Origin of the sequence: Pseudomonas sp. MWU347 (genome assembly GCF_017947305.1) — a bacterium.
In the GTDB taxonomy this organism is placed as follows: Bacteria; Pseudomonadota; Gammaproteobacteria; order Pseudomonadales; family Pseudomonadaceae; genus Aquipseudomonas; species Aquipseudomonas putida_A.
Window position 1 is genome coordinate 1 of the sequence record NZ_JAFGZB010000012.1, and the last position, 112,831, is coordinate 112,831.

At 59.2% G+C, this 112,831-nt stretch carries 105 protein-coding genes and 10 tRNA genes; 84 read left to right on the forward strand and 31 right to left on the reverse strand.

Annotated features, from left to right (window positions below):
• Nucleotides 1–77: 77 nt before the first annotated feature.
• The gene (locus KCG87_RS23395) at nucleotides 78–440 is read right to left on the reverse strand and encodes a hypothetical protein (RefSeq protein WP_246881825.1); all 363 of its coding nucleotides are present in this window, start codon (nucleotides 438–440) and stop codon (nucleotides 78–80) included.
• A gap of 468 nt (nucleotides 441–908) precedes the next feature.
• On the opposite strand from KCG87_RS23395, the gene KCG87_RS23400 reads away from it, so the two are divergent.
• The 3 genes from KCG87_RS23400 to KCG87_RS23410 all read left to right on the forward strand — a co-directional run bounded on the left by KCG87_RS23400 (nucleotide 909) and on the right by KCG87_RS23410 (nucleotide 4,569).
• Nucleotides 909–1,271 (forward strand): DUF6124 family protein, encoded by a 363-nt coding sequence (locus tag KCG87_RS23400; RefSeq protein ID WP_103520375.1) that lies wholly within the window; start codon nucleotides 909–911, stop codon nucleotides 1,269–1,271.
• A gap of 447 nt (nucleotides 1,272–1,718) precedes the next feature.
• Nucleotides 1,719–3,653 (forward strand): methyl-accepting chemotaxis protein, encoded by a 1,935-nt coding sequence (locus KCG87_RS23405; RefSeq protein WP_210559005.1) that lies wholly within the window; start codon nucleotides 1,719–1,721, stop codon nucleotides 3,651–3,653.
• A gap of 208 nt (nucleotides 3,654–3,861) precedes the next feature.
• Entirely contained in the window at nucleotides 3,862–4,569 is a 708-nt protein-coding gene (locus tag KCG87_RS23410; protein WP_245223393.1) for an EAL domain-containing protein, read from the forward strand.
• Nucleotides 4,570–4,628: 59 nt separating this feature from the next.
• On the opposite strand, the gene KCG87_RS23415 is transcribed toward KCG87_RS23410, so the two are convergent.
• From KCG87_RS23415 to KCG87_RS23425, 3 genes are all read right to left on the reverse strand, one after another.
• Nucleotides 4,629–6,044, reverse strand: a complete 1,416-nt coding sequence (locus KCG87_RS23415) for an amino acid permease (RefSeq protein WP_210559004.1) — start codon at nucleotides 6,042–6,044, stop codon at nucleotides 4,629–4,631.
• Nucleotides 6,045–6,189: 145 nt separating this feature from the next.
• The gene (locus KCG87_RS23420; RefSeq protein ID WP_210559003.1) at nucleotides 6,190–7,242 is read right to left on the reverse strand and encodes an ornithine cyclodeaminase; all 1,053 of its coding nucleotides are present in this window, start codon (nucleotides 7,240–7,242) and stop codon (nucleotides 6,190–6,192) included.
• 49 nt (nucleotides 7,243–7,291) lie between these two features.
• Nucleotides 7,292–8,326, reverse strand: a complete 1,035-nt coding sequence (locus tag KCG87_RS23425) for a histone deacetylase family protein (RefSeq protein ID WP_098964679.1) — start codon at nucleotides 8,324–8,326, stop codon at nucleotides 7,292–7,294.
• 119 nt (nucleotides 8,327–8,445) lie between these two features.
• Between KCG87_RS23425 and KCG87_RS23430 the strand changes: the two genes are divergently transcribed.
• Nucleotides 8,446–8,946 carry an Lrp/AsnC family transcriptional regulator gene (locus KCG87_RS23430; RefSeq protein ID WP_027611502.1) on the forward strand — a complete coding sequence of 167 codons (501 nt, stop codon included), beginning with the start codon at nucleotides 8,446–8,448 and terminating at the stop codon, nucleotides 8,944–8,946.
• Nucleotides 8,947–9,126: 180 nt separating this feature from the next.
• Nucleotides 9,127–9,342 (forward strand): hypothetical protein, encoded by a 216-nt coding sequence (locus KCG87_RS23435; protein ID WP_098968434.1) that lies wholly within the window; start codon nucleotides 9,127–9,129, stop codon nucleotides 9,340–9,342.
• Nucleotides 9,343–9,480: 138 nt separating this feature from the next.
• On the opposite strand, the gene KCG87_RS23440 is transcribed toward KCG87_RS23435, so the two are convergent.
• Together KCG87_RS23440 and KCG87_RS23445 are read right to left on the reverse strand one after the other, a co-directional pair.
• Nucleotides 9,481–10,266 carry a transporter substrate-binding domain-containing protein gene (locus KCG87_RS23440; RefSeq protein WP_098964678.1) on the reverse strand — a complete coding sequence of 262 codons (786 nt, stop codon included), beginning with the start codon at nucleotides 10,264–10,266 and terminating at the stop codon, nucleotides 9,481–9,483.
• Nucleotides 10,267–10,342: 76 nt separating this feature from the next.
• Nucleotides 10,343–10,813 (reverse strand): hypothetical protein, encoded by a 471-nt coding sequence (locus KCG87_RS23445; protein ID WP_098964677.1) that lies wholly within the window; start codon nucleotides 10,811–10,813, stop codon nucleotides 10,343–10,345.
• A 165-nt stretch (nucleotides 10,814–10,978) separates the two neighbouring features.
• Between KCG87_RS23445 and KCG87_RS23450 the strand changes: the two genes are divergently transcribed.
• The 5 genes from KCG87_RS23450 to KCG87_RS23470 all read left to right on the forward strand — a co-directional run bounded on the left by KCG87_RS23450 (nucleotide 10,979) and on the right by KCG87_RS23470 (nucleotide 15,335).
• Entirely contained in the window at nucleotides 10,979–11,644 is a 666-nt protein-coding gene (locus KCG87_RS23450) for a ribonuclease T2 (protein ID WP_027611510.1), read from the forward strand.
• A gap of 135 nt (nucleotides 11,645–11,779) precedes the next feature.
• Nucleotides 11,780–12,277 (forward strand): PAAR domain-containing protein, encoded by a 498-nt coding sequence (locus KCG87_RS23455; protein WP_098964676.1) that lies wholly within the window; start codon nucleotides 11,780–11,782, stop codon nucleotides 12,275–12,277.
• A gap of 3 nt (nucleotides 12,278–12,280) precedes the next feature.
• Nucleotides 12,281–13,009, forward strand: coding sequence for an alpha/beta hydrolase (locus KCG87_RS23460; protein WP_098964675.1), 729 nt, complete (start codon nucleotides 12,281–12,283; stop codon nucleotides 13,007–13,009).
• Complete coding sequence (locus tag KCG87_RS23465; RefSeq protein ID WP_097088632.1) at nucleotides 13,006–13,530, forward strand: hypothetical protein; 525 nt, start codon at nucleotides 13,006–13,008, stop codon at nucleotides 13,528–13,530. The genes KCG87_RS23460 and KCG87_RS23465 overlap by 4 nt, the downstream gene beginning before the upstream one ends.
• A 236-nt stretch (nucleotides 13,531–13,766) precedes the next feature.
• Nucleotides 13,767–15,335, forward strand: coding sequence for a sensor domain-containing diguanylate cyclase (locus KCG87_RS23470; protein ID WP_210559002.1), 1,569 nt, complete (start codon nucleotides 13,767–13,769; stop codon nucleotides 15,333–15,335).
• 92 nt (nucleotides 15,336–15,427) lie between these two features.
• On the opposite strand, the gene KCG87_RS23475 is transcribed toward KCG87_RS23470, so the two are convergent.
• A complete protein-coding gene (locus KCG87_RS23475) occupies nucleotides 15,428–15,727 on the reverse strand; it encodes a hypothetical protein (RefSeq protein ID WP_098964672.1) in 300 nt (99 codons plus the stop codon).
• A 90-nt stretch (nucleotides 15,728–15,817) separates the two neighbouring features.
• Entirely contained in the window at nucleotides 15,818–16,402 is a 585-nt protein-coding gene (locus KCG87_RS23480; RefSeq protein ID WP_134786882.1) for a GNAT family protein, read from the reverse strand.
• Between the two features lie 127 nt (nucleotides 16,403–16,529).
• Between KCG87_RS23480 and KCG87_RS23485 the strand changes: the two genes are divergently transcribed.
• Both KCG87_RS23485 and KCG87_RS23490 read left to right on the forward strand, forming a co-directional pair.
• Nucleotides 16,530–17,324, forward strand: a complete 795-nt coding sequence (locus KCG87_RS23485; protein ID WP_134786881.1) for an exodeoxyribonuclease III — start codon at nucleotides 16,530–16,532, stop codon at nucleotides 17,322–17,324.
• A 100-nt stretch (nucleotides 17,325–17,424) separates the two neighbouring features.
• Nucleotides 17,425–18,252, forward strand: coding sequence for an arylamine N-acetyltransferase (locus KCG87_RS23490; protein WP_098964667.1), 828 nt, complete (start codon nucleotides 17,425–17,427; stop codon nucleotides 18,250–18,252).
• Between the two features lie 2 nt (nucleotides 18,253–18,254).
• Here KCG87_RS23490 and KCG87_RS23495 read toward each other — a convergent pair whose 3' ends face one another.
• Nucleotides 18,255–18,587 (reverse strand): BrnA antitoxin family protein, encoded by a 333-nt coding sequence (locus tag KCG87_RS23495; RefSeq protein WP_115989355.1) that lies wholly within the window; start codon nucleotides 18,585–18,587, stop codon nucleotides 18,255–18,257.
• A 3-nt stretch (nucleotides 18,588–18,590) separates the two neighbouring features.
• The gene (locus KCG87_RS23500; RefSeq protein WP_210559001.1) at nucleotides 18,591–18,875 is read right to left on the reverse strand and encodes a BrnT family toxin; all 285 of its coding nucleotides are present in this window, start codon (nucleotides 18,873–18,875) and stop codon (nucleotides 18,591–18,593) included.
• Between the two features lie 253 nt (nucleotides 18,876–19,128).
• On the opposite strand from KCG87_RS23500, the gene KCG87_RS23505 reads away from it, so the two are divergent.
• The 3 genes from KCG87_RS23505 (at nucleotide 19,129) to KCG87_RS23515 (ending at nucleotide 25,769) form a co-directional block, all read left to right on the forward strand.
• Nucleotides 19,129–20,652, forward strand: coding sequence for a nucleobase:cation symporter-2 family protein (locus KCG87_RS23505; RefSeq protein ID WP_134786880.1), 1,524 nt, complete (start codon nucleotides 19,129–19,131; stop codon nucleotides 20,650–20,652).
• Nucleotides 20,653–20,969: 317 nt separating this feature from the next.
• On the forward strand, nucleotides 20,970–21,485 hold the full coding sequence (locus KCG87_RS23510; RefSeq protein WP_098964661.1) for a hypothetical protein: 516 nt from the start codon (nucleotides 20,970–20,972) through the stop codon (nucleotides 21,483–21,485).
• A gap of 354 nt (nucleotides 21,486–21,839) precedes the next feature.
• On the forward strand, nucleotides 21,840–25,769 hold the full coding sequence (locus KCG87_RS23515; RefSeq protein ID WP_210559000.1) for a hypothetical protein: 3,930 nt from the start codon (nucleotides 21,840–21,842) through the stop codon (nucleotides 25,767–25,769).
• 371 nt (nucleotides 25,770–26,140) lie between these two features.
• On the opposite strand, the gene KCG87_RS23520 is transcribed toward KCG87_RS23515, so the two are convergent.
• Nucleotides 26,141–26,216 (reverse strand) — tRNA-Asn (locus KCG87_RS23520).
• A gap of 227 nt (nucleotides 26,217–26,443) precedes the next feature.
• Between KCG87_RS23520 and KCG87_RS23525 the strand changes: the two genes are divergently transcribed.
• Nucleotides 26,444–26,674: a hypothetical protein gene (locus KCG87_RS23525; protein WP_003226459.1), complete on the forward strand. Its 231-nt coding sequence runs from the start codon at nucleotides 26,444–26,446 to the stop codon at nucleotides 26,672–26,674.
• Here the strand turns inward: KCG87_RS23525 and KCG87_RS23530 are convergent.
• A complete protein-coding gene (locus KCG87_RS23530; RefSeq protein ID WP_003226457.1) occupies nucleotides 26,671–26,871 on the reverse strand; it encodes a hypothetical protein in 201 nt (66 codons plus the stop codon). The two genes, KCG87_RS23525 and KCG87_RS23530, sit on opposite strands and share 4 nt — an antisense overlap.
• A gap of 226 nt (nucleotides 26,872–27,097) precedes the next feature.
• Nucleotides 27,098–28,294 carry an amino acid aminotransferase gene (locus KCG87_RS23535; protein WP_027611521.1) on the reverse strand — a complete coding sequence of 399 codons (1,197 nt, stop codon included), beginning with the start codon at nucleotides 28,292–28,294 and terminating at the stop codon, nucleotides 27,098–27,100.
• A gap of 337 nt (nucleotides 28,295–28,631) precedes the next feature.
• Between KCG87_RS23535 and uvrB the strand changes: the two genes are divergently transcribed.
• Complete coding sequence (gene uvrB, locus KCG87_RS23540; RefSeq protein WP_007969222.1) at nucleotides 28,632–30,647, forward strand: excinuclease ABC subunit UvrB; 2,016 nt, start codon at nucleotides 28,632–28,634, stop codon at nucleotides 30,645–30,647.
• Nucleotides 30,648–30,874: 227 nt separating this feature from the next.
• Here uvrB and KCG87_RS23545 read toward each other — a convergent pair whose 3' ends face one another.
• Together KCG87_RS23545 and KCG87_RS23550 are read right to left on the reverse strand one after the other, a co-directional pair.
• Entirely contained in the window at nucleotides 30,875–32,365 is a 1,491-nt protein-coding gene (locus tag KCG87_RS23545) for an MDR family MFS transporter (RefSeq protein ID WP_210559006.1), read from the reverse strand.
• 49 nt (nucleotides 32,366–32,414) lie between these two features.
• The gene (locus KCG87_RS23550; RefSeq protein WP_210558999.1) at nucleotides 32,415–33,464 is read right to left on the reverse strand and encodes an HlyD family secretion protein; all 1,050 of its coding nucleotides are present in this window, start codon (nucleotides 33,462–33,464) and stop codon (nucleotides 32,415–32,417) included.
• Nucleotides 33,465–33,692: 228 nt separating this feature from the next.
• On the opposite strand from KCG87_RS23550, the gene gltX reads away from it, so the two are divergent.
• The 12 genes from gltX (at nucleotide 33,693) to KCG87_RS23610 (ending at nucleotide 43,227) form a co-directional block, all read left to right on the forward strand.
• A complete protein-coding gene (gltX, locus tag KCG87_RS23555; protein WP_003226448.1) occupies nucleotides 33,693–35,174 on the forward strand; it encodes a glutamate--tRNA ligase in 1,482 nt (493 codons plus the stop codon).
• 203 nt (nucleotides 35,175–35,377) lie between these two features.
• Nucleotides 35,378–35,453 (forward strand) — tRNA-Ala (locus KCG87_RS23560).
• A 79-nt stretch (nucleotides 35,454–35,532) separates the two neighbouring features.
• Nucleotides 35,533–35,608, forward strand: a tRNA-Glu gene (locus KCG87_RS23565).
• A gap of 53 nt (nucleotides 35,609–35,661) precedes the next feature.
• Nucleotides 35,662–35,737, forward strand: a tRNA-Ala gene (locus KCG87_RS23570).
• Between the two features lie 80 nt (nucleotides 35,738–35,817).
• Nucleotides 35,818–35,893 (forward strand) — tRNA-Glu (locus KCG87_RS23575).
• Between the two features lie 181 nt (nucleotides 35,894–36,074).
• Complete coding sequence (locus KCG87_RS23580) at nucleotides 36,075–36,614, forward strand: TetR/AcrR family transcriptional regulator (RefSeq protein ID WP_007969225.1); 540 nt, start codon at nucleotides 36,075–36,077, stop codon at nucleotides 36,612–36,614.
• 30 nt (nucleotides 36,615–36,644) lie between these two features.
• A complete protein-coding gene (locus KCG87_RS23585) occupies nucleotides 36,645–37,478 on the forward strand; it encodes an alpha/beta fold hydrolase (RefSeq protein WP_096796149.1) in 834 nt (277 codons plus the stop codon).
• Between the two features lie 46 nt (nucleotides 37,479–37,524).
• The gene (locus tag KCG87_RS23590) at nucleotides 37,525–37,974 is read left to right on the forward strand and encodes a thioesterase family protein (RefSeq protein WP_098964657.1); all 450 of its coding nucleotides are present in this window, start codon (nucleotides 37,525–37,527) and stop codon (nucleotides 37,972–37,974) included.
• 162 nt (nucleotides 37,975–38,136) lie between these two features.
• The gene (locus KCG87_RS23595; RefSeq protein ID WP_096796151.1) at nucleotides 38,137–39,096 is read left to right on the forward strand and encodes a tRNA-dihydrouridine synthase; all 960 of its coding nucleotides are present in this window, start codon (nucleotides 38,137–38,139) and stop codon (nucleotides 39,094–39,096) included.
• Between the two features lie 121 nt (nucleotides 39,097–39,217).
• Nucleotides 39,218–39,664 carry an Hsp20 family protein gene (locus KCG87_RS23600; RefSeq protein ID WP_108183245.1) on the forward strand — a complete coding sequence of 149 codons (447 nt, stop codon included), beginning with the start codon at nucleotides 39,218–39,220 and terminating at the stop codon, nucleotides 39,662–39,664.
• 186 nt (nucleotides 39,665–39,850) lie between these two features.
• Nucleotides 39,851–40,546 carry a DUF1266 domain-containing protein gene (locus KCG87_RS23605; protein ID WP_135296212.1) on the forward strand — a complete coding sequence of 232 codons (696 nt, stop codon included), beginning with the start codon at nucleotides 39,851–39,853 and terminating at the stop codon, nucleotides 40,544–40,546.
• Nucleotides 40,543–43,227, forward strand: coding sequence for a DUF805 domain-containing protein (locus KCG87_RS23610; protein WP_210558998.1), 2,685 nt, complete (start codon nucleotides 40,543–40,545; stop codon nucleotides 43,225–43,227). Before KCG87_RS23605 ends, KCG87_RS23610 begins: the two co-directional genes overlap by 4 nt.
• Here KCG87_RS23610 and KCG87_RS23615 read toward each other — a convergent pair.
• The 3 genes from KCG87_RS23615 to KCG87_RS23625 all read right to left on the reverse strand — a co-directional run bounded on the left by KCG87_RS23615 (nucleotide 43,224) and on the right by KCG87_RS23625 (nucleotide 49,239).
• Nucleotides 43,224–44,915, reverse strand: a complete 1,692-nt coding sequence (locus KCG87_RS23615; protein ID WP_210558997.1) for a molecular chaperone HscC — start codon at nucleotides 44,913–44,915, stop codon at nucleotides 43,224–43,226. The two genes, KCG87_RS23610 and KCG87_RS23615, sit on opposite strands and share 4 nt — an antisense overlap.
• Before the next feature lie 86 nt (nucleotides 44,916–45,001).
• The gene (locus KCG87_RS23620; RefSeq protein ID WP_135296209.1) at nucleotides 45,002–48,280 is read right to left on the reverse strand and encodes a PAS domain S-box protein; all 3,279 of its coding nucleotides are present in this window, start codon (nucleotides 48,278–48,280) and stop codon (nucleotides 45,002–45,004) included.
• 68 nt (nucleotides 48,281–48,348) lie between these two features.
• Complete coding sequence (locus KCG87_RS23625) at nucleotides 48,349–49,239, reverse strand: LysR family transcriptional regulator (protein ID WP_083368466.1); 891 nt, start codon at nucleotides 49,237–49,239, stop codon at nucleotides 48,349–48,351.
• 141 nt (nucleotides 49,240–49,380) lie between these two features.
• On the opposite strand from KCG87_RS23625, the gene leuC reads away from it, so the two are divergent.
• The 23 genes from leuC (at nucleotide 49,381) to KCG87_RS23740 (ending at nucleotide 74,581) form a co-directional block, all read left to right on the forward strand.
• Nucleotides 49,381–50,799, forward strand: a complete 1,419-nt coding sequence (gene leuC / locus KCG87_RS23630) for a 3-isopropylmalate dehydratase large subunit (RefSeq protein WP_096796153.1) — start codon at nucleotides 49,381–49,383, stop codon at nucleotides 50,797–50,799.
• A gap of 13 nt (nucleotides 50,800–50,812) precedes the next feature.
• Nucleotides 50,813–51,457, forward strand: coding sequence for a 3-isopropylmalate dehydratase small subunit (leuD, locus tag KCG87_RS23635; RefSeq protein ID WP_098964653.1), 645 nt, complete (start codon nucleotides 50,813–50,815; stop codon nucleotides 51,455–51,457).
• A gap of 137 nt (nucleotides 51,458–51,594) precedes the next feature.
• Nucleotides 51,595–52,362: a methyltransferase domain-containing protein gene (locus KCG87_RS23640; protein ID WP_210558996.1), complete on the forward strand. Its 768-nt coding sequence runs from the start codon at nucleotides 51,595–51,597 to the stop codon at nucleotides 52,360–52,362.
• 54 nt (nucleotides 52,363–52,416) lie between these two features.
• Nucleotides 52,417–53,499 carry a 3-isopropylmalate dehydrogenase gene (gene leuB, locus KCG87_RS23645; protein ID WP_210558995.1) on the forward strand — a complete coding sequence of 361 codons (1,083 nt, stop codon included), beginning with the start codon at nucleotides 52,417–52,419 and terminating at the stop codon, nucleotides 53,497–53,499.
• Between the two features lie 66 nt (nucleotides 53,500–53,565).
• Complete coding sequence (gene asd, locus KCG87_RS23650; protein ID WP_003226428.1) at nucleotides 53,566–54,678, forward strand: aspartate-semialdehyde dehydrogenase; 1,113 nt, start codon at nucleotides 53,566–53,568, stop codon at nucleotides 54,676–54,678.
• A 247-nt stretch (nucleotides 54,679–54,925) separates the two neighbouring features.
• Entirely contained in the window at nucleotides 54,926–55,936 is a 1,011-nt protein-coding gene (locus tag KCG87_RS23655) for an aspartate-semialdehyde dehydrogenase (protein ID WP_027611531.1), read from the forward strand.
• 209 nt (nucleotides 55,937–56,145) lie between these two features.
• Nucleotides 56,146–58,782 (forward strand): FimV/HubP family polar landmark protein, encoded by a 2,637-nt coding sequence (locus tag KCG87_RS23660; RefSeq protein WP_210558994.1) that lies wholly within the window; start codon nucleotides 56,146–56,148, stop codon nucleotides 58,780–58,782.
• A gap of 267 nt (nucleotides 58,783–59,049) precedes the next feature.
• Nucleotides 59,050–59,874, forward strand: coding sequence for a tRNA pseudouridine(38-40) synthase TruA (gene truA / locus KCG87_RS23665; RefSeq protein ID WP_185022171.1), 825 nt, complete (start codon nucleotides 59,050–59,052; stop codon nucleotides 59,872–59,874).
• 64 nt (nucleotides 59,875–59,938) lie between these two features.
• The gene (locus tag KCG87_RS23670) at nucleotides 59,939–60,583 is read left to right on the forward strand and encodes a phosphoribosylanthranilate isomerase (protein WP_210558993.1); all 645 of its coding nucleotides are present in this window, start codon (nucleotides 59,939–59,941) and stop codon (nucleotides 60,581–60,583) included.
• 200 nt (nucleotides 60,584–60,783) lie between these two features.
• Nucleotides 60,784–61,704 carry an acetyl-CoA carboxylase, carboxyltransferase subunit beta gene (gene accD, locus KCG87_RS23675; RefSeq protein WP_027611535.1) on the forward strand — a complete coding sequence of 307 codons (921 nt, stop codon included), beginning with the start codon at nucleotides 60,784–60,786 and terminating at the stop codon, nucleotides 61,702–61,704.
• On the forward strand, nucleotides 61,701–63,008 hold the full coding sequence (folC, locus tag KCG87_RS23680; protein WP_150369137.1) for a bifunctional tetrahydrofolate synthase/dihydrofolate synthase: 1,308 nt from the start codon (nucleotides 61,701–61,703) through the stop codon (nucleotides 63,006–63,008). The genes accD and folC overlap by 4 nt, the downstream gene beginning before the upstream one ends.
• Nucleotides 62,992–63,645 (forward strand): SPOR domain-containing protein, encoded by a 654-nt coding sequence (locus tag KCG87_RS23685; RefSeq protein WP_096796160.1) that lies wholly within the window; start codon nucleotides 62,992–62,994, stop codon nucleotides 63,643–63,645. The genes folC and KCG87_RS23685 overlap by 17 nt, the downstream gene beginning before the upstream one ends.
• A gap of 98 nt (nucleotides 63,646–63,743) precedes the next feature.
• Nucleotides 63,744–64,304: a CvpA family protein gene (locus tag KCG87_RS23690; protein WP_007961197.1), complete on the forward strand. Its 561-nt coding sequence runs from the start codon at nucleotides 63,744–63,746 to the stop codon at nucleotides 64,302–64,304.
• Between the two features lie 41 nt (nucleotides 64,305–64,345).
• The gene (purF, locus tag KCG87_RS23695) at nucleotides 64,346–65,851 is read left to right on the forward strand and encodes an amidophosphoribosyltransferase (protein WP_003226416.1); all 1,506 of its coding nucleotides are present in this window, start codon (nucleotides 64,346–64,348) and stop codon (nucleotides 65,849–65,851) included.
• A 73-nt stretch (nucleotides 65,852–65,924) separates the two neighbouring features.
• Nucleotides 65,925–67,136, forward strand: a complete 1,212-nt coding sequence (locus tag KCG87_RS23700) for an O-succinylhomoserine sulfhydrylase (RefSeq protein WP_027611539.1) — start codon at nucleotides 65,925–65,927, stop codon at nucleotides 67,134–67,136.
• Nucleotides 67,133–67,909: an SDR family oxidoreductase gene (locus tag KCG87_RS23705; protein ID WP_003226413.1), complete on the forward strand. Its 777-nt coding sequence runs from the start codon at nucleotides 67,133–67,135 to the stop codon at nucleotides 67,907–67,909. Before KCG87_RS23700 ends, KCG87_RS23705 begins: the two co-directional genes overlap by 4 nt.
• A 217-nt stretch (nucleotides 67,910–68,126) precedes the next feature.
• Nucleotides 68,127–68,202 (forward strand) — tRNA-Val (locus KCG87_RS23710).
• A 55-nt stretch (nucleotides 68,203–68,257) separates the two neighbouring features.
• Nucleotides 68,258–68,334: transfer RNA gene (locus KCG87_RS23715), tRNA-Asp, on the forward strand.
• A gap of 94 nt (nucleotides 68,335–68,428) precedes the next feature.
• A tRNA-Asp gene (locus KCG87_RS23720) sits at nucleotides 68,429–68,505 on the forward strand.
• A gap of 501 nt (nucleotides 68,506–69,006) precedes the next feature.
• Nucleotides 69,007–71,838, forward strand: coding sequence for a xanthine dehydrogenase family protein molybdopterin-binding subunit (locus KCG87_RS23725; RefSeq protein ID WP_210558992.1), 2,832 nt, complete (start codon nucleotides 69,007–69,009; stop codon nucleotides 71,836–71,838).
• Entirely contained in the window at nucleotides 71,831–72,370 is a 540-nt protein-coding gene (locus tag KCG87_RS23730; RefSeq protein ID WP_003226408.1) for a (2Fe-2S)-binding protein, read from the forward strand. Before KCG87_RS23725 ends, KCG87_RS23730 begins: the two co-directional genes overlap by 8 nt.
• A gap of 2 nt (nucleotides 72,371–72,372) precedes the next feature.
• Nucleotides 72,373–73,608 carry a cytochrome c gene (locus KCG87_RS23735; RefSeq protein WP_210558991.1) on the forward strand — a complete coding sequence of 412 codons (1,236 nt, stop codon included), beginning with the start codon at nucleotides 72,373–72,375 and terminating at the stop codon, nucleotides 73,606–73,608.
• 1 nt (nucleotide 73,609) lies between these two features.
• Nucleotides 73,610–74,581 carry an XdhC family protein gene (locus tag KCG87_RS23740; protein WP_210558990.1) on the forward strand — a complete coding sequence of 324 codons (972 nt, stop codon included), beginning with the start codon at nucleotides 73,610–73,612 and terminating at the stop codon, nucleotides 74,579–74,581.
• A 145-nt stretch (nucleotides 74,582–74,726) separates the two neighbouring features.
• On the opposite strand, the gene KCG87_RS23745 is transcribed toward KCG87_RS23740, so the two are convergent.
• On the reverse strand, nucleotides 74,727–76,010 hold the full coding sequence (locus tag KCG87_RS23745; RefSeq protein ID WP_098964641.1) for an FAD-binding oxidoreductase: 1,284 nt from the start codon (nucleotides 76,008–76,010) through the stop codon (nucleotides 74,727–74,729).
• A gap of 184 nt (nucleotides 76,011–76,194) precedes the next feature.
• Between KCG87_RS23745 and KCG87_RS23750 the strand changes: the two genes are divergently transcribed.
• The 3 genes from KCG87_RS23750 to KCG87_RS23760 all read left to right on the forward strand — a co-directional run bounded on the left by KCG87_RS23750 (nucleotide 76,195) and on the right by KCG87_RS23760 (nucleotide 77,251).
• A tRNA-Val gene (locus tag KCG87_RS23750) sits at nucleotides 76,195–76,271 on the forward strand.
• A gap of 223 nt (nucleotides 76,272–76,494) precedes the next feature.
• Nucleotides 76,495–76,758 (forward strand): hypothetical protein, encoded by a 264-nt coding sequence (locus KCG87_RS23755; protein ID WP_210558989.1) that lies wholly within the window; start codon nucleotides 76,495–76,497, stop codon nucleotides 76,756–76,758.
• Nucleotides 76,759–76,795: 37 nt separating this feature from the next.
• A complete protein-coding gene (locus KCG87_RS23760) occupies nucleotides 76,796–77,251 on the forward strand; it encodes a DUF2214 family protein (protein WP_098964639.1) in 456 nt (151 codons plus the stop codon).
• Between the two features lie 224 nt (nucleotides 77,252–77,475).
• On the opposite strand, the gene csrA is transcribed toward KCG87_RS23760, so the two are convergent.
• On the reverse strand, nucleotides 77,476–77,670 hold the full coding sequence (csrA, locus tag KCG87_RS23765; RefSeq protein WP_003179932.1) for a carbon storage regulator CsrA: 195 nt from the start codon (nucleotides 77,668–77,670) through the stop codon (nucleotides 77,476–77,478).
• Nucleotides 77,671–77,920: 250 nt separating this feature from the next.
• Between csrA and KCG87_RS23770 the strand changes: the two genes are divergently transcribed.
• Together KCG87_RS23770 and KCG87_RS23775 are read left to right on the forward strand one after the other, a co-directional pair.
• Nucleotides 77,921–78,289, forward strand: a complete 369-nt coding sequence (locus KCG87_RS23770) for a sporulation protein (RefSeq protein WP_047293271.1) — start codon at nucleotides 77,921–77,923, stop codon at nucleotides 78,287–78,289.
• Nucleotides 78,290–78,375: 86 nt separating this feature from the next.
• Nucleotides 78,376–79,287, forward strand: a complete 912-nt coding sequence (locus KCG87_RS23775; protein ID WP_098964638.1) for a siderophore-interacting protein — start codon at nucleotides 78,376–78,378, stop codon at nucleotides 79,285–79,287.
• Between the two features lie 55 nt (nucleotides 79,288–79,342).
• On the opposite strand, the gene KCG87_RS23780 is transcribed toward KCG87_RS23775, so the two are convergent.
• The 3 genes from KCG87_RS23780 to KCG87_RS23790 form a co-directional block, all read right to left on the reverse strand.
• Complete coding sequence (locus KCG87_RS23780) at nucleotides 79,343–80,032, reverse strand: endonuclease I family protein (protein WP_003226397.1); 690 nt, start codon at nucleotides 80,030–80,032, stop codon at nucleotides 79,343–79,345.
• A 4-nt stretch (nucleotides 80,033–80,036) separates the two neighbouring features.
• Nucleotides 80,037–80,327, reverse strand: coding sequence for a DUF1654 domain-containing protein (locus tag KCG87_RS23785; RefSeq protein WP_003226395.1), 291 nt, complete (start codon nucleotides 80,325–80,327; stop codon nucleotides 80,037–80,039).
• A 177-nt stretch (nucleotides 80,328–80,504) separates the two neighbouring features.
• Nucleotides 80,505–81,593: an asparaginase gene (locus tag KCG87_RS23790; protein ID WP_027611548.1), complete on the reverse strand. Its 1,089-nt coding sequence runs from the start codon at nucleotides 81,591–81,593 to the stop codon at nucleotides 80,505–80,507.
• Between the two features lie 348 nt (nucleotides 81,594–81,941).
• Between KCG87_RS23790 and KCG87_RS23795 the strand changes: the two genes are divergently transcribed.
• The 8 genes from KCG87_RS23795 to KCG87_RS23830 all read left to right on the forward strand — a co-directional run bounded on the left by KCG87_RS23795 (nucleotide 81,942) and on the right by KCG87_RS23830 (nucleotide 89,587).
• Nucleotides 81,942–82,397, forward strand: coding sequence for a hypothetical protein (locus tag KCG87_RS23795; protein WP_027611549.1), 456 nt, complete (start codon nucleotides 81,942–81,944; stop codon nucleotides 82,395–82,397).
• A 208-nt stretch (nucleotides 82,398–82,605) separates the two neighbouring features.
• Complete coding sequence (locus KCG87_RS23800; RefSeq protein ID WP_003226388.1) at nucleotides 82,606–83,562, forward strand: sugar ABC transporter substrate-binding protein; 957 nt, start codon at nucleotides 82,606–82,608, stop codon at nucleotides 83,560–83,562.
• Between the two features lie 57 nt (nucleotides 83,563–83,619).
• Nucleotides 83,620–85,173, forward strand: coding sequence for a sugar ABC transporter ATP-binding protein (locus KCG87_RS23805; protein ID WP_098964633.1), 1,554 nt, complete (start codon nucleotides 83,620–83,622; stop codon nucleotides 85,171–85,173).
• Nucleotides 85,170–86,147, forward strand: coding sequence for an ABC transporter permease (locus KCG87_RS23810; protein WP_007961238.1), 978 nt, complete (start codon nucleotides 85,170–85,172; stop codon nucleotides 86,145–86,147). The genes KCG87_RS23805 and KCG87_RS23810 overlap by 4 nt, the downstream gene beginning before the upstream one ends.
• 3 nt (nucleotides 86,148–86,150) lie before the next feature.
• The gene (locus KCG87_RS23815; protein ID WP_027611551.1) at nucleotides 86,151–87,170 is read left to right on the forward strand and encodes a LacI family DNA-binding transcriptional regulator; all 1,020 of its coding nucleotides are present in this window, start codon (nucleotides 86,151–86,153) and stop codon (nucleotides 87,168–87,170) included.
• Between the two features lie 24 nt (nucleotides 87,171–87,194).
• On the forward strand, nucleotides 87,195–88,112 hold the full coding sequence (gene rbsK / locus KCG87_RS23820) for a ribokinase (RefSeq protein ID WP_210558988.1): 918 nt from the start codon (nucleotides 87,195–87,197) through the stop codon (nucleotides 88,110–88,112).
• On the forward strand, nucleotides 88,109–88,513 hold the full coding sequence (rbsD, locus tag KCG87_RS23825) for a D-ribose pyranase (RefSeq protein ID WP_098964629.1): 405 nt from the start codon (nucleotides 88,109–88,111) through the stop codon (nucleotides 88,511–88,513). The genes rbsK and rbsD overlap by 4 nt, the downstream gene beginning before the upstream one ends.
• A gap of 45 nt (nucleotides 88,514–88,558) precedes the next feature.
• The gene (locus KCG87_RS23830) at nucleotides 88,559–89,587 is read left to right on the forward strand and encodes a nucleoside hydrolase (protein ID WP_096796176.1); all 1,029 of its coding nucleotides are present in this window, start codon (nucleotides 88,559–88,561) and stop codon (nucleotides 89,585–89,587) included.
• Nucleotides 89,588–89,620: 33 nt separating this feature from the next.
• Here KCG87_RS23830 and KCG87_RS23835 read toward each other — a convergent pair whose 3' ends face one another.
• Complete coding sequence (locus KCG87_RS23835) at nucleotides 89,621–89,833, reverse strand: hypothetical protein (RefSeq protein WP_096796226.1); 213 nt, start codon at nucleotides 89,831–89,833, stop codon at nucleotides 89,621–89,623.
• A gap of 132 nt (nucleotides 89,834–89,965) precedes the next feature.
• On the opposite strand from KCG87_RS23835, the gene KCG87_RS23840 reads away from it, so the two are divergent.
• Entirely contained in the window at nucleotides 89,966–90,271 is a 306-nt protein-coding gene (locus KCG87_RS23840) for a hypothetical protein (protein ID WP_098964626.1), read from the forward strand.
• A 168-nt stretch (nucleotides 90,272–90,439) separates the two neighbouring features.
• A complete protein-coding gene (locus KCG87_RS23845; RefSeq protein ID WP_098964624.1) occupies nucleotides 90,440–90,757 on the forward strand; it encodes an I78 family peptidase inhibitor in 318 nt (105 codons plus the stop codon).
• Nucleotides 90,758–90,829: 72 nt separating this feature from the next.
• Here the strand turns inward: KCG87_RS23845 and KCG87_RS23850 are convergent, their stop codons facing one another.
• Together KCG87_RS23850 and KCG87_RS23855 are read right to left on the reverse strand one after the other, a co-directional pair.
• Nucleotides 90,830–91,042, reverse strand: coding sequence for a cold-shock protein (locus tag KCG87_RS23850; RefSeq protein WP_003179963.1), 213 nt, complete (start codon nucleotides 91,040–91,042; stop codon nucleotides 90,830–90,832).
• A gap of 292 nt (nucleotides 91,043–91,334) precedes the next feature.
• Nucleotides 91,335–91,634 carry a hypothetical protein gene (locus KCG87_RS23855; RefSeq protein WP_003226370.1) on the reverse strand — a complete coding sequence of 100 codons (300 nt, stop codon included), beginning with the start codon at nucleotides 91,632–91,634 and terminating at the stop codon, nucleotides 91,335–91,337.
• Nucleotides 91,635–92,016: 382 nt separating this feature from the next.
• Between KCG87_RS23855 and thrS the strand changes: the two genes are divergently transcribed.
• From thrS to KCG87_RS23910, 11 genes are all read left to right on the forward strand, one after another.
• Complete coding sequence (gene thrS / locus KCG87_RS23860; RefSeq protein ID WP_003226368.1) at nucleotides 92,017–93,939, forward strand: threonine--tRNA ligase; 1,923 nt, start codon at nucleotides 92,017–92,019, stop codon at nucleotides 93,937–93,939.
• The gene (gene infC / locus KCG87_RS23865; protein ID WP_170929410.1) at nucleotides 93,939–94,490 is read left to right on the forward strand and encodes a translation initiation factor IF-3; all 552 of its coding nucleotides are present in this window, start codon (nucleotides 93,939–93,941) and stop codon (nucleotides 94,488–94,490) included. The genes thrS and infC overlap by 1 nt, the downstream gene beginning before the upstream one ends.
• Before the next feature lie 60 nt (nucleotides 94,491–94,550).
• Nucleotides 94,551–94,745, forward strand: a complete 195-nt coding sequence (gene rpmI / locus KCG87_RS23870; RefSeq protein ID WP_002553160.1) for a 50S ribosomal protein L35 — start codon at nucleotides 94,551–94,553, stop codon at nucleotides 94,743–94,745.
• Nucleotides 94,746–94,773: 28 nt separating this feature from the next.
• Nucleotides 94,774–95,130 (forward strand): 50S ribosomal protein L20, encoded by a 357-nt coding sequence (gene rplT, locus KCG87_RS23875; protein WP_002553161.1) that lies wholly within the window; start codon nucleotides 94,774–94,776, stop codon nucleotides 95,128–95,130.
• A 109-nt stretch (nucleotides 95,131–95,239) separates the two neighbouring features.
• Complete coding sequence (gene pheS, locus KCG87_RS23880) at nucleotides 95,240–96,256, forward strand: phenylalanine--tRNA ligase subunit alpha (RefSeq protein WP_003226365.1); 1,017 nt, start codon at nucleotides 95,240–95,242, stop codon at nucleotides 96,254–96,256.
• Nucleotides 96,257–96,282: 26 nt separating this feature from the next.
• On the forward strand, nucleotides 96,283–98,661 hold the full coding sequence (pheT, locus tag KCG87_RS23885) for a phenylalanine--tRNA ligase subunit beta (protein ID WP_139055542.1): 2,379 nt from the start codon (nucleotides 96,283–96,285) through the stop codon (nucleotides 98,659–98,661).
• A 3-nt stretch (nucleotides 98,662–98,664) separates the two neighbouring features.
• The gene (ihfA, locus tag KCG87_RS23890) at nucleotides 98,665–98,967 is read left to right on the forward strand and encodes an integration host factor subunit alpha (protein WP_002553164.1); all 303 of its coding nucleotides are present in this window, start codon (nucleotides 98,665–98,667) and stop codon (nucleotides 98,965–98,967) included.
• Nucleotides 98,948–99,304, forward strand: a complete 357-nt coding sequence (locus KCG87_RS23895) for a MerR family transcriptional regulator (protein ID WP_008083283.1) — start codon at nucleotides 98,948–98,950, stop codon at nucleotides 99,302–99,304. The genes ihfA and KCG87_RS23895 overlap by 20 nt, the downstream gene beginning before the upstream one ends.
• Nucleotides 99,305–99,392: 88 nt before the next feature.
• A tRNA-Pro gene (locus KCG87_RS23900) sits at nucleotides 99,393–99,469 on the forward strand.
• 292 nt (nucleotides 99,470–99,761) lie between these two features.
• On the forward strand, nucleotides 99,762–100,109 hold the full coding sequence (locus tag KCG87_RS23905) for a hypothetical protein (RefSeq protein ID WP_098964618.1): 348 nt from the start codon (nucleotides 99,762–99,764) through the stop codon (nucleotides 100,107–100,109).
• A gap of 82 nt (nucleotides 100,110–100,191) precedes the next feature.
• Complete coding sequence (locus KCG87_RS23910) at nucleotides 100,192–100,614, forward strand: RDD family protein (protein ID WP_134786808.1); 423 nt, start codon at nucleotides 100,192–100,194, stop codon at nucleotides 100,612–100,614.
• 31 nt (nucleotides 100,615–100,645) lie between these two features.
• Here the strand turns inward: KCG87_RS23910 and KCG87_RS23915 are convergent, their stop codons facing one another.
• Both KCG87_RS23915 and rtcR read right to left on the reverse strand, forming a co-directional pair.
• On the reverse strand, nucleotides 100,646–100,906 hold the full coding sequence (locus tag KCG87_RS23915; RefSeq protein WP_027611570.1) for a hypothetical protein: 261 nt from the start codon (nucleotides 100,904–100,906) through the stop codon (nucleotides 100,646–100,648).
• A 172-nt stretch (nucleotides 100,907–101,078) separates the two neighbouring features.
• Nucleotides 101,079–102,686 (reverse strand): RNA repair transcriptional activator RtcR, encoded by a 1,608-nt coding sequence (gene rtcR, locus KCG87_RS23920; protein WP_210558987.1) that lies wholly within the window; start codon nucleotides 102,684–102,686, stop codon nucleotides 101,079–101,081.
• Between the two features lie 204 nt (nucleotides 102,687–102,890).
• On the opposite strand from rtcR, the gene KCG87_RS23925 reads away from it, so the two are divergent.
• The 5 genes from KCG87_RS23925 to KCG87_RS23945 all read left to right on the forward strand — a co-directional run bounded on the left by KCG87_RS23925 (nucleotide 102,891) and on the right by KCG87_RS23945 (nucleotide 108,276).
• Nucleotides 102,891–104,438: an RNA-binding protein gene (locus KCG87_RS23925; protein WP_210558986.1), complete on the forward strand. Its 1,548-nt coding sequence runs from the start codon at nucleotides 102,891–102,893 to the stop codon at nucleotides 104,436–104,438.
• A gap of 335 nt (nucleotides 104,439–104,773) precedes the next feature.
• On the forward strand, nucleotides 104,774–106,000 hold the full coding sequence (locus KCG87_RS23930) for an RtcB family protein (RefSeq protein WP_027611573.1): 1,227 nt from the start codon (nucleotides 104,774–104,776) through the stop codon (nucleotides 105,998–106,000).
• 14 nt (nucleotides 106,001–106,014) lie between these two features.
• Complete coding sequence (locus tag KCG87_RS23935) at nucleotides 106,015–106,803, forward strand: nucleotidyltransferase domain-containing protein (protein WP_210558985.1); 789 nt, start codon at nucleotides 106,015–106,017, stop codon at nucleotides 106,801–106,803.
• 8 nt (nucleotides 106,804–106,811) lie between these two features.
• Nucleotides 106,812–107,840 (forward strand): RNA 3'-terminal phosphate cyclase, encoded by a 1,029-nt coding sequence (rtcA, locus tag KCG87_RS23940; protein ID WP_210558984.1) that lies wholly within the window; start codon nucleotides 106,812–106,814, stop codon nucleotides 107,838–107,840.
• Between the two features lie 106 nt (nucleotides 107,841–107,946).
• Nucleotides 107,947–108,276, forward strand: coding sequence for a hypothetical protein (locus KCG87_RS23945; protein WP_007961262.1), 330 nt, complete (start codon nucleotides 107,947–107,949; stop codon nucleotides 108,274–108,276).
• 57 nt (nucleotides 108,277–108,333) lie between these two features.
• On the opposite strand, the gene KCG87_RS23950 is transcribed toward KCG87_RS23945, so the two are convergent.
• A complete protein-coding gene (locus tag KCG87_RS23950) occupies nucleotides 108,334–108,747 on the reverse strand; it encodes a VOC family protein (RefSeq protein ID WP_210558983.1) in 414 nt (137 codons plus the stop codon).
• Nucleotides 108,748–108,949: 202 nt separating this feature from the next.
• On the opposite strand from KCG87_RS23950, the gene KCG87_RS23955 reads away from it, so the two are divergent.
• On the forward strand, nucleotides 108,950–110,761 hold the full coding sequence (locus KCG87_RS23955; protein WP_210558982.1) for an ABC transporter ATP-binding protein: 1,812 nt from the start codon (nucleotides 108,950–108,952) through the stop codon (nucleotides 110,759–110,761).
• Here KCG87_RS23955 and KCG87_RS23960 read toward each other — a convergent pair.
• Both KCG87_RS23960 and KCG87_RS23965 read right to left on the reverse strand, forming a co-directional pair.
• Complete coding sequence (locus tag KCG87_RS23960; protein ID WP_098964607.1) at nucleotides 110,758–111,702, reverse strand: alpha/beta fold hydrolase; 945 nt, start codon at nucleotides 111,700–111,702, stop codon at nucleotides 110,758–110,760. The genes KCG87_RS23955 and KCG87_RS23960 overlap by 4 nt on opposite strands.
• 109 nt (nucleotides 111,703–111,811) lie before the next feature.
• Nucleotides 111,812–112,810: an NAD(P)H-quinone oxidoreductase gene (locus KCG87_RS23965; RefSeq protein WP_134786800.1), complete on the reverse strand. Its 999-nt coding sequence runs from the start codon at nucleotides 112,808–112,810 to the stop codon at nucleotides 111,812–111,814.
• Nucleotides 112,811–112,831 lie beyond the last annotated feature (21 nt).

The following is a 112,831-nucleotide window of genomic DNA, read 5'->3' on the forward strand; positions in this document are numbered from 1 at the left end:
TTCTGTGGGCCATTTCTTACTCCTTTAACTCGTTGCAGGGAAATAGGTGTACTGGCTTCATTTTTTTGTGCGCGGATTTATTTTTGATAGTGTTTTTGGATTTCCTTCCAGATGTAGCCATATCTGAATTCAAGCCAGCGTATTAGTAATTTGTCCCGCTGTCGACGGAAGTTGCTTTTCTCTCTTGCCTTCAGCATTTCATTTATGTCAGTTTTCAAGTTTTCTAAATTGAATGCTGACCATATCATTGGAATCACCGTCTCAAGGTTCGTATGACAGACAGGTGCTACCTCATGATAGAGAATCCTCTTAATTTCGTCAGGATCGTAATCTTCCGTCTGACGCGCAATAGCTTCGTAATCAACTTCTGTATCAACAAAAGCGTCAGACAGCGCCCAATAGACGTAGGCGAGTTCCTTATTCGTCATCGAACGTTCCATGTCAAAAAAACTCCAGCTCTTCATCCAGACCTGTCAACAAATGAACCGGTGCCGACTTTATCAGACTTGCCTGGAACCATGCTTTGGGACAACGCCCTCAATTTAAACGGTTTAGATGCGTCCTGTTTAAAGTGTGGTTATCTGCACTACCTTAGCCCTACACCACCTTGCGCCACCCCCTACACCTAAGACAGAATCCGCCGGCTTGTGCGTCTAGCTCGCGGGTTCTATCGTCCCTACGTCACTGAAAACCAGTGATCGGGTTTGGTAGCCCGCTTCCGTCAGAAGCACAAGACTACTGTCTTGCGAGGGCGTTTCTCGTCTTCGTTTTATGGTGGTCATGCGCGGGGCGTCTTCGGATGCGCCGGGGTTCCTGACGACCGGTCTACCAACCTGCGTATGGCCTCCACCCTTCGTTTGGTAGCGAGAGTGATGGCTCCTTTTCGTTTATCCGTCAGGAGTTACACCATGTTCAAACCAACACCGAATCCACCCGAATCCAACCCCGCATCCCCCTACGAATCCCTCGATTCCCGCAAACTCCACGAAGCCGCCGAGCGCGCCCTCGATCACTACCTCACCCCGGCCAGCCAGATCATGGCCAGCGGTGACCAATCCAAACCAATGTTCCTTGCCAACCCGGCCTACGACACCGAATCCCTGCTCGCCAACGCCAGTGAATCCCTGGGTTCCGCCACGACCATGCTCAACGATTTCGCCGCGTTGCTGGATGTCTCGCACCGCAAGACGCTGCTGGGCATTGCGCAGGTGGTGATGTTGGGGGAGTTGGCGGTGAATCAGGCGTTGGATAACGTCGAGCTCAAGGCGTAGAGCGCTGCCCTCCGTGGCGAGCGGCGAGGTCGTGGTCGCGGAGGGCGTTCTGTCGATGCGCAAAACAACCGGCCAAAATGGCGTGTTTCAGCCTGTTTTCGCAGCAATAGCGATGTGCCACAAAAAATGATGGCAATGCGTCATCACGCGCTCAAAAAAGTTCAACGATTATACAAAAATATAAAGTTGTACAACTTTTCCCAAAATTTATAGCATCCGTTCCAACACCTTTGCTGAAACGATAAATCCAGTGTGAGTCCTGGATTTGTCCGCTGGTGCGTGGGCCGTCGGTACGGCTTTTCGCGTCAGGTTGTTGCAGCCGGGTCAGTGGAAACTGCCCGTATTTCGCCCAGGACGACGACCCCGAATATGAGCGGTAACTCCGGTTATCAGAGATCTACTTTTTGTGCCTGACGCTGAGTCGTGTCAGGGCGTTAGAGGCTGAACATGGCAGAAGCATCGAATTTCCTGGGCAACATCAAGGTTTCCCGAAAGTTGGGGGCCGGGTTTGGCGTTCTTTTGCTGGCGGTGGGGGCGGTGGCCTTCATTGGCTATAGCAGCAGCAATGTGCTGGTTGATCGTTTGGACACCACGCGTCTGATCGGCACGCTCAACGATGCGACGCAGGATATGCGGCTGTCGGAGAAGCAGTACGAAGCGGCGGCGGATGTCGCTTATGCCGAGGCTTATCAGTCGCAGCTGACGGTGTTGCAAGGGCTGATCGCCAAGGCGTTGCAGACCCTGACGCGGGCGGAAAACCAGCAGGCCTTGAAGCGTTTGCAGGACACCACGCTGGCTTACGATCAGCAGGTCAAGCGTTTGGTCGAGGCGGACAAGGCGACCAGCGATGCGCTGAAACCGTTGGGCGCGATGTCGGACAAGTACGCCGAGACCTTCAACAGCATGTTCGAGAGCACCACGGCCAGCGCATTGGCATCTGCCGACAGCGCGCGTGTGGCGGACTTGCGCACGGTGGCGGATCTGCGCAATGGCATGACGATGTTTCGGCTGATGTTGCGGCGTTATATCGCGGTGCCGAGCGAGGCCAACAAGAAGGTGCTGCTGGACACCACTGATGCGTTTCTGGCCGACATGAGCAAGGCGCGCAGCGGTTTGCCGGCGGCCCTGTCGAGTCAGCTTGAAGAGGCGCAGGCCGGCATGCGCCGTTATCGCGAGGTGCTGGTCGAGGTCGCCGCGCTGTTCGAGCAGAAGCAGAGCCTGCGTCAGCAGGTGGATCAGCAGAGCCAGGCGATGGACAGCATCATGACCGGCCTGATGGACACTCAGCAACGTCTGGCGCGGGACGATCAACAGCGTGCCTTTATCCAGATTGCAGTGCTGACGGTGCTGGCGCTGGTGGTTGGTCTGTTTGCTTCAGTGCTGATCTCGCGGCAGATCACCGGGCCGCTGGCGCTGACGGTGGAACTGGCGCGACGGATTGCCAAGGGCGATCTGACGGTGCAAGCCAAATCCAGCCGCAAGGATGAGTTGGGCGATCTGCAAAATGCGATGCAGGACATGGCGCAAAGCCTGAACACGCTGGTGCAGGGGATCGGTAACGGCGTGACGCATATTTCGACGTCGGCGGAGAAGCTATCGGCGATGAGCGAGCAGACCAGCGCCGGTGTGCGCCAGCAGAAAGTCGAGGTGGATCAGGTCGCCACGGCGATGCACGAAATGGCCTCGACGGTGCAGGAGGTGGCGCGCAACACCACGGACGCATCCGCCGCTGCGACCCTGGCCGATCAGCAGGCGCGTCACGGCAGTGCGGTGGTCAAGCAGGCGACCGTGCAGATCAGTGAATTGTCGGTGGCGATCGAAGAGTTGGGCGCAGCGATGAACGTGCTGTCCCAGGACAGTGAGCAGATCGGCAAGGTCATCGATGTGATCAAGGCAGTCGCCGAGCAGACCAATTTGCTGGCGCTGAACGCGGCGATTGAAGCGGCGCGGGCGGGGGAGCAGGGCCGTGGTTTCGCGGTGGTTGCCGATGAAGTGCGCTCGCTGGCGCAGCGCACGCAGGATTCGACCAAGGAAATTGAAGCGCTGATTGTCACTTTGCAACAGGGCACGCAAGCGGCATCTACACTGATGACCTCCAGCCGCGAGCGCACCCTGGACACCGTGGTGCTGGCGCAGAAGGCCGAGCAGGCGATCACCGAGATCAACCATTCGATCGGCACGATCCAGCAAATGAGCCTGCAGATTTCCGCCGCCGCGGAGCAGCAAAGTGCGGTGGCCGATGAGATCAATCGCAGCATCGTCAGTGTGCGCGATGTGGCCGATCAGTCGGCCGTCGCCAGCGAAGAAAGCGCTGCCGCGACCATTGAACTGGCGTCGCTGGGGCAGGACCTGCAACGCATGACGGCGCATTTCCGCACCTGATGGCATTTCGCAATGAACTTGGCCGGAATTGACCGGTCAGCCTGTATAAGCGGGGGCCGCCAAGCGGCGCCACCCGGTCCGTGCAGTGATTTTTTTCTGGGCCATGGATGGTTGCAACCCGCTCTCAGGGGGCGTCATGACCAATACACCAATTTTCCCCCAGCCCAGCGGGGGGTGCCAAGGATGCCGGCAAAAAGGCGAGGCCGATATGGCGTTCTCCTTCGCGTTCCAGCCGATTGTCGATGTGCGTGATCAATCGACCTTCGCCCACGAGGCGCTGGTCCGGGGCGTGCAGGGCGAAGGTGCACTGTCGGTTCTGCAGCAGGTCGATGACCAGAACCGCTATCGCTTCGATCAACTGTGCCGCGTGCGGGCAATCTCCACGGCCGCGCAGTTGGGGCTCACCGGGTTTCTTTCGATCAACTTCCTGCCGAACGCCGTTTATCGTCCGGACCTGTGCATTCGCAGCACGCTGGAGGCGGCGCGCGCGCATGCGTTTCCGCTTGAGCGGTTGATCTTCGAAGCGGTCGAAGGCGAGCACGTCGAAAGCAACAAGCACTTGATGAACATCTTGCGCGAGTACCGCGAGTTCGGGTTCAAGACCGCCATTGATGACTTCGGTGCGGGGTATTCCGGGTTGAATCTGCTGGCGGACTTTCAGCCGGATCTGATCAAACTGGACATGGCGCTGATTCGCGATATCCATCGCGACCGCGTACGCCAGGCGATTGTGCGTGGCGTGGTGGGCATGTGTGCCGAGTTGGGCGTCGAGGTGATTGCCGAGGGCATCGAGCACCCCGAGGAGCGGGATTTTCTCGCTGATTGCGGGATTTATCTGATGCAGGGATTCTGGTTCGCCAAACCGGCGTTTGAGGCGATGGCGCAGATTCCGGTGGAGGCGTGGCAGCCGATTTGACGGCGGCTGGTCTTTGAGCCTGAGCCATCACGTTGAGGTGACGGCTCAGGCGTGCAGATTCAGCCAAACTGGCTCGCCGACTCAACTGCCGATTTCGTCTGCCTTGAGCAGGTCAACTGGTAAGCAATCGCCAACCAAACGAACCAACCCGGCATGACCATCAAGGCGATCCGCGTGTCAGGTCGCAATGCCAGCAGACACAGCACAAAGCCTAGAAATGCCAGGGAAAACCAGGCCATCGGTACGCCGCCGGGCATCTTGTAAGCCGACTTCGCATGCAGGTCCGGGCGTTTTTTGCGATAGGCAATGTACGACGCGAGGATGGTCGACCAGGTGAAAATCACCAGAATCGCCGACACGGTGGAGACGATGGTGAAGGCGGTCATCACTTCCGGCACGATGAACAGCACTAGCACCCCAATCAGCATCAGCAGTGTGGTGAACGCCAGACTCAGCAGCGGCACGCTGTTACCTGACAGTCGCCGGAAGATGCCCGGAGCGTTTTGCTGGTTGGCCAGGCCGAACAGCATGCGGCTCGATGAAAACACGCCACTGTTGGCCGATGATGCCGCCGATGTCAGGACCACGAAGTTGACGATACCGGCGGCCGCGGGAAACCCAGCCACGAGAAACAGTTCGACAAAGGGGCTCTTGACCGGAGACACCTGCTGCCACGAGGTCACGGCAATAATGCAAGTCAGTGCCAGCACGTAGAACAGGATGATCCGCAGCGGAATCGAGTTGATGGCCTTGGGCAAGGTCTTCTCTGGAGATCGGGTTTCAGCGGCGGCGGTGCCGATCAACTCGGTGCCGGCGAAGGAGAAAATTGCCATCTGAAATCCGGCGAAGAAGCCGAACAAGCCGTTAGGGAAGGCCGCCTGTTTATCCACCAGGTGACTCAGGGATGCGGTGACGCCACTCGGGGACACGAAGGACGTGGCAATCAGCACGGTGCTGACGCCGATCAAGGTCACGACGGCAATGATTTTGATGATCGCAAACCAGAACTCCACCTCACCGAACAGCCTGACCGTCAGCACGTTCAGCGCAAACAACGTCGCCAGCATGCCGACGGCGGGTATCCACGCCGGTACCTCGGGGAACCAGTACTGGAAGAATCCGCCGACCACAACGGCATCGCCGATCACCGCCACGCTCCAGCTCAACCAATACGACCAGCCGAGAAAAAACGCCGCGCGCGGGCCGAGGTAGGCGCCGGCAAAATCGGCAAAGGTTTTGAAGTTCAGGTTGGACAGGAGCATTTCGCCCATGGCGCGCATGACGAAAAAAACGAACAGGCCGATGATCATGTAGATGAGGATGATCGACGTCCCGGAGAGGGCGATGATCTTCCCGGAGCCCATGAACAGTCCCGTACCGATGGCACCGCCCATGGCCATTAACTGGATGTGACGATTGCTGAGCGTGCGCTGCAGCGCGGGCTGTTCAAGCAGCCCGGAAGGATTCGATTTCATTGCAAAACCTCTTGATTTTATGTTTTTGAGTTTTGGCAGAAAGTAGGTGTCGAGCGTTCTTGTTAGAGAGGCAGCGGCTAATCACAGCGATGCCTGGAGAGTGAATGGCCCCCTCGCAAAATCGCGTGGGGGCGGTCCTTGCTGATTAACTGACAGTGCGCAGACGTGAGGCTGTTGCCGGTTGCGGCTCCAGCAACTGGAAGAGATTTTTGATGTTGGCCGGCGTCGGTACCAGGTGGATGCGCTGGCCGATTTGCTGTTGCTGAGCCAGGTCGTTGAGGTAGCGCAGTGACGAAAAATCTTCCAGAGCAAAGCCCACCGAATCAAAGACCGTCACCTGCGTATCGCTCTCGCGGCCGCGAACTTCGCCCTGCACAATCCGGAAAAACTCGACCACTGGAGAGTCGGCCTCCAATTGCTGAATGTCGCCTTCAATGCGTGTTTGCGGCTCGAATTCGACGATGACCCGGGCGTTGCGCAGGATGTCGGCGTGCAGTTCGGTTTTACCCGGGCAGTCGCCGCCGACCGCATTGATATGCATGCCGGGTTCGATCATTTCGGGCGTGAGAATCGTTGCGTAGGCTTTGTCGGCGGTGACCGTGGTGACGATATGCGCACCCTTGACCGCGTCCTTTGCCGAGTCGGCCAGAATCACTTCGATCTGCGGAAACGCCGCCAGGTTGTGCTTCAACTTGAGCGAAGCGTCGCGATCAATATCGAAGATGCGGATTTCGCTGATGCCCAACATTTCATGAAAGGCGAGCGCCTGAAACTCACTCTGCGCACCGTTGCCGATGATCGCCATCGAGGTCGCACCCGGGCGAGCCAGCGACTGCGCAACCAGTGCCGAGGTGGCAGCGGTGCGCACGGCGGTGGTCAATGTCAGTTCGCTGAGCAGGGTCGGATAGCCACTCTGCACATCGGCCAGCAGCCCGAAGGCCATGACCGTCAGTAAATTCTGCTGACCGTTGTCCGGATGGCCGTTGACGTATTTGAACGAGTACTGCTGGCCATCGTCGGTGGGCATCAGCTCGATCACGCCGTCTGCCGAGTGGTTGGCCGTGCGCGGCGATTTATCAAATTGTGCCCAGCGTGCGTAGTCCGCTTCGATGTAGCTCGCCATGTCGCGGATGGCCCGGCGGATGCCGACCTGGGTGAACAGGCGTGCAGCATCATCGACATCAATAAAAAGCGTCATGTTGTTGTTCTCCGATTCAGTCATTCAAAGGCCGCAGAGCGGGGATGGTTCAGCTGCGTTTACTCTCGAAACCATGCAGCACGTTCACCGCATTGATGCCGATTTCATCGACCATGTAGCCGCCCTCCATCACGAACAGGGTGGGGCTACCGACACTGGCGATCAGCGTTCCGATGCCGATGAAGTCCTCGCTTTCCAGCAGGAAGTGGCTGATGGGGTCGTCCTTGAACGTGTCGACACCGAGGGAAATCACCAGCACCTCAGGTGAGAACTGCTGGAGTTTTTTGCAGGCGTGGAGCAGGGCGTTGCGGTAGCTCTCCCACGTGGTGTTTTTCGGCAGCGGGTAGTTGAGGTTGTAACCCTCGCCGACACCCGCGCCGACTTCGTGGCTGTAACCTGAAAAGTACGGGTAGGACACCGCAGGTTCACCGTGCAGCGAGACGAACATGACGTCGCTGCGCTGGTAGAAAATGTTCTGGGTGCCGTTGCCGTGGTGGAAGTCGACGTCGAGCACCGCGACACGCTTGGCGCCTTGGGTGATGGCCTGTTGCGCGGCAATCGCGGCGTTATTGAGGTAGCAATAACCGCCCATGTATTCGCGCGCAGCGTGATGGCCGGGCGGGCGGCACAGGGCAAAGGCGCTGTCGTGGCCTTCATCGATCAGTGCGAGTCCGGTGAGGGCGATATCCGCGCTGGTTTTCACCGCTTGCCAGGTCGTGGCGGTGATGGGCGAACCGGCATCCATGGCATAGAAGCCGAGCTTGCCGTCGATGAACGTTGGCACTTGCTCGTTGCCCAGATCGCGTACCGGCCAGACCAGGGGCAAGGCATCGTGCGTGCGTCCGGTTGCGCACCATTCGGTCCAGGCACTTTCCAGAAAACTGACGTAGCGCTCACTGTGGGCGTTGACGTAGCACGAGCGGTCAAACGCACGCGGTTCGACGATTTGCCCCAGGCCGACCTGTTTGACGCGGTTGTGCACGGTATCGGCCCGACTCGGTTGCTCGAATGACGGCTTGAGCACGCCGTCCTTCAATTCGGTGCCATGGTGCAAACGGTGGGAATCACTGAAAACTGTAAACATTCTGCGCATCCGTTAATGTGAGCCAGTGCAAATATTCTGTTCCGGCTGACCTGCGCTTTCTTTGCTTTGTTTTCTTGATTCAGTAAATTAATCGGGCGTTCTTACTCAGGATTGGCGTCATGCAGAAAAAATTATCCAAACGCATCAGTCTCGACGAGACCGACCTGGCGATTCTTGAGTTGTTGCAGGAGGACGCCAGTATTTCCAACGCTGAACTCAGTGAGCGGCTGTCGTTGAGCCTTACGCCTTGCTGGCGGCGGCGCAAAAGAATGGAGGAGGCCGGGGTGATCAAGGGCTATCAGGCCAACCTTGATCGGCGAATGCTCGGGCTGGACATCATGGCGTTCGTGCACATCCGTTTTTCCACCCACGCCGATCACGCGCCGGACGCCTTCGAGTCGGTGATTGCGCAACTGCCCCAGGTGCTGTCCTGTCACAAGATCACCGGCGATGCCGATTATGTGTTGCAGGTGCTGGCCGAGGATCTGGATAGCTACAGCGATTTCATCGAGCAGGTGCTCAGGCGCCAAGTCGGGATTGCGTCCATCCAGTCCAGCCTGGCGTTGCGTGAGGTCAAGACCAGTAGCCGTATTGCGATACCCAGACCGGGAAGGGAATGAGCGCGCCGGGGGCGTTTTTCCAATGGGGTGACAGAATCTTTTGCGGCGTTGTCGGCAGACCAGCCGATTGCCGCAGCCCTGGATTCTGAACCCGCGCTGTCGATCAGCAAAATTTCATCTTGCCGGGCGCGACTTAGGCCTACGATGCTTGCACAAGATCATCCCAAGGGGAGCCGTATGATGCGCACCAATGTCGTCAAAGTGCTGTTGATCGCTGCAGCTGTCTCGGTATTGAGTGCCTGTTCGGGCTCCGGTGGGCTGACCACCACCAGTTGTTTCTCCTCGGATTGCCAATCGCCGGAGGGTCGCACAAATGCAACGACCCTCAAATTCGGCGGTAACAGTATTGGTAGCAGCTTGAACCAGTACAGCTCCGGGATGTTGCACAACGATTGATAGAAATAGAACCTGAACCTGTGGCGAGGGGATTTATCCCCGATGGGTTGCGAAGCAACCCCCGCTTTTAAAACAGCGGACTGCTGCGCAGCCCAGCGGGAGCAAGCTCCCTCGCCACAAATGTTTGTGCCTGGAAGATTACTGCGGCAGCGCCAGCCACTCACCAATGACCTTCTGATAACTGCCAGTGACTTTGCTCAGATGCAGCCACTGATCAACGTACAGTTTCCAGCTGATGTCATCGCGCGGCAGCAGATAGGCTTTCTCCCCATACTGCATGTACTGGTGCGGATTCACCGCGCACAACCCCGGTTTGAGTTTCTGCTGATACAGCGCTTCCGAGGCGTCGGTGATCATCACGTCGGCCTTGTTATCGAGCAGTTGCTGGAAGATCGTCACGTTGTCGTGCAGGGCCAGTTGCGCCTTGGGCAGGAAGGCGTGGACGAAGGCTTCGTTGGTGCCGCCTGCCGGTTCAACCAGCCGTACGTTGGGCTGGTTGATCTGCTCGACGGTCTGGTACTTGGACTGATCGGCGCAGCGCACCAGCGGGATCTTGCCGTCGCTGTCGAGGGTGTTGCTGAAGTAGGCTTTCTTCTGCCGCTCCAGCGTCACCGAAATGCCACCCATGCCGATGTCGCACTTGCCGGCCTGCATGTCCGGCATCAGGGTTTTCCAGGTGGTTTGCACCCACTCGACTTTCACGCCGAGGCTGTCGGCCAGCGAGCGCGCCATGGCGATGTCGATACCCTCGAAGTCGCCGTCGCTGCGTTTGAAGGTGTAGGGCTTGTAGTCGCCAGTGGTGCAGACGCGCAACTGGCCTTGTTGCTGGATGGTGTCGAGGTGCGACGGTTGCTCGGCGGCCTGAGCGCTTAAATTCAGCGCGAGCAATGAACCGAGCAAGAGCAGTTTTTTATTGATGGGCATGTCTGTCGGGCTTCAAAGGGATCGGAGCGAGAAGTTAACCACGTTCTAGGCGCTGATCCCTATGGTCAGTTCGCTGTCAGAGGCCGAGCCCTTCCTGCACCACCTGCAACAGATTGTTCTCGGTCAGCGCAATCGCATCCAGTTCTTGCCCGGTTTCCACCGTTTGCAGCCACCAATGGCTTTCGTGATGTTCATCGACGGTGCGCAACAGATAGGTGTTGCGCTCGGGCAGGGTGATCTGCACGCGGCCGGCGCCGTCTTCGGTAAACCGGGCGATGGGATCAAATGTCAGGGTTTGTTGATTGGCTTCGATCACCAGTTGGTCGATCGCGTAATCGTGACTTTCGCCATCCGGTGAGCTTTCGCAAACGTGGGTTGGATTGCGGCGGATTTTCAGGCCCACTTCAGTGACTGGCTGCAGCCAGGCCTCGATGCGGTGGTACAGATCGTAGACCTGCGCCGGCCAGCAATCGATCTCCAGCGCGGCATCCGCATGGGTGTGCCGGGTTTGCTTGAGTTTGGCGGCGAGTTCGTCTGCTTTACTCATTTCGGATCCCTTGGTTTGATGTCTGCCTGTTAATCGTAGACCGTTCAACGGGGTGTGGCGTTGCCTTGCGTCATGCGCTTGCAACACAAGCATGGCGAAATCAGCGCTGGCCAAGTCTGGTCAGCATCAAAAACCACGGACGCAGGCGTCCCAAGGAGCGGGTACATGAAAAAGCTGTTTACAATTCTGGCGCTGATCGCGCTGACGGCCGGTAGCATCGGCCTGAGTTCGGCGCGTCAGTCGAACGCCAGCAAGGTACAAACGGAAGCGGTAGCGGGGCAGTTCGATTACTACCTGCTGACGCTGTCCTGGTCGCCAACGTTCTGCCTCACCCACAAAGATGACGTGCAATGCTCCGGCAAGGGCTACGGCTTCGTGCTGCACGGCTTGTGGCCGCAATACGCCAACGGCGGCTGGCCGGAATCCTGCCCACCGCTGACCACGTTGTCGGCCGCGGAAACCACCAAGGGCCTGACACTGTTCCCGACCAAGAAACTGCTTGACCACGAATGGTCCAAGCACGGCACCTGCAGCGGCCTGGGCGCGATGGGTTATCTGGACGAAGCGGACAAAGCAGTTGGCGCGGTGAAAATCCCGCAGGAGCTGCAACCGTTCAGCAGCTCGTATTACTTCGAAGCCCAGGAAATCGCCGACCTGTTCCGCAAGGCCAACCCGGGGATCCCGGCCAATGGCATCGCGGTGATCTGCAGCGGCCCGGAGCTTTCGGAAGTGCGGGTGTGCATGGGCAAGGATCTGCAGTTCGGCGCGTGCGGCAAGGGCGTGAAGACGCAGTGCCGGGCGGGGGATATTCGGGTGCCGCCGTCGCGTTGATGTGAGTGGTTGCACGAATGAAAAAGGCGCCTCGATCGGGCGCCTTTTTTTGCCTGGAGGTTTGAAGCAACCGGAAAATTCACGCATGCTTGCGCCCCCAAAAAGGATGACCCGCAACACTGCAAGGAGCTGTTCATGAGCGGAAAACCCGCCGCCCGCGTCACCGATCCAACCGCCTGCCCACTCCCGGGACATGGCACCAATCCGATTGCCAGTGGCTCGCCGAATGTGAATTTCGACGGATTGGCGGCTGCCCGAATGACCGATAAATCAGCGTGCGGCAGCCCGATTACTGGCGGCGTTTCCTCGACGGTGTTTATCAATGGCTTAAACGCCGCGACCCTGGACAGCACCGGTGGGCACGGCAATGTGGTCATTGGCGGGTCGGGCACGGTCATCATTGGTGACACGGTAACAGCGGCACCTTTCAGTGGATTGCTGCCGATGCCGGTGCATTTCACGGACAAATTGAAACTGGTCAATGACGTGACCGGTGAGCCCATGACCAATCATCCCTACGTGATCCAGCGCGCAGACGGGCGTCTGGAGCACGGGGTGTCTGACGCTAACGGGTTCACCCACGAAGTCAGCTCGCACCTGCCTGAAACCATCAAGCTGTTTTTGGAGGAGTGAGGCATGGCCGCTGAAACAGTAACGTGCGCGAAAGGCAACAATTACAAGCTGCACAAGGAACATGCGCTGACGGACAAGAAGGATGTCAGTGACAAGCCTGTGCCGGTGGAGAGTACCAAGGCGATTGTTGTTTTCGTCGGAGGCGCTGGGGATAAGGAACGTTATTATTTTTCGGGGCCTTATGGAAACATCCAAGAGGCACGGAAGGACTTTGATGAGCGCACGACAAGCTTGGCAAAGGAGGGTAAATATAAGTCTGAGTGGCTGGGCTATAACGAAGTCAGAGGAAAACAGGATATTCAGCGACATGTCTTGAGTCTGATCCCCTACAAGAGCTGTCCTGTCTATATCGTGGGTCATAGCCTCGGTGGGTGGAACGGTGCGCATCTGACAAAGATCATGTCGGAATGGGGTTACCGGATTCAGATGCTGATTACCCTTGATCCCGTGGGTGAAGGGGCCCTGGTCTGGTTGGGGTCGGATATTTATCGCGAACGCCCCGATCCAATTGCTGCCGACTGGATCAACATCAAAGCGATGCCAACTAAAAGAGATTCGTCAGATGGGGTCGCTGATTTTGGTGAAAAGTGGCTTATCTCCTGTGGCCCTTCATTGAACGTCAATATAGACACTAATCATGCAAATGCATTGGGGTTGTTTACTGCCCGTATCGCGGGGAGCAAATCGGCAGCCGATATGCTTTTTGACTCAATCATGAAGGATTTTCCATGATGTACAGGGTGCTCATTTGTTGCTTGCTCGCTATTTGCTCAGGTTGTGCGAAAGACCACACAAAGCCTCCCGCAAACCTGAACTTCGAATCTGTGGAAAGAGAAAAGTCGCTGCTATACATCATCCGGTATCAGTCGGACGTTGATGTGTTGGATCTTTTTGATCGCGGGGAGCGAGTTGGGATGATTTCGGGCATGCTTCATTGCGCATTGGCGGATGATCATGATTTCTCAGTAGGCAAAGCCATACAGTTCTCCGCATCCGGTTTGATACGATCGGAAAAAAATGAAAACAACAAGGGAAAGTTTTCCTACCTTACTCGCGCATTCCTCAGTGAAACTTCCAGCAACCGAAGTTCTGAGAGAAATCTTTCAGTAACAGAACTGAATCAACTCCTCGCGAACAAACAACAAATCCCCTGCAAAGTCGTCGTCACCGCGTACGGCTATAAACCCTACTACTCAAACACCATGAACCTGCCAGTCGCGGATCTGCTGCGCGAAATCAACAAACCCCGATAGGCGTAATCGGTGCCCCACGCGATCGCCCTGCGCAGATACGCGAGGGCGATCACCCGCAAAACCACCACTGAAAATAAATCGACGTGCGGAGGTCATCCAAATCCCTTGCGCGCCGATACAGCGGGGCAGGCGTGTGTTGGCGGGGCGGGTTTGCTGTGCGCACCCCGCTGGGCTACGCTCATGAAAAGTAAGGGTTTCGGGCTGCGGCCCCTGTCGTACCTGCCCAGGACACGTTTTTGCCAATCCCCATTCACGACCCCCATCAGACTCCCGGCACGCTTAAACGCCTGCCACTGCGCAAGGCGGCAGCGCTGTTCATCGTTGCGGTGTGTCTGTGCCTGTCTGGCTTGCTCTATCTGCAACTGGAGCAGACACGGCGTCAGGACCTGGCGAACGCGCAGATCGCTTCCACCAACCTGACCCGAGCCATGGCGCAGCAGGCGGAAGACACGTTTCTGGCCGCCGACCTTGTGCTCACCAGTCTTGCCGATTGGGTTGAGGACGATGGTTATGGCGCCGCGCAGCGACCACGTCTGCAAAAAACCTTCGCGCGTCGGGTGCAGCAACTGGAGCAGTTGCACGGCATGTTCCTGTTCGATCGCGAGGGCCAGTGGGTGATCACCTCGTTCCCGGACCTGCCCCGTGGCAATGGCGTCGCCGACCGCGAGTACTTCAGGTTTCACCAGCAGAACGCTTCTACCGTGGCGCACATCGGCCCGGCGATTCGCAGCCGCGAGAATGGCGAGTGGATCATCCCGATCTCGAAACGCATCAACGACCGCGCCGGCAATTTCCAGGGCGTGCTGATGGCCGGGATCAAGATGGCGTACTTCGACCGGTTCTTCAAAAGCTTCAGCCTCGATGACAACGGCATCATGTTTCTCGGACTCAAGGACGGCACGTTGCTGGCGCGGCGACCGTTCGACGAAGGCCTGATCGGTTCGTCGCTGGCGCAAGGCAGGATCTACCAGAAGCTGCTGCCCGAAGCCCCGGCCGGCACTGCGATGATCAAGTCGGTGGTCGACGGCGTGGTGCGCTTGTACGGCTACCGCCAGTTGGCGGCTTACCCGCTGGTGGTAGCGTCCGCCTCTTCGCGCGACACGATTCTCAAGGGTTGGTATGAGCGGGCCTTTCAGTCCAGCGTGATTGTGGCGCTGGTGATTCTTGGCGTCGGCCTGTTCGGCTGGGTGTTCATTCATCAGGTGCGTGACGGCGAGCGAATCGAGAGAAACCTGCGCAAGGCACAGCGCACACTGGAGCAGATCGCGACCCACGACAGCCTGACGGGGCTGGCGAATCGGCGCCTGTTCGAGCGTTCGCTGGAGATTGAGTTTGCCCGCGGTGCCCGACAGTCGAGTCCGGTCGGCCTGATCATGCTCGATATCGATTTCTTCAAGCGCTACAACGATGCCTACGGGCACGTGGCAGGGGATCACTGCCTGACTCAGGTGGCGCAGGTGTTGAAGAATTGCTGCCAGCGCAAGGCTGATCTGGCGGTGCGTTACGGTGGCGAGGAGTTTGCGGTGTTGCTGCCGGACACCGACATAAATGGCGTACTGGCGATCGCCGGGCAGATTCGCCGCAGTGTGATGGATAAACGCATTACTCACAGCGGTTCGCCCACCGGATACCTGACGGTCAGTCTGGGTTGCTACTCATTTATTCCGAGCGGCAATGACAGCCTCGAAGTGTTTATCCAGCGTGCTGATGCGGCGCTGTATCAGGCAAAAAATGCCGGGCGCAATCGCGCGGCGGTGTTGTCGCTGGAGGAGGGGGTTGCCGAGTTGATGCGGTCGGATCGCTAAAGCCTCCGCGCTTGATCTGTGGCGCGGAATCAGATTCCAGCGCCACAGATTCATGCCTTCATGCCGGATCACCAGCGGTCACGCTTATTCGTTCAGCTGCCTGTGCCACCACCGGCACCGCCGGTTCCGCCGCCGGCCGAACCGGTGCCGCCCCCCGCTCCCGATCCAGAACCCATGGTGCCACTGTTGGTGCCGGTACCCTTGCCGGCGCCATCGGTACTGTCACCGTTTTTCGGAGCGCCGGGGGTGCTGTTGGGTGGCATGTTGGTGCCGCTTGTAGCACCGGATTTGGTGCCGGAGGCATCCGCCCCGTCATTGGCGGCAAAGGCGCCGACCGAGGCGGTGGTCAGCAGCCCGGCGAGCAACAGGGAAGTCAGTTTGCGCGTTTTCATGGTACGTCTCCCAAAAAGGTTCGGTTACCTGACTTTGGTCTGACGGCCGCAGCTGTTGGTGCCGATTGGCTGACGGGCGGTTGTCGAGCCTCAGCCTCGATCCTCAGCCAGTTTCTGCTCCAGCACCTGCCGCACCTGCGGCCACTCGTCATCGATGATGCTGAAACGCACCGAGTTACGCTTGCGGCCGTCGGGCATGATCCGCTCGTGGCGCACGATGCCTTCCTGTTGCGCACCGAGGCGCAGAATCGCGTTGCGCGACTTCTGGTTGTTCTCGTCGGTGGTGAACTGCACTCGCACGCAGTCGAGCACCTCGAAAGCGTGACGCAACATCAGGTATTTAGCTTCAGTGTTGACGAAGGATTTCTGCCAGCGTGCCGAGATCCAGCTGCTGCCGATTTCCAGCTTGCGATTGAGCGGGTCGATCTTCCAGAACCGGGTCGAGCCGATCACTTCGCCGCTATCCTTCAACACGATCACAAACGGCATGACCGTGCCGGCATCACGGCCGTCGAGGGCTTTTTTCAGATAGCTGTCGATGGTGCTCGCCGACGGCACCACAGTGACGGTGAGGTTCCACAGTTCGCCGTCGGCGGCAGCGCGGAGCAGGGCGTCGGTGTCGCTGTACTGAAGTGGACGCAGGAGGATGCGCGGGCCTTGCAGCGTGGTGAGCATGGAGGCGAGTCTCGGCAGTTCGGGGCAGTGACGAGCGCCTATTACGCCGCAGCCGGTTGATCCGATGCAACCACCGCCGTTAGCACAGGGTCACAAATTTCACACCTTGTTCGCCGGAGCCTGGACGATGAAAAACCTGCGGATCGCCACATTCAACGTCAACGGCCTGCGCGCACGCTTGCCGAACCTGCTGCAGTGGCTCAAGCGCGAGCAACCGGACATCGCTTGTCTGCAGGAACTCAAGTCGGCCGACAGTGCATTCCCCGCCGCCGAACTGGAAGCCGCCGGCTATGGCGCAATCTGGCACGGGCAGGCGTCGTGGAACGGCGTGGCGATTCTCGCTCGCGATGCGCAGCCGCTGGAGAGTCGCCGCGGTCTGCCGGGCGATCCCGAGGACAAGCACAGCCGTTATCTGGAGGCGGCGGTGCACGGTGTGTTGGTCGGCTGCCTGTACCTGCCCAATGGCAATCCGCAGCCCGGGCCGAAGTTCGACTACAAACTGGCCTGGTTCGAACGCTTGATCCGCTACGCCAAGGATTTGCAAAGCAGTGATCATCCGGTGGTGCTGGCTGGCGATTACAACGTGGTGCCCACTGACATGGACATCTACAACACCCGTTCCTGGCTCAAGGATGCGCTGCTGCAACCCGAAAGCCGCGAGTGTTATCAACGACTGCTCGATCAGGGCTGGACTGATTCGCTGCGCCATCTGTATCCCGACGATCGCCTCTACACCTTCTGGGATTATTTTCGCCAGCATTGGCAAACCAACTCCGGTCTGCGCATCGATCATCTGCTGCTCAACCCGGCACTCAGCCCGTATCTGCACGAGGCCGGCGTCGACGCCTGGGTGCGCAACGAACCGCACGCCAGCGACCATGCGCCGACCTGGATTCGCATCGGTTCGCGCAAGCGTCGGTAGCGCTGATTGGCGAAATCAATTGTCGGAGTCCGGGGGCGATCCCGTATACATGTCGGCCAGCGGCGCAACGATCCGCGGCCACATGCAAAAGGACTGAGCAATGAGCGAGCCACGTCTGGCGAATCCGACGTTGTACCTGCAACACCTGGGGTTCGACATCCCACCGCCCCCCACACTGACAACCCTGCGGCAGTTGCAGTTGCGCCACACCGGCGTCTTTCCCTTCGAGAACCTGTCGACGATCACTGGCGCGCCGGTGCTGATCGATCTGGCCTCGGTCGAACAAAAGGTTCTCCACGGTGGCCGGGGTGGTTACTGCTACGAACTGAACAATCTGTTTCTGGCGTTATTGCTGGAGCTGGGCTTCGACGCCCGTGGCATCTCCGGGCGTGTGGTGCTGGCGCAACCCGAAGGCACGTGGACGGCGCGTACCCACCGCTTGAGCCTGGTAATCATCGATGGCGAGCGCTACATCACCGACGTCGGCTTTGGCGGTATGGTGCCGACCGCGCCGCTGCTGCTCGATACCGAGGCTGAACAGGCGACGCCGCACGAGTCCTATCGCATCGAGAAACAGGCCGATGGTTACATGCTGCGCGCCAATGTCGCCGGCGAATGGCGCGCGATGTACCTGTTTGATCTGCAACGCCAGGAAGACATCGATTACACGCTCGGCAACTGGTACGTCTCGACCCATCCCGAGTCACCGTTTGCTCAGCGGTTGATGGTTGCGCGCACCGGCGATGGTTGGCGGCGGACCCTGAACAACGGCAGCTTCGCGATTCATCACATGGGCGCCGACAGCGAGCGGCGCGAGGTGGCGGATGTCGATGAACTGCTTGAAGTGCTGGAGCAGGAATTCGGCCTGCGCGTGCCTGACCAGCCGCATGTGCGCCAGTCGCTGGCGCGGATGCTTGTACCGGCCTGATCTCAGGGCTTGGCCTCCGGTTCCAGTACCCGGCGGATTTCCCCGACCGCCGCCGACAGCTTTTTTTCCAGACTCTTGAGGTCGGCGGCGGTGATGCCTTTCTTGAATTGCCCGGAGTGGTGCGGCTCGACGTCCTGCGTTTTGCTGCCAGCCTCCAGCAGGGTATGGCGCAGAGTGTTGTTGATCACCGTCTGATAACCGAAGCCTTCGTTTTCCGCCACGCTGCGGGCGGCTTCGATGACGGCGTCATCGAGCATGATGGTGATGCGGGTCTTGCCCTTGGTGGGCGCCAAGGCTCCCCGTTTGCCCTGCGAGAAGTCGTATTCGTCTTTCATCGTTCAAGCCTCCTGAAAATAAGCGCAACGCTCGCTCGGTGTGGCGACACGTGCAGAAATGATTCGTACGACGTTGGCTTCGCGATAACTGTACGCAACCACCAGCAAACGTCCTTTGCCATCGAGACCGAGGGTGATCCAGCGCTGTTCGTCATGGTCGTTGTCCTCGATCGTCAGCGCGCGTTCGTCGTGAAAGACCGGCTCGGTCTCGGCAAGGCTGACGCCCCTGTGCTTGAGTTTGTTGGCTGCGTTCTTGCTTTTGTCGTACTGAGTTTCGAATGACTTCATTATGCATACTTTATATGTATAAAAAAGAGCGCCGGTGCACCGCTGGTCGCCATGAACACTTCAGCCTAGTGCGATAAAAACCGGGGGCAGGAGGGGATGTGTTGCCGGATTTGTGGGAGATGGAGGTGGCGAGATAGAAGCTTGGGTGGCTACCTATCCATTATGTGACTGGCAAGTTGTATACAACTCTATGGACATTTGTCCCGAGTATTGAATACAGTGTGCGCATAACAAAAACCAGGGAACCCCCCACATGAAAACGCCCCATGTTTCACACCAACGGCCCGAGGACGAAAATCTCGGGGTCGGCGCGAATATGGCTTACGGCCTGCAACATGTTCTGACCATGTACGGCGGTATCGTTGCGGTGCCGCTGATCATCGGCCAGGCGGCCGGGCTGTCGCCGGCGGACATTGGTTTGTTGATTGCTGCTTCATTGTTTGCGGGGGGGCTGGCGACACTGCTGCAAACCCTGGGTCTACCGTTTTTTGGCTGTCAGTTGCCGCTGGTGCAGGGCGTGTCGTTCTCCGGTGTGGCGACCATGGTCGCGATCGTCAGCAGTGGCGGGGAGGGCGGCTTCCAGTCTGTGCTGGGCGCGGTGATTGCTGCGTCGTTGATCGGCTTGCTGATCACCCCGGTGTTCTCGCGAATCACCAAGTTTTTCCCACCGCTGGTAACCGGCATCGTGATCACCACCATCGGCCTGACGCTGATGCCGGTGGCTGCGCGCTGGGCCATGGGGGGCAACAGCCACGCGCCGGACTTCGGCAGCATGCAGAACATCGGTCTGGCGGCGGTGACGCTGGTGCTGGTGTTGCTGCTGAGCAAAGTCGGCAGCTCGACCATCTCGCGTCTGTCGATCCTGTTGGCCATGGTGATCGGCACGGTGCTGGCGGTATTTCTCGGCATGGCGGATTTCTCCGGTGTCACCCAAGGGCCGATGTTCGGCTTCCCGACGCCGTTCCACTTTGGCATGCCGACTTTCCACTTCGCCGCGATCCTGTCGATGTGCATCGTGGTCATGGTGACCCTGGTGGAAACCTCGGCGGACATTCTGGCGGTCGGTGAGATCATCGGCACCAAGGTCGACTCCAAGCGCCTGGGCAACGGTCTGCGCGCGGACATGCTGTCGAGCATGTTTGCGCCGATCTTCGGTTCGTTCACCCAGAGCGCCTTCGCGCAGAACGTCGGGCTGGTGGCGGTGACCGGGATCAAGAGCCGTTATGTGGTGGCTACCGGGGGCATCTTCCTGGTGATTCTCGGGCTGCTACCGTTCATGGGCCGGGTGATCGCGGCGGTGCCGACTTCGGTGCTGGGCGGCGCCGGTATCGTGCTGTTCGGGACGGTGGCGGCGAGCGGGATTCGCACGTTGTCGAAGGTCGATTACCGCAACAACGTCAACCTGATCATCGTCGCCACCTCGATTGGCTTCGGCATGATCCCGATTGCCGCGCCGAACTTCTACGATCATTTCCCGAGCTGGTTCGCGACCATTTTCCATTCGGGCATCAGCTCCTCGGCGATCATGGCGATCGTGCTGAACCTGACCTTCAACCACTTTACCGCCGGCAACTCTGACCAACAGTCGGTGTTTGCCGCAGCGGAAGAGCGCACCCTGCGTTATCGCGACCTGGCGGCGCTGCGTGAAGGCGATTACTTCAGCGACGGCAAGCTGCACGATTGCGATGGCAAGGAAGTGCCGGTGATCGAGCCTGATGAACACGATCATGGGCATGGCGCGCCGAAGGTGCAGGCGAAGAGTGGCGAGCATGTCTGAGCGCTGACGGCATGAAAAAGGCCGATCTGTTGTGAGACAGATCGGCCTTTTCGTTTGGTTGATGATGAATATGCTCACCCCGATGGGCGATGTTGGGTGATCGATGATGAGCACGACGTTATTTGGCTTTCCATTCTGGTGGCCAAGGGCAGTCGAATTGGCAGATGAGGCTCGATAACAGATGGGTGTCGAGGCGGTTGCGACCTGCGCGACCGTTCATCGGAAACCCACTCCGACCTGATAGTTCTGACAGTAGCCAAAGTCTTCTATTACTCCCTTAATAACTTCGTCGTCCAACCAATCGATGGAGTTCTACCATGTCATCTACATCGCTAAAACCCCGCGTCGAAGACTTCAAGTCTTATCCAGTGGGTGGAAAAATCTCAGAGTCTGTTGAATTGCTCGAGGGGAAACACACTGAAGCGAGGGTTTTTATCACCATGGGATTGTCTGACAATAATTGTACAGTGACCCCTGAGCCGAGTTTGAAGGCCGAACTGTATGGCCAAGGGAGAGAGGACTACTTTGGGTACGGCTTGACACTGAAAGAGGGGAGTGCCACGAGTGCAAAACTCATCGGCCACGTGTCTTTCCCATCCAGAATGATTATCTATAGGGATTTACTATTGGAAGGGAAGCAATTGGAAGGAGAATCTCTAAAACTATTCGAAGGCGAAGGTGATTTCAAATTTAATGAAAGTATCACCCCAAAAAACGGCAAAGACTTTGATGAAGTAAGATTGCAGATGACGACTACGATTGAAGGTGTGAAGACCTACAGTTTCACGTTGCGTACAATCTCCTTCACACTCAAAGACAATCACCCTTCATAAAGCATCACCGACGTGAAAACCGGTAATCCACGCTCTAGTGCCTCCTCTTGACGGGGAGGCGCTGCTCAAGCTGGCGCCTTATTTCTACGCATGGCGCTCATCACTGACGCATTTCTCCCGCCGCCAGCAACTGCTCATGCATTCTCCACGGGTTCGAAAAGACAAGTAGCTGGCCTGTCGAGTGATTCGCTGCTTTCAATGGTGGCGACGCAGCATTGAGGCTATGGGATCGTGCGACCGTTCATCGCAAATACCTCCCTACCTGTAATTTCTGACAGTAGCCAGAGCCGTCATCTTCAGCGCTGAATAACTCCATGCCCTTTGTCTCCCGACAGTTCGCTTGGAGTTCCGTCCATGCTCGTTCAGCCCAAGAAGAGAATCTCTGCCCCCCATTCATTGCTGGACCCGATAGTGCTCGGACGCCTCCTGCCTTCCGGTCAGTGGGGGATCAATCGGGCGGCGGTGTTCACTTTTCCCGACCTCGGCCTGCTGGTCGTCATCCCCGTCTGGGCCACCAAGGCTGTCGGCGATACCGTCAAGCTGCTGCTCAATGACCGTGAGGTCGACGGGCGTCCCATCATTGACCAGACCGAGCTCAAACAACCGACCCTCTTGTGGGTGGCTCCCCGTCATCTGCAGACAGGTCCTTACCAACTCACCTACGAAATCAAACAGCCCAATCAAAAAGAAGAGCGTCCGGACAAGCCCCTCAACCTCTTCGTCAAACTGGAACTCCCCGGTGGCCAGGACATCGACCCGGACCCTGGTCACTCCAACCTGTACATGTACATTCCCCCGGAAATCGTCAACGGCGGGGTGGACAAAGACGTTGCCGAAGCGGGGGTGCCGATTGTCATCAGGTCCGCGGCCGGCGGCTTGCCTTACCCTGACATCGCGGAGGGCGACGTCATTCATCTCAGTTGGGGTGGCTTTTTTGAGTATTCCACACCGGTGACCCTGGAGCAGATCAACGATCCAGCGGCAAACCCGATATTAATCACGGTCTCCAAAGCCACTATTAAAGAGGCTGGTGACACCGACCTCTTCGGTCTGGCGGTCACCTTCAAGGTGCGCGACATCGTCGGCAATGAATCGGAAGACTGGTGCAAGGAAACCCGCATCGTCGTCACCACCGGCATCGACCTGCTGGCCGCACCGATTGTTCAGGAGGCCGTCAACAACAAGCTCGACGCCGATAAACAGGGCGATAACGACATCACGGTGCATGTCACGGCCGACCGACCAGACTTCGAGATGAATGACATCATTCACTTGACCATGTTCGGCACCACCACGGAGGGCGAAAAAGTCGAAGTCACCGCCCTGCCCCAGACCGTCGACAATATCCCGCATAACTACGAGTTCAAGCTGTCCATTGCGGCCGTGCGTAAACTGGTCAATACCCAGGTCAGTTTCTTCTATCGGCTGGAACGCAGCGGCAGCAGTGACCCGTTAGGCTCAAAAAGGCAGTTTGTACAAGTCACCGGCGCAGCCCACCGCCTGGCCGCACCGATCATCGAAGAAGCCGAGGGAGAATTCATCGATCCCACGAAGACCCCCATCAAAGTCCGCATTCCGTTCGATCCGGCCATCGAGTACGGCATGGGCATCGAGCTGTTCCTGTTGGGTAAAAGTCCGGACGGCAGCACCTTCCTGCCTGAGTTGGAGTGGCACATTCCGGAGGAGGATGAAGTCGAGAATCCCGAAGGTTTTGTCATCACCGTCGATGACTACAACCTCAAGCTCCTTGACGGCGGAACCCTGAAGGGGTGGTACGACCTGCTGATAGCCGAAGGCGACGAGATCCTCAGACGGGAGTCGCTGCACACGAAATTGTTCAATGTGGGTGAGCCGAAATTCGAGCTGGACGCCCCCATTGTCCTCGGGGTGGCGAACGGCTTCCTCGACCCGGCCACACTGCCCGGCGGTAGCAGTAAACTGACCATCCCCAGGCCTGTGGTGAAGCCATGGGTAGCCAACGACGAGGCCACCTGGAAGTGGGTGGGCGACATCTCCGGCGAGGAACCCGGGTCCCGCACATTCAATGCCGTCACCGCCCAACAAGACTGGGTCATCAACCTGGACGCCGCCTTCGTCGCTGAACACATCGAACCCAACCGCGGCAGCAAGATCACCGTCCGCTACCAGCTCTGGCGCCATGCCACAGATGAGACCAGCCTTTCGAATCCATTGGTGTTCACCGTGGGCGTCGCGCTGGAACTGCTCGCCCCCTCGATCAAGGAGAACAACGGCGACAGCGCACTCAACCCGCTGCTGGTCAGGGACACCTTGACCATCGTGGTGCCGGACAACAGCGCGTTGTTGCCAACTGATGAAATCATCGCCACCTGGACTGGCGCACAGGGTACGCCCGCAGGCGGTTCGCACACCTCTGTTCCTCGGCCGCTGGGCAGCAACCGGGAGTTTGCGATTCCGAATAGTGTGGTCGCGTTCAACCTGAACAAAGATGTGAAGGTGTCCTACGTCGTCATCCGCGACGGCAAACCGCTGCCGTCCCTCGTCTTTGATTTGACTGTGTTGAGCATGCCGCAGAATGAACTGCTCAAACCGATCATCAAGGACGCGGACAACAACGGCGAAGGCCCGGAGTTCAACGTAGGGAATCTGACCACCAATGCCACCTATCGCATGGGCGTCTGGCCGTTGATTGCCACAGGCCAATATGTCTGGCTGCGCCTGAAAGGGACGAACGCTGATGGCAGCGACTACAACCTGCAGATCCATACGGCACCGGGTTCATACGTCACTGATCAATGGATCGCGCAAGGTTACTACGAGCGAAGCATCGCCCTTGAAGGCTTGAAAAACCTCAAGGATGGCAGCCCGTTGACCATGGAGTTCAAAGCCGCGTTCGGCAAGAGCACGGATGAGAGCGAGGCGGTGGTCTTCCCAGTGCGCGCTTACACGATCAAAGCGGTTGAGGATGTGCGGCCAGAAATTACCGGTGCGGAAGACTCCAAAGGGAATGAGATTCTCCCGGGCGGTACGACCTTTGACACCTCGATCAAGCTTGAAGGGAAAGGGGCTAAAGGTCAGAAAGTCCTGATCAAGGATGGCAATATCGAGATAGGAATTGCCGACATCGATCCACACAGTGGTGACTGGGAGTTCCCGGTGACGGGGCTGAGCGCCGACACCCATAGTTTCACCGCTACTGCGCGGTATGGTAATGAGGAGGTATCGCTTCCGCGGATCGTGGTCGTGGTGGCTGCCGACACACCGGCCATCACATCAGTAAAAGACGAGAGCAACTGGAACATCCCCGAAAACGATTACACCGTGCATACCAGCATCACGCTCACTGGCTCCGCGCCGGCCGGCCAGGAGGTTGAAGTTTTCCTCGGTGCGGTCTCCAAAGGCAAGGCCAAGGCAAACAGCAACTCCATCTGGACCCATACCGTGAGCGGGTTATCGCTGGACGTGTTGCATACCTTCAAGGCCATTGGTCAATACGCAAATAACCCGCCGTCGAATACCTGGCGCCTGACCGTGTTGAATAGGGTCGTGCCGGCCATCACCGCCGCGCAGGATTCCAAAGGGCAGCCAATCCACGATGAAGGCGCCACTGTTGACCGCACTGTTCGGCTGACGGGGATGGCGACTAAGTATCTTGAGGTGGAGATTTTCGACGGCGCCACCTCCACTGGTAAAAAGGCCAGGGCCGATGACAAAGGTTCATGGAAGGTTGAGCTGACTGGGCTGTCGATCGTGCGCCATGATTACAAGGCCAAAGCGTTGTATGGCAACGGGGCGGAGTCGAGGGTGTGGACAGTGTTCGTGATACCGTCTTCCTTTTTCCTTGTCGAAGATTTTCAGTCATATTTAAAAGGGGTTGAAATCAAAGACCCAAAGGACTTCCTAGAGGGGGCGCACACCAAAGTAACGGTTATTACAAACACCACCACTCGCTCGAAAATAGCAGTCTATAACCTTGGCGGCCTGGAATGCATGTTATGGAGCACTAGTCTCGAGGATAAAATCGAGTACTCCGTCGCACTGAAGCAGGGCAGTGCCAAGAGTGCGACAGTCTACGGTGACTTTGACTTCCGACCATCAGTCCACATCGAACTTCAGTTCCTGCGAAACAATGAAGTGGTGTCCTCGATGCTATTCCTGCAAGGTGACGGCCAAGATAAATATGCGAGAGAAGTTGTCCCAGCCAGCGGTCAAGCGTTCGATGCATTAAGATTCGTGATGACGCAGAAGAAAACAATAAACGGAATATCGCTTCTCAGAATAAGGATGATCGGTTTCAACGCCTAAAAACTCTGTTGCCTTAAACGCACAGAAAAGAGAGTGGCAGGGGAGGATTCATTAATCCACTCCCCTGACAGTTATTCCTTTGATACAAATTATCCAGCGCCTGATTCACCGCAAATCCCCTAGGGAGTGAGGGACGGATATATATGCTCTCGCCAGAGACGGACCCAAGATACCGTTCGAATTAACTATATAAGTGAGTGTGGAGGGCTGGAGCACGATCTACATCACGGGCAAAAAGCCTAATGAGCTCACGACTCGAGTCCCTCCCTCGAAAGTCGAGATACAAAGAGCTGCAGCAGGTTGCGATCTTTTGACTTTTCGAGCGTCCACAAAAAAGCCCCTGAATCTTGCGATTCAGGGGCTTTGCTATTTGGCTCCACAACCTGGACTCGAACCAGGGACCCAATGATTAACAGTCATTTGCTCTACCAACTGAGCTATTGCGGAATTGGTGCGTATGTTACTGATTCAAAAAGAGAAGTCAAGCACGGGATATAAAATTTCTGGTTTGAGCAGGACGGACGGTGCTTTGTCAGCGATTAGCGATTACCAGAACCGCCTCACAGGTCTACCATGGCTGCCCGGAAGTGGTCACACGCGCTGCCGGCCATTCGCCAAAAGGTACGCGCCATGATTCAAACCGTTCTGATTTCTCTTTCACGCGAGGTGTTCGTATGAGCGTCACGCAGATCAGCCTGCCCAAAGGCGTCGGCCCGCACGCCGAAAAACTCTTCGACGCGATTACCCAGGCCAGCACCGCTGAAGAGTTGAACCGCGCCGGCGGCAAGGCCGAAGGGTTCGTGCTCGGTCTGGAAAGCACCAAGGCGATCAAAAGCCAGATCGCCGAATCGCTCTACGTCGCGTATGACGATGCGGCCAGTCAGCGTGCGACGGAACTGGCTTAACCGCCGAAAGTGATCGTGCCGAGCATCAGTTTGGCGTAAGCGGCGGTGGCGGCCAGTTGCACCAGCCACAGGGCCAGGCCGCCGAGGAAGACGCCCGCTGCGACTTGCAGCACCAGGCTTTTGTCGCGTTTGGCCGTGGTGCGGGGGATGAAGTCATCCAGGTCGTCTCGGTCAGCGCGCAGGTTGTCGTTTTTCATAGGTGTTCTCGCAGAACTCTGAGGTGTACACAAAACCTGTGGGAGCGGGCTTGCTCGCGAAGGCGTCGGCCCAGCCAGTATTTTTGTCGCCTGATGCACCGCTTTCGCGAGCAAGCCCGCTCCCACAATGGAATCTGTGTGCAGTCTAGAGGGTTCGGATAGTTTTCCGGGACAAATAAAAAAACGGGAAGCCCCAAGGCTTCCCGTTTTTCATGGCAAAGCGAAATCAGATGACCTGAACGATCGCATCCGTGACCGCTTTGATGTTGCTCTGGTTCAGTGCCGCGACGCAGATCCGGCCGGTGTCCAGGGCGTAGATGCCGAACTCGTTGCGCAGGCGATGCACTTGCTCAGTGGTCAGGCCGGAGTAGGAGAACATGCCGCGCTGACGGCCGACGAAGCTGAAGTCACGCTGCGGGGCTTTTTCGGCCAGCAGGGCGACCATCTGCTCGCGCATGCCGCGAATGCGCAGGCGCATTTCTGCCAGTTCCGCTTCCCACTGGGCGCGCAGTTCCGGGCTGTTCAACACAGCGGCGACGATGCTTGCACCGTGGGTCGGCGGGTTGGAGTAGTTGGTGCGGATCACACGCTTGACCTGCGACAGCACGCGCGCGCTTTCTTCTTTCGATTCGCTGACGATCGACAGGGCGCCAACGCGCTCGCCGTACAGCGAGAACGACTTGGAGAACGAGCTCGAAACGAAGAAGGTCAGGCCCGATTCAGCGAACAGACGCACAGCCGCGGCGTCTTCGTCGATGCCGTCGCCGAAACCCTGGTAAGCCATGTCGAGGAACGGTACGTGACCTTTGGCCTTGACCACGTCCAGCACGTTTTTCCAGTCGGCCGGGGTCAGATCGACGCCGGTCGGGTTGTGGCAGCAGGCGTGCAGCACAACGATCGAGCCGTTCGGCAGGGCGTTGAGGTCGTCGAGCATGCCGGCACGGTTCACGTCGTGGGTGGCAGCGTCGTAGTAACGGTAGTTCTGCACCGGGAAACCAGCGGTTTCGAACAGCGCGCGGTGGTTTTCCCAGCTCGGGTCGCTGATCGCCACGACGGCGTTCGGCAGCAGTTGCTTGAGGAAGTCGGCACCGATTTTCAGCGCGCCGGTACCGCCGACGGCCTGAGTGGTGACGATGCGACCGGCAGCGATCAGCGGCGAGTCGTTACCGAACAGCAGCTTTTGCACGGCCTGGTCGTAGGCCGCGATGCCGTCGATCGGCAGGTAGCCACGGGAGGCGTGCTGAGCAGCGCGAATGGTTTCGGCTTCGATCACCGCGCGCAGCAGGGGAATTCGCCCCTCTTCGTTGCAGTAAACACCTACACCCAGGTTGACCTTGGTGGTCCGGGTATCGGCGTTGAATGCTTCGTTGAGGCCCAGGATTGGATCGCGGGGTGCCATTTCGACAGCGGAGAACAGGCTCATTATTACGGCGGCTCTGAATGGAGAGTGGAGGGACGTGTCGCGCTCCAGCCGAATGCACTAGAGCGGTGCACAAACGGGGAGCTAGTATAGAGGCCATCACTGAGCAATGGCGACAGGCGATTCAGCTTTTCCGGCAAGTTTTTCCGATTATTTCTTGACCGTTAGTCGATTGACTCTGTCAGAGACTTTACCGGATGTAGGACGTTTGCCTTGAAAGGCGAGGCAATCGGCTCCACATTGAGCACAATCTTCGTTTTTCCTTGGGCGACAACGGTCGTTTGCGGTCATCCCCGCGGCTCGGCTGTTTTCTGCGCGAGCCGCGATCCCAGAGGTGTGTATGTCCGAATTCCAGCTAGTCACCCGCTTCGAGCCCGCCGGCGATCAGCCTGAAGCCATCCGCCAATTGGTCGAGGGCATCGAGGCTGGGCTGGCGCACCAGACGCTGCTCGGTGTGACCGGCTCGGGCAAGACCTTCAGCATCGCCAATGTCATCTCGCAGGTACAGCGCCCGACGCTGGTGCTGGCGCCGAACAAGACCCTCGCCGCGCAGCTGTATGGTGAGTTCAAGGCGTTCTTCCCGAACAACGCGGTCGAGTATTTCGTTTCCTACTACGACTACTACCAGCCCGAAGCCTATGTGCCGTCGTCCGACACCTTCATCGAGAAGGACGCGTCGATCAACGACCACATCGAGCAGATGCGTTTGTCCGCAACCAAGGCGTTGCTCGAACGCAAGGACGCGATCATCGTCACCACGGTGTCGTGCATCTACGGTCTCGGTAGCCCGGAAACCTATCTGAAGATGGTGCTGCACGTCGATCGCGGCGACAAACTCGATCAGCGTGCCTTGCTGCGGCGTCTGGCTGACCTGCAATACACCCGCAACGACATGGATTTTGCCCGGGCGACTTTCCGCGTGCGCGGCGACGTGATCGACATCTATCCGGCGGAGTCCGATCTGGAAGCGATCCGCATCGAACTGTTCGATGACGAGGTCGAGAGCATTTCCGCGTTCGACCCGCTGACCGGCGAAGTCATCCGCAAGATGCCGCGCTTCACCTTCTACCCGAAGAGTCACTACGTGACGCCGCGCGAGACCCTGCTCGACGCCATCGAACACATCAAAGTCGAGTTGCAGGAACGCCTCGAATACCTGCGCAGCAACAACAAACTGGTCGAGGCCCAGCGCCTCGAACAGCGCACCCGTTTCGACTTGGAAATGATCCTCGAACTGGGTTACTGCAACGGCATCGAAAACTACTCGCGCTACCTGTCCGGACGTCCGGCCGGTGCCGCGCCGCCGACGCTGTATGACTATCTGCCGGCCGACGCCTTGCTGGTGATCGACGAGTCTCACGTCAGCGTGCCGCAAGTCGGCGCGATGTATAAGGGCGACCGTTCGCGTAAAGAAACCCTGGTGGAATACGGCTTCCGCTTGCCGTCGGCGCTGGACAACCGGCCGATGCGTTTTGACGAGTGGGAAGGGGTGAGCCCGCAGACCATTTTCGTCTCGGCGACGCCGGGCAACTACGAGGCCGAGCATGCCGGGCGCGTGGTCGAGCAAGTGGTGCGTCCGACCGGTCTGGTCGACCCGCAGGTTGAAGTGCGTCCGGCGCTGACTCAGGTTGATGACTTGCTCTCGGAAATCACCAAACGCGTGGCGGTCGAGGAGCGGGTGCTGGTCACCACGCTGACCAAACGCATGGCCGAAGACCTCACCGATTACCTCGCCGACCACGGCGTGCGCGTGCGTTATCTGCACTCGGACATCGACACCGTCGAGCGGGTCGAGATTATCCGCGACCTGCGTCTGGGCACCTTCGACGTACTGGTGGGGATCAACCTGCTGCGCGAGGGTCTGGACATGCCGGAGGTGTCGCTGGTGGCGATTCTCGATGCGGACAAGGAGGGCTTCTTGCGATCCGAGCGCTCGCTGATCCAGACCATCGGCCGGGCCGCGCGTAACCTCAATGGCCGGGCGATTCTCTACGCTGATCGCATCACTGGCTCGATGGAGCGGGCGATTGGCGAGACCGAGCGTCGTCGCGACAAGCAGATCGCCTTCAACCTGGAAAACGGCATCACCCCGAAGGGTGTGTTCAAGGACGTCGCCGACATCATGGAAGGCGCCACCGTGCCCGGTTCGCGCAGCAAGAAGCGCAAGGGCATGGCCAAGGCTGCCGAAGAAAACGCCAAGTACGAAGCCGAACTGCGCTCACCGAGCGAAATCACCAAACGTATTCGCGCGCTGGAAGAGAAGATGTACCAGTTGGCGCGGGATCTGGAGTTCGAAGCGGCGGCGCAGATGCGCGATGAGATTGCCAAGTTGCGCGAGCGGCTTTTGGCTGTTTGATCTTCATCGCCTGACCGGGCCTTTTCGCGAGCAAGCCCGCTCCCACAGGGATTGATGGTGTACACAAAATGTGTGATCACCAAAGAAGCCTGTGAGGGCTGACTTGGCCCCATCACTGGCAAGCCAGCTCCCACAAGGATTGATGGTGTACACGAAATGTGTGAGCACCAAAGAAACTTGTGGGAGCGGGCTTGCTCGCGAAGAGGCCAGTGCAGACACCACAAAAATCAGTGAGCTTCCCCAGCCTTCAACCCCGCCGGTAATTTCCTGGTCAACAAGATCGCCAACATGCTGACCCCCAGTGCAATCCCGACAAAGTGAAACGCATCGTTGTAGGCCATGATCAGCGCCTGCTGATGCACGATCTCACTCAACTTGCCGAGCGCCGCCGTGTCACTGCCAAAGCGGTCGGTCATTGATGCCAGTCGCTCGGCCACTTGCGGATTGGTCGGCACCACCGCTTCACGCAAATAATCGAAGTAGGTCTTGGTGCGCGCATCCAATAGCGTGGCGAGCAGGGCAATGCCGATCGCACCGCCGAGGTTGCGCAGGATGTTGAACAGACTCGATGCCGACCCCGCGTCCTGCGGCAGGATGTACGCCGTAGCGATCAGCGAAATGGTCACCATGATCAGCGGCTGACCCAGCGCGCGGATGATCTGGATCTGATTGAACTGCGGCCCGGCGAAGTCCGGGTTGAGCACCCCCGACGAAAAACTCGCCAGCCCGAACAACCCGAAGCCCAGGGTGCACAGCCACTTCGGCGAAACGAACTTCATCAGCTTCGGCACCAGCGGAATCAGGAACAGCTGCGGCACGCCCATCCACATGATCACTTCGCCGATCTGCAGAGCGTTGTAGTTCTGGATCTGCGCCAGGTACAGCGGCAGCAGATAAATCGAGCCATACAAGCCGACGCCCATGCCGAGGCTGGAAATGCTCGACAGGCCGAAGTTGCGATTGCGCAGAATGCCGAGGTTGATCAGCGGATTGGGTTTGGAAATCTGCACGATGACGAAGGTGATCAGGCTCAGCAGGGCAATGCTGCCCAGGGTCACGATCAGGTTCGATTCGAGCCAGTCCTTGCGGTGGCCTTCTTCGAGAAAGACTTGCAGGCAGCCGAGGCCGACACCTAGCGTGAGAATCCCGGTGTAGTCAGTGCTTTTCAGCAGTTCCCAGTGCGCTTCCTTTTTTTCCAGCCCGTACATCAGCCCGGCGATCATGATCAGCCCCGGCGGGATGTTGATGTAGAAGATGTATTCCCAGCCCCAGTTCTCCGTGAGCCAGCCGCCGAGGGTCGGGCCGATGGACGGGGCGAAGGTCGCGGTCATGGCGAACATCGCCATGCCCTTGGCGCGATGGTGTTCGGGGAGTTTGATCAGGGTCAGGGTGAACGCCAGCGGGATAAGCGCGCCGCCGGTGAAACCCTGCATGGCGCGAAAGACGATCATGCTCTCCAGGCTCCAGGCCATCGAGCACAGCAGCGATGACACCAGAAAGCCCAGCGACACCCACACCGCCAGGCGTCGCGCGGAGAGCAACTGCACCAGCCACGCGGTCAGCGGGATCATGATGATTTCCGCGACCAGGTACGAGGTAGAAATCCACGAGCCTTCTTCCAGCGTCGCCGACAGCGCGCCCTGAATGTCCTTGAGCGAAGAGTTGGTGATCTGGATGTCGAGCACTGCCATGAACGCGCCGAGCATCACGCTCATCACCGCGATCCAGTCCCGCCGGGTCGGTTCGCCGACCGGGCGGATCAGCGAATCACCGGCCATTGTCTGGGGCGTCTTTGATGTTCACGGTGGCGGTGACCGACATGCCCGGGCGGATCTTGCCATGCAGCGGGTTATCGGCCTTGAAGGTGAGTTTTACCGGAATCCGCTGCACGACTTTGGTGAAGTTGCCGGTGGCGTTGTCTGGAGGCAACAGGCTGAACTGCGCACCCGAGGCGGCGAACAGGCTGTCGACTCGCGCTTCGATCGGCGTGTCGCTGTAAGCGTCGAAGGTCAGCTCGGCTTTTTGTCCGGGGAGCATGCGGCCGATCTGTGTTTCCTTGAAGTTGGCCTGCACCCAGATGTCTTCGTCCGGGACGATCGACAGCAGATAGGCGCCTGCCTGTACTACTTGGCCATTGCGTGCGGCGCGCTGGCCGACCATGCCGCTGATCGGCGCGTGGATTTCGCTGCGGGTCAGGTTGAGTTCGGCTTGCGCCAGATCGGCGCGGGCGTTGGCAATCTGTGCGTCGAGGCGTTTGATCTCGGCCGTCAGTGCATTGACTTGCTGGCGCTGGCTCTGCGCATCGGCCTGGGCCTTGGCCACTTGCGAGCGGGCGATATGGGCGTCAGCGGAGAGGGTGGTCACTCGTTCTTCGGAAACGTAGCCGGGTTTGCGCAGGGTTTCAGCACGCGATAAATCCATCTGCGAGCGGCCAAGCGTGGCCTGGGTGGTCGCCACTTGCGCGTCACTGGCGGCGATCAGGCTCGATTGTTGAGTCAATTTGCTTTGTGCCTGTAAGCGCTCGGCTTCGCGAGTGGCGAGGGCGGCATTGGCGCGATCGACGGCCAGGCGGAAATCAGCGGGTTCAAGGCGCACCAGCAACTGGTCCTTTTCCACGTGCTGGTTGTCCTGCACCAGCACTTCGTCGATGCGCGCGCTCAACTGGCTGGAGACGCGGGTGATCTCGCCCTGGACATAGGCGTTATCGGTGCTTTCATAAAACCGGCCCTTGAAAAACCAATGGGCGAAGAAGCCCCCGGCAATCAACAGCACCAGGAGCAGGAAAATAAACAGGCGACGCTTGAGTTGGGCAGGCATGGGCAAACTGTAGTCGAGTAATTGTAAGGAAAGTTATCTGCGGCTGAATCTGGCATACCGCCGATAAACGGTAAATGCCAATGGCTGATATTCGGGCCGTCACCACGGTCTATGGGCGTTCCAGCCGCAAACTTGGCTTAAATGCCCTGCCCGCTGGAGCGGGGCGGGTGTCGCCTGTTACCATTCGCCGCTTGATTGTTTTGCTTTTCATTCTTTTCGAGACATGCCATGACCACCGTCCGCACTCGCATCGCGCCATCGCCTACCGGGGACCCCCACGTAGGTACCGCTTACATCGCATTGTTCAACTACTGCTTTGCCAAGCAGCATGGCGGTGAGTTCATCCTGCGCATTGAAGACACCGATCAGTTGCGTTCGACCCGCGAGTCCGAACAGCAGATCTTCGACGCCCTGCGCTGGCTGGGCATCGACTGGAGCGAAGGCCCGGACGTTGGCGGCCCGCACGGTCCGTACCGCCAAAGTGAGCGTGGCGATATCTATCAGAAGTATTGCCAGCAACTGGTCGACATGGGCCATGCGTTCCCATGCTTCTGCACCGCAGAAGAACTGGACCAGATGCGCGCCGAACAAATGGCGCGCGGCGAGACCCCGCGCTACGACGGCCGCGCGCTGCTGCTGTCGAAGGAAGAAGTCGCCGCCCGTCTGGCCGCCGGCGAACCGCACGTGATCCGCATGAAAGTGCCGACCGAAGGCGTCTGCGTGGTGCCGGACATGCTGCGTGGCGATGTCGAGATCCCGTGGGATCGCATGGACATGCAAGTGCTGATGAAGACCGACGGCTTGCCGACGTACTTCCTCGCCAACGTGGTCGACGACCACCTGATGGGCATCACCCACGTGCTGCGCGGCGAAGAATGGCTGCCATCGGCGCCGAAACTGATTCTGCTGTACGAATACTTCGGCTGGGAGCAGCCGGAGCTGTGCTACATGCCGCTGCTGCGTAACCCGGACAAGAGCAAGCTGTCCAAGCGCAAGAACCCGACCTCGGTGACGTTCTACGAGCGCATGGGCTTCATGCCGGAGGCGATGCTCAACTACCTCGGTCGCATGGGCTGGTCGATGCCCGACGAGCGCGAGAAGTTCTCGCTGCAGGAAATGGTCGACAACTTCGACCTCAAGCGTGTGTCCCTCGGCGGGCCGATCTTCGACATCGAGAAACTGTCGTGGCTCAACGGCCAGTGGCTGCGTGACCTGCCGGTGGAAGAGTTCGCCGCACGCGTGCAGAAGTGGGCGTTCAATTCCGAGTACATGATGAAGATCGCACCGCTGGTTCAGGGGCGCGTGGAAACCTTCAGCCAGGTTGCACCGCTGGGTGGCTTCTTCTTTGCCGGTGGCGTGAACCCGGATGCCAAGCTGTTCGAATCGAAAAAGCTTTCCGGTGATCAGGTGCGTCAGTTGATGCAATTGATCCTGTGGAAGCTGGAAAGCCTGCGTCAGTGGGAGAAGGACAGCATCACTGCGACGATTCAGGCGGTGGTCGAGTCCCTTGAACTGAAGCTGCGCGATGCGATGCCATTGATGTTTGCCGCGATTACCGGGCAGGCCAGTTCGGTGTCGGTGCTCGATGCGATGGAAATCCTCGGCCCGGATCTGACCCGTTTCCGTCTGCGCCAGGCGATTGACCTGCTGGGTGGCGTGTCGAAGAAAGAAAACAAAGAGTGGGAAAAGCTACTGGGCGCGATTGCTTAAGCACGTCTGACTCTGCGGTAACCGCCGAAGGCCGGGATCGTTTGATTCCGGCCTTCGGCGTTTTTCCCCCGGATTTTCGGGGGGAGGGCGGTAAGTGATTGTTATGCCGACAAAAAATTTTGAAATTTTTCAAAAATAAGTTTGACAGGCTTTCGATACGCCCTTAAGATTCGCCCCGTCCTCAGCGATGACATCAACGATGAGGGGCTATAGCTCAGCTGGGAGAGCGCTTGCATGGCATGCAAGAGGTCGACGGTTCGATCCCGTCTAGCTCCACCAATTTACACTTCGAAGCCTGGCCACACCGGCTCCGAAGCGATCAACACTCAGCGTTGATCAGTTGTATAGAAGGGTTTGCGTCCCCTTCGTCTAGTGGCCTAGGACACCGCCCTTTCACGGCGGTAACAGGGGTTCGAGTCCCCTAGGGGACGCCAGTTTTACAGAAGCGATGTTGCAAGATGTCGCTCCGCCGCGAGGCGAAAAATCCGGGGCTATAGCTCAGCTGGGAGAGCGCCTGCATGGCATGCAGGAGGTCAGCGGTTCGATCCCGCTTAGCTCCACCAATTTACAGTTCAAGGTCTGGCCACACCGACCTTGAATCAGATCAGATCTCAGCACTGATCAGCTGTATAGAAGGGTTTGTGTCCCCTTCGTCTAGTGGCCTAGGACACCGCCCTTTCACGGCGGTAACAGGGGTTCGAGTCCCCTAGGGGACGCCACGATTACCCGCTCTGCGGGATTTATAAGGGTCATTCAATTATTGAATGGCCCTTTTGTTTGTCTGGCGTTTGGCCAACTCTCCTTTTTCCTTACACTGTGCTTCAGACCAGCGGTCATATCCTCGACTTGCGGAATATTATTATGCGAATAATATTCTAGTCGTAATATTCGGAGGCAACGATGAACGATAAAAAAGCTCAAACCCGCGAACGCATCCTCAAGGCGGCCAGCGCCGCACTGATGCAGCGTGGCCCGGCGGATCCCAGCGTGGGCGAAGTGATGGGCGCCGCCGGCCTGACCGTCGGTGGTTTCTACGCGCACTTCGAAAGCAAGGACGCGATGATGCTCGAGGCGTTCAAGCAACTGCTCAGCCGTCGACGCGACCTGATTGCCGACATGGATTCCGAGCTGACCGGCGAAGAGCGTCGCGCCTTGGTCGCTGCGTTCTACCTGTCGCGCAAGCATCGCGATTCCAGCGATGCCGCGTGCCCGATTCCGGCTTCCATCGGCGAACTGGGGCGTCTGCCGGAATCCTTCCGCATCGCACTGAACGAGCACCTGGAACTGATGATTGCGCAGTTGGCGTCCAGCCCCGAGGACACCGACAAGGCGTTGGCTGATGTGGCGTTGATGGTGGGTGGTCTGGCGCTGGCACGTGCGCTGGGCCCGGGCGATTTATCCGATCGATTGCTGCGCGCTGCCAAGTCGGCGGTGCGTTGACCTGAAGGCAACGCGCCTGAGGAGAAAGCGATGAACACGTTGAAGTGGGTTCGTGGCGTTAATGGCACCTTGGGCTGGATTGCACCGCAACGAGTAGCAAGCAAAATGCGTCAGGCGTTCATGACGCCGCGCACGTTGCCACTGCGCGATTGGGAGCTGCCGCTGCTGGCGAGTGCCGAACGCATCACGCTGCGCTTCGGCCTGTCGGCGCTGCGTTGGGGGCAGGGGCCGGCGGTGCTGTTGATGCACGGTTGGGAAGGGCGGCCCACCCAGTTTGCGGCATTGATCACGGCGCTGGTTGAGGCCGGTTACACCGTCGTTGCCCTCGATGGCCCGGCCCATGGTCGCTCACCGGGGCGTGAAGCCAACGTCGTACTGTTCGCCCGCGCCATGCTCGAAGCGGCCGCCGAACTGCCACCGTTGCAAGCCGTCATCGGCCACTCCATGGGCGGCGCCAGTGCCATGCTCGCGGTGCAACTGGGCCTGCGCACCGAAACCCTGGTCAGCATCGCAGCCCCCGCACGGATCCTCGGCGTGCTGCGCGGTTTTGCCCGCTATGTCGGCATGCCACCGCGGGCCCGATCGGCGTTCATCCGCCAGGTCGAGCAGGACGTTGGCATGCGCGCCGCGACCCTTGATGTCGCGCACTATCAACTGGATATGCCGGGCCTGATCGTGCATGCCGAGGACGACACCTTTGTCTCGGTCAAGGAATCGCAATTGATCCACGAATCCTGGTTCGACAGTCGCCTGCTGCGCCTGGAAAGCGGCGGCCACCAGCGGGTGCTGGCCGACCCTCGGGTGGTTGATGGTGTGTTATCACTGTTGGCGGGGCGCAGCCTTCAAGCGCGGCAATCGGCCTGACATCCGTTACACTGCCCCGGTTGAATCATCTGACCGGGAGTGGGGCATGGGCTGGGATCGGGCAACGCCGTTCACCATTGATCTGCAAGTAGGCGCCGAGGACATCGACGGGCTGGGCCACGCGAACAACGCGGTGTACGTGACCTGGCTCGAACGCTGCGCCTGGCGCCACTCGCAGCGTCTGGGGCTGGACCTGGTCGAGTACCGGCGCCTGGATCGGGCGATGGCCGTGGTGCGTCACGAAATCGATTACCTGGCGGCTGCCTACGAAGGCGACGAGCTGCAACTGGCGACCTGGATCGTCGATTGGGATCAGCGCCTGAAAATGACCCGGCACTTCCAGCTGATCCGCCCCAGCGACAACGCCACCCTGCTGCGTGCCCAGACCACATTCGTCTGCATCGAACTGTCCAGCGGCAAGCCCAAGCGCATGCCGGCGGAGTTCATCGAGGGTTATGGCCCGGCGATCCAAAATCCAGAAACAGCCCAAATCTAAACTGTAGGAGTGAGCCTGCTCGCGATAGCGGAGTGTCAGTCGGCATTCCTCTATCTGACCCACCGCTATCGCGAGCAGGCTCACTCCTACAAGGGATCTGCGGTTTCTTGCGATATCCAGTAAACTGCCGCACGTTTTTTCTTCATGAGTAGTGTTTTCCCCATGCAAATTGCCCTGGCGCCCATGGAGGGGTTGGTCGACGACATCCTGCGCGACGTGCTGACCCGCGTTGGCGGCATCGACTGGTGCGTGACCGAATTCATTCGGATCAACGATCAGTTGCTCACCCCGGCCTACTTCCACAAGTTCGGCCCGGAGCTGCTCAACGGCGCCCGCACCCGTTCCGGTGTGCCGTTGCGCGTGCAATTGTTGGGCTCCGATCCGGTGTGCCTGGCGGAAAACGCGGCGCTGGCCTGCGAGCTCGGCTCGGAAGTGATCGACCTGAACTTCGGCTGCCCGGCCAAGACTGTCAACAAATCCCGGGGCGGGGCAGTGCTGCTCAAGGAGCCAGAACTGCTCAACAGCATCGTCGAACACGTGCGTCGCGCCGTGCCGGCGCACATCCCGGTCACCGCGAAAATGCGCCTGGGTTTCGACAGCCCGGACGGCTCGCTGGTCTGCGCCACGGCGCTGGCCGAGGGCGGCGCCGAGCACATCGTGGTGCATGCCCGGACCAAGGTTGATGGCTACAAGCCGCCGGCGCATTGGGAGTGGATTCCGCGGGTGCAGGACGTGGTCAAGGTGCCGGTGTTCGCCAACGGTGATATCTGGAGCGTCGAGGACTGGCGTCGTTGCCGCGAGATCAGCGGCGTCGAAGACATCATGCTCGGACGCGGTCTGGTATCGCGCCCGGATCTGGCCCGGCAGATCGCTGCCGCGCGCGCCGGTGAAGAAGTGGTCGAGATGACCTGGGCCGAGCTGCTGCCGCTGATTCAGGATTTCTGGCTGCAAGCCAAGGCGCAGATGACTGCACGCCAATCGCCGGGTCGCTTGAAGCAATGGCTGGCGATGCTGACGCGCAATTATCCCGAGGCGACGGAGCTGTTTACCGTGCTGCGCCGCGAGACAGAGCCGGACCAGGTCTCGCGCTTGCTCGGTTTGCCGGTCGCCGCCGCAGCCTGAAAAAAATCTGCAAATAATCTCTTGAAAACATTTTGGCGGTCCCTATCTAAGGGTTACGCGATGCCGAATTCGGGTCGCGGAGTCAAAAAACCTTGCTGATTGTTTTCAGGAGATTTGAACCATGAGTACTGCATTTTCCCTGGCACCACTGTTCCGTTCCTCGGTGGGTTTCGACCGTTTCAATGACCTGTTCGAAACCGCGCTACGCAACGAGCCAGGCAGCACCTACCCACCCTACAACGTGGAAAAACACGGTGACGATCAATACCGCATCGTCGTAGCGGCAGCCGGTTTCCAGGAAGAAGACCTGGAGCTGCAAGTCGAGAAGGGTGTGCTGACCATCAGTGGTGGCAAGCGTGATGCCAACGAAGGCGTGACCTTCCTGCATCAAGGCATTGCCCAGCGTGCTTTCAAGCTGTCCTTCCGCCTGGCCGATCACATCGAGATCAAGGCCGCCGATCTGAGCAACGGTCTGTTGAGCATCGACCTGTTGCGGGTGATCCCGGAAGAAGCGAAAGCCAAGCGCATCCCGATCAACGGAGCGCAGAAGCCGGTTCTGCAGCACTGATTCACGTGCAGATACAAAATGCCTGAACAGGCGCTGAGCCGCTGAATGAAGGCCCCGATCCGTCGGGGCCTTTTTTGTGGGCGCAAGAAAAGCGCTGTTCGACTTTGCCCCTGACAGCGGTTTCTCTACAATTCGCCGCAGTTTTGCCGGCCCCACTCCTTGGCGGTCGGCCTGGAGCCTTTTTTCATGGACGAGATTCAACAGCGCTGGCTGTGCGCCCTTTCTGCACCAATGGCTGCGCTCAATACCGGCGCCGGGTACGACGACCCCGCGTTCTGCGACGACCACTACATTGATCTGAAAGACAGCTGGGGAATCGATGATCGGCGGCAATTGTTCGACATGCTCGAATGGATGACCGATGACGGCCATGCCAAGCACCTCAGCGGTGCCTATCTGGCTTGGCAGCGTTGTCTGCCGAGTCAATGGCAGGCGTTGCTCGAAGAATTGAGCCCCCGCGAGCGTGTCCTGCATGAATTCGCCAGCCGTACGTTCGGCAGTTGCGGCCCCGGGGGGATTTTGTCTTGGGATTACGGGCGGATGGGGTTTCTCCTGCGGTGTGCGGTACGCAATCAGTGGATCGATTTGGTCGAGAGCAACTGGCTGCACAGTCGCTTGGCCATCAGGGCGCAATTTCACTACGGCAGCTGGATGGCTTATTTCAATGGTTTTGTGGTGGGTCGGACCTTTTGGAGCTGCCTGAGCACCAGCGATGACGAGCTGGCTTGCGAGCTGGACCGACAGGGCAACAGCGCCCACAACCTGCGGATTACTCGTGGCCTTGCGCAGAACATTCCGCACTTTCTGGCTGATTTGCCTTGGCACATGGAAATTGAGCTGCCGCCACGGCCGGCATCGCTCAAGGAGTTCGACTGGTCATGAGTTGCTGGATCCGACTGGGCATCGAGCCTACTACTGACGAAAACCTGATTCGCAATGCCTACCGCGCACGCCTGCCGGCGCATCATCCAGAGACCGATCCGGAGGGCTTTCAGGCGTTGCGCATGGCTTACGAAAACGCGATGCGTCTTGCGCGTGAGGAAGAGGAGGACGAGTCCGAAGAGGCAGAGCAGGAGATCGTCGCGATCCCTCAGGTGTTCGTGAATTTCTGCGAGCTGCTTGATGATCCCGCGCGGCGGTTCAATTTCGCGGCATGGCAGGCATTTGTTCAGGCACTGGATGAATTGTCACTGGATGAGCTTGATGAGCTCAGTTGGGGGCTCTACCACCGGATGGCGGGTGCCGGTCCGTTGTCCTACCGTTGCGCGAACCTGTTGGCCAGGCGAATGGCCTGGGATCAACAGTTGCTCGATCTGGAGTTCGACGATGCACACCGGGTGGAAGCCTTTCTGCAGCGAATCGAAACGCCCGACCCATTCAACACGGATCTGATGAGCGCTTGGTCAGAGTCTGCGCAGACTGAATCGCTGTGGTACGCCCGTAGTCTCGACTTCATCTTCTCTCAGCGCCCCCTCCATGAGTTCGCCGACTTCGCCAGTCAGCACACGTGCCTGCCGTTGCCGGATGACGCTGTGTTCATCAAGCGCTTGCTGGTGCAGTTCACTCAAGCGGGAATCGGTGCGTCGACATTTTTGCAGTGCTGTGTCGAGCAGCAACTTGCAGCTCCGGATGATGTGGACTGGCTGTACTTGCTGGCGTGTCAGAACAGCTTGTTGGGCCGGGACGATCATGCATTGCCTTGCTGGATCCGGCTGTGGAGCGAACATCGTCATCCGATGGCTGAAAGCCGTCTGCTGGAGCTATGTGCCAAGCGACAGCCGACCTTTCTACCGCTGCTGATTCAGGCATTCGATCGTCTGCAGGACTGCGCTGACTGGTCAGAGGATCTCGGGGATGAGTGCCAGGTCTATGGCAGTCCGTCACAGCGCCCGGAGACGCTGAATCGTTGGCTGGATGTCGGGCAATTGCAGCTTGATAGTCTGGCGCAGAGCTTTGTCGACTGGCGCATGACGGGCGATGAACTCCCATTGTTAGCACAGCTGTTGGGCGAAAATGCCGACAGCCGATTGCTGCAGCTGTACCGCCAGGCCTGGGCGTTGCATCGGGGGGATTCGGCGTTGCTGCAGCAGATTCTGGATGCGCCGCTGCCGGTCGATGCGCTCGAAAGCCTGGTGATGGGCGGTTTCAAATATCAGGCCGGGCAGCATCTGCGCTGGTTGAGCAGTGCCCCGATTGCGCAGGCGATGGACGCTTTCTGCGAGGCGGACGCGATTTCGCGGAGCTTGCCCGAGGTGCTGACAAAAGGCGAAACGCACAAGGTCTGTCGTTTGTGGCTGCGACGCTTGCGGCCCTACAGCGCCGCTGCGCTGGAGCGAATGGCCGAAGCGTTCAGCCTGAGCGCCGTCAAGGACGACTGCGACTTGTCCGAACTCGATCTGCTGCTGCAGTTGAGCCTTCGCGGTATTGAATTGCCGCCGGTTGGCTTGGGGCAGGCCACATGGGAATGGAATGCCCAGACCCTGTTTTTACTGGCGTTGCTGGAGCAGCCCGGGCGTTGGCTGCAGTTGATTGATGCACAGTGCCTGGAGCGCCTGGCATTCAATCCTGCTCATCCTTTGGCTCGGTTGCAGCCACTGTTGCAGCGCTTGCGGCGTGAGCAAGGCAGTTGCGACGGTTTACTGGGATGGCTGCAAGGCGATGATCCGGTTCATGGTTTGTTGGTGCAGCAATTGTTCAGCGTGCAACAGGCTCTCGACAGCGCCAGACTGCCTGCCAATACCTTGCTTTACACCTGCGTCGAAAGCGACCGGGAAGCCTGCGGTGACGATCTGCTGGGTTTGTTGATGTTCTGGGGCGTGCTCTATCACGACCCGAGCCTGGGCGCCGAACAGCATCGTGCCTTGTTGCAGTCGATCGCGGCGGTCAGTTGTGAGGATGACTGGTTCGAAGGTTTTCGCGACGGCTTGATCAAGGGCGAGCCGGTGTGGCCGCCGCGCAAGGTGTTGACGGATTTTGGTGTCGACAAACTGCTGGCGTATGAGGCACTGGACGCACTCAAGTCCCTGATTCGTTATGGCGCTGCCGGTGTGCCGAAAACGCGCGTACTGCGCCAATTGCAGCAGGGCAAGGATGACGTGCAGAACAGTATCGGGTTACGGCTGGCATTGTGTGCCTTGCTGTCCTGGTCGGAACGGTTACTGCTGGCCAACAGTGATATTCAGCCGGTACCGGCGGGTGCGATCTGGCGCCTGGGGTCTCGGCTGGGGCGCAAGGCTTTTATCGTTCAGGTTCTGGGGGTTGTGGTGATTACACCGGTGGCAGGTCTGATCAGTGGCACCACGGCCTCTGGCATTCTCATCCTGTTACTCGGTGTCCTGCTGCTGCTCGGCGCCATTCTGCGCCGGTTGCACGACATGGGCCGGGGCATACCCACGTTGCTGATATTCATGGCGCTGTCACCGGTCCTGCCATTTTTGCCATTGGTGCTGTTCGGTTTTCCGGGAGATAAATTACCCAACCGCTACGGCGTACCGCCGGACAGCGGTGGTAGCGACATGCTTTCCGGCGGCCTGCAGGCTGCTTTGCGTCGGCTCAACGGCTAAAGGCGCAGTTGATCCAGCGCCTTGTTGAGCTCCGAGCGGTGGCTGGCAATCTCTGACGGTTGCTGGCCGCCGAGTACCGTAGTGAAACTGTGCAGCCATTCGGCAATGCGTTCGCGTTGTGTGCCGAGGCTCTGCATCCACGCTCGTTCCAGGCGGGCCAGCAATGTGCGGTTGGGTAATGCATCACGTGGATGGACCTTCAGTGTGGACAGGCGGTTGTGGCTTTCCCTTCGCGCCTGTTCATCCAGCCCCGTGGGGCTGCGGTCAATACTGTGGCTGTGGCGATCACCGGTTTCGAGCAGCGTGACGTCGACTTCGAGCAGCCCGTTGATGTCGTAACTGAAGCGCACATCCAGTTCCTGAATGTGATCGCAGGGCGTCAAGTCGACATCGAAAGCGTCAATCAGGATGTTGTCACGTACCCACGGCCGTTCGCCCTGATAGACCGCAATGCGGATCTGTGCCTGACCGGGATGGGTGGTGTGATAGCGCTCCACCCGTGACGTCGGGATGATGGTGTTACGTTCGATGATCGGCGAAAAGGCACCGTCGATACCGTTGCCGCGCATGGTCGCAATACCCAGCGTGTAAGGGCAGACATCGGTCAGGATCAACTCTTCCACCGCACCATCACGCGCCTTGCACGCAGCTTGCGTGGCCGCGCCGAGTGCAACGATGGTGTCCGGGTCGAGATGCCGATACGGCAAGCGTCCGAACAGTGTGGCGACCATCTGCTGCACCGCCGGCATCCGCGTGGCGCCACCGACCAGCACCAGGCTGTCGAGATCCCTAGGCTTCAGGCGTGCATCGCGCAGAGCCTGTTCGATCGGTGCGCGCAATCGTGCGAGCAATGGCTCCCAGATCTTCACGGCGGCGGCTTCGTCCAGCGACCATTCAAATGGCCGGTCGACATGCTGCCAGCGCAATGACTGAGTGCCTTCGCCGAGTTTGCACTTGAGCTGCTCCAGCGCGTCGCCAAGGCTGGCCATGCCTTGAGCATCGATCGTTGACGGGGTCAGTTGCCAGTTTTTCAGGCAGGCTTGCAACAGCGCAGCGGTGAAGTCCTCGCCACCAAGAAAGTTGTCGCCGGTGGAGGCATGCACTTCGATCAGCGGCAGTGCGTACTCCAGCACCGTGACGTCGAACGTGCCGCCACCCAGATCGAAGATCAATGTGCGCTCGAACTTTTGCTCGTGCAGCCCATAGGCCATCGCGGCAGCGGTCGGTTCATTGATCAGGCGCGTGACGGTGAGGCCGGCCAGTTCAGCGGCGAACAGGGTGCGCTTGCGTTGCTCGTCACTGAAATACGCTGGCACCGAAATCACTGCTTCAGAGACCGGGTAGCCGAGAAATGCTTCGGCGTCCTGTTTGAGCGAGCCGAGCACCAGCGCCGACAATTCTTCCGGGCTGAAGTGGCGATTCCCGAGTTCGATTCGCTTGTCGCTGCCCATGAAGCGCTTGAAGGCAGCGGCTGTGCGATCGGGATGCGTGGTCAGGCGAGCGCGAGCGGCTTTGCCGACCAGAATCGTGTCATCTTCATCGAGGCTGACCACTGACGGGGTGAGTACCTCGCCGAGGGCGTTGGGGATCAATCGGGCCTGACCGTCCTGCCAGACGGCGATCAGGCTGTTGGTGGTGCCAAGGTCAATGCCCAGCAGGGCTGGGCGGGGAAGGGTTGCATCCTGCATGATCGATCTCGAAACAGCGCAAAAAACGCGACCCTACAGGTTGTCGCAAATCCTGACAATTATTGATCTGTTGCAAACTGCCCGCCTCACGACAGCATCTTTTTCAACGCCTCCAACGCCACCGGCCGACTGTGCAGATAGCCCTGATACAAATGGCAGCCCAGCCCCTGAAGGAACGCCAGTTGCTCCGGCGTCTCCACGCCTTCGGCAATCACCTCCAGTTCCAGGCTGCGGGCCATGGCGACGATGGCGCGGATGATCTCGGCGTCGTTGGGGTCGGTGGTCGCGTCGCGGATGAATGACTGATCGATTTTCAGGGTGTCCACCGGCAGGCGCTTGAGGTAGGTCAGCGATGAATAACCGGTGCCGAAATCGTCCATGGCGAAGCTCACACCGAGTTTTTTCAGGCGACGCATTTTGCTGATGGTGTCTTCCAGGTTCTGGATCACGATGCCCTCGGTGATCTCCAGTTTCAGCAGCGAGCAGGGCAGGCCGTGGCTGCTCATGCTGTGTTCGATGCGTTCGACGAAGTCGTTCTGGCGGAACTGCCGTGGGCTGATGTTTACGCACAGGCTGAAGTTGAGCGGGTCGACCAGTTTCAGCGCGATCAATTGTTTGAACGCCTCACAGGCCTCATCGAGGATCCAGGTACCGACCTCCAGAATCAGCCCGCTGTCTTCCAGCACCTTGATGAATTCAGTGGGCGATTGCGCGCCGAGTTCCGGGTGATTCCAGCGCACCAGCGCCTCGGCGCCAATGATGCGGTTGTCCCGCGCATCGACCTGCGGCTGGTAGTGCACGTTGAATTCACCGCGCGACAACGCCAGACGTAAGTCAGTCTCCATGCGCAGCCGTTCGCTGGCCGCCTTCTGCATGGTGTTGTGGTACATCTGCGTGGTGTTGCGCCCGGAATCCTTGGCCCGGTACAGCGCAATGTCGGCGCGTTTGAGCAGGTCGGTCGGGGTCGAGCCGTGATCGGGAATCAGTGCCACGCCGATGCTCGGTGTCACTTGCAGGCGCTGGCCGTCGAGGAACATCGGCTCCGAGAGCAGTTCGCGAATGGTGTCGGCCAGTTCCCGCACTTGTGCACTGACCTCGTTGCGCGTGCCTTCGAGGCCACTGAGCAGCACCACGAATTCATCGCCGCCGAGACGCGCCACCGTGTCCTCCATGCGCACGCTGGCTTCAAGCCGCGCGGTGATGATTTTCAGCACCGTATCGCCGACCGGATGACCCAGCGAGTCGTTGATGTGCTTGAAGTGATCGAGGTCGAGGAACAGCAGCGCACCGCGCAGGTTGTGGCGCTTGAGCAGGGCAATCTGCTGGCTCAGGCGATCCATCAGCAAGGCGCGGTTGGGCAGATTGGTCAGCGGATCGTGATAGGCCAGATGGCGGATCTGTGCTTCAGCGTTTTTCAACAGGCTGACGTCCCGGGCGGTCAGCAGCAGGCACGCCGTTTCGTTGAGGGTGATCGGTTCGATCGACACTTCAACGGTCAGCAACTCACCGCGCTTGTTGCGCCCGAGCATCTCCTGATGATGAACGCGGCCCTTGATCTGCAGTTCGGCAAGCAGCGCCGAGCGTTGTTTCTCTTCGGCCCAGATGCCGATCTGGTACACGGTTTTGCCCACCACTTCTTCGGCACGATAACCGGTGAGGCGGCAGAAACCGTCGTTGACCTCCAGATAGCGCCCGGTGTCACGTTCGGTGATGGTGATCGCGTCGGGGCTGGAGTGGAACGCCTTGGCGAATTTCTCTTCGCTGGCCTTGAGTGCGGCCTCGGAGCGCTGTTGTTGGGTGATGTCGCGCAGGGTGGTGACGATGCACGGCTGATTGCCGACGCTGATCTGCCGGCTGGAAATCACGCACGTCAGCGACTGGCCGTCCTTGTGCTGGACGATGATTGCGACATTGCTCAGGCCCTGTTCGCGGATCACCCGCTCGATACGTTGCAGGCTTTTCGCCGAGGCGTCCCACAGGCCGATGTCCTCGGCGGTGCGCCCGATCACGTCGGCGGCGCTCCAGCCGAAGGTCTGGGTGAAGCTGTTGTTGATCTCGATGAACTCGCCGCTGTCCTGGCGGGTGACGCAGATCGGGTCGGGGCTGACCTGGAACAGTGTGGCAAATTTCTCTTCGGAGGCGACCAGACGTTGCTCGCGCTCGACCTGATCGGTGATGTCCAGCAAGGTCCCGGCCATACGCAGTGGCGCGCCATTTTCGTCGCGGTAGAGGCGGGCGCGGCTTTCCAGATAGCGTGAGCTGCCATCCGCCAGTTGCACGCGATAGGTCAGTTGATAGTTGCCGGCCGGGCCTTCGCGCAGGCTGCGGTAGGCGTCGCGCATGCTGTCGCGCTCCTCACCGGGCACGCCTTCGAAAAACTCCTCGAATGATTCGTGAAACGGAATCGGCTCCAGCCCGTGCAGTTGCGCGGCCCGCGCCGAGCCGTAGAGCATGCCGCTGGGAATGTGCCAATCCCAAGTGCCGAGTTGCGCCGAGTCCAGCGCCAGATCAAGGCGTTCCTGACTGTCTTTCAAGGCGTGTTCGGCGGCTTTGCGTTCGGTGGTGTCGAGAAACGTGCTGAGCAGATACGGCTGGCCTTCGAGTTCGACCTTTTGCGCACTGAGGATACCGTCATGAATCTGCCCGTTGCTGGCGCGGAACTGCACTTCCATGCTGATCAATTCACCTTTGGCCTTGGTCTTTTTCACCAGCTCTGCGCGTTGTTCGGGGTGCACCCACAGGCCCAGTTCCAGTGTGGTGCGACCGATGGCGTCCTGGACCGGCCAGCCGAACAGGCTTTCGAAATACTGGTTGGCTTCGGTGATCAGGCCGTCTTCCTGGCGCGTCAGCAGCACCATGTTCGGGCACAGGTGAAAAAGTGTGGCGAAACGTTTCTCCGAGCTGCTCAGAGCCTGTTCGCGCTGGCGCTGGTGGGTGATTTCGCGAATCACCCCGATCATTCGGGGCCGGCCGTTTTTGTCCGGCAGCAGGCTGCCGCTGATTTCCAGCCAATGCAGGCTGCCGTCGGGCCAGCGGATGCGGTGGTGCATCGCCTGTTCCAGCGGGGCGCCGGCAATCACCGCGTGGAAGGCGCGCACGGTTTTCGCCCGGTCTTCGGGCGGCAGCAGATCCAGATATTCCAGGTCCTGGGGCAACGGTTGACGTGGATCGAAGCCGAACAGCGCCTGAGTGCCCCGTGACCAACTGATCTGCCCGCGCTCGATGTCCCAATACCAGGCGCCGAGCCGGGCGCCGTTGAGCGCGGCGAGCAATTGCGGCGCACTCTCCCAGCTCTGCTCGGAACGTCGCGGATCAATGGCCTGAATACGCGGCATCGGCGGAATTCGGTCAACAGATTTCGGCATTGTTAACGGGCCTTGAGCTGATGGTGGCGTTAGGCACAGGGACAGCGGCTCTATAGGAGTAGCACAAGTTAGCCGGGAGTCCCTGGCAGATCGATTTGCGCATCCAGCAAGGCCATGAAAGCCCTTGCCGCATTCGACAGCGTCCGTTCGGTGTGCACGATATAGCCTAGCTGGCGACTGAGCTGTATGCCCGGCAAAGGTATGCGCGCCACCTGTTCATCAAGCATGGTGCGTGGCAGAACACTCCAGGCCAGACCAATGGAGACCATCATCTTGATGGTTTCCAGGTAGTTGGTGCTCATGGCGATGTTCGGCGTCAGCCCTTGGGCTTCGAACAAGCGTTGGACAATGTGATGAGTAAAGGTGTTGCCTCCGGGAAAAACGGCCGGATGACCGGCAATGTCCGCCAGGCTCACCGCGCCGTTGCTGATCAGCGAATGCTCCGGCGCCACCACGAAATCCAGCGGGTCGTCCCACACCGGCGTGGCTTTGACCAGCGAGTGTGGCTCTGGCGCCAGGGTGATGACTGCCAGTTCAGCGCGGCCATGGAGAATTTCCTCGTAGGCCACTTCCGAATCGAGAAACTGAATATCCAGCGCCACTTGTGGGTAGCGGCGGGTGAATTCCCTCAATAGCGGCGGCAAACGGTGCAGGCCGATGTGGTGACTGGTGGCCAGGGTCAGCCGACCGCTGACTTCGCCGGTCAGGTTGGTCAGGGCGCGGCGGGTGTCGTCCAGCACGTTGAGAATCTGATAAGCCCGGGGCAACAGGGCGCGGCCGGCCTCGGTCAGGCCGACTTCACGACCGAGTCGGTCGAACAGCCGCACCTTCAATTGTTGCTCCAGTCCGGCGATGCGTTTGCTGATCGCCGGTTGCGTCAGATGCAGGCGTTCCCCGGCGCCGGAGAAGCTGCCGGTCTCGGCGATGGCGATAAAAGCATTGAGGTTGGCCAGATCCATGGTTCGTATTCCAGTTAGTTATCCAAAGCATAAAAAATATGAATTTGAGTTATTTAATGTAACCCCATAGGATCGGCCTCACAAGCCAAAGGGTTATTGATAAGCCCAGGGCATAGAAACAAGCTGATGAGGAACCGTCTGATGGCCGGCAAAACGCTCTACGACAAGCTCTGGGATTCGCATTTGGTCAAACAGCGCGACGATGGCTCGGCGCTGATCTATATCGATCGTCACATCATCCACGAAGTGACCTCGCCGCAAGCCTTCGAAGGCCTGCGTCTGGCCGGGCGCAAGCCTTGGCGCATCGATGCCAACATCGCGACCCCGGACCACAACGTACCGACCACACCGGAGCGCAAGGGCGGCATCGCCGCGATTGCCGACCAGGTCTCGCGTTTGCAGGTGCAGACCCTCGATGACAACTGTGATGAGTACGGCATTGTCGAGTTCAAGATGAACGACATCCGCCAAGGCATCGTCCACGTGATCAGCCCGGAGCAGGGCGCAACCTTGCCGGGCATGACCGTGGTCTGCGGCGACTCGCACACCTCGACCCACGGCGCGTTCGGTGCCTTGGCGCACGGGATCGGCACTTCCGAGGTCGAGCACGTGCTCGCCACCCAGTGCCTGGTCGCGAAGAAAATGAAGAACATGCTGGTGCGCGTCGAAGGTCAGTTGCCATTCGGTGTGACCGCCAAGGACATCGTCCTCGCGGTGATCGGCAAGATCGGCACCGCCGGCGGTAACGGCCATGCCATCGAATTCGCCGGCAGCGCGATTCGCGATCTGTCCGTCGAAGGCCGCATGACCATCTGCAACATGTCCATCGAAGCCGGCGCCCGTGTGGGCCTGGTGGCTGCGGACGAAAAGACTGTCGAATACGTCAAGGGCCGTCCGTTCGCGCCGAAAGGCGCGCAGTGGGATCAGGCGGTTGAAGCCTGGAAAGACCTGGTTTCCGACGCTGATGCCAAGTTCGACACCGTAGTTGAACTCGACGCTGCGCAGATCAAGCCGCAAGTCAGCTGGGGCACTTCGCCTGAAATGGTGTTGGCCGTTGATCAGAACGTGCCGGATCCGGCCAAAGAGATGGATCTGGTCAAGCGCGATTCGATCGTCCGCGCCTTGAAATACATGGGTTTGACCGCCAATCAGGCGATCACCGACATTCAGCTGGATCGCGTGTTCATCGGCTCCTGCACCAACTCGCGCATCGAAGACTTGCGCGCTGCGGCCGTGATCGCCAAGGGTCGCAAAGTCGCTTCGACGATCAAGCAGGCAATCGTCGTACCGGGCTCGGGTCTGGTGAAGGCGCAGGCGGAAGCCGAAGGTCTCGACAAAATCTTCCTCGAGGCCGGTTTCGAATGGCGTGAGCCGGGTTGCTCGATGTGCCTGGCGATGAACCCGGACCGTTTGGAGTCCGGCGAGCATTGCGCCTCGACCTCCAACCGTAACTTCGAAGGCCGTCAGGGTGCCGGTGGCCGTACCCACCTCGTGAGTCCGGCCATGGCCGCTGCGGCGGCGGTAAACGGTCGTTTCATCGACGTTCGTGAATTGATCTGAAGGAGAGCGCAGCATGAAAGCTTTTACCCAGCACACTGGTCTTGTCGCGCCTCTGGATCGTGCCAACGTCGACACCGACCAGATTATCCCGAAGCAGTTTTTGAAGTCGATCAAGCGCACCGGTTTCGGCCCGAACCTGTTCGATGAGTGGCGTTACCTGGATGTCGGCCAGCCGTATCAGGACAACTCCAAGCGCCCGCTGAACAAGGACTTCGTGCTCAACGCCGAGCGTTATCAAGGCGCCAGCGTGTTGCTCGCCCGTGAGAACTTCGGGTGCGGCTCCAGCCGTGAACACGCGCCGTGGGCGCTGGAAGAATACGGTTTCCGCAGCATCATCGCGCCGAGCTACGCCGACATCTTCTTCAACAACAGCTTCAAGAATGGCTTGCTGCCGATCATCTTGAGCGACGCTGAAGTCGATGAATTGTTCAAGCAGGTTGAGGCCGAGCCGGGCTATCAATTGCAGATCGATCTGCACGAGCAGACCGTGACCAGCCCGAACGGCAAGGTGTACCGCTTCGAGATCGACGCGTTCCGCAAGCATTGCTTGTTGAATGGGCTGGACGATATCGGCCTGACCTTGCAGGACGGTGATGCGATTGCCGCGTTCGAGGCCAAGCATCGTGTGAGCCAGCCGTGGTTGTTCCGCGACGCGTGATTGATTCGAGATTGATGTAGTCAGGGCTGTCCTCTTCGCGAGCAAGCCCGCTCCCACATTTGAAATGCATTCCCCTGTGGGAGCGGGCTTGCTCGCGAAGAGGCCGGCCCAAACAACACAAATACCAGGAAGTGACCATGACCAGCACCGCCCAGCACAGTCAGGTTGTACAAAAGCAATTCGGTGAACAGGCCGCCGCCTACCTGAGCAGCGCTGTTCACGCTCAAGGCACCGAATTCGCGCTGCTACAGGCTGAACTGGTCGGGCAGGGCGACGCCCGGGTGCTGGACCTGGGTTGCGGCGCCGGTCATGTGAGTTTTCATGTGGCGCCACTGGTCAAGGAAGTGGTGGCCTACGACCTGTCGCAGCAAATGCTCGACGTGGTGGCCGCTGCGGCCGTTGATCGCGGTTTTGCCAATATCTCCACGGTCAACGGCGCCGCCGAGCGCCTGCCGTTTGCCGATGGTGAATTCAATTACGTGTTCAGCCGTTATTCGGCGCACCATTGGAGCGATCTCGGGGTGGCGCTACGTGAAGTGCGTCGGGTGCTGAAGCCCGGCGGTGTGGCGGCGTTCGTTGACGTGTTGTCACCGGGCAGTCCGTTGTTTGACACTTACCTGCAAAGCGTCGAAGTGCTGCGCGACACCAGCCACGTGCGCGATTATTCCGCCGCTGAGTGGTTGCGTCATGTCAGCGAGGCCGGGCTGCATACCCGCAGCACCAGTCGTCAGCGCCTGCGTCTGGAGTACAGCAGTTGGGTGGAGCGTATGCGCACGCCCGAAGTGATGCGCGCGGCGATCCGCCAGTTGCAGCAGTCGATGGGCAATGAAGTGCGCGAATATTTTGAGATTGATGCCGACGGCTCGTTCAGTACAGATGTAATCGTACTGATGGCTGAACGCTAAGAATTTTTCCGGGCGCGCCCTGAGTGGCGCACCGATTGAAGACACGAGGAAAGCATGAGCAAGCAGATTCTGATTCTCCCAGGTGACGGTATTGGTCCGGAAATCATGGCCGAAGCGGTCAAGGTGCTGGAGCTGGCGAACGACAAGTACAGCCTGGGCTTCGAGCTGAGCCATGACGTGATCGGTGGCGCCGCCATCGACAAGCATGGCGTGCCGTTGGCCGACGAAACCCTCGAACGTGCCCGTGCTGCCGACGCCGTGCTGCTGGGCGCAGTGGGCGGCCCGAAATGGGACGCCATCGAGCGTGACATCCGCCCTGAGCGCGGTCTGCTGAAAATCCGTGCGCAACTGGGCCTGTTCGGCAACCTGCGTCCGGCGATCCTCTACCCGCAACTGGCCGACGCTTCGAGCCTGAAGCCGGAAATTGTTGCCGGTCTGGATATCCTGATCGTCCGTGAACTGACGGGCGGCATCTACTTCGGCGCGCCACGCGGCACCCGCACCCTGGAAAACGGCGAGCGTCAGTCCTATGACACCCTGCCGTACAGCGAAAGCGAAATCCGCCGTATCGCCCGCGTCGGTTTCGACATGGCCATGGTTCGCGGCAAAAAGCTGTGCTCGGTGGACAAGGCCAACGTGCTGGCGTCCAGCCAACTGTGGCGTGAAGTGGTCGAGCAGGTCGCCAAGGATTACCCTGAAGTCGAACTGAGCCACATGTACGTCGACAACGCCGCCATGCAACTGGTGCGCGCGCCGAAGCAGTTCGACGTGATCGTCACCGACAACATGTTCGGCGACATCCTGTCCGACGAAGCCTCGATGCTCACCGGCTCCATCGGCATGCTACCGTCGGCCTCGTTGGATTCGAACAACAAGGGCATGTACGAGCCGTGCCACGGTTCGGCCCCGGACATCGCCGGCAAAGGCATTGCCAACCCGTTGGCGACCATTCTGTCGGTGTCGATGATGCTGCGTTACAGCTTCAATCTGCACGACGCGGCCGATGCAATCGAGAAAGCCGTCAGCGTGGTGCTGGATCAAGGCTTGCGCACCGGCGACATCTATTCGGCCGGTTGCACTAAAGTCGGAACGCAGGAAATGGGTGACGCAGTAGTCGCCGCGCTGCGGAATCTGTAATCTCTCGGGCCCGCTGCGAAATTCAATACAAAGCAGCGGCCCACTTTTCAAGAAGGTGTAGTTGCGATGAAACGTGTAGGTCTGATCGGTTGGCGCGGCATGGTCGGTTCCGTGCTCATGCAGCGGATGCTGGAAGAGCAGGATTTCGATCTTATCGAGCCGGTGTTTTTCACCACTTCCAATGTCGGTGGCCAAGGCCCGTCCGTGGGCAAGGACATTGCTCCGCTCAAGGACGCTTACAGCATTGAAGAGCTGAAAACCCTCGACGTGATTCTGACCTGCCAGGGCGGCGACTACACCAGCGAAGTGTTCCCGAAGCTGCGCGAAGCCGGCTGGCAGGGTTACTGGATCGACGCGGCTTCCAGCCTGCGGATGAACGATGACGCCGTCATCATTCTCGACCCGGTCAACCGCAAGGTCATCGACCAGCAACTGGACGCGGGCACCAAGAACTACATCGGCGGCAACTGCACCGTCAGCCTGATGCTGATGGGCCTGGGTGGTCTGTTCGAGGCCGGTCTGGTCGAGTGGATGAGCGCCATGACTTATCAGGCGGCCTCCGGTGCCGGCGCGCAGAACATGCGTGAACTGATCAAGCAGATGGGCGCGACCCACGCTGCGGTGGCCGATCAACTGGCCGATCCGGCCAGCGCGATCCTCGACATCGACCGTCGCGTGGCCGAAGCCATGCGCAGCGACGCGTACCCGACCGAAAACTTCGGCGTGCCGCTGGCCGGCAGCCTGATCCCGTGGATCGACAAGGAACTGCCGAACGGCCAGAGCCGTGAAGAGTGGAAGGCCCAGGCCGAGACCAACAAGATCCTCGGCCGCTTCAAGAGCCCGATCCCGGTCGACGGCATCTGCGTGCGCATCGGCGCCATGCGTTGCCACAGCCAGGCGCTGACCATCAAGCTGAACAAAGACGTGCCGATCGCTGATATCGAAGGGCTGATCAGCCAGCACAACCCTTGGGTCAAACTGGTGCCGAACAACCGCGACATCAGCATGCAGGAGCTGAGCCCGACCAAGGTCACCGGCACCCTGAACGTACCGGTGGGTCGTCTGCGCAAGCTGAACATGGGCTCGCAATTCGTCGGTGCGTTCACCGTCGGCGACCAACTGCTGTGGGGCGCGGCCGAACCGCTGCGTCGCATGCTGCGGATCCTGCTGGAGCGTTGATCGCTTGATGCAATGAAAGAACCCGTGCCTTGTGATAGGTGCGGGTTTTTTTATGCCTGAGGTTTTCCGGTGTCAGGTCTGGCGCCTTCGCGAGCAAGCCCGCTCCCACCCTTGAAATGCGTTCCCCCTGTGGGAGCGGGCTTGCTCGCGAAGAGGTCAGAACAGACACTGCAAGTCCCGCAGAAATTGCCTGCATCTCACTCACCCGGTAAAGTGCCGCTCCCCCCGTTTCGCCAGAGGTAGAACCATGACCCAGACCCTTGATATTGCCGTCGTCGGCGCCACCGGTACTGTCGGCGAAACCCTCGTACAGATTCTCGAAGAGCGCGACTTTCCGGTCGGCAACCTGCACTTGCTGGCCAGCAGCGAATCCGCCGGCAGCTCGGTGCTGTTCCGCAACAAGAACGTGCGCGTGCGTGAAGTCGACGAGTTCGATTTCAGCAAGGTCAAACTGGTGTTCTTTGCCGCTGGCGCTGCCGTTTCCCTGAGTTACGCGGCGCGTGCCCACGCGGCCGGTTGCTCGCTGATCGATCTGTCCGGCGCATTGCCGGCCGAGCAGGCGCCGCAAGTGGTGCCGGAGGCCAACGCCGAGGTCATTGCCGGTCTGAAAGCACCGTTCCAGGTCAGCAGCCCAAGCCCTTCGGCGACGACGCTGGCCGTGGTGCTGGCACCGCTGCTCGATTTGCTCGAGCTGCAATACGTCAACGTCACCGCCAATCTGGCCGTATCCGCCCAAGGTCGCGAAGCTGTGACCGAGCTGGCGCGGCAGACTGCCGAACTGCTAAACATGCGTCCGCTGGAGCCGACTTTCTTTGATCGGCAGATGGCCTTCAACCTGCTGGCCCAGGTCGGCACGCCCGACGCTCAAGGCCACACGCTGCTGGAAAAACGGCTGGTGCGCGAGTTGCGTCAGGTGCTGAAGCAGCCTTTATTAAAGATTTCCGCCACTTGCGTTCAAGCCCCGGTGTTTTTTGGCGATAGCTATAGCGTGACCTTGCAGTCAGCGAGTGCGGTTGACCTGGCAAAGGTCAACGCTGCGCTTGAGGATGCGCCCGGCATCGAGCTGGTTGAGGCCGGCGATTATCCGACTGCAGTGGGTGACGCGGTGGGGCAGGACGTTGTCTATGTCGGTCGGGTGCGCAGCGGTGTCGACGACCCGGCGGAACTTAATCTGTGGCTGACGTCAGATAACGTACGCAAAGGCGCCGCCCTGAATGCTGTGCAGGTCGCTGAATTGTTGATAAAAGACCTGCTGTAAAAGATACTTGGCAACAATTTGTCGACTGATTCTAGGTGAGCGCTATGCTTGCCCGGAGCACTTGATAACGTGTCACCCTCCGGGACTTTCCGGGGCATCAAAGAAATGATCGCGCGCGGCAGTCTGTCGTCGTCGCGCGCAATGCCTTACGGCAGCGGCAATCAACATCTTCTCGCTGGCCGAGGAACGTTCAAACAAAGGATGAGGCTATGGTTCAAGTTCGCAAACTGGTGTTAGCAATAGCGGCCGCCTCGGCGCTGTCCTCCGGTATGGCGCATGCCCTCGGGCTCGGGGAGCTGACCCTGAAGTCGACCCTGAACCAGCCGCTGGTGGCCGAGATCGAGCTGCTCGACGTCAAGGATCTCACCGCTGCCGAAGTGGTGCCGAGCCTGGCTTCACCCGAAGATTTCGCCAAGGCCGGTGTCGATCGCCAGGCCTTCCTCAACGACCTGACGTTCACTCCGGTGCTCAACGCCAGCGGCAAAAGCGTGCTGCGCGTAACGTCGAGCAAGCCGCTGTCGGAACCGATGGTGAAATTCCTCGTGCAGGTGATGTGGCCGAATGGCCGTCTGCTGCGCGATTACAGTGTGCTGCTGGATCCGTCGAAATTCTCGCCACAGACCGCTGACGCCGCTGCGCAACCGGCACCGTCGCAGACCATCACCGCACCGACCACCGGCGCCACGCACCCGTCGCAATACACCACCACGCCGCGCGACACCCTGTGGGAAATTGCCGCGAAGGCGCGCACCGGCGGTTCGGTGCAGCAGACCATGCTGGCGATTCAGGCGCTCAACCCGGATGCGTTCATCGACGGCAACATCAACCGGCTGAAAACCGGTCAGGTGCTGCGCCTGCCGGACTCGGTGGAAAGCACCGCGCTGCCGCAATCGAAAGCGATTGCCGAAGTCGCCGCGCAGAACGAAGCCTGGCGTCAGGGTCGTCGCTATGTGGCCAAGCCGGGTACCGGCCAGCAGCAGCTCGATGCCACCAAGCGTGGTCGCAGCAATGTCGGCGCCGGCCAGAATGCCAAGGACAACCTGAGTCTGGTCTCTGCCGAAAACGCCAAAGGGCGTGGCAAAGGCCCGGCCGGCGATGCCAAGGCCTTGAGCAACAAGCTGGCGGTGACTCAGGAAAGCCTCGACACGACCCGTCGTGACAACGAGGAACTGAAAAGCCGCATGGCCGATCTGCAAAGTCAGCTGGACAAGCTGCAACGCCTGATCGAGCTGAAGAACAATCAACTGGCGAAGATGCAGGCCGAAGGCTCGGGCGCTGCGCCAGCCGCCACTGCTGCCGTACCGGCGATCACCGCCGAACTGGCTGCAACCCCTCCAGCCACCCCGGCAGAAGCGGCGCCAACACCTGAATCGGCGATTGCGCCACCGGTCGACACGCCTGCTGAAACGCCGGTGGTCGCGCCGAAACCGGTTGTTGACGAGGATAAAACCTTCAATGAACTGCTGACCAATCCGATCCTGCTGGGTCTGATCGGTGGCGGTGCGGTGGTGTTGCTGCTTCTGCTGTTGCTGCTGGCCCGTCGCCGCAAAGCCCAGCAGGAAGCCGAGAAACACCTGCGCATGGCCCGCGCTCTGGCGGAAGAGCAAGAGTTCTCCGCCGAGCAGGATCTGCCGGAAAGCAGCTTCGAAGGCCTGGAGACACCTGCTGCCAGCGTCAAGCTCAACACCCCGGCACCTGCGCCAGCGCCTGCTGCGGTAGTGGCTCCGGTGGTGATGGCTGAGCCGATTGCCGCGCCATTGGTCGCACCGTCCGCCGAGCGTTCCGATGACGTGCTGGACAAGGCTCAGTCGCACATCAATGCCGGTCGCCTGAATCAGGCCGCAGCGTTGCTGGAAGAGGGCGTCAGCCTCGAGCCGCAACGCAGTGATCTGCGTCTGAAGCTGATGGAAGTCTACGGTCAGCAGGGTGACCGCGATGCGTTCGTCGGTCAGGAGCGTCAGTTGGTGGCCAACGGCGATAACTTCGCCAAGGTCGAAGAGCTGAAAAAACGCTTCCCGGCCATGGCGGTCGTCGCTGTCGCGGGTCTGGCTGCAGCGGCAGCCGCCGCCGAACTCGATGCGCAATACGTCAAGGAGCTGCTGCTCGACGAGCCAGAGGCGCCTGCGCCTGAGCCTGCGGCGGACGACCTGGATAGCGCGTTCGACCTGAGCCTGGACGATCTCGACAACATCACTCCGGTTGAGCCTGCACCTGTCGTCGCACCTGAAGCGCCGGTAGAGCTGGACGAATTCCCGGCCGACGACGATCTGAGCTTTGAATCGGTGCTGCAACAGCAGACCGAGATCAAAGAGAACCTCGACGACCTGTCGGACTTCGACCTCGATCTGGATCTGGGTGCCGAGCCTGCGCCAGCTCCGGCGGCGGATCTGGCGGATGATGACTTCCTGCTGGATCTGGACGAAGGCGTGAAAGATCTGTCGCCGGCCGAGCCTGTGGTCGCCAACGAAGTGCCACAGGACGATCTGGAGCTGCCGGCGGATTTCGATCTGTCGCTGGCTGATGAAATGGACAGCAACCCGGCGGCCGAGCCTGACGCATTCGCAGCGGAACTGAATGACGTCAACGCCGAGCTGGATCGCCTGTCGCAGAGCATCGCCGAGCCGACCTTCACCGAAGCCGATGCGGCCATGGGCGATGATCTGGGCGAGGACGATTTCGACTTCCTCGCCGGCACCGACGAAGCCGCGACCAAACTCGATCTGGCCCAGGCCTACATCGATATGGGCGACAGCGACGGCGCACGCGACATCCTCAACGAAGTGTTGACCGAGGGTGACGAAAAGCAGCGTGGCGAAGCCAAGGAAATGCTTTCGCACCTGGCATGAGCCAGCGGTAAATAAAAACGGCAGCCCATCGAGGCTGCCGTTTTTGTTTGGGCTGGATTCTGCAGCGCCTGGAATGGCGCTTTCGCGAGCAAGCCCGCTCCCACATTTGAAATGTGCTCTACCTGTGGGAGCGGGCTTGCTCGCGAAGAGGCCGGATCCGTCAACACAGAACTGACTGGCATCCCCGGTCCACAGCCTTATAATGCCCGCCTTTGCACATCAGCAGGCTGTCCCACCTTGGCAAACATAGATAATCCGGTCGCCGAAATGGCACCCGACGGCTTTTACCGCGTCGCGCTTGGCGTTGAATACAAAGGCTCGCGCTACAGCGGCTGGCAGCGTCAGCTGACCGGCGTGGCAACGGTGCAGGAAGAACTCGAAAAAGCCTTGTCGAAAGTCGCCAATTCGCCGGTTTCGCTGCAGTGCGCCGGGCGTACCGATGCCGGGGTGCATGCTTGCGGACAAGTGGTTCATTTCGACACGCCGGTCGATCGTTCGCTGAAAGCCTGGGTGATGGGCGCCAATATCAATCTGCCCCACGACATCAGTGTCAGCTGGGCGCGGGTGATGCCGGCGCATTTCCATGCGCGGTTCAAAGCCATCGCCCGGCGTTATCGCTATGTGATCTACAACGATCAGATTCGTCCGGCGCATCTCAACGAAGAAATCACCTGGAACCACCGCCCACTCGACGTTGAGCGCATGGCTGAAGCGGCGCAATACCTGATCGGCACTCACGATTTCAGTGCGTTCCGTGCTGGTCAGTGCCAGGCCAAGTCGCCGATCAAGAAGATGCATCATCTGCGCGTGACTCGCCACGGCAAGATGATCGTTCTCGATATTCGCGCCAACGCCTTTTTGCACCACATGGTGCGCAACATTGCCGGTGTGCTGATGACCATCGGTGCCGGCGAGCGGCCGGTCGAGTGGATGAAGGAAGTGCTGGAAAGCCGCGAGCGCCGTTCCGGTGGTGTGACAGCGCATCCGTACGGGCTGTACCTGGTGCAGGTCGAGTATCACGACGAATTTCCGTTGCCCGAGCGTTTTATCGGGCCACATTTCCTTACGGGTTTCTCGGAACTTGACGGCTGACGCCCTCGAACGCATTTGTTACCATCCGGGACTTTCCCGAATTTGACGCGGAGTTTTTCTCGATATGTCAGCCGTTCGCAGCAAGATCTGCGGGATTACCCGCATAGAAGATGCGTTGGCAGCGGTCGAGGCCGGGGCGGATGCGATCGGGTTTGTGTTCTACGCCAAGAGCCCGCGTGCAGTGAGCGTGCGGCAGGCAAGGGCGATCATCCAGGCCTTGCCGCCGTTCGTGACGACGGTGGGCCTGTTCGTCAATGCCAGCCGCTGCGAGTTGGGGGAAATCCTCGATGCCGTGCCGCTGGACCTGTTGCAGTTCCATGGCGACGAGACCGCTGAACAGTGCGAAGGTTGGCATCGTCCGTACATCAAGGCATTGCGGGTCAAGGCTGGCGATGACATCGCGGCTGCCGTCGATGCCTATCCGAGTGCCAGTGGCGTGCTGCTCGACACTTACGTCGAAGGCGTGCCGGGCGGAACCGGCGAGGCGTTCGACTGGTCTTTGATTCCGCAAGCTTTGAGCAAGCCGCTGATCCTGGCCGGTGGCCTCACCCCGGAAAACGTCGCCGACGCTGTGGCCCGGGTCAAACCGTACGCGGTCGATGTCAGCGGCGGGGTAGAAGCGAGCAAGGGCATCAAGGATCATGCGAAGATCCGCGCGTTCATCAATGCCGTACGTAGAAGCTCGCAGGGAGCGTCTACTTCGATGTGACGGCTGGCGAACTGCCGCCGTCCATCAATGCACTTGCACAAAGCAGGCGAGGCTGAGGGTTTCTGGAGTTGCACGCAGGTCATGTTCCGCGCTGACCGCGGCGTTCCATCAATCATCGCCACACACATGAATTTAGCTGAAGGGCATACGCGGGGCTGCGAACCAGAGCGTTCGGGCCGCCGGTACTGGAGAAAGAAAGCATGAGCAACTGGTTGGTAGACAAACTGATCCCTTCGATCATGCGTTCGGAGGTCAAGAAGAGCTCGGTGCCTGAAGGTCTGTGGCACAAATGCCCGTCCTGCGAGGCTGTGCTGTATCGCCCTGAGCTGGAAAAGACCCTGGACGTTTGCCCCAAGTGCAACCACCACATGCGCATCGGCGCACGGGCGCGTATCGACATCTTCCTGGATGCCGAAGGCCGCAACGAGCTGGGTGCAGACCTGGAGCCGGTTGACCGTCTGAAATTCCGTGACGGCAAGAAGTACAAGGACCGTCTGGTCGCTGCACAGAAGCAGACCGGCGAAAAGGACGCGCTGATTTCCGTCAGCGGCACCCTGCTGGGTATGCCGGTGGTGGTGTCGGCGTTCGAATTCAGCTTCATGGGCGGTTCCATGGGCGCCATCGTCGGTGAGCGCTTCGTGCGCGCCGCCAACTACGCCCTGGAAAACCGTTGCCCGATGATCTGCTTCGCCGCCTCCGGTGGTGCGCGCATGCAGGAAGCGCTGATCTCGCTGATGCAGATGGCCAAAACCTCGGCCGTGCTCGCGCGTCTGCGTGAAGAAGGCATTCCGTTCATCTCGGTGCTGACCGATCCGGTCTACGGCGGCGTTTCCGCCAGTCTGGCGATGCTCGGCGACGTGATCGTCGGTGAGCCAAAGGCACTGATCGGCTTCGCCGGTCCACGCGTGATCGAGCAGACCGTGCGTGAAAAACTGCCGGAAGGCTTCCAGCGCAGCGAGTTCCTGCTGGAGCATGGCGCGATCGATCTGATCATCGATCGTCGTGAACTGCGTCCACGCCTGGGCAATCTGCTGGCGCAACTGACCGGCCAGCCGACTCCGACCTACGTCGCCGCTCCTGTCGAGCCAATCGTCGTTCCACCGGTGCCTGCCAACGTATGACCGAGCGTACCCTTGGCGAGTGGCTCGCCTACCTTGAGCAGTTGCATCCATCGGCCATCGACATGGGGCTGGAGCGTTCGCAACAGGTAGCGTCCCGCATGGGACTGGGCCAGCCGGCGCCTCGGGTGATTACGGTCACCGGCACCAACGGCAAGGGTTCGACCTGCGCTTTCGTGGCTTCCTTGCTACGGGCGCAGGGCCTGAGCGTGGGTGTCTACAATTCTCCGCACCTGCTGCGTTACAACGAGCGGGTGCAGCTCAATGGCGTCGAAGCCACTGACGCTCAGCTGTGCGAGGCCTTCGCTGCAGTCGAGGCCGGGCGTGGCGACACTTCCCTGACTTACTTCGAAATGGGCACCCTGGCGGCGTTCTGGTTGTTTCAACAGGCAAAACTTGACGCTGTGGTGCTGGAAGTCGGGCTGGGCGGGCGTCTGGACACGGTCAATGTGGTGGACGCCGATATCGCGCTGGTCACCAGCATTGGCGTCGATCATGCCGAATACCTGGGCAATACCCGCGAATCCGTGGCCTTCGAGAAGGCCGGGATTTTTCGTCAGGGCAAACCAGCCTTGTGCGGCGACCTGAATCCTCCGCAACCGCTGCTCGACAAGGCGCGGGAGCTGGCATGTCCGTTTTTCCTGCGTGGGCGTGATTTCGACCTCGGCATCACAGACCAGCACTGGCAGTGGCGCGGCACTGATGCGCAAGGCCAGCCGGTCGAACTGCGCGACTTGCCGCTGCTCGATCTGCCGATGGAAAACGCCGCGCTGGCATTGCAGGCGTATCTGCTGCTCGGCTTGCCGTGGAATCCGTCGCAAATTGTTGCTGCCTTGCAGGCCACTCGCGTGGTCGGCCGGCTGGATCGCCGCTCGTTCGAATTCGATGGCAAGCGCCTGAACCTGCTGCTGGACGTGGGGCATAACCCGCACGCGGCGGAGTATCTTGCGCGGCGCCTGGCCACTCGGCCGCCGGTAGGCAAGCGTCTGGCGGTGTTCGGCTTGCTGGCCGACAAGGATCTGGATGGTGTTGTCGGCGAATTGAATGCTAGTGTCCAGCATTGGGCGGTCGCGCCGCTGGATTCGCCGCGTTCGCGTCCGGTCAGTGAATTGCACGCCGGGTTGCAGAACCTTGGCGCGTCCGTCACGTCCTATGACAGTGTCGCGGCTGCGCTGGAAGGGCAGTGCGAGATCGCAACCAGCGACGACGAGATTCTGTTGTTCGGATCATTTTATTGTGTCGCCGAGGCCCTTGAATGGCTGGCCCGGCGCTCCACGGAGGAAGCGGCAAATGGCTTTGCTGGATAAAGCGTACAAGCAGCGCATGGTTGGCGCCCTGGTGCTGGTGGCACTGGCGGTGATTTTCCTGCCGATGCTGTTTTCCCGCCAGGACGAGCAACGTCAAGTGACGGTCGAGGCGCCTGCCGCGCCGCAAGCCCCTTCGATGCCGCAGGTGCAAATGGAGTCGGTGGCCGTGCCTGAGCCGCAAGCTTTGCCGCAAGAACCGGTGCCAGCGGATGAAGAAGTCGCAGAAGACACTGCGCCTGCTGCACCAATCGCGGCAGCCCCGGCCCCAACGGCACCCATAGCAATCGCCAAGCCGACTGCGCCGCCTGCGGTGGCCAAGCCGATTCCGGCGCCTGCTCAGCCAATTGCTGCTGCATCGAAACCTGACACCACGCAAAGTCGCGTCGATGCCAACGGTCTGTCGGTCAGCTGGTCGGTGCAACTGGCCAGCCTGTCGAGTCGCGCCAGCGCCGAAAGCCTGCAGAAAACCCTGCGCAGCCAAGGCTATAACGCCTATATCCGTTCCGCCGACGGCAAGAATCGGGTGTTCGTCGGGCCGCTGATCGAGCGTGCCGAGGCCGATCGTCTGCGTGATCTGTTGAGTCGCCAGCAAAACCTCAAGGGGTTTGTTGTGCGCTTCCAGCCCGAGCGCGGCTAGGATCTATCGATTCGATTGAAATGCACTGAAAATCGCAGCTTACCGACAGCGGTGCGCTCTGCTAAAATGCGCCGCCTTATCCGTCTGTAGGCTGCACTGTGCCATTTACCCTGGTTGACTGGGCGATCGTTGCAATCATCGCCATCTCCGCTTTGATCAGTTTGAGCCGCGGCTTCGTCAAGGAAGCATTATCGCTGGTGACCTGGATCATCGCAGGAGCGGTTGCCTGGATGTTCGGTGGCTCACTGTCCGAGTACCTCGCCGGATACATCGAAACCCCATCGGCTCGCGTGATCGCGGGCTGTGCCATCATGTTTGTCGCCACGCTGATCGTGGGCGCAATGATCAATTATCTTATCGGCGAGTTGGTGCGCGTGACCGGATTGTCCGGCACCGATCGATTCCTGGGCATGGCCTTCGGCGCGGCGCGTGGCGTGTTGCTGGTGGTCGTGGCAGTCGGGCTGTTGAGCCTGGGGCCGGTACAGCAGGACGGGTGGTGGAAAGAATCACAGCTCGTGCCAAAGTTTCTATTGGTCGCCGACTGGTCCAAAAACCTGATTCTCGGGTGGAGCAGTCAGTGGCTTGCCAGCGGAATCAGCGTACCCGCTGATATTCCGTTCAAGGAGCAACTCTTGCCGTCGGCCAAAACGCCTCAGTGAGTGTTGTTCAGTTCAGATCCATTAAGTAGGGGTTGCGTCGCATGTGTGGCATCGTCGGTATCGTCGGTAAGTCGAACGTCAATCAGGCGCTGTATGACGCGCTAACCGTGCTCCAGCACCGCGGCCAGGACGCTGCCGGTATCGTGACCAGCCATGATGGCCGGTTGTTCTTGCGCAAGGACAATGGTCTGGTGCGTGACGTGTTTCAGCAGCGTCACATGCAGCGCCTGGTCGGCCACATGGGTATCGGTCACGTCCGTTACCCGACTGCCGGCAGCTCGACCTCGGCCGAAGCGCAGCCGTTTTACGTCAACTCGCCTTACGGCATCACCCTGGCGCACAACGGCAACCTGACCAACGTTGAACAGTTGGCCAAAGAGATCTACGAATCCGACCTGCGTCACGTCAACACCAGTTCCGACTCGGAAGTGCTGCTCAACGTGTTCGCTCATGAGCTGGCCCAGCGCGGCAAGCTGCAACCGACCGAAGAAGACGTGTTTGCCGCCGTGACCGACGTGCATAACCGTTGCGTCGGCGGTTACGCGGTGGTGGCGATGATCACCGGTTACGGCATCGTCGGTTTCCGTGACCCGCACGGCATCCGTCCGATCGTGTTCGGTCAGCGTCACACCGACGAAGGCGTCGAGTACATGATCGCTTCCGAAAGCGTTTCCCTGGACGTGCTCGGTTTCACCCTGATTCGCGACCTGGCCCCGGGCGAAGCGGTGTACATCACTGAAGACGGCAAGCTGCACACTCGTCAGTGCGCGACCAACCCGTCCCTGACCCCGTGCATCTTCGAACACGTCTACCTGGCGCGTCCGGATTCGATCATCGACGGCGTGTCGGTGTACAAGGCGCGTCTGCGCATGGGCGAGAAACTCGCCGAGAAGATCCTGCGCGAGCGTCCAGAGCACGACATCGACGTGGTCATCCCGATTCCGGACACCAGCCGCACCGCCGCGCTGGAGCTGGCGAACCACCTGGGTGTGAAATTCCGCGAAGGCTTCGTCAAGAACCGCTACATCGGCCGGACCTTCATCATGCCGGGCCAGGCTGCCCGCAAGAAGTCGGTTCGTCAGAAGCTCAACGCGATCGAGCTGGAATTCCGCGGCAAGAACGTGATGCTGGTCGACGACTCGATCGTACGCGGCACCACCTGCAAGCAGATCATCCAGATGGCCCGCGAAGCCGGCGCGAAAAACGTCTACTTCTGCTCCGCGGCTCCGGCCGTACGCTTCCCGAACGTTTACGGCATCGACATGCCGAGCGCTCACGAACTGATCGCACACAATCGTTCGACTCAGGATGTGGCGGATCTGATCGGTGCAGACTGGCTGATCTATCAGGATCTGCCTGACTTGATCGAAGCAGTCGGTGGCGGCAAGATCAAGATCGAAAACTTCGATTGCGCAGTGTTCGACGGCAAGTACGTCACCGGCGACGTCGACGAGGCTTACCTGGACAAGATCGAGCAGGCACGCAACGATGCCTCCAAGGTCAAGACCCAGGCGGTCAGTGCGATCATCGATCTGTACAACAACTGAGTTTCTACCGGCCCTGAGGGGCCGGTTTTGTATCTGACTTTTAATTTTCAAGAACAGGGCAAGGAGTGACAGCATGAGTCAGGAATGGGATGCCGGTCGGCTGGACAGCGACCTCGAAGGCGTAGCGTTCGATACCCTGGCCGTACGTGCCGGTCAGCACCGGACGCCGGAAGGCGAACACGGTGATCCGATGTTCTTCACTTCCAGCTACGTGTTCCGCACCGCTGCCGACGCGGCCGCGCGGTTTGCCGGGGAAGTGCCGGGCAACGTTTACTCGCGCTACACCAACCCGACCGTGCGCGCGTTCGAAGAGCGTATCGCTGCGCTGGAAGGCGCTGAACAAGCGGTCGCCACCGCCACGGGCATGGCCGCGATCATGGCGGTAGTGATGAGCCTGTGCAGTGCCGGCGATCACGTGCTGGTGTCGCGCAGCGTGTTCGGTTCGACCATCAGCCTGTTCGAGAAGTACTTCAAGCGTTTCGGCGTGCAAGTTGACTACGTGCCGCTGGCCGATCTCTCGGCTTGGGATGCGGCGATCAAGCCGAACACCAAGCTGCTGTTCGTCGAGTCGCCGTCCAATCCGTTGGCAGAGCTGGTGGATATCACCGCGCTGGCGGAAATCGCTCACGCCAAAGGCGCGATGCTGGTGGTCGACAACTGCTTCTGCACGCCTGCCTTGCAGCAGCCGCTGAAACTCGGTGCGGACATCGTCGTGCACTCGGCGACCAAGTTCATCGACGGTCAGGGCCGTTGCATGGGCGGTGTGGTGGCTGGTCGCAGCGAGCAGATGAAAGAAGTTGTCGGTTTCCTGCGCACCGCCGGGCCGACACTGAGCCCGTTCAACGCGTGGATCTTCCTCAAGGGCCTGGAAACCCTGAATCTGCGGATGAAGGCGCACTGCGCCAACGCCCAGCAACTGGCCGAATGGCTGGAGCAGCAGGACGGTATCGAGAAAGTCCATTACGCCGGTCTCAAGAGTCATCCGCAGCACGAACTGGCCCAGCGTCAACAGAAGGGCTTCGGTGCGGTGGTGAGTTTCGAGGTCAAGGGCGGCAAAGAGGGCGCGTGGCGCTTTATCGATGCCACCCGGTTGATCTCGATCACCGCCAACCTTGGTGACAGCAAAACCACCATCACTCATCCGAGCACCACCTCCCATGGCCGTCTGGCGCCACAGGAGCGTGAAGCAGCAGGGATTCGTGACAGCCTGATCCGCATCGCGGTCGGTCTGGAAGACGTGGCGGACCTGCAGGCTGATCTGTCGCGCGGTCTGGCGGCGTTGTGATCGAGTTGTCTACTCCGAAGGCGGGCACCCATGGCCGCGTGGCGCTGGTTACCGGTGCTGCGCGCGGCATCGGTTTGGGTATCGCGGCCTGGCTGATCAGCGAAGGCTGGCAAGTGGTGTTGACTGATCTTGATCGTGTGCGCGGTTCGAAAGTGGCGAAGGTGCTGGGCGAGAATGCCTGGTTCATCGCCATGGACGTGGCGGATGAAAGTCAGGTCGCGCTCGGCGTTGCCGAGGTGCTCGGCCAATTTGGTCGTCTCGATGCGCTGGTGTGCAATGCGGCAGTCGCTGACCCGCACAACATCACCCTGGAAAGTCTTGATCTGGCGTACTGGAATCGAGTGCTGGCGGTAAACCTCAGTGGGCCGATGCTGCTGGCCAAGCACTGTGCGCCGTATCTGCGCGCGCACAACGGCTCGATCGTCAATCTGGCCTCGACCCGTGCGCGGCAGTCGGAGGCTGATTCCGAGGCGTATGCGGCGAGCAAGGGCGGGTTGTTGGCGCTGACCCATGCGTTGGCGATCAGTCTCGGGCCGGAAATTCGCGTCAATGCGGTCAGCCCTGGCTGGATTGATGCTCGGGATCCTTCTGCGCGGCGAGCAGAGCCTTTGGCCGATGCCGATCATGCTCAGCATCCGGCGGGCAGGGTAGGGACGGTCGAGGATGTGGCGGCGATGGTCGCGTGGCTGTTGTCGCGCAATGCCGGGTTTGTCACCGGGCAGGAATTCGTCGTGGATGGTGGCATGACGAAAAAGATGATTTACACCGAGTAGATCGCGTTCTTCTCCTGAACTTGCGTCAAATGGGCTGCCGTCTTCGCGAGCAAGCTCGCTCCCACATTTGGAATGCAATCCCCCTGTGGGAGCGAGCTTGCTCGCGAAGGCAGTCTTGCAGGATGGAAACAATTTCGTCTTTTTCAGAAAAACTTCAATCCTGCTATTGACTTAGGTTCGCTACCTGCGTAAATTTCGCGGCCTCGGAGATGCAAACGGGTGATTAGCTCAGCTGGGAGAGCGTCTGCCTTACAAGCAGAATGTCGGCGGTTCGATCCCGTCATCACCCACCACTCCCCGAGAAACTTGCGAAAGCAAGAGGTAGGCTGAAAGTGCCTCCACCGACGCGCAGCGGTAGTTCAGTCGGTTAGAATACCGGCCTGTCACGCCGGGGGTCGCGGGTTCGAGTCCCGTCCGCTGCGCCATATTTTACGAGACAGACATTGTCTGGTTCGCGATTGCAAAGCACCGAAGCTTTCAGTCAAAACGAGTTACTTGAGCGCAAGCTCAAAGCGATACGCAGCGGTAGTTCAGTCGGTTAGAATACCGGCCTGTCACGCCGGGGGTCGCGGGTTCGAGTCCCGTCCGCTGCGCCATATCTGTTTCAAGGACCACTGAACGCCTTGAAACACCGAAAGCAACCGTTGGTTGTTTCGGAATCGATAGCAAAGACCCTGGTCGAAAGACCGGGGTTTTTTGTGTCTGAAATTTGGTATTTCCTTCCTTAGGCTCGTGCCTCCACCCTGAATCCACCACAAATCCCCCTGTGGGAGCGGGCTTGCTCGCGAAAGCGGTGTATCAGTTGAAAATGGTCTGCCTGACACCACGCCTTCGCGAGCAAGCCCGCTCCCACAGGGGGGGGTGTCGGTGTGCCCGGCGATCTGCTGCGATGCCACGTCGCATTGATTTTTTGATTCTTTAGTCAAATTTTTGTAACTGGTTGTTTGCCGGACGCTCAGAAACCTTTAAAGTTAACCTTTCGGTCAGCTTTGCACTGTCAACACGCCCTTTGTTTCGCCAAGAAGGGCTTCTGCAAGACTCGAGATTCCCAGTAGATAACCAGAAGGGCGGACACATAACCGCCCAGAGGATGATCCATGTCCAATCGTGATATATCCCGGCGCTCGTTCCTCCAGGGCGGGCTGGTGGCGGGTGTGAGCGTCACGCTCACGCCGCTCAGCAGTCAGGCGCTGGCTGCCTTGATGGAAAACAGCGTCACCGTGCCGTCCGAGAAGTGGCTCGGCAACAACGGCAAGGCACGCCAACGTAACGACGCCCTGTCCAAGGTCTGCGGCAGCAAAGTGTTTGCCCGCGACATTCGTTCCAAGGACATGCCGGGCTGGCCTGAGCAGCAAGGCCACGCCATGCTGCTGAAAACCATCAAGGCTGACCGAATCTACGAAGGCTACGACCTGTCGTGGCTGGGTGCCGACCTGCAACCTGACCGCATTGTCACAGCGGCCGATCTGGACAAGGACGGCATCGTGTTCCCTGAAGAACACGCGCCAGACCCTTTGCTGCCGGAAGGCAAAGTGCCGATGTTCATCGGCCACCCGGTGGCGATCCTGATCTGGAACGATTTCGAGCGTTTCCGTCAGGCCAAGAACAAACTCAAATTCAATGACAAGGCGATTCGTTACGGTGCACAAGTGCCGTACTACGAAGGCGACCCTTATGGCAGCTTCCGCTACGTGCGCGTGGGCGGCGCGACCTCGGCCGACGAAGACGAATTCGCCAGCCTGAAAGACTCGATTCTGTTCCCGATGCTGAAAAACCGGCGTCCGGTGTGGAATTCCCAGCCGAACCTGCACGGCAACCTGACCGAGCGCGGCCTGTTCTACGCCGACCGCATGAAAAAAGAGATCGATACGCCGCCGGACAACTGGCTGGTGTTCGACGAGCGCTACAAGACTCCGTCGATCGAACCGGCCGCCATGGAGCCGGACAACGGCAACGGCTGGTACGACCCGAAAACCAAGACCCTGCACTTCGTGGTCGCCACTCAGTGCCCGCTGGAAGCGGCGACCGAGACCGCGAAAATGATCGCGCCATCGCGCTTCGGCCTGGCAAACCTGAACATGCACCCGGGTTACACCGTGGGCTACGGTTCCAAAGACCACAACATCTTCGTCTACTACGCGGCCCTCGCTGCGCTGTATGGCGCCGGTGTGCCGATCCGTCTGGCGAATGACCGCTACGAGCAGTTCCAGAGCGGCATCAAGCGCCACCCGTTCGATATCCGCTATCAACTTGCAGTGGACAAGAATGACTACAGCTTCAAGATTTTCCGTGCCGAGATGAGCGTCGACGGTGGTGGCCGTATCAACTACAGCCCGTCGGTAGCGGCAGTCGGTGCCACGGCAGCGCAGTCGATCTATTACATGCCGCAGAACGATCTGCAGGTCACCGCTTATCACTCGCGTGGTGTTGAAGCGGGTTCGATGCGCGGTTACGGCACCCTGCAAAGCATGGCCTCGACCGAAATGATGGTCGACGAAATCGCCAACCGCCTCGGCGTTGACGCGATTGATCTGCGTCGCAAGAACGCCTTGCGTTCGGGCATGAAAAACACCCAGGGCGCGATTCCGGCCGGTGCCCTGCGCCTGCACGAGATTCTCGACAAGGCCTCGGTGCACGAAGTCTGGAAAAACCGCGACGCGATCAAGAAACAGCGCGAAGCTGCCGACCCGGACAACTGGTACGGCGTGGGTTTTGCCATTTGCCAGAAAGACTTCGGCACTGGCTCCGAAGCGCCGATGGCCAGCATCGAATTCACTGCTGAAGGTCGCATCACTCTGCGTCACATCGGTATTGAAATCGGCACTGGCATGTCCACTTCGCAGGCGCTGGTGGTGGCCGATTTCCTTGGCAGCCCGGCGCACGACGTGAAGACCGGCGAAACCGAATGGAAGGAAATGCAGCTGATCACCAGCGGCAACCCTTACATCATGAGTCAGGCCGAACAGGACAACCTGCTGCGCAACCCGCGCTGGGTTGGCAAGCTCGCCTCGGCGTCGTCCGCGACCAACTCGGCCTACTACTTCAGTCACGCCACCCGTGAAGCGGCGCGCGTGCTGTTCAACAACGGTTTGTGGCCGGCGGCCATGGAGATCTGGCGGCAGGGCCCTTACGGCGGTCAAGCCAACCCTTACGTGGTGCGTCGTGAAGATGCGCATTGGGTCGATGGCAAGCTCACTGCCAATGGCATGCAGCCATTGAGCTTCGAAGAGCTGGCCAAACGCGCTCACGAACGTGGTCTGGTGACCGGCTCCACCGTTCACGCGTTCAACCGCTGGAGCTGGGCCGAGGCCGAATACAGCATCGACGGCGTGCGCGAGCGTCTGCCGCTCGACGGTCTGGCAGTGAAGTACGGTGATGGCGCGCCGAAGGCGAAGAAAGCGCTGATGAGCACAGCGGGTTTCCACCTGTTGGATCGTCAGAACATCAACTACCCGGTGGTCCAGTTGAACAACGCTGCGGTGACTTACTACAGCCCGGTGGCCACGTTGGTCGAGCTGAAGGTCAATAAAGGCTCGGCGGAAGTCGAGGTGCTCAACCACCATTCGTGGGTCGAGTGCGGTCGGGTGCTGGTCGAAGAACTGGTCAAGGGCCAGCTCGAAGGCGGGATCGCCATGGGCATCGGTCATGCATTGATGGAAGAGATGCCGCTGTACGAAGGCGGACCGGGGGAGGGTGACTGGAACTTCAACCGTTATCGCCTGCCGATGGCCCGCCACGTGGCGGTGTGGAAGCAGACCGCGGAGATTCTGCCGCCGCTGTCGCCTAGCGATCCGTCCAAAGGCATCGCCGAAGTGGTGATGATCCCGGTGGTCGGTGCCATCGGTAACGCCGTGGCGCATGCCATCGGTAAACGTGTTCGCGATCTGCCAATCACTGCTGCGCGCATCAAGGAGGCCCTCAATGGCTAACCGTCCGCTTCAACTGACCCTCAATGGTCAATCCGTCGGCCCGGTGGACATCCCTGATGACCTGCCGATGATCGACTATCTGCACGAATACAAGAACCTCACCGGCTCGCGCCTGGGCTGCGGCCAGGGTATCTGCCACGCCTGCGTGGTGATCGTCGACAACCCGGACGGCACCAGTGAAGAAGTGCGCACCTGCATCACCGGCGCGCATTACTTCGAAGGCAAGAAAGTCCGCACCATCGAAAGTCACGCCAAGCGTGATGAGAGTGGCCAGGTCACTGAGCTGAACCCGATCCAGCAGCGTTTCGTCGACGAATTCGCCTTCCAGTGCAGCTACTGCGCGCCGGGCTTCGTCAACGCCGCGACGGTGCTGGTGGAGAAGCTGCAGCGCCAGCCGATCGTCAAAAGCCAACTGGAAAAAGTCATCGAGGACAGCCTCGGCCACCACATCTGCCGTTGCACCGGGTACGTGCGTTACTACAACGCCACGCGCAACGTGCTGACCGATCTCGGCCTGGTCAAGGAGGGTTGAGCATGAAGCATCTATTGACCCGCCTGACCCTGGCGGTCGGGTTGGCTGCGCCGGTGTTGTTTGCCCATGCGGATGATCAGGTCAAGCGCGGCGAATATCTCGCCCGCGCCGCCGACTGCATGGCGTGCCACACCGCGCCGGGCGGCGCGCCGTTTGCCGGCGGGCTGCCGATCGTCTCGCCATTCGGCACGATCTACGGCACCAACATCACCCCGAGCAAAGAGCACGGCATCGGCTTGTACAGCGATGACGAATTCTTCGCTGCGCTGACCGAAGGCAAGCGTCGCGACGGCGCCAATCTGTATCCGGCGATGCCGTACACTTCGTATCACCTGGTGCCGCGGGAAGACTCGGATGCGATTCACGCGTACCTGAAAACCATCGAGCCGATCGAGCGCGCAGCGCCGGTCACCAGCCTGAGCTTTCCGTTCAACGTGCGTCCGGGCCTGATCGGCTGGAACATGCTGTATGGCAAGGCCTTGAAGCTGGAATCTGCCGAAGGCAAAAGCGCAGCCTGGAAGCGCGGCCAGTACATGGTCGAAGTGCTCGGTCACTGCGGCGAATGCCACACGCCACGCGGCCTGCCGGGCGCGATGCAATTGGACAAGCGCCTGACCGGCGGCATCCTCAACGGTTATCTGGCACCGAGCCTGCTCGCCACCGATCTGGCGGCGCGCGGCTGGAATCAGCAGGACCTGAGCACGTTCCTCAAGCACGGCATGAGCGCCCAAGGCACGATGTTCAACGAGATGTTCCCGGTGTTCCACAACAGCACCCAGGGCCTGAACGATCAGGATCTGGCGGCGATGGCGACGTTCCTGCTTGGCGACAAGCCGCCAGCGGCAAAAGAGCTGACTGAAGTGTCGCTGGACAAGCTCAGCCCGAGCGCCCAGCGCGGCCGTCAGGAATATTTGAACGTCTGCGCCGGTTGTCATGCCGCCGGTGGTGAAGGCAAACCGCACATCGCCGTGGCCATGCGCGGCAATACCACGCTGCGCCTGGAAGATCCGCGCAACCTGGTGCGGGTGATCGAGGACGGTATCGGTGAGCAGAAATTCGCTGGATTCGAACACATGCAACCGATGCCGGGTTTCGCCGACAAGCTCAAACCTGAGCAACTGACTGATCTGCTGAACTACCTGCGTCAAGGCTGGGGCGGTCAATCGGCTGAACTGGCGGTGAGCGACGTGCAGAAACTGCAGGCTGACGCTCCGGCCGTCGAGCACAAGGCGCACTGACATGCAGCATCTCGATCTACAGGTTGTGCGGCGGGCACTGGAGTGGTCGGTAGCGGGGCAGCGCATTTGGCTCTGCACCGTGCTGACCACTTACGGCTCGGCGCCGCGTGCACCGGGTTCGCTGCTGGCGGTGAACGATAGAGGCCAGTGGATCGGCTCGCTGTCCGGTGGCTGTGTTGAGGAAGACTTTCTCGAGCGCGTCGCTGAAGGTGCGTTTCTCGATGCGGTCAACGTGGTGCGTTACGGCGAAGGTGATGATCCGCGCTCGCGGGTCAGCCTGCCCTGTGGCGGCATTCTCGACGTACTGGTAGAGAAATTTGACGCCGACTGCGAGGTGCAGGCGCATCTGCGTGAACTCGAATCGGCATTGCTCGGCCAGCGCCGTTTGATTCGCGAGGTCGATCTGGCCAGCGGTGCGCGCAGTCTGTTCACTGATCGCGAGCAGGGTGCGCGCATCGAGCGCGAGATTGATCGGGTGCGGATTCGCGTCGGTGCTGCTCAGCGTCTGTTGCTGGCGGGATACTCCAGCGTGGCGCAGGCCTGTGCCGAGTTCGCGGTGGGTCTGGGTTTCGAAGTGATTCTCTGCGATCCGCGCGATGAAGTGCTCGAAGGCGTGGTGCTCAACGGCGTGGAGATTCGTCGACAGTTGCCGTCAGTGTTCATCGCCGATGGCGGCTGTCATCGCGATACCGCGGTGGTGGCGCTGACCCATGATCCGCGCATCGACGATCTGGCGATGATGGAGGCGGTGTGCACCGAGGCGTTTTACATCGGCGTCATGGGCTCGCAGCAGACTTCGCAGAAACGCTTCGAGCGCCTGCGCAGGATTGGTGGGCTGGGGGAGGTCGAGCTGGCGCGGATTCATGCGCCGATCGGCCTGAACCTGGGCAGCAAAACACCGGCGGAGATTGCTTTGGCGGTGCTGGCGGATATCTTGCGGATTCGTAGCGGAATTGCCCGAGACCAGCTCTGATCTGGATTCTGCAAATTTGTGGCGAGGGAGCTTGCTCCCGCTGGACTGCGCAGCAGGCCTTCTTTTTAGATAAAAGAGAGTCCGCTGCGCGACCCGGCGGGAGCAAGCTCCCTCGCCACAGTTGTTTGCCAGTCAAGAAAACTGATCAGAAGCCCAGCTTGTCACGCAACCCGTAATACCACGCACCCAATGCCGCAAACGGCGTGCGCAGCAACTGCCCGCCGGGGAACGGGTAATGCGGCAGATCGGCAAACGCATCAAAACGCTCGGCCTGACCGCGCAACGCCTCGGCCAGTACCTTGCCGGCCAGATGCGTGTACGTCACGCCGTGGCCGCTGCAGCCTTGCGAATAGTAGATGTTATCGCCCAGGCGCCCAACCTGCGGTAGACGCGACAGGGTCAGCAGGAAATTGCCGGTCCAGGCGTAATCGATCTTCACGTCCTTGAGTTGCGGGAACGCCTTGAGCATTTTCGGGCGGATGATCGCTTCGATGTTCGCCGGATCCCGCGCACCGTAAACCACGCCGCCGCCGAAGATCAGACGCTTGTCGCCGGTCAGTCGGTAGTAGTCGAGCAGGTAGTTGCAGTCTTCGACGCAGTAATCCTGCGGCAACAGAGTTTTCGCCAATTCATCGCCCAGCGGTTCGGTGGTGATCACCTGAGTGCCGCACGGCATCGATTTGGCCGCCAGTTCCGGCACCAGATTGCCGAGGTAGGCGTTGCCCGCAACGATGATGAACTTGGCCCTGACCTTGCCTTGCGGCGTGTGCACCACCGGGTTGGCACCACGCTCGATGCGCACGGCTGGCGATTGCTCATAGATGGTGCCGCCGAGGGACTCGACCGCAGCAGCTTCACCGAGCGCCAGGTTCAGCGGATGAATGTGGCCGCCGCTCATGTCGAGCATGCCGCCGACGTATTGATCGCACGCCACCACTTCGCGAATGCGGCGCTGATCGAGCAGTTCCAGTTGCGTGTGGCCAAAGCGCTCCCACAGGCGCTTCTGCGATTCCAGGTGTCCCATCTGCTTGGCGGAGAGGGCGGCGAACACGCCGCCGTCCTTCAGGTCGCACTGGATGTTGTACTTGGCCACGCGCTCACGGATGATCCGTCCGCCTTCGAAGGCCATCTGCCCGAGCAGTTGCGCCTGCTTTGGGCCAACCGTGCGCTCGATGACGTCGATGTCACGGCTATAGCTGTTGACGATCTGCCCGCCATTACGCCCTGACGCACCGAAGCCGACCTTGGCCGCTTCCAGCACCGTCACGCGAAAACCGTTCTCCAGCAGAAACAACGCCGAGGACAGCCCGGTGTACCCGGCGCCGATCACACAGACATCCGTCTCCACATCATCCTGCAAGGCCGGACGTGGCGGTACGGCATTGGCCGACGCAGCGTAATAAGACTCTGGGTAAGGGGTGTTCGCCATCCTGCAGCCTCTGTTTAATATATTTTACGAGTGAGTCGATCCTACCCGAGTTGAAAAACCTCCGCCAGCCACCGGAAAAATCTTATCTGCCGGCCCGAAATTAAATATTTTGCATATTCATAGGGTTAGGTGAAAAAAAGGTGTTGACACCCCTCCGGAATTCCGTAGAATGCCGCCTCACAGCAGGCACGTAGCTCAGTTGGTTAGAGCACCACCTTGACATGGTGGGGGTCGTTGGTTCGAGTCCAATCGCGCCTACCAAACAAAATCCGCTCTGCTGGGCGGTCTAGAAGGGCTCACCGAAAGGTGGGCCCTTTTTTGTTGTCTGCGATTTGCAAAACTTTTGCAAAGCTTTTTCAAAACCCCCACCTCAGCGCATCTCTCGACACTGCATCTCTTCCGTTACCCAAGCGCTTAGCGTGTTTCGAAATAACACGATCTGTTGATATGGCGTTCTGTGCTTTTTTGGATCCGTTGAAAAAGTGTGGATATTGAAGGGGTTACCGGTATTTTTAACCGACCGGTTATCAAAAAAATGTTGTTGCAGTTCGTGAACTTCAGTAACATCCGTCCCGCGTTCACCACCACGGTTTATGCATTTTTAAATCCCAAGCTTCCATCAGCTGCTTGGGATTTTTTTTGCCTGCGATTTGGTGAATCGCGCTTTTTGGCTCCCGGCTTCCAGTGCGAAGCTTTCCAACCCCACGATCGTGTGCGGGCGCAACCGGCTTTTTTCGACTACTACTGACTGGCGTTTTCCAGGGCTTTCTCAAAGGAGTTCGTCGATGCTGGTTCACTGGCTTCTCGCCGCAATTCATCTCTTGGCTTTTGCACTGGGCTTCTGGGCCGTGTTGACCCGTGGCACGGCGTTCAGTCGTCTGGCCGCTGGCGTCGGTGAGGCCAAGCGGGTTTTGCTCGCTGATAATCTGTGGGGGATTGCTGCGCTGGTGCTACTGGTGACCGGTGGCATGCGCGCCTTCGGTGGCTTTGAAAAGGGCACTGACTACTATCTGCACCAGCCGCTGTTTCATTTGAAGATGACGTTGTTCGTACTGATTCTGCTGACAGAGCTGGCGCCGATGATCACGCTGGTCAAATGGCGGATCGCATTGGCGCGGGGCAAGGCGCTCGATACCGGACGTGCAAAGCTGTTCGCGCGGATCAGCCATGTCGAGGCGCTGCTGTTGGTACTGATGATGATTGCAGCTACCGGCATGGCGCGCGGCGTGACGTTCGGCTAGCAGGGAGCAATTCCCTGTGTCCTCTCGGAAATGTCTGACAGCCAGGCTTGGCAGTCGCAGGTAGTATCGCGCTGCTGGAGAAAGGGAGGGGAGCGAATGAAGCGGAGAAGGGATGTGTCAGGCGCCGTGCCCAGTGGACTGGGGAGCGGATGGCAATACGGCGCGTGAATCTTTAGCCAGTCTTACGCGAAGGCAAATGGACTGGCTACTGACTGCAATGCGGCTCAGGGAGTTTGTGGCTTGTCCGGGGCGGTCAGGCCTGCCTGAATGCGCTGATAGATCTCTTCACGGTGCACGGCAACGTTTTTCGGGGCGTTGATGCCGATACGGACTTGCTGACCGCTTACGCCGAGGATGGTGATCGTAATGTCATCACCAATATTTATGCTTTCACCGACTTTGCGGGTGAGTATCAGCATGGTCTTCTCCTTGATTGCTTTGTAGGGCACCTGATTCAGACAGTGCAGAGGTCGGTGGTACGTATAGATTAGTGCGAAGTCTCACGGTTTGGGTGCCTCTTTCTGACGCGCAGATGCGGCATTAATTCCCAGGGCGTAACTATACAGAGGCTGCAATCATCAATCTCGTTGTTTTGTGCCCATTTTGCGGGCCTCGCGAAGTATTTATGAATGTTAAGATCGGCGCTTTGTGATTTTCGAGGAAAGCGTTGTGCGCAAACTGGTCTGGATGGTCGCGGCACTGGCATTGGCGGGATGTGGTGAAGGCAAGAGTGTAGACGTGCAGAAGCCGAAAACGGCAGTCGCGGCCGCACCTGCGGCGGCGTCCGCCCCGCAATGGGACCTCGAAGTACGCGGCGAAACGCCTCAGGCTGTCAGTGACCTGAGTGGCTGGTTGATCGAGCATGCGTTCGTGCCGACCGTGATCAAGGACAGCAGCGGCAAGACGCGGATCCTGATTGGTCCGTTTAACTCCCAGGCCGACGCGCAAGCGCGCAAGGTAGAGGTGGATGCGGCATTGGTGAAGGCCAAGAAGCAGAACGTCGAGTCGGTGATCGTCGAGCATCCGCTCGCGCCGTAAGCAGCACTTTCAGCGGAGCTGCCTAAAGGACATCGCGGGCGATTCGTCTTATACGAGTCAATCACGATTTCCCGAAGGAGCTCCGCATGGCCTCCACCGCTCCCTACAAACTCTTCAATGCGGTTTTGCACCGCAAGACGCTGGTGAGTCCGCACATGATGCGGATCACGCTCGCCGACCCTTCGATAGGTGGCATGGCCACTTGGGCGCCGGATCAGCGGGTCAAATTGTTCTTCCCTGCTGAAGATGGATCGCCTGCAAGTCTTGCGCAGGAGGAGGGCTGGTACGCGCGTTTTCGTTCGATGCTGGCGAGCCGGCGGCCAGCAATGCGCACCTACACCATTCGTCATTTGCGCGCCGAGCAAGGCGAGGTCGATATCGATTTTGTTCTGCATGGCGAAACCGGGCCCGCGTCGCGCTGGGCGCTGCGTGCGCAGCCAGGAGCGTCTATGCAGATTCTCGCTCCTGACAGCGGTTTTTCCGCGCAGGACGCCGGCGGGTTTGAATGGAAACCGCCGCAGCTGCTCAAGGAGGTTTTGCTGGTGGCGGATGCCACGGCATTGCCGGCCGCCATGGGCATTCTTGACGAGTTGGCTGCCATGGCTGAACCGCCTCAGACTCAGGCTTACTTTGAAGTGGACAGCGCACCAGACATGCTCCCGGTGCCGGATTGGCCTGGGCTGTCGGTGCAGTGGCTGGTTCGCGATCAGACGCCAGAAGTAGTGGCTGGGGCGCTGATGGTAGAGGCAGTGCAGCAGGCGTTCCTGCCGGCAGAGGATTCATCGGTCGGGCAAGCTGCCGAACTCGCCGAAGTCGATATCGACAAAGACATTCTCTGGGAGATCGCCAACACGGCCCCTGAAGGTTTTTATGGCTGGATTGCCGGAGAAAGCGCAGCGGTCATGCGTCTGCGCAAATACTTGATCAAGGAGTGCGGTATCTCGCGCGAGTCACTCAATCTGATGGGCTACTGGCGCTACAACAAGGCTGGCAGCTAAAAGCCAAAAAGGCCTCGAACATCACGTTCGAGGCCTTTTCTTTTGCGCTGAAGAATCAGCCGCAGGCTTTCAGGTTTACCGGGCCGACAAATTCATTGCCGCGTCCCATCACGCACGCCACGCTCTGATTGCGTTGACGTTCCCAGTCCTGCACTGGATAAGTTTTGTCCCACGCTTCGTACAGTTGCCGATCCTGTTTCGACAGGCGCAAGCCGTACTGCTTGCTCATGTAGAAATAGGTGCGCGCGATCATGCCGCGAATCGACGGGCGCGGCATGACCTTCTTGGCCTTGAAGTCGACCTGGGTCAGGCACGAGCCGTACTGCCCGGATTGCACCGGCAGCCAGCCATAACTGAAGTTGCTGCGGTCACCGTTGACCTCACCAATGCTCGGCACCAGGTTGTGCAGGTCGGCTTCGGCTTTCTGGTAGCTCGGGTCATAGCGGGTGCAGTTCTTGCGCCCGCCCGACTGCCAGCATTGACGCTGGTGACCGAACTCCCACGCCGGGACGATGTGTTCCCATTCGATGCGTGAAGCACGCTTGGCATTTTTACGTGGTACGTAGCCGCAAGCCTTCAAGTCCACCTTGTTGCCGGTGTACTTGCACCCGCAGTAAAACTCGGTGGACTGCGGTGCATACAGTTTCCAGGCGGCCTTTTTGGCCTCGGTAAAAGTGCGGGGCGCGCCAGCCTGGGCGCCAAAAGCGATGAACAGCAGCAGCAAAGCAAAACAGCGGACACTCATTGAATCAATCTTCCTTCGGCACAACCCAAAAAATCTGCACGCCGCCATCGTCGCGATAGGCGAGTGTGACGTTGTCGTTCTCGTCGATTTCCTCGAGCAGTTGCTCCCATGCATCCACAGGCTCGTCCGGCAGGCGGAAGATCAGTGCGGCTTTGGCTTTTTGTGCGGTAGGAGAATTGATGATTTTCTGAACGCGCATGCCCATGCGTTCGTAAGCGTCAGGAGCATCAGGAGAGGTGGCCACGAGGTTATCCTTATTAAGCTGTACGTGCATACAGTATTTAACTGTAAGCATTTTCGCAACTGCTTAAAATTCAAGAAAATCCTCTGACAGCGCTTTTCCGCTTTTGGTGTAAGTCGGGTCGATTATTTTGTACGAAAAAGTCGCGCTCAGCGTAAGTGGCAGCACCACCCGCCGCACGGGCGAGTGGTGAGCAGGTTGCCCGACCCGAAAGGGTCAGGCGAGGGCCAATCAATATTCCCAGAACATCCGCTGCAGTTCTTTGCTGTCGTTGGTTTTGGTCAGGGCGACCATGGCCAGGATGCGGGCCTTTTGCGGGTTCAGGTCGTGAGCGACCACCCAGTCGTACTTGTCGTCAGGTTGTTCGGCGTTACGCAGGACGAAGCCGCCGGCGTTGACGTGGGACGAGCGGATGATCTGCACGCCGTCTTTACGCAGGGCTTGCAGGGATGGCACTACGCGCGAAGACACCGAACCGTTACCGGTACCGGCATGGATGATCGCTTTGGCGCCGGCCTGGGCCAGGGCCTTGTAAGCGGTGTCATCGACGTTGCCGTAGGAGTAGGCGATTTCTACGTCAGGCAGGCTCTTGATGTTCTTGATGTCGAATTCCGAATCCATGGTGTGACGCTTGGCCGGCAAGCGGAACCAGTAGGATTTGCCTTCAACCACCATGCCCAGCGGACCCCAAGGGCTTTTGAACGCCTCGGTCTTGATGTTGATCATTTTGCTGACGTCGCGACCGGACTGGATCTCGTCGTTCATGGTTACCAGCACGCCTTTGCCGTGCGCTTCTTTGCTGCTGGCGACGGCGACGGCGTTGTACAGGTTGAGCATGCCGTCCGCCGACATGGCGGTGCCCGGACGCATCGAGCCGACCACGATGATCGGCTTGTCGGTTTTTTCCACCAGATTCAGGAAGTACGCGGTTTCTTCCAGGGTGTCGGTGCCGTGGGTGATGACGATGCCATCGACGTCTTTGCTGTCGGCCAGCTCGGATACGCGGCGACCCAGTTGCAGCAGGTTGTCGTTGGTGATGCTTTCCGAAGCGATCTGCATGACTTGTTCGCCACGCACGTTCGCCAGTTTGCTCAGTTCGGGGATGCCGGCGATCAGTTGTTCAATCCCGACTTTGGCCGCTTGATAGGTGGCGCTGTTGGCTGCGCTGGCGCCGGCACCGGCAATGGTGCCGCCCGTGGCAAGCACCACGACGTTGGCGAGTTTGGTCTGGGTTTCGACTTCTTTTGCCTGAAGGGCAGTGGGCAGGAGCAGGAGGAGGGCCAAAGCGCCCGGAACCAAGGTGTTGAAAGCAGATTTCATTATTTTTCTCTCTAGTAGTGAGACGGTGCTGATGCAGGTTCATCTAGATGCGCCCCGTGCCGATCTGAATGCCCGGGGTGCAGGCTAGGGAGCAGGATCTGTACCAGTGCTACTTTGCTTTAGAGAAATGTTTAACCTGATGATTTATATCAATATTTTGTAAGTTGGCGGATTCTTGAGTGAATGGCTTATCCGGGTTTCCGAACAAAGGAAGCTTTCGTGTTCGGTTCACCGAAAGGGACTACACCTCCTGGCGACCGCAACGGCTTGCCGGTTCAGGTTTTCCGCTAAAGAAACCCGTCAGCAGGCCGATGGCTGTGGAAGGAAACGTTTATTTAGGGAGTTCACATGTCACTGACGATCGGTTTTTCAAATCCCGGCTCAGTCACCATTGGCGGTAAAACCGCAGCGACAATCAATGCAATGAACCAGGCGGAAGCAGATGCGGCCGACGAGGCGCTTGGCGTTGAAAAAGAACCGAGCAATCAAGTTCGCACCGGTGGTCCCGCGCAAGAAGCCAGCAAGGCGGATAGCGCTGACAGCGGCGACAGTCTGAGCGTCACCGTAAAAATGTTGCTCAAGCGCATGCAGGAATTGCAGAAGCAACTGCAGGAGCAGCAACAGCAGTTGGCTGCGGCTCAGGCGGCGAGCTATCCGACGCCCGAGGCCAAATCACAGGCGGTGATGTCCGTTCAGGGGCAGATCGCGCAAACCAGCGGCGCGCTGATGGAAGTCGCAGCGGCACTGGTCAAGGAAATGTCCAAGGATTCCACCAGCGGCAACCTGGTCAGCACCACGGCTTAAGCGGTAAGGGGTGAATCAGACGATTGAGCCCCGCAATACAACGACGATTTCTGATTGTTGACAAATGTCGGCGGGATTCGCATAGTTCGGTCTACGCAAACGTTTGCGCGGCTTCCCCGGTGCACTATTATCCGGAAGAGAGCGCTGAAGCTTACGCCAGCGCGAGCGCGAGCGTTGCTCACAATAATCATAAGATCGGAGTGAACCCATGAAGCTGCCATTCGCTGGACGTCTTCTTGCTGTCGCTATGCTGGCTGCCGCAGCCGCCGCACTACCTGTCTCTTCGGCTTTCGCCGAGTCCCCGGAAAAACCTAAAGTCGCACTGGTCATGAAATCCCTGGCCAACGAATTCTTCCTGACCATGGAAGATGGCGCCAAGGCCTACCAGAAAGAACACTCCGCCGACTTCGACCTGATCTCCAACGGCATCAAGGACGAGACCGATACCGCCGGCCAGACCCGCATCGTCGAGCAGATGATTCTGGCCAAGGTCAACGCGCTGGTCATCGCACCGTCCGATTCCAAAGCCATGGTGCCGGTGATCAAGAAAGCCGTCGATGCCGGCATCACTGTGATCAACATCGACAACCAGCTCGATCCGCAGATCGTCAAAAGCAAAAACATCAGCGTGCCATTCGTAGGCCCGGACAACCGCAAAGGTGCGCGTCTGGTCGGCGAATACCTGGCCAAGCAACTGAAGGCCGGTGACGAGGTCGGCATCATCGAAGGCGTGTCCACCACCACCAACGCCCAGCAACGCACCGCAGGCTTCAAGGATGCGATGGAGGCGGCGCAGATCAAGGTTGTCTCCTTGCAATCCGGTGACTGGGAGATCGACAAGGGCAACAAGGTTGCGGCGTCGATTCTCAGCGAATACCCGGATGTGAAAGCGCTGCTGGCGGGTAACGACAGCATGGCCGTTGGCGCTGTTTCCGCTGTGCGTGCTGCCGGCAAGGCGGGCAAGGTCCAAGTGGTCGGTTACGACAACATCAATGCGATCAAGCCGATGCTCAAGGATGGTCGTGTACTGGCGACGGCCGATCAGTTCGCTGCCAAGCAGGCCGTGTTCGGTATCGAGACTGCGCTGAAAATCCTCAAGGGCGAAAAAGTCGACAGCGGCGTCAATGGCGTGATCGAAACGCCAGTCGAGTTGGTCACTAAGTAAGTCTTCCGGCGACACAACGGCGCTCGTCCGTCCGGACGAGCGCATGGAGAGTTTTTTATGTCAGTTTCCGCCCCGAACGCTGTCCTCTCGGTCAGCGGTATCGGTAAGACCTATGCGCAACCGGTGCTCACGGGCATCGACTTGACGCTGATGCGCGGTGAAGTGCTGGCGCTGACCGGTGAGAATGGCGCCGGTAAAAGCACGCTGTCGAAGATCATTGGTGGTCTGGTTACGCCCACCACCGGTCAGATGCAATTCCAGGGCAAGGACTACCGTCCGGGCAGTCGCACCCAGGCTGAAGAGCTTGGCGTGCGCATGGTCATGCAAGAACTCAATCTGCTGCCGACGCTGTCGGTGGCGGAAAACCTGTTTCTCGACAATCTGCCCAGCAACGGCGGCTGGATCAGTCGCAAGCAATTGCGCAAAGCCGCGATCGAGGCCATGGCGCAGGTTGGCCTCGATGCCATTGACCCGGACACCCTGGTCGGCGAACTGGGCATTGGCCATCAACAGATGGTCGAAATCGCACGCAACCTGATCGGCGATTGCCACGTGCTGATCCTCGATGAGCCGACCGCGATGCTCACTGCGCGTGAAGTGGAAATGCTCTTCGAGCAGATCACTCGCTTGCAGGCACGTGGCGTCTCGATCATCTATATCTCGCATCGCCTCGAAGAGCTGGCGCGCGTCGCGCAACGCATTGCCGTGCTGCGTGACGGCAATCTGGTCTGCGTCGAACCGATGGCCAACTACAACAGTGAGCAACTGGTCACCTTGATGGTTGGCCGCGAACTGGGCGAACACATCGACATGGGCCCGCGCAAGATCGGCGCCCCGGCACTGACGGTCCAGGGCCTGACCCGTTCCGACAAGGTGCGCGATGTTTCTTTCGAAGTGCGCGCCGGCGAGATCTTCGGGATTTCCGGGCTGATCGGGGCAGGGCGCACCGAATTGCTGCGACTGATCTTCGGCGCCGATCTGGCCGACAGCGGCACGATTGCGCTGGGTTCGCCGGCACAGGTGGTCAGTGTGCGTTCGCCGGTTGATGCGGTGAACCATGGCATTGCCTTGATCACCGAAGACCGAAAAGGTGAAGGCCTGCTGCTCAGTCAGTCGATCAGCGCCAACATCGCCCTGGGCAACATGCCGGAGATTTCCAGGGCAGGAATCGTCAATGCCAGCGACGAAATTTCCCTGGCGCAGCGTCAGATCAACGCCATGCGCATCCGCAGTTCCAGCCCAACTCAGTTGGTGTCGGAATTGTCTGGCGGCAACCAGCAGAAAGTGGTGATCGGCCGCTGGCTGGAGCGCGATTGCTCGGTGCTGTTGTTCGACGAGCCGACCCGCGGCATCGATGTCGGTGCCAAGTTCGATATCTACGCCTTGCTGGGCGAGTTGACGCGTCAGGGCAAGGCGCTGGTGGTGGTGTCCAGTGACCTGCGCGAGCTGATGCTGATCTGCGACCGGATCGGTGTGCTGTCGGCAGGGCGTTTGATCGATACCTTCGAGCGCGACAGCTGGACCCAGGATGATTTGCTTGCCGCCGCGTTCGCCGGCTACCAAAAACGTGATGCGTTGCTCAATGAAGCGGCGCCTAGGGATCTCCCATGAAAACTGCATCTTCCGCCGGCAAACGTAGTGGCAATTTCTACGGTCTGGGCACCTATCTGGGCCTGGCCGGGGCCTTGTTGGCTATGGTGGCGCTGTTCTCGATGATGAGCAGCCACTTTCTGTCCTATGACACTTTCAGCACGCTGGCCAACCAGATTCCCGATCTGATGGTGCTGGCGGTGGGCATGACCTTTGTACTGATCATCGGCGGCATCGACCTGTCGGTCGGTTCGGTGCTGGCACTTGCCGCTTCGACAGTCAGCGTGGCGATTCTCGGCTGGGGCTGGAGCGTGTTGCCGGCCGCGTTGCTGGGTATGGCGGTGGCGGCACTGGCGGGAACGGTGACCGGTTCGATCACCGTGGCGTGGCGCATTCCGTCGTTCATCGTTTCGCTCGGTGTGCTGGAAATGGCCCGTGGTCTGGCGTATCAGATGACCGGTTCGCGCACCGCGTACATTGGTGATTCATTTGCCTGGCTGTCGAACCCGATCGCGTTCGGCATTTCGCCGTCGTTCATCATTGCCTTGCTGGTGATATTCATTGCGCAAGCTGTGCTGACCCGCACCGTGTTCGGTCGTTACCTGATCGGTATCGGCACCAACGAGGAAGCGGTGCGGCTGGCCGGGATCAATCCAAAACCGTACAAGATTCTGGTGTTCAGCCTGATGGGGCTGCTGGCCGGGATTGCCGCACTGTTCCAGATTTCCCGTCTGGAAGCTGCAGACCCGAATGCCGGCTCCGGTCTCGAATTGCAAGTGATCGCCGCCGTGGTGATCGGTGGCACCAGTCTGATGGGTGGCCGTGGTTCGGTGATCAGCACCTTTTTCGGTGTGTTGATCATTTCGGTACTGGCCGCCGGTCTGGCGCAGATCGGCGCGACCGAGCCAACCAAACGCATCATCACCGGCGCGGTGATTGTCATCGCGGTAGTGCTCGATACCTATCGCAGCCAGCGCGCCAGTCGACGGGGCTAACAGATGGCAACGATCAAGGATGTGGCGGCGCTCGCGGGGATTTCCTACACCACGGTTTCTCACGTGGTGAACAAGACGCGCCCGGTCAGCCAGGAAGTGCGGTTGAAGGTCGAGGCGGCCATCAAAAGCCTCGACTATGTGCCGAGTGCGGTGGCGCGTTCGCTGAAAGCCAAGACCACTGCGACCATTGGCTTATTGGTGCCCAACAGCCTCAACCCGTATTTTGCCGAGTTGGCACGGGGTATCGAGGATTACTGCGAGCGTAACGGCTACTGCGTGATCCTGTGCAATTCTGACGACAACCCGGAAAAACAGCGCAGCTATTTGCGCGTGCTACTGGAGAAGCGCATTGACGGCCTGATCGTCGCCTCCGCCGGTGGCGACATCGGGCTCGCGCAAGGGCTGGCCGGGGTGAAAACGCCGATGGTCATCGTCGACCGCGGGCTGGATGGCGTCGACGCCGACCTGGTGCGCATCGACCATGAGTATGGCGCTTATCTGGCGACGCGGCATCTGCTGGAGCTGGGCCATCGTGACATCGCCACCATCGGTGGTCCGTCGAGCACCAGCGTGGCGCAAATGCGTCAGGCCGGTTTTTGTCGGGCGCTGCAGGAGGCGGGCATCAAGGTACGGGCCGAGCGCATGCTGGAAAGCGATTTCACCAGCACCGGTGGTTACAACGCGGCAGCGATCCTGCTTGAAAGCAATCCGCCGAGTGCGATCTTCGCCGGTAACGACATGATCGGGATCGGTGTGCTGCGCGCGGCGGCCGAGCGCAATGTCCGCGTACCGAGCGAGCTGTCGGTGATCGGCTTCGACGATATCCAGATGAGTCGCTACGTGTACCCGGCGCTGACCACCGTTGGCCAGTCGATCCTGCAGTTGGGCGAGATGGCTGCCGAAGTGTTGCTGCGAAGGATTGCTACCCCGAGTCTGGTCACCGATCAACGGATCGTGACCCCGAGTATTGTCTTGCGCGAATCGACTGCGCCGCTGTCCGGCGTATTCACCGAGTACCGCTGAAACCGAATTGACGAGTAGTGATGTATGCCAGCAAATGTAGTGGTAATAGGCAGCCTGAACATGGATCTGGTCACCCGGGCACCACGGCTGCCCAAGGGCGGTGAAACGCTGATCGGTCATTCCTTTGCCACCGTGTCCGGCGGCAAGGGCGCCAATCAGGCAGTCGCTGCTGCGCGCCTGGGTGCGCGGGTGGCGATGGTCGGCTGTGTTGGCAATGATGACTACGGCGTGCAATTGCGTGACGCGTTGCTGGCTGAGCAGATCGATTGTCAGGCGGTGAGCACGGTCGAAGATTCCAGTGGCGTGGCGCTGATCGTGGTCGATGACAACAGTCAGAACGCCATCGTGATCGTTGCTGGCGCCAACGGTGCAATGACCCCGGCAGTGATCGACCGTTTTGATGCGGTGCTGCAAGCGGCCGACGTGATTATCTGCCAGCTCGAGATCCCGGATGCAACGGTAGGGCATGCGCTCAAGCGTGCACGTACGCTGGGTAAAACGGTCATCCTCAATCCGGCGCCGGCCAGTCGTCCGTTGCCGGCAGACTGGTTTGCCGCCATCGACTACCTGATCCCCAACGAAAGTGAAGCATCCGCGTTGAGCGGGTTGCCGGTCGATTCGCTGCAAAGCGCAGAAAGCGCTGCCAACCAGTTGATCGCAATGGGCGCGGGCAAGGTCATCATTACCCTCGGTGCGCAAGGTTCACTGTTTGCCAATGGCAAAGGTTTCGAGCACTTCCCGGCGCCAAAGGTGCAGGCGGTCGATACCACCGCCGCGGGCGATACCTTCGTCGGCGGTTTTGCTGCGGCGCTCGCCAGTGGCAAATCCGAGGCCGAGGCGATCCGGTACGGGCAAGTCGCGGCAGCGCTGTCTGTGACCCGGGCCGGCGCACAACCTTCCATTCCAACCATGTCCGACGTACAGGCGTTCAAACCCGCATGAAAAAGACTCCTCTGCTCAACGTCGCGTTGTCGCGGCTGATCGCCTCCCTGGGCCATGGTGACATGGTGGTCATCGGTGACGCCGGACTGCCGGTGCCACCGGGTGTTGAATTGATTGATCTGGCGCTGACCCACGGCGTTCCGGATTTTGTCAGTACCCTGAAAGTCGTGCTCAGCGAGATGCAGGTGGAAAGCCATGTGCTGGCCAACGAAATCCTCGACAAGCAGCCGACCGCCCTGGTCGCGCTGGACGAGTTGCAGGAAGAGGGTGCCCTCGGTCGGCGCGAGCTGCTGACGCATGAGCAATTCAAGGTTCTCAGCCGACAGGCGCGGGCGATTGTTCGTACAGGCGAATGTCAGCCGTACTGCAACATCGTGCTGGTGGCCGGGGTAACGTTCTAATCGGGTTTCCGACCCTTTCATTTTCATCAGCACAAGGAATGCGCCATGCACCGCTATGCTCAAAAACTCCACCAATTGCTTCGGAGTCTGCTGCTTTTGTCTTTTATTACCGCCACCGGCGCTCAGGCTGCTGAAAAGATCGACCTGATCATCGACACCGACCCGGGTGCCGACGACGTAGTCGCTTTGCTGTTCGCCCTGGCTTCGCCGGATGAACTGAACATTCGTGCACTGACCACCGTGGCTGGCAACGTGCGCCTCGACAAGACATCGCGCAACGCGCGCCTGGCTCGAGAATGGGCAGGGCGCGAAGACGTTCCGGTGTATGCCGGTGCGCCGAAACCGCTGATGCGTACGCCGATCTACGCCGAGAACATCCATGGCAAAGAAGGCTTGTCGGGTGTCACCGTGCATGAGCCGAAAAAAGGCCTGGCCGAAGGCAATGCGGTCAACTACCTGATCGACACCCTGAAAAAAGCCAAGCCGCACAGCATCACCATCGCCATGCTTGGCCCGCAGACCAACCTGGCGCTGGCGCTGATCCAGGAGCCGGAGATCGTCAATGGCATCAAGGAAGTGGTGATCATGGGCGGTGCGCACTTCAATGGCGGCAACATCACCCCGGTGGCTGAATTCAACCTGTTCGCCGACCCGCAAGCGGCGGAAGTGGTACTCAAGAGCGGCGTGAAACTGACCTACCTGCCGCTGGACGTGACCCACAAGATCCTCACCAGCGACGCACGCCTGAAACAGATTGCTGCACTGAACAACAACGCAAGCAAGATTGTTGGCGACATCCTCAACGAGTACATCAAGGGTGACATGGAGCACTACGGCATCCCGGGCGGCCCGGTGCACGACGCTACCGTTATCGCTTACCTGCTCAAGCCTGAGCTGTTCACCGGTCGTTCGGTGAACGTTGTGGTGGATAGTCGCGAAGGTCCGACTTTTGGCCAGACCATCGTTGACTGGTATGACGGTCTGAAGGCGCCGAAGAACGCCTTCTGGGTGGAAAATGGGGATGCTCAAGGCTTCTTCGATCTGCTGACCGAGCGTCTGAAGCGCTTGAAGTAAGGCTGTGACCCGCAGGTGCCAGCCTGCGGGTTTTTATTTTCTCTCGGTGTCCTGCGTGTTCTCGCCGTCATGCTGGTACCGCTCGAACACCTGGGCGATAAACGTTTGTGCGCCCTGGGTTCCCATCGTCTTGACCAGCAGATCGATGCTGATCAACGCCAGCTCCTCCGCACTGCCCGGGCTGTACGAGCTGTGCCCCTTCGGCCAATGAACCTTGATGTCGGCGGAGATGCTTACGGTGTTCATAAGTGCGCTCGAAAAGTCGGGAATGTCTGAAAGCGAGTTAACCACTTTGTCGGGCGTTTGGCACTGCGACTTAGGCATGAGCGCGACGCTATGCGACACTTGGTCTTTTCCGGCTGATCCAAGGAATGTGCTGTGCAGATCGATTTGAACACCCCCGATGGCCTGACACTCGACGCTGTGCGCCAGTTGCTGGCGTCGGCCAGCGATGATGTGCACACGCAGCTGCGCGTGACCAAGAGTGGAATTGCCTATATTTCTTCCGGTGTGACCGGCGGGCAGGATATTGATGGCCTGCTGTTTCGCCTGGAGACCTGGGCCAAGGGGTCGGGGTATGTCGGCAAGGTCGCGGCCAGTGATGAAGTCTGGGTGATGCAGATTTTCAATGCGCTGAAAGACAACTGGCCGAATCCGCCGCACGATTACATCGACGTCTATTGAGCTTCATTAATATTCGGTGACGATTGCGTGAGGATGCGGTGCGCGCACTTCAGGCAGACTCAGCGTTTTTCCGGGTCGTGGGGCAGGGTGATGGCACCGGCTGTGAAACCAAACGCCGAATTGGCGGTCGCACGATCTCAGCTTAACCATTTGAAAAAAGGAGGCTTCATGCCTTTGAAGTTCGCGTCTCTGGGTGCACTAATGGCCGTTGCCATGTTGGCCGGTTGCAGCACAACCTCCAGCGAGTCGGCAAAGGATCCTGTGGCGACCGATGCCGGTCATAGCCGCTGTGAAGCAAAGGCAGCGGAGTTTGCCATCGGTAAAAAGGCTTCGCCGGAACTGCTCGATCAGGCTCGCGTCAAGGCTGGCGCGCAAAACGCCCGCTTCCTCAAGCCAACTGACATGATCACTCTGGAGTACCGTTCCGATCGCCTGAATCTGAACACCGACAACAACCTGGTGGTCACTCGCGTCAACTGCGGCTGATCGCAGATCGCTTTTGTTGCAGGCATAAAAAACCCCGTCACATGGACGGGGTTTTTTTAGTGCGCCAGGAAATTACTCTGGGCGAACTTGTGCAGCTTGCATACCCTTTTGGCCTTTCTCAGCCACGAAAGAGACGGTCTGGCCTTCTTTCAGGCTTTTGAAACCGTCGGATTCGATAGCTTTGAAGTGTACGAACAGGTCGTCACCGCCACCTTGAGGAGTGATGAAGCCGAAGCCTTTTTCATCGTTGAACCATTTAACGGTGCCGGTTTGGCGATTAGACATGGTGTATCTCCAAGAAACATATATTTTCAGTAGTACTGTGCTGCTCAGGCCAACTGGGCACACCGGAGTATCATAGTCGAAATGTTCGCTTTGGTAGCCCCCCGGACGTGCTGTTTGCTTTCATATTGCATTGATTTAAACCTCTCAAATGTCTGCAAGCCCCGGTTTCAGTGGCTTTCAGCCGAGTGAAGAGGGTGTAAAAAAAGCTATAAAACCTGCGTAAATTATCGATTTCGGGGTCTTTTGGGCGGTTTTCAGCCTGCTCGGCGCCCGAAAAAACATTCGTCAGCGCTTATTTCTGCACGCGGCAAACCGAGATTTCTTTCAAGGCTCGCTGACCCAGTTCACCACTTGGCGGGGTGTTCTTGTCCATCAGTTGCGCGATCTCTTGCGTGGTGAATTTCTTTTCCAGAACGTCGGCACCGCAAGCGCAATGTTTATTGGCTTCGGCCGGATTGACGCTCTTGCTGGCTGCGGCGGTGCAGTCGTTCATGTATTGGGCTTTGACGCCGGCAGGCCAGGCCGCGTTGGCGCTCAGCGGCAGCAGCAGGGCCAGCGGGGCCGCGAAAGCAAAAAGTCGGATAAGGCGCATGTCGGAAACTCCTTGGGTTGATATCGGCGACGATTCTCAGCTTATTTGAGGCAAAGCGTATATCCCAAGTTCACTTCGCGACGCAAAAATGCGCAAATCAGCAGGACCTCAATTCGATGACGTCGATGACCGCTCATCTGTGCTAGCATGCCGGGCTCAAGCGTTCTCAGGCTCCGGATGGCCTTCAGCCCCGGCAGCGGTCAGCGTGCGAAAAATTCTGATTTGAATCCCAGTCACTCTGGTTCGGTTTTCCGGTTGGCCGCAAGGCTCCTGCCGCTGTAAGGCAGGCGTTCGTCATTGAATGGCCTGGATCGGATCTTGTACTGGCTCATCCCAACCCACGTGACCTTTGGTAGGGGTCACCACTAGGAGAGGAGGCGCCATGCCAACTATTACTCTTCCCGACGGCAGTCAACGTTCATTCGATCACCCGGTTTCCGTAGCCGAGGTCGCCGCATCCATTGGTGCAGGTCTGGCCAAGGCCACCGTGGCCGGCAAGGTCAACGGCAAGCTGGTCGACGCCTGCGACATCATCGACAGCGACGCGACGCTGCAAATCATCACGCCAAAGGATGAAGAGGGGCTGGAGATCATTCGCCACTCTTGCGCGCACCTGGTTGGCCATGCGGTCAAGCAGCTGTACCCGACGGCAAAAATGGTCATCGGTCCGGTCATCGATGAAGGCTTCTATTACGACATCGCCTTCGAGCGTCCTTTTACTCCGGACGACATGGCCGCCATCGAACAGCGCATGCATCAGCTGATCGATAAAGATTACGACGTGATCAAGAAAGTCACTCCGCGCGCCGAAGTGATCGAAGTGTTCAAGGCTCGCGGCGAAGACTACAAGCTGCGTCTGGTCGAGGACATGCCGAACGAACAGGCCATGGGCCTGTACTACCACGAAGAATACGTCGACATGTGCCGCGGCCCGCACGTGCCGAACACGCGTTTTCTGAAATCCTTCAAGCTGACCAAGTTGTCCGGCGCCTACTGGCGCGGCGATGCCAAGAACGAGCAATTGCAGCGCGTTTACGGTACTGCCTGGGCTGACAAGAAGCAGCTGGCGGCATACATCCAGCGCATCGAAGAAGCGGAAAAACGCGATCACCGCAAGATCGGCAAGCGCCTGGGCCTGTTCCACACCCAGGAAGAAGCACCGGGCATGGTGTTCTGGCACCCGAACGGCTGGACTCTGTATCAAGTGCTCGAGCAGTACATGCGCAAAGTGCAGCGTGACAACGGCTACCTGGAGATCAAGACCCCGCAAGTGGTCGATCGCAGCCTCTGGGAGAAATCCGGGCACTGGGCTAACTACGCCGACAACATGTTCACCACCGAGTCGGAAAGCCGCGACTACGCCATCAAGCCGATGAATTGCCCGTGCCACGTGCAGGTCTTCAACCAGGGCCTGAAGAGCTACCGCGAGCTGCCGATGCGTCTGGCCGAGTTCGGTGCCTGCCACCGTAACGAGCCGTCAGGTGCGCTGCACGGCATCATGCGTGTGCGTGCGTTCACTCAGGACGACGCCCACATTTTCTGCACCGAAGAGCAGATGCAGGCCGAATCCGCTGCGTTCATCAAGCTGACCATGGACGTTTACCGCGATTTCGGCTTCACCGACGTCGAGATGAAACTGTCCACTCGTCCGGAAAAACGCGTGGGTTCCGACGAGCTGTGGGATCGCGCCGAAGCGGCACTGGCTGCAGCCCTTGATTCCGCGGGTCTGCCATATGATCTGCAGCCGGGTGAAGGTGCGTTCTACGGTCCGAAAATCGAGTTCTCGCTGAAAGATTGCCTCGGTCGCGTCTGGCAGTGTGGTACCTTGCAGCTCGATTTCAACCTGCCTGTCCGTCTGGGCGCCGAATACGTCTCCGAAGACAACAGCCGCAAACACCCAGTGATGCTGCACCGGGCGATCCTCGGTTCGTTCGAGCGTTTCGTCGGGATTCTGATCGAGCATTACGAAGGTGCATTCCCTGCGTGGCTGGCGCCAACCCAGGCAGTGATCATGAATATCACTGATAAACAGGCAGATTTTGTTGCAGAAGTAGAAAAAACTCTCAACGAAAGCGGATTTCGTGCCAAGTCCGACTTGAGAAATGAAAAGATCGGCTTTAAAATCCGCGAGCATACTTTGCTCAAGGTTCCCTATCTTTTGGTTATCGGAGATAAGGAAGTCGAGATGCAGACTGTCGCTGTGCGTACTCGTGAAGGTGCTGACCTGGGCTCGATGCCCGTCGCCCAGTTCGCTGAGTTTCTCGCGCAAGCGGTTTCCCGGCGTGGTCGCCCAGATTCGGAGTAATTATTATTAAGCGTGAAATGAGACAAGATAAACGAGCTGCACCGAAAGCCCCGATCAACGAGAATATCTCGGCACGCGAGGTTCGGTTAATTGGCGCTGATGGCGAGCAGATTGGCATCGTCTCGATTGATGAAGCGCTTCGTATTGCTGAAGAAGCAAAGCTTGATCTGGTAGAAATCTCTGCTGACGCAGTCCCACCGGTTTGCCGGGTGATGGACTACGGCAAATCGATCTTCGAAAAGAAGAAGCAGATTGCAGCAGCGAAGAAAAACCAGAAGCAGATTCAGGTAAAAGAAATCAAGTTTCGTCCAGGGACGGAGGAAGGGGATTACCAGGTAAAACTGCGCAACCTGGTACGTTTCCTGAGTGACGGGGACAGGGCTAAGGTATCCTTGCGATTCCGCGGCCGTGAGATGGCCCACCAGGAGCTGGGGATGGAACTCCTCAAGCGGGTTGAAGCTGACCTGCTCGAGTACGGTTCGGTCGAACAGCATCCTAAGATGGAAGGACGCCAGCTGATCATGGTCATCGCCCCGAAAAAGAAGAAGTAATCAACAGGGCACGGCAGGCCTTCTGATTATGTTTATCAACTGAATGCGGAGTATCCGAACATGCCAAAAATGAAAACCAAAAGTGGTGCTGCTAAGCGGTTTCTGAAAACTGCTAACGGTATCAAGCACAAGCACGCTTTCAAGAGCCACATCCTGACCAAAATGTCGACCAAGCGTAAGCGTCAACTGCGCGGTAGCAGCTTGCTGCATCCGTCTGACGTGGCAAAAGTCGAGCGCATGCTGCGCCTTCGTTAATTTTAGTCAAGAATAGAGGAAGTAACTCATGGCTCGTGTAAAGCGTGGCGTCATTGCCCGTAAGCGTCACAAAAAAATTCTGAAACTTGCTAAAGGCTACTACGGCGCACGCTCCCGCGTATTCCGTGTTGCCAAGCAAGCGGTAATCAAGGCAGGCCAATACGCCTACCGTGACCGTCGTCAGAAAAAACGTCAGTTCCGCGCTCTGTGGATCGCTCGTATCAACGCTGGTGCTCGTGTTAACGGTCTGTCCTACAGCCGTTTCATCGCTGGCCTGAAAAAAGCGTCCATCGAGATCGACCGTAAGGTTCTGGCTGATCTGGCAGTGAACGAAAAAGCGGCGTTTGCTGCGATTGTCGAGAAAGCTAAAGCCACCTTGGCTTAAGTACCCCCGACAGTCACCCGGCCTCACCTCTGTGGGGCCAGGTGTTAAACGTCATAAATAGGGGAAGAGCCTTCAAGCTCTTCCCCTATTTTGTATCTGGAGTCTGTACATGGAAAACCTGGATGCGCTGGTCTCTCAAGCACTAGAGGCTGTGCAAAGCGCTGAAGATATCAATGCCCTGGAGCAAATCCGGGTTCAATACCTTGGCAAAAAGGGTGAATTGACTCAGGTGATGAAGACCCTGGGGAATTTGCCGGCAGAAGAGCGTCCGCAAGTCGGCGCCCTGATCAACGTTGCCAAGGAGCGTGTTACAGGCGTTCTCAATGCGCGCATGGCTCTGTTTGAAGAAGCCGAACTGGCTGCCAAACTGTCTGCCGAATCCATTGACGTGACGTTGCCGGGCCGTGGCCAGACCTCCGGTGGTCTGCATCCTGTGACCCGGACTCTGGAACGAGTCGAGCAGTTCTTCACCCGCATCGGCTACGGCATCGCCGAAGGCCCTGAGGTCGAAGACGACTATCACAACTTCGAAGCGCTCAACATCCCAGGCCACCACCCGGCCCGGTCGATGCATGACACCTTCTATTTCAATGCGAACATGTTGCTGCGCACCCATACCTCGCCGGTACAGGTCCGCACCATGGAGTCCAAGCAGCCGCCGATCCGCATCGTCTGCCCAGGCCGTGTGTATCGCAGCGACTCCGATATCACCCACTCGCCGATGTTCCACCAGGTCGAAGGCCTGCTGGTCGATCGCGACATCAATTTCGCCGACCTCAAAGGCACCATCGAAGAATTCCTGCGGGTGTTTTTCGAAAAGGAGCTGGCCGTCCGTTTCCGTCCTTCGTACTTCCCGTTCACCGAGCCATCCGCTGAAGTCGACATGGAGTGCGTGATGTGCAGCGGTAAAGGCTGCCGCGTCTGCAAGCAGACCGGCTGGCTGGAAGTCATGGGCTGCGGCATGGTGCACCCGAACGTGCTGCGCATGTCCGGCATCGATCCGGAAGAGTTCTCCGGTTTTGCCTTCGGCATGGGTGTCGAGCGTCTGGCAATGCTCCGTTACGGCGTGAACGACTTGCGTCTGTTCTTCGACAACGACTTGCGGTTCCTCGCGCAATTTCGCTAGTCGTAACGAATTCTTAGGAGAGCAGGATGAAATTCAGTGAACAATGGCTGCGTGGCTGGGTTAGCCCGCAGGTAAGTCGCGACGAGCTGGTTGCTCGTCTGTCGATGGCGGGTCTGGAGGTCGATAGTGTGACTCCGGCCGCCGGTGTATTCAGCGGCGTGGTCGTGGGCGAGGTGCTGAGCACCGAGCAACACCCTGATGCCGACAAGTTGCGTGTGTGCCAGGTCAGCAATGGCGCGGAAACCTTCCAGGTCGTGTGCGGTGCGCCAAACGTGCGTCCGGGCCTGAAGATTCCGTTCGCCATGATCGGTGCCGAACTGCCGGGCGACTTCAAGATCAAGAAGGCCAAGCTGCGTGGCGTCGAGTCCAACGGCATGCTGTGCTCGCAAGCCGAGCTGCAGGTCGGTGAAGGCAACGACGGTCTGATGGAACTGCCGGCCGATGCGCCGGTGGGCGAAGATTTCCGTGTGTACCTGGATCTGGAAGATGCCAGCATCGAGGTCGACCTGACCCCGAACCGTGGCGACTGCCTGTCGCTGGCCGGTCTGGCCCGTGAAGTGGGTGCGCTGTACGACACGCCGGTCACTCGCCCGGTGGTCATGACCATTCCGGCTGTGCACGACGAAGTGCGTCCGGTAGAAGTGCTGGCGCCTGCCGCCTGCCCGCGTTACCTGGGTCGTGTCATCCGTAACGTTGATCTGTCCAAACCAACCCCGCTGTGGATGGTTGAACGCCTGCGCCGCGCCGATGTGCGCAGCATCGACGCTGCCGTCGACATCACCAACTACGTGATGCTCGAGCTGGGTCAGCCACTGCACGCTTTCGATCTCGCCGAAATCAATGGCGGCATCCGCGTGCGTATGGCGGAAGAGGGTGAGAAGCTGGTTTTGCTCGACGGTCAGGAAGTCAGCCTGCGTAGCGATACCCTGGTGATTGCCGACCACACCCGCGCTCTGGCGATTGCCGGCGTGATGGGTGGCGAGCACAGTGGTGTGTCCGCAACCACTCGCGACGTTTTCCTGGAAAGTGCCTTCTTCGATCAGATCGCTGTGGCGGGCAAGGCTCGCTCCTACGGCCTGCACACCGACGCCTCGCACCGTTACGAGCGTGGCGTGGACTGGCAACTGGCCCGTGAAGCCATGGAGCGCGCCACTGGCCTGCTGCTGGAAATTACCGGTGGTGAAGCCGGCCCGATCATCGAGACCGTCAGCGAACAGCACCTGCCATCGATCGCGCCGATCACCCTGCGTGCGCAGCGCATCACCCAGATGCTGGGGATGGAAATGGATTCGGCGCAGGTCGAGCGTCTGCTCAGCGCCTTGGGTCTGAAGATTTCCGCTGACGGCGCAGGGCAGTGGCGCGTAGAAGTGCCAAGTCACCGCTTCGACATCAGTCTGGAAGTCGATCTGATCGAAGAGCTGGCGCGTCTGTACGGCTATAACCGTCTGCCGGTTCGTTACCCGCAAGCGCGTCTGGCGCCGCAAGCGAAGGCTGAAGCACGCAGCGAATTGCCTGAGCTGCGTCGTCTGCTGGTAGCCCGTGGTTATCAGGAAGCGATCACTTACAGCTTCATCGATCCGAAACAGTTCGAACTGTTCAACCCGGGCGTTGAGCCGCTGTTGCTGGCCAACCCGATTTCCAATGACATGGCCGCCATGCGTTCTTCGCTGTGGCCGGGCCTGGTCAAGGCGTTGCAGCACAACCTGAACCGCCAGCAGGATCGCGTGCGCCTGTTCGAAAGCGGTCTGCGCTTCGTCGGTCAGCTGGAAGGTCTGAAGCAAGAACCGATGCTGTCGGGTGTTGTTTGCGGCAGCCGTCTGCCGGAAGGTTGGGCGCAGGGTCGCGACACCGTCGATTTCTTCGACGTGAAGGCTGATGTTGAAGCGGTGTTGGGCTTTGCCGGTGCACTGGATACCTTCACTTTCACTCCGGGTAAACACCCGGCGCTGCACCCGGGGCAAACCGCGCGCATCGAACGTGATGGGCGTGAAGTCGGCTTTATCGGTGCGATTCACCCGGAGCTGTCCAAGGCCCTGGGTCTGGATCGTCCGGTCTTCGTCTTCGAGCTGGTTCTGGCTGAAGTCGCTTCCGGAAAAATGCCGCAATTCCACGAGTTGTCGCGTTTTCCTGAAGTGCGTCGTGACCTTGCACTGATCGCGCACAAAGACGTCGCGGCCTCGGCTGTACTGGACGTAATCCGTGAAAATGCAGGCGAATGGCTCACGGATCTCAGGCTGTTTGACGTGTATCAGGGTAAAGGCATTGATCCTGATAGAAAAAGCCTTGCAGTTGGCTTGACCTGGCAGCATCCATCGCGCACTCTTAATGACGATGAGGTGAATTCGACGACGCAAAATATCCTCACCTCGCTCGAACAAAGGTTGAACGCCACGTTAAGGAAGTGACGTATGGGGGCTTTGACGAAAGCTGAGATGGCGGAACGTCTGTATGAAGAGCTGGGCCTGAACAAGCGGGAAGCCAAGGAATTGGTTGAACTGTTTTTTGAGGAAATCAGGCACGCTCTTGAAGACAACGAGCAGGTCAAATTGTCCGGTTTCGGCAATTTCGACCTTCGGGACAAACGCCAGCGGCCTGGCCGCAACCCGAAAACGGGGGAAGAAATCCCGATCACGGCTCGCCGTGTGGTCACCTTTCGTCCAGGGCAGAAGTTGAAGGCCCGAGTTGAGGCTTATGCTGGAACCAAGTCATAACGACGAACTACCCGTCATCCCGGGCAAACGCTACTTCACCATTGGTGAAGTCAGCGAGCTGTGTGCAGTAAAGCCACACGTGCTGCGCTACTGGGAGCAGGAGTTTTCTCAACTCAACCCCGTCAAACGCCGCGGAAACCGCCGGTATTATCAGCGCCAGGATGTGCTGATGATCCGGCAAATCCGCGCGCTCCTTTACGATCAGGGATTCACCATCGGCGGCGCGCGTCTGCGCTTGTCCGGTGATGAAGCCAAAGACGACACCACCCAATACAAGCAAATGATCCGCCAGATGATCGCTGAGCTTGAAGATGTACTGGTGGTGCTCAAGAAATAAAAAGCTGCGTTTGAATACTTCCAGTTTTCAAAAGCTTGCGATATATTCTTGAGCGCTCTTCGAGACGAGGGGCGGGTTTCAAACCAGTCGGGGCGTAGCGCAGTCCGGTAGCGCACTAGCATGGGGTGCTAGGGGTCGAGTGTTCGAATCACTCCGTCCCGACCATATTTTTCAATGACTTAGCCCAACTCTAACCAGCTGGGCTTTTTCATGCGTAGGGAGTTTTTCGGGACTTCATCTAAGCCGATCATCCAGATCGGCTTTTTTGTGCCTTCGCAAAACCCGCGCAAAAAAGGTCGCTGGATGAAAAGTTTGGATCACTTGATAGACAAGCGGGATCCGGCTGCGCAGCCATTTGATGTCGGGTTGATACTCTGCCAGCCAGGGCTGAAGATGCTCGCTCAGATACACGAATGAAGTGCAGGCCACATCTTTTTCGTCATGGGTTCCTAAGAAAATGGATAAGTTATCTCGCTTGAACTCGCTTTTGATTCAGCACAATGCGGTCGTTTCGCTGAATATCGAAATTCAAGACTTCAAGTACAACCTGGCCTTGACGATGTCGTCGCTCGATGACGCAGCAGAAAGCGCGATCACTATAAATTTTCAGGATGTCAGTGCGCTTGATCTAAGTGGCTTTGGTGGCGGGCTGACTCAATTCATGGAGCTCGTCGTTACCCGAATCGATCGTGGGCTCGACAGGATCAGATATGAATTAAAAGACGTAGAGGACGAGAAAATATCGTTCTACTTCTTTACCTTCAGTGAGCCTATTCATTCGGAGCAATCTTGTGGGTTTGATTGACCGCACTCCCCTGAAGCGCCATTAAATATTGGCGATCGGTTGCCGATACTCCGGTATCTAAATTCCGATCGAGCGAAGGCGCATGGACATCAGCAATACCAGCAGTGAATATCAAAAGCCGAAAAATCTCGCAGGGCTGGGCCGTCGCTGGGGTGGGCAGATCATCGATACGTTGATCACCTACTTTTTGATCCTCTTCGTAGGACGGCTGGCGGAGTTTATTGGTTTGCCGCCAAATGCGGTGGCTGTCCTGGCTCTTGGTACGGGTGTGGCGTATTACCTGTTTTCCGACGCAATGCCCAACGGGCAAAGCCTGGGTAAAAAGCTGCTGGGGATGTCGGTGATTGATGAGCGTAGCTACTTGAACTGCAATCTGTATCAATCGTTCATACGCAATATCACAACGCCGTTTCTGAACATCCTCGACTGGATTTTTATCTTCTTTGGCTCGCGCAAACGCCTGGGCGACATGCTTGCGTCAACAATTGTGATTCGTGTCAGGTGAGTCAAGTGGGGCAACGGCAGTCGCCCAAGTGTTAAGGTTTCGAATCTTGCTGAATATCCTCCGAGTCACTGGAGGTTGCGGCGTCCTTCTGCGTTTCTTGCGGTTCGGCGCCGGAGTTTGAGCCTGACGCTTCTTCGCCTTTTTTATTGGCTTTTTCCTCGTTGGACTCTGAGCTTTGCGCCTGATTTGTGCCGGAGGAGGCCGTCGGTGTTGCTGCCGAACTGGTCTGCGTGAAGAGCGAGCCAGTCAACAGCAGGCTTGCAAGCGTCAGGGTTGCAATCGACTTGTTCATGATCTGAGTCTTCCGCGCGATGAGGGTAACTCTTTGGAGGCATGAACAGGCCTAAGGTGCTGGCCGTTGGACGAGCGGTAAAGTCACAGATACCCGGCCCAATGTGAAAGTAGAAGGATTTCTACCAAGCCGACCACAAACATGACCGCGACAAAGCGCCGAAAACACCGCGCTATATTTTTCGGCTTTGCAAGTCGGCCCATTCAATCCCGAAGCGGCTCAGGTATTTTCTCAAGCGATCTGCATCATTCGGCTGCGCCTTGGCCTGGCGCGATACGCCGAACAGTCTGCGTCCGGCATCCGACAGGCTGTCCGCTTGCCGACATACTTCAATTACCGCCTTCAATTGCAATCGATCAAACAGGTCGAGGCTATCGGCGTCTCCCGGGAGGTCATCCGACACGCCGTCCGCTTGCGCCAGCCCCCACGCATAACGCAGCCGATCAATTTCTTCCTGCACTTGCGCCTCATCAATCCGCCCGCTGTCCGCCAGCGTGGCCATCCGGGTAATCGACGCTGACAGTTCGCGAAAGTTGCCCAGCCATGCTGCTTCCCGAGAGCTGGCGAAGGCGAGGTATCGTCGGCGCGCTTCGAGGTTGAAGCGCACCAGTTGGCCGTGATCGCGAGCGTGACGTTCGAGCTCGAAATCGATGTTGGGCTCGATGTCTTCGCGGCGGCCGGCCAGGCCGGGCAAATCAAATGTCCAGAGGTTGATGCGTGCGTACAGATCCTCGCGGAACAGGCCTTCGGCGACGCGGCTGCGCAGATCGCGGTGAGTGCCGGCGATGATCAGGAAGTCGCTGTCGACCTCCTTGTCGGAGCCGAGCGGAAAGAAGCGCTTTTCTTCGATCGCCTTGAGCAGCATCGCCTGTTCGTCCGCGCCCAGCTCACCGATTTCATCGAGAAACAACATGCCGCCGTCCGCTGCCCGTAGCAGGCCGTCGCGGGCATTCTGCGCGCCGGTGAATGCGCCTTTGACGTGACCGAACAGAGCCGACATCGCACCGTCGCCCCGCAGGGTGGCGCAGTTCACCTCAACAAACCGGCCCTGCATTTGATGGCGGCTGCGTTTGAGTTCATAGATGCGTCGGGCGAGAAACGATTTGCCGGCGCCGGTCGGGCCGATCAGCAGCATGGGCGCCTTGGAGCGCACGGCCACGCGTTCAATCTGTTCGATGGAGCGGTTGAACGCCGCGTTACGGGTGGCGATGCCGGACTTCAAGAACTCCAGGCCCTCGAGGCGTTTGTTGGCGAAACGCGAGGCAATGCGGTCATAACGCGACAGGTCGAGGTCGATCAGCGCGTGAGTGCCGGTGGCTTGTTCATCTTCGCTTTTGCGTCGGGCGGGGGAGGTCTGGATCAGGCGCGCCGGCAGATAGCGTGCTTCGGTCAGCAGGAACCAGCAAATCTGCGCGACGTGGGTGCCGGTGGTGATGTGAACCAGATAGTCCTCGTGCTCGGTATCGAAGCTGTAGGCCGTCGTGAAGTCATGCAGCGCGCCGTAGACCTCTTCGAAATCCCACGGATTGCGCAGTGCCATGGGGTGCAGGTGTACCTCGGTTTTCGGCGAGACCTGCTGGATATCGGCGCGAACCCGTTCAGCGAGGCTGATGTCGCGCGCGTCGATACCGTGAATCAGTTCCAGACGATGGATCAGCACGTCCGGTTGCTGGCAAAGGCCAACGCTCGGTCGCCAGTGGCTCCAGCGATTGGCGCCTTTGCCAACGCGGTCCAGGGTGGCGCCGATAAAACCGATGGCGACGGTGCGTTTGTTGGGCATGGCTATCTCAAAAGATAAATGACGATATCAAATGATAGGTTTCTCACACTGGGTTTGTCTTTGGTTCAGCTCAAAGAAATCGATAAAAAATAAAAAAATTATATAAATCAATAAGATAAAAAATAAATTTTGCGCCTCTCAAAAACTGGCACAGCCGCTGCAATACCTATCGCAACGAACAGGACAACACAGCGAGACGCCACGATGGCCAACTTCAAACTCTTCAACACGCAATCGAAACAGCTGCCAGCCTGCGACACTTTGAATGCCTCCGGCGCCTCGGCATATGCCTACACGCCGAAGCATCAACTGGCTCAACTGGCGGTCACCGGTTGCCTGAACCAGACGTTTTACGCCAGCGCTGAAAGCCAGCTGGATCAAGTGTTGAAGCTGGTGGCTGAACTCGACAGCCGTTTCGTGGCGAAGGCTGCTGTCTACGCTCGCCAAAAGGGCCACATGAAAGACATGCCGGCATTGCTGCTCGCGGCGTTAACGGCGAACCGTTCGACGTTGGTACCTGAGGTGTTTGAACAAGTGATCGACAGCGGCAAGATGTTGCGCAACTACGTGCAGATCCTGCGCAGTGGCGCCACCGGGCGCAAATCCCTTGGTTCGCAACCCAAACGTCTGGTGCAGAACTGGCTGAACGGCGCGACCGAACGTCAACTGCTACAAGCGTCGATTGGCAACCAGCCATCGCTGGCGGACGTGGTGAAGATGGTTCACCCAAAGCCGGCTGAGGCCTGGCGCGAAGCGTTCTTCGCCTGGCTGATCGGCAAACCGGTGGATGTGCAGGCATTGCCCGAGTTGACCCGTGATTTGCTGGCATTTCGCAGCGGCGCGAGTCATCAAGTACCCGCGGTACCGTTCCAACTGCTCGGCAACGAAACCCTGAGCAAAGAGCAATGGGCTGCGCAGGCTTACAACATGGGTTGGCAGGGATTGCGCATCAACCTCAACACCCTGGAGCGGCATGGCGCGTTCGAGGTACCGGGTTGCGTCGAATACGTGGCGGCGCGGTTGGCGGACCCGCAGGAAGTGGCCAAGGCGCGGGTTTATCCATACCAGTTGCTGGCGGCTTATCGGATGGTTGGCGATAACGTACCGCTGCAGATCCGCGAGGCGTTGCAGGACGCACTTGAGTTGTCGCTGGCCAACGTGCCGAAGCTGGAAGGCGCGGTGGTGGTTTGCCCGGACGTATCGGGTTCGATGGGCAGCCCGGCCACCGGTTATCGTCAGGGCGCGACCACGGCGGTGCGTTGCATCGATGTGGCGGCGCTGGTCGCGGCAGCGGTGTTGCGCAAACAGCCGGCGGCGCGGGTGATGCCGTTCGAAGTGAAGGTGGTGGATATCAAGCTCAATCCACGGGACAGCGTGATCAGCAATGCGGAGAAACTGGCCGCGGCCTTTGGCGGCGGCACCAACTGCTCGGCGCCATTGAAGAAACTGGCGGACAGCAAGGCCAGGGTCGATACGTTGATTCTGGTATCGGACAACGAGTCCTGGATCGACACGCAGCGCCGTGGTGCCAGTGAGACCATGCTGCAGTGGGAGCACATCAAGCGTATCAACCCGCAGGCACGGCTGGTGTGCATCGATATCCAGCCGGGTTATGCAACGCAGGCAGCCGACCGCGATGACATCCTGAATGTCGGCGGTTTCAGCGATGCGGTGTTCGATGTGGTCGAGCAGTTCACCAGCGGTCGTTACGGTGCCCAGCACTGGGTCGAAGCGATCGAGAAGATGCAATGAATTGATTTGTCACAGGCGCTGAATGCCGGTGGGACTACATCCAAGACGTCTCATCAAACCCTTGTCAGCGTGTGTGACGGCACGAATGCCTGATGGCTGTACATCTGAGGCCGGTTAACCCCGGTGCGCGGCGACGCGCAACAGTCATCAACTTTTGTCGTGCCACCTTATTGGAAAAGAAAGCAGCGAATGCAACAGGTACTCCATCGGAACGCGGGTTCGAATCCCGCCCCGGCAACGGGGGCTCGACTGGCAGAGCCACAGTGTCTGTTTTTTTGTCGCTGCACATGACGGAACAACGCCGAATCATCGGCCAACGAATAAAGAATAGAGAAATGAAAGCACACACTTACCAACTGCTCGAAGTCGCCAACGGCAAGCCGATCAAACTCTGGACCGAAGGCGTCCCGGTGGAAAACGAGGCCCGCGAGCAGCTGATGAACACGGCAAAGATGCCATTCATCTTCAAGCATCTGGCGGTGATGCCGGATGTGCATCTGGGCAAGGGCTCGACTATTGGCAGCGTGATTCCGACGGTGGGCGCGATCATCCCTGCGGCCGTCGGCGTGGACATCGGTTGCGGCATGATCGCCGCACGCACGTCGCTGACCGCAGCCGACTTGCCGGACAACCTGCAAGGTCTGCGCAGCGCCATCGAGCAAGCGGTGCCCCATGGCCGCAGTTCGAACCGTTCTCGGCGCGACAAGGGCGCATGGGACGAGATTCCGCAGCAAGCCGATCAGGCCTGGGCGGGGCTTCAGCCACGTTTCAAACTGATCACCGACAAGTACCCGAAACTGACCAACACCAACAACCGTGGGCATCTGGGCACGCTAGGCAGCGGCAACCACTTCATCGAAGTGTGCCTGGATGAAGCCAACCGGGTCTGGTTCATGTTGCACAGTGGTTCTCGCGGTGTCGGCAACGCCATTGGCAACCTGTTCATTCAGATGGCTCAGGCGGATATGCGGCAACACATCGCCAACTTGCCGGATCGTGACCTGGCGTACTTCGAAGAAGGCAGCCAGCACTTCGATGATTACGTGGAAGCGGTGAGCTGGGCGCAGGACTTCGCCAGACAGAACCGCGAATTGATGATGCGCGCGGTGATTCAGGCCACGCGCCAGATCATTCGCAAACCGTTCGAGGTGGCGCTGGAAGCGGTCAACTGCCACCACAACTACGTGCAGAAAGAGCGGCATTTCGGCGAAGAAATCCTGGTCACCCGCAAAGGCGCGGTGTCGGCGAAGAAAGGTGAACTCGGGATCATTCCGGGTTCGATGGGCGCCAAGAGTTTCATTGTGCGCGGCCTGGGCAACGAAGAGTCGTTCAGCTCCTGCAGCCACGGCGCCGGCCGCACCATGAGCCGAACGAAGGCAAAGAATACGTTCACCGTCGAAGACCAGATCCGCGCCACGGCGCATGTCGAGTGCCGCAAGGACGAAGCGGTGATCGACGAAATTCCGATGGCCTACAAGGACATCGACAAAGTCATGCACGCCCAGCGCGAGTTGGTGGAAGTGCTGCACACCCTGCGGCAAGTGGTGTGCGTCAAAGGATAAAAGGATCAGCAGTCATGGAATTTGCAGAACGCCACCCGCTGTGCGCCACGATGCGTGCGCGGGTACTGGAAGAGTTGGCGCGTATAGAGCGCGAGCGCAATGTCACGGTGTTGTACGCCTGTGAGTCCGGCAGTCGGGCCTGGGGCTTTGCCTCGACCGACAGCGACTACGACGTCCGGTTCGTGTACGTGGAAAAACCGCAGTGGTTCGTTCAGGTCGACACGCCGCGCGCTGTGATCGAGCGGCCATTGGACGACGAGCTGGACGTCAGCGGCTGGGAACTGCGCAAGACCCTCGGGTTGTTGCGCAAGTCCAACCCGACGTTGCTGGAGTGGCTCGACTCGCCATTGGTGTACCGCAGCGAAAGCGCGCAGGTTACGCAACTGCGGGAGCTGGCCGAAGCGTTCTACAGCCCGCCGGCAGCCCGCAACCACTATCTGTCGATGGCGAAAAACAACTTTCGCCAGTACCTGCAAGGCGACAGCGTACGGTTCAAGAAGTACTTCTACGTGCTGCGGCCGTTGCTGGCGGTGCGCTGGATCGATCAGGGGCGTGGGCGTCCACCGATGACCTTCGCCGAGCTGCTGACCACGGTCGACGACCGCGCACTGCTGGCTGAAGTCGACGAACTGCTGGCACTTAAACGCAATGCCGACGAGCGCGCCTACGGCCCGCGTCGTCCGGCGCTGCACAGGTTCATCACTGCCGAACTCGAGCGCGATGTGCCCACATTACTCAGAACTCAGGAAGACTCGCGACGACTGGATGACTACCTCAGGGACATCGTCGGGTTGTATGCGTAAGGATTGAAATGGAACCGCAAGTGATTGAACTGGACGGCGCGATTGGCGGCGGTCAGGTGTTGCGCAGCGCGCTGAGCCTGTCGATGGTGACGGGCCAGGCGTTTCGCATTAAACAGATTCGTGCCCGCCGCAGTCGGCCGGGATTGTTACGCCAGCATTTGACGGCAGTGATGGCGGCCGCCGAAGTCTGCGGCGCACGGATCGCGGGAGCGGAACTGGGCTCGCAGGAGTTGCGCTTCGAGCCGGGAGCGATTCGTTCGGGTGATTACCGGTTTGCGATCGGCACGGCCGGTAGTTGCACGTTGGTGTTGCAGACATTGCTGCCGGCGCTGTTGCAGGCGCCGGGCACAAGTCGCGTACGGATCAGCGGCGGTACGCATAATCCGTTGGCGCCGCCTGTCGATTTCCTTACGCGCAGCTGGTTGCCGTTGATGCGGCGCATGGGTGCCGGCATTGAGCTGGATCTGCTGCGTCACGGCTTTGTCCCGGCCGGTGGCGGTGAGATCGACGTCACGGTGCAGCCGTCGCAACTGACGCCGCTGGACCTGTGTGAGCGTGGGGCGCTGCTGTCGCAGCAAGCCTTGGCGCTGACGGCCGGTCTCGCACCGAGCGTCGCCGCGCGTGAACTGAATCAGGTGGCGAAACGCTTGCGCTGGGCAGCGGAAACTTTGCATCCGATCACGCTCGACCCGGCGCGTGGCCCCGGTAACGTGCTGTTACTGGAGTACGTGTTCGAGCAGGTCACCGAAGTCTTCAGTGCCTTTGGCCAGGTATTGTTACGGGCGGAGAAGGTCGCTGATACCGCAATCAATCAGGCGACAGACTGGTTACGCAGTGACGCTGCGATGGCGGAACACCTCGCCGACCAGTTGCTGCTGCCGATGGCGCTGGCCGGTGGCGGATCGTTCACTACCCCAAGAATGACCGAGCATCTGCACAGCAACATCGCGGTGATCGAGCGCTTCTTGCCGGTCACTATCGAATGCTCGGAAGAGGGCTCCGAGCGTCTGCGGGTTGAGGTCCGCAACGGTCGCTGACCACGTCGCAAGCCCGGATCAATCTCGCGAATGCGGCAATTTGCTGGCCCCCAGGCTTGGGCTTCCCCGGCAAAATCGCCTTTTTTCAAAAGGTTAGGTTGGCTATATGCGGACGATTGTCATAACCGTTGCAACGCTTTCCCTGGCTGCTTTCGCTTCGGCCATTGAAGCGAGGGAGTTGAGCAAGAGTCACCGGTTTGCCTGTACGTGGGGCTCGGACATCGCCGCCGGCGCACAACAGTCGAAGCTCTCGGGGATCTCGTTGTACGGCGCGCGCAAGCAGTTGCAGGTGCGCAAGTTCCAGCAACCGTGGATGCGCATGACGGCAATGGGGATTACCGAGCAGACCTACAACAGCACGTCGAAGCTCAAACCTGCAGCGGTCAAGCAGACCTATTACGAACAATGCGTGCGGCATGAGCTGGCCCAGCGATAAATCAAAAAGCCCAACCTGAAGAGGTTGGGCTTTTTCATGCCTGACGAAACGTCGGCGTTACTTGTCAGTCTCGCAATTGATCATCCACGACACCCCAAAGCGATCGACCAGCATGCCGAACCGGGCGGCCCAGAACGTGGTTTGCAGCGGCATGTCGACGCGAGCGTCCTTGGCCAGCGCGTTAAACACTCGCTCGGCTTCGGCAATGCTGTCGACGTTGAGGGAGATCGAGCACCCGCTCATACCCTCGGTTGGCCGGTCAGGTGTGGTGTCCGAGGCCATGATCATCTGGTCGCCAACCTTCAGGCAGGTATGGTTGACGAGGTTGTGGTGCTCCTTCGGTACGTGTTCGGCGGCGGGTGTTTCGCCGTAGGTCATCATTGTTTCGAGTTTGCCCTGCAAGGCTTGTTCGTAAAAGTTGAAAGCCTCGCGGCAGTTGCCGTTGAAGATCAGGTAGGGATTGATTCGCATGATGGCGTTCCTGGCAGTAGGCGCGGAGAGAGGCGATGTTCGCCAGGTTCCGCGAAAGGCGGTTAAACCATAGCAAAGCATTGGACGCCGCAACGGCCAGAGTTTTTCCAGATGTTTTTCTTCTGAAAACGCCGCGCTTCAGCACGGATAAAACCTGCGGAGTACCATGACACCCTGTACGACCTATCGAGCTTGATCTGCCATGCCTTTGATTTCCCGCTTCAACGCCCTGTTCGATCAGGCCCGGCACGCCTTGCTGTTGGTCTGGGCGACATCACGCGGGTTGTTTCTGGGGCTGGTGCTGGCGACCTTGATTGCGGGGGTTCTGCCGGCGCTGGCCGCGTGGTTGGGTCAGCGCATTGTCGATGCGGTGGTGACAGCGATGCAGTTGCACGCGCAGCAGGGCGATGCAGCGCTGTGGCCGGTGTTGCGTTACGTGCTGATGGAAGCGGGGGTATTGGCGCTGTTATCCGGCACACAACGGGCGCTGTCGGTGCAACAGTCGTTGTTGCGGGTGCAGTTGGGGCAAAAGGTCAACACGCTGATTCTGGAGAAGGCGCAGACCCTGTCGCTGGTGCAGTTCGAGAACTCCGAGTTCTACGACAAGCTGGTGCGTGTGCGCCGCGAAGCCTCGACCCGGCCGCTGGCGTTGGTGATGAAGTCGCTGGGGTTGATCCAGAACCTGATCATGCTGATCAGCTTCGGTGTGCTGCTGGTGCATTTTTCGCCGTGGGCACTGCTGTTGCTGGTGATCGGCGCGTTGCCGGTGTTCTTTGCCGAGGCGCATTTCTCCGGCGACGCTTTCCGCTTGTTCACCCGCAGGGCTCCGGAGAGCCGGCAGCAAAATTACATCGAAACCTTGCTGTCCCACGAGGCCTACATCAAAGAGGTCAAGCTGTTCGGCTTTGCGCCGTTGCTGTTGCAGCGCTATCGGGACACCTTCGCCAAGCTCTACGCCGAGGATCGGCGTCTGACATTGCGTCGTGATGGCTGGGGTTTCGGTCTGGGCTTGCTTGGCACCGGGGCGTTCTACCTGGCCTATGCCTGGGTGGTGATCGATGCGGTGCACGGCAATATCAGTCTCGGTCAGATGACCATGTACCTGGTGTTGTTCAAGCAGGGGCAGAGTGCGGTCAGCAGCAGCCTGAGTGCGATCAGCGGTTTGTACGAGGACGGTCTGTACCTGTCGAGCCTGTATGAGTATCTGGCCGAACCGGTGTTGGCCGATTGCGGTCATCTCACCGTCGGCGCACAACCGGGTGATGGCCTGCGTTTTGAAAACGTCGGTTTCCGTTATCCGGGGGCCAGCCGTGCAGCACTGGAAGGCATCGGCCTGCACCTGGTGCCGGGCAAGAGCGTGGCGCTGGTGGGGGAGAACGGCTCAGGTAAAACCACGCTGATCAAATTGCTGACGCGCCTGTATCGGCCCGATCAGGGGCGGATTCTGCTTGATGGCAGCGATTTGCAGGATTGGGAAGAGAACACCTTGCGGCGGCGTATCGGCGTGATTTTTCAGGACTACATTCGCTACCAGTTCACCGTGGGCGAAAACATCGGCGTGGGGGATACCTCGGCGTTCAACGATGAATCGCGCTGGCAGGCCGCAGCGGCCGAAGGCATGGCCGCGCCGTTCATTGAAGGCCTCGACCGTGGCTATGCCACGCAGTTGGGCCGCTGGTTTGCTGGCGGTCAGGAGTTATCGGGCGGGCAATGGCAGAAGATTGCCTTATCCCGGGCGTACATGCGCCGCGATGCCGACATCCTGATTCTCGACGAACCGACCTCGGCGCTGGATCCGGCAGCGGAAGCGGCAGTGTTCGAGCATTTCAGCCAACACACCGAAGGGCGCATGACCTTGTTGATTTCCCATCGCTTTTCCAGTGTGCGCAATGCCGATCAGATCATGGTGCTGGAGGGTGGACGGATACTGGAGAAGGGCGATCACAACAGCCTGATCGCTGCAAACGGGCACTACGCCAAGCTGTTCGATCTGCAGGCTCGCGGCTATCGCTAGGAATCCTGCGCGCTGCGCACCAATGCTGGGCCGGCCACGCGCGGCGCGGGTTTGGACTGCATCAGCGCATCGATCGCCTTGCGATAATTCTGCCCGCCCAGCGCCATGCTGTTGTTGTGGGTGGCACCCGGCACCAACAGCAGTCGTTTCGGTTGTCGGGCGGCGTTGAACAGCTGCTCGCTGAAGCGTGGCGGCACGAACGCGTCGGCCATGCCGTGTACCACCAGCAATGGCATGTGAATCTCGGCGATCTTGTCGATGGAGTCGAATTTCTGCGACAGCAGCCAGCGTACCGGCAGCGAAGTGTTGGCCACCGCCGCCGCCACATCGGCGAGAGAGGTGAAGGTCGACTCGATCACCAGGCCTTTGACCGGCAGCGGGGTATGGTCCCGAGCCGCGTCCTGGCCGAGTTCGGCGGCCAGATCAATCGCCACGGCACCGCCCAGGGAGTGACCGTAGATCAGGCGCTTGCTCGGGTCGGGCTGCAGCAGTTTGAAGCGCTCCCACGCCACACGGGCATCTTCGTACACGCTGCTTTCCGAAGGCAGATCGCCCTTGCTCTGGCCGAAACCACGGTAGTCGATCGCCAGTACCGAGTAGCCGGCCGCGCGCAATTGCTCGATGCGGAACAGCTGTCCGGTGAGGTTCCAGCGCACGCCATGCAGATAGAGAATCGCCGGAGCGTTCGGTCGTTCTGCGGGCCACCACCAGGCATGAATATTCTGCCCGGCCTTGAAGCTCTTGGGCTGCAAGTCGAGTTCCTGCACGCTGCCCGGCAAGCCGTGATACCAGCCGGCCGTGCCCGGTTCGATGCGAAACAGCAGTTTGCGCTCGGTGTGTTCGAGCACCGCACAACTCGTCGGCACGCCAATGATCAGCGCAGCCATGCAGGCGAACGCCAGACGGCGACGACGCAAACGGGTCATGAAGGACAGGAACATTAAACGGTTCACCACAACGCAGACAAAGAAGGCTTTTTACCAGAAGGCTCGGTCTGCGCGTGACTTTTTCGACCACCGTCTACTCGCAACGATTACAAAATGCTGCAGCTCAGCCCACGCGCAGGACGATTTTGCCGATGTGGTCGCCACCTTCCATGCGCGCATGCGCCTGGGCGGCATCGTTCAGCGAATAAACCTTATCGATGATCGGCAGGCAGCGTCCGGCGTTAAGCGCCGGCCACACGTGTTCGCGCAGTTGCTCGGCAATTTCGGCTTTTTCCTCTGCGGTGCGCGCTCGCAGCAACGAGCCAGTGATCACCGCACGCTTGGCCATGATCGCCAGCAGGTCGATGTCGTTGGCCTTGCCGCCACCAAGAAAGCCCAGCATCACCAGCCGGCCATCCATCGCCAGCGCGCTGACATTTCCGTTGAGGTACGAGGCGCCCATGATGTCGAGAATCGCGTTCACCCCCTGGCCTGCAGTTTTTTCGGCGATGACCGTGGCGAAATCCTGCTCGCGATAATTGATCGGCTGCCCACCCAGTTTGCTGATTGCCGCGCATTTATCGGCACTGCCGGCGGTGGCGAAGGCTTCGATGCCGAACTCGCGGCACAGCATCAGCGCGGTGGTGCCGATGCCGCTGGTGCCGCCGTGAATCAGCACGCGCTGACCGCGCTGAGCGTCGCCGAGGCCGAACAGGTTGGCCCACACGGTAAAGAAGGTTTCCGGGATAGCGGCGGCCTGCACCCAATCCAGTCCATCGGGGATCGGCAGGGTTTGCCCGGCCGGGACGTTGCAGTATTCGGCGTAACCGCCACCGTTGGTCAGCGCGCAGACCTTGTCCCCCACGGCAAACTGACTGACACCGGCACCCAGCGCCACCACTTCGCCGGCCACTTCCAGACCGGGGATCGGGTTCATGCCCGGCTTCATCGGGTATTTGCCGGCGCGTTGCAGGGCGTCGGGGCGGTTGATCCCGGCGGCATGCACGCGGATCAGCACTTCGCCGGCTGCCGCGACGGGCAGGGACACACGTTTGGCTTGCAAGACTTCCGGGCCACCGGGTTGAGTGATTTCGATCCGGGTCATTTCGTTGGGCAAAGTCATGTCGATTCCTGTTGCTTTAGG

Coding starts and splice junctions, on each gene's coding strand:
- KCG87_RS23395 (WP_246881825.1), bottom strand. CDS start 440: ATGGAACGTTCGATGACGAATAAGGAACTCGCCTACGTCTATTGGGCG.
- KCG87_RS23400 (WP_103520375.1), top strand. CDS start 909: ATGTTCAAACCAACACCGAATCCACCCGAATCCAACCCCGCATCCCCC.
- KCG87_RS23405 (WP_210559005.1), top strand. CDS start 1,719: ATGGCAGAAGCATCGAATTTCCTGGGCAACATCAAGGTTTCCCGAAAG.
- KCG87_RS23410 (WP_245223393.1), top strand. CDS start 3,862: ATGGCGTTCTCCTTCGCGTTCCAGCCGATTGTCGATGTGCGTGATCAA.
- KCG87_RS23415 (WP_210559004.1), bottom strand. CDS start 6,044: ATGAAATCGAATCCTTCCGGGCTGCTTGAACAGCCCGCGCTGCAGCGC.
- KCG87_RS23420 (WP_210559003.1), bottom strand. CDS start 7,242: ATGACGCTTTTTATTGATGTCGATGATGCTGCACGCCTGTTCACCCAG.
- KCG87_RS23425 (WP_098964679.1), bottom strand. CDS start 8,326: ATGTTTACAGTTTTCAGTGATTCCCACCGTTTGCACCATGGCACCGAA.
- KCG87_RS23430 (WP_027611502.1), top strand. CDS start 8,446: ATGCAGAAAAAATTATCCAAACGCATCAGTCTCGACGAGACCGACCTG.
- KCG87_RS23435 (WP_098968434.1), top strand. CDS start 9,127: ATGCGCACCAATGTCGTCAAAGTGCTGTTGATCGCTGCAGCTGTCTCG.
- KCG87_RS23440 (WP_098964678.1), bottom strand. CDS start 10,266: ATGCCCATCAATAAAAAACTGCTCTTGCTCGGTTCATTGCTCGCGCTG.
- KCG87_RS23445 (WP_098964677.1), bottom strand. CDS start 10,813: ATGAGTAAAGCAGACGAACTCGCCGCCAAACTCAAGCAAACCCGGCAC.
- KCG87_RS23450 (WP_027611510.1), top strand. CDS start 10,979: ATGAAAAAGCTGTTTACAATTCTGGCGCTGATCGCGCTGACGGCCGGT.
- KCG87_RS23455 (WP_098964676.1), top strand. CDS start 11,780: ATGAGCGGAAAACCCGCCGCCCGCGTCACCGATCCAACCGCCTGCCCA.
- KCG87_RS23460 (WP_098964675.1), top strand. CDS start 12,281: ATGGCCGCTGAAACAGTAACGTGCGCGAAAGGCAACAATTACAAGCTG.
- KCG87_RS23465 (WP_097088632.1), top strand. CDS start 13,006: ATGATGTACAGGGTGCTCATTTGTTGCTTGCTCGCTATTTGCTCAGGT.
- KCG87_RS23475 (WP_098964672.1), bottom strand. CDS start 15,727: ATGAAAACGCGCAAACTGACTTCCCTGTTGCTCGCCGGGCTGCTGACC.
- KCG87_RS23480 (WP_134786882.1), bottom strand. CDS start 16,402: ATGCTCACCACGCTGCAAGGCCCGCGCATCCTCCTGCGTCCACTTCAG.
- KCG87_RS23485 (WP_134786881.1), top strand. CDS start 16,530: ATGAAAAACCTGCGGATCGCCACATTCAACGTCAACGGCCTGCGCGCA.
- KCG87_RS23490 (WP_098964667.1), top strand. CDS start 17,425: ATGAGCGAGCCACGTCTGGCGAATCCGACGTTGTACCTGCAACACCTG.
- KCG87_RS23495 (WP_115989355.1), bottom strand. CDS start 18,587: ATGAAAGACGAATACGACTTCTCGCAGGGCAAACGGGGAGCCTTGGCG.
- KCG87_RS23500 (WP_210559001.1), bottom strand. CDS start 18,875: ATGAAGTCATTCGAAACTCAGTACGACAAAAGCAAGAACGCAGCCAAC.
- KCG87_RS23505 (WP_134786880.1), top strand. CDS start 19,129: ATGAAAACGCCCCATGTTTCACACCAACGGCCCGAGGACGAAAATCTC.
- KCG87_RS23510 (WP_098964661.1), top strand. CDS start 20,970: ATGTCATCTACATCGCTAAAACCCCGCGTCGAAGACTTCAAGTCTTAT.
- KCG87_RS23515 (WP_210559000.1), top strand. CDS start 21,840: ATGCTCGTTCAGCCCAAGAAGAGAATCTCTGCCCCCCATTCATTGCTG.
- KCG87_RS23525 (WP_003226459.1), top strand. CDS start 26,444: ATGAGCGTCACGCAGATCAGCCTGCCCAAAGGCGTCGGCCCGCACGCC.
- KCG87_RS23530 (WP_003226457.1), bottom strand. CDS start 26,871: ATGAAAAACGACAACCTGCGCGCTGACCGAGACGACCTGGATGACTTC.
- KCG87_RS23535 (WP_027611521.1), bottom strand. CDS start 28,294: ATGAGCCTGTTCTCCGCTGTCGAAATGGCACCCCGCGATCCAATCCTG.
- uvrB (WP_007969222.1), top strand. CDS start 28,632: ATGTCCGAATTCCAGCTAGTCACCCGCTTCGAGCCCGCCGGCGATCAG.
- KCG87_RS23550 (WP_210558999.1), bottom strand. CDS start 33,464: ATGCCTGCCCAACTCAAGCGTCGCCTGTTTATTTTCCTGCTCCTGGTG.
- gltX (WP_003226448.1), top strand. CDS start 33,693: ATGACCACCGTCCGCACTCGCATCGCGCCATCGCCTACCGGGGACCCC.
- KCG87_RS23580 (WP_007969225.1), top strand. CDS start 36,075: ATGAACGATAAAAAAGCTCAAACCCGCGAACGCATCCTCAAGGCGGCC.
- KCG87_RS23585 (WP_096796149.1), top strand. CDS start 36,645: ATGAACACGTTGAAGTGGGTTCGTGGCGTTAATGGCACCTTGGGCTGG.
- KCG87_RS23590 (WP_098964657.1), top strand. CDS start 37,525: ATGGGCTGGGATCGGGCAACGCCGTTCACCATTGATCTGCAAGTAGGC.
- KCG87_RS23595 (WP_096796151.1), top strand. CDS start 38,137: ATGCAAATTGCCCTGGCGCCCATGGAGGGGTTGGTCGACGACATCCTG.
- KCG87_RS23600 (WP_108183245.1), top strand. CDS start 39,218: ATGAGTACTGCATTTTCCCTGGCACCACTGTTCCGTTCCTCGGTGGGT.
- KCG87_RS23605 (WP_135296212.1), top strand. CDS start 39,851: ATGGACGAGATTCAACAGCGCTGGCTGTGCGCCCTTTCTGCACCAATG.
- KCG87_RS23610 (WP_210558998.1), top strand. CDS start 40,543: ATGAGTTGCTGGATCCGACTGGGCATCGAGCCTACTACTGACGAAAAC.
- KCG87_RS23615 (WP_210558997.1), bottom strand. CDS start 44,915: ATGCAGGATGCAACCCTTCCCCGCCCAGCCCTGCTGGGCATTGACCTT.
- KCG87_RS23620 (WP_135296209.1), bottom strand. CDS start 48,280: ATGCCGAAATCTGTTGACCGAATTCCGCCGATGCCGCGTATTCAGGCC.
- KCG87_RS23625 (WP_083368466.1), bottom strand. CDS start 49,239: ATGGATCTGGCCAACCTCAATGCTTTTATCGCCATCGCCGAGACCGGC.
- leuC (WP_096796153.1), top strand. CDS start 49,381: ATGGCCGGCAAAACGCTCTACGACAAGCTCTGGGATTCGCATTTGGTC.
- leuD (WP_098964653.1), top strand. CDS start 50,813: ATGAAAGCTTTTACCCAGCACACTGGTCTTGTCGCGCCTCTGGATCGT.
- KCG87_RS23640 (WP_210558996.1), top strand. CDS start 51,595: ATGACCAGCACCGCCCAGCACAGTCAGGTTGTACAAAAGCAATTCGGT.
- leuB (WP_210558995.1), top strand. CDS start 52,417: ATGAGCAAGCAGATTCTGATTCTCCCAGGTGACGGTATTGGTCCGGAA.
- asd (WP_003226428.1), top strand. CDS start 53,566: ATGAAACGTGTAGGTCTGATCGGTTGGCGCGGCATGGTCGGTTCCGTG.
- KCG87_RS23655 (WP_027611531.1), top strand. CDS start 54,926: ATGACCCAGACCCTTGATATTGCCGTCGTCGGCGCCACCGGTACTGTC.
- KCG87_RS23660 (WP_210558994.1), top strand. CDS start 56,146: ATGGTTCAAGTTCGCAAACTGGTGTTAGCAATAGCGGCCGCCTCGGCG.
- truA (WP_185022171.1), top strand. CDS start 59,050: ATGGCACCCGACGGCTTTTACCGCGTCGCGCTTGGCGTTGAATACAAA.
- KCG87_RS23670 (WP_210558993.1), top strand. CDS start 59,939: ATGTCAGCCGTTCGCAGCAAGATCTGCGGGATTACCCGCATAGAAGAT.
- accD (WP_027611535.1), top strand. CDS start 60,784: ATGAGCAACTGGTTGGTAGACAAACTGATCCCTTCGATCATGCGTTCG.
- folC (WP_150369137.1), top strand. CDS start 61,701: ATGACCGAGCGTACCCTTGGCGAGTGGCTCGCCTACCTTGAGCAGTTG.
- KCG87_RS23685 (WP_096796160.1), top strand. CDS start 62,992: ATGGCTTTGCTGGATAAAGCGTACAAGCAGCGCATGGTTGGCGCCCTG.
- purF (WP_003226416.1), top strand. CDS start 64,346: ATGTGTGGCATCGTCGGTATCGTCGGTAAGTCGAACGTCAATCAGGCG.
- KCG87_RS23700 (WP_027611539.1), top strand. CDS start 65,925: ATGAGTCAGGAATGGGATGCCGGTCGGCTGGACAGCGACCTCGAAGGC.
- KCG87_RS23725 (WP_210558992.1), top strand. CDS start 69,007: ATGTCCAATCGTGATATATCCCGGCGCTCGTTCCTCCAGGGCGGGCTG.
- KCG87_RS23730 (WP_003226408.1), top strand. CDS start 71,831: ATGGCTAACCGTCCGCTTCAACTGACCCTCAATGGTCAATCCGTCGGC.
- KCG87_RS23735 (WP_210558991.1), top strand. CDS start 72,373: ATGAAGCATCTATTGACCCGCCTGACCCTGGCGGTCGGGTTGGCTGCG.
- KCG87_RS23740 (WP_210558990.1), top strand. CDS start 73,610: ATGCAGCATCTCGATCTACAGGTTGTGCGGCGGGCACTGGAGTGGTCG.
- KCG87_RS23745 (WP_098964641.1), bottom strand. CDS start 76,010: ATGGCGAACACCCCTTACCCAGAGTCTTATTACGCTGCGTCGGCCAAT.
- KCG87_RS23760 (WP_098964639.1), top strand. CDS start 76,796: ATGCTGGTTCACTGGCTTCTCGCCGCAATTCATCTCTTGGCTTTTGCA.
- csrA (WP_003179932.1), bottom strand. CDS start 77,670: ATGCTGATACTCACCCGCAAAGTCGGTGAAAGCATAAATATTGGTGAT.
- KCG87_RS23775 (WP_098964638.1), top strand. CDS start 78,376: ATGGCCTCCACCGCTCCCTACAAACTCTTCAATGCGGTTTTGCACCGC.
- KCG87_RS23780 (WP_003226397.1), bottom strand. CDS start 80,032: ATGAGTGTCCGCTGTTTTGCTTTGCTGCTGCTGTTCATCGCTTTTGGC.
- KCG87_RS23785 (WP_003226395.1), bottom strand. CDS start 80,327: ATGCTTACAGTTAAATACTGTATGCACGTACAGCTTAATAAGGATAAC.
- KCG87_RS23790 (WP_027611548.1), bottom strand. CDS start 81,593: ATGAAATCTGCTTTCAACACCTTGGTTCCGGGCGCTTTGGCCCTCCTC.
- KCG87_RS23795 (WP_027611549.1), top strand. CDS start 81,942: ATGTCACTGACGATCGGTTTTTCAAATCCCGGCTCAGTCACCATTGGC.
- KCG87_RS23800 (WP_003226388.1), top strand. CDS start 82,606: ATGAAGCTGCCATTCGCTGGACGTCTTCTTGCTGTCGCTATGCTGGCT.
- KCG87_RS23805 (WP_098964633.1), top strand. CDS start 83,620: ATGTCAGTTTCCGCCCCGAACGCTGTCCTCTCGGTCAGCGGTATCGGT.
- KCG87_RS23810 (WP_007961238.1), top strand. CDS start 85,170: ATGAAAACTGCATCTTCCGCCGGCAAACGTAGTGGCAATTTCTACGGT.
- KCG87_RS23815 (WP_027611551.1), top strand. CDS start 86,151: ATGGCAACGATCAAGGATGTGGCGGCGCTCGCGGGGATTTCCTACACC.
- rbsK (WP_210558988.1), top strand. CDS start 87,195: ATGCCAGCAAATGTAGTGGTAATAGGCAGCCTGAACATGGATCTGGTC.
- rbsD (WP_098964629.1), top strand. CDS start 88,109: ATGAAAAAGACTCCTCTGCTCAACGTCGCGTTGTCGCGGCTGATCGCC.
- KCG87_RS23830 (WP_096796176.1), top strand. CDS start 88,559: ATGCACCGCTATGCTCAAAAACTCCACCAATTGCTTCGGAGTCTGCTG.
- KCG87_RS23835 (WP_096796226.1), bottom strand. CDS start 89,833: ATGAACACCGTAAGCATCTCCGCCGACATCAAGGTTCATTGGCCGAAG.
- KCG87_RS23845 (WP_098964624.1), top strand. CDS start 90,440: ATGCCTTTGAAGTTCGCGTCTCTGGGTGCACTAATGGCCGTTGCCATG.
- KCG87_RS23850 (WP_003179963.1), bottom strand. CDS start 91,042: ATGTCTAATCGCCAAACCGGCACCGTTAAATGGTTCAACGATGAAAAA.
- KCG87_RS23855 (WP_003226370.1), bottom strand. CDS start 91,634: ATGCGCCTTATCCGACTTTTTGCTTTCGCGGCCCCGCTGGCCCTGCTG.
- thrS (WP_003226368.1), top strand. CDS start 92,017: ATGCCAACTATTACTCTTCCCGACGGCAGTCAACGTTCATTCGATCAC.
- rpmI (WP_002553160.1), top strand. CDS start 94,551: ATGCCAAAAATGAAAACCAAAAGTGGTGCTGCTAAGCGGTTTCTGAAA.
- rplT (WP_002553161.1), top strand. CDS start 94,774: ATGGCTCGTGTAAAGCGTGGCGTCATTGCCCGTAAGCGTCACAAAAAA.
- pheS (WP_003226365.1), top strand. CDS start 95,240: ATGGAAAACCTGGATGCGCTGGTCTCTCAAGCACTAGAGGCTGTGCAA.
- pheT (WP_139055542.1), top strand. CDS start 96,283: ATGAAATTCAGTGAACAATGGCTGCGTGGCTGGGTTAGCCCGCAGGTA.
- ihfA (WP_002553164.1), top strand. CDS start 98,665: ATGGGGGCTTTGACGAAAGCTGAGATGGCGGAACGTCTGTATGAAGAG.
- KCG87_RS23895 (WP_008083283.1), top strand. CDS start 98,948: ATGCTGGAACCAAGTCATAACGACGAACTACCCGTCATCCCGGGCAAA.
- KCG87_RS23905 (WP_098964618.1), top strand. CDS start 99,762: ATGGATAAGTTATCTCGCTTGAACTCGCTTTTGATTCAGCACAATGCG.
- KCG87_RS23910 (WP_134786808.1), top strand. CDS start 100,192: ATGGACATCAGCAATACCAGCAGTGAATATCAAAAGCCGAAAAATCTC.
- KCG87_RS23915 (WP_027611570.1), bottom strand. CDS start 100,906: ATGAACAAGTCGATTGCAACCCTGACGCTTGCAAGCCTGCTGTTGACT.
- rtcR (WP_210558987.1), bottom strand. CDS start 102,686: ATGCCCAACAAACGCACCGTCGCCATCGGTTTTATCGGCGCCACCCTG.
- KCG87_RS23925 (WP_210558986.1), top strand. CDS start 102,891: ATGGCCAACTTCAAACTCTTCAACACGCAATCGAAACAGCTGCCAGCC.
- KCG87_RS23930 (WP_027611573.1), top strand. CDS start 104,774: ATGAAAGCACACACTTACCAACTGCTCGAAGTCGCCAACGGCAAGCCG.
- KCG87_RS23935 (WP_210558985.1), top strand. CDS start 106,015: ATGGAATTTGCAGAACGCCACCCGCTGTGCGCCACGATGCGTGCGCGG.
- rtcA (WP_210558984.1), top strand. CDS start 106,812: ATGGAACCGCAAGTGATTGAACTGGACGGCGCGATTGGCGGCGGTCAG.
- KCG87_RS23945 (WP_007961262.1), top strand. CDS start 107,947: ATGCGGACGATTGTCATAACCGTTGCAACGCTTTCCCTGGCTGCTTTC.
- KCG87_RS23950 (WP_210558983.1), bottom strand. CDS start 108,747: ATGCGAATCAATCCCTACCTGATCTTCAACGGCAACTGCCGCGAGGCT.
- KCG87_RS23955 (WP_210558982.1), top strand. CDS start 108,950: ATGCCTTTGATTTCCCGCTTCAACGCCCTGTTCGATCAGGCCCGGCAC.
- KCG87_RS23960 (WP_098964607.1), bottom strand. CDS start 111,702: ATGTTCCTGTCCTTCATGACCCGTTTGCGTCGTCGCCGTCTGGCGTTC.
- KCG87_RS23965 (WP_134786800.1), bottom strand. CDS start 112,810: ATGACTTTGCCCAACGAAATGACCCGGATCGAAATCACTCAACCCGGT.